General features: G+C 67.2%; 99 protein-coding genes and 4 tRNA genes (2 of these 103 running past the window's edge). 53 read left to right on the top strand and 50 right to left on the bottom strand.

The window, feature by feature from the left end; genetic code table 11:
• From CMO28_RS24620 to CMO28_RS24575, 10 genes are all read right to left on the bottom strand, one after another.
• On the bottom strand, positions 1-808 hold the 5' portion of the coding sequence (locus CMO28_RS24620) for a 4Fe-4S binding protein (RefSeq protein WP_296718463.1). It extends 623 nt beyond the left edge of the window; 808 of the gene's 1,431 nt are visible here — the first part of the coding sequence; its start codon is at positions 806-808; its stop codon lies beyond the left edge, outside the window.
• Positions 809-828: 20 nt separating this feature from the next.
• Positions 829-2,769, bottom strand: a complete 1,941-nt coding sequence (locus CMO28_RS24615; RefSeq protein ID WP_296718457.1) for a TonB-dependent receptor plug domain-containing protein — start codon at positions 2,767-2,769, stop codon at positions 829-831.
• 47 nt (positions 2,770-2,816) lie between these two features.
• On the bottom strand, positions 2,817-3,266 hold the full coding sequence (locus CMO28_RS24610; protein ID WP_296718454.1) for a DUF2946 family protein: 450 nt from the start codon (positions 3,264-3,266) through the stop codon (positions 2,817-2,819).
• Between the two features lie 78 nt (positions 3,267-3,344).
• Positions 3,345-4,361: a magnesium transporter CorA family protein gene (locus CMO28_RS24605; RefSeq protein WP_296718448.1), complete on the bottom strand. Its 1,017-nt coding sequence runs from the start codon at positions 4,359-4,361 to the stop codon at positions 3,345-3,347.
• Positions 4,362-4,483: 122 nt separating this feature from the next.
• Positions 4,484-5,026, bottom strand: coding sequence for a DUF3833 domain-containing protein (locus CMO28_RS24600; protein WP_062763845.1), 543 nt, complete (start codon positions 5,024-5,026; stop codon positions 4,484-4,486).
• A 20-nt stretch (positions 5,027-5,046) separates the two neighbouring features.
• Positions 5,047-6,498, bottom strand: a complete 1,452-nt coding sequence (locus tag CMO28_RS24595) for an MFS transporter (RefSeq protein ID WP_296718439.1) — start codon at positions 6,496-6,498, stop codon at positions 5,047-5,049.
• Complete coding sequence (locus CMO28_RS24590) at positions 6,495-7,028, bottom strand: DUF3429 domain-containing protein (RefSeq protein WP_296718436.1); 534 nt, start codon at positions 7,026-7,028, stop codon at positions 6,495-6,497. Before CMO28_RS24590 ends, CMO28_RS24595 begins: the two co-directional genes overlap by 4 nt.
• A gap of 69 nt (positions 7,029-7,097) precedes the next feature.
• Positions 7,098-9,359, bottom strand: a complete 2,262-nt coding sequence (locus CMO28_RS24585; protein ID WP_296718435.1) for a patatin-like protein — start codon at positions 9,357-9,359, stop codon at positions 7,098-7,100.
• A 79-nt stretch (positions 9,360-9,438) separates the two neighbouring features.
• Positions 9,439-11,055, bottom strand: a complete 1,617-nt coding sequence (locus CMO28_RS24580) for a cisplatin damage response ATP-dependent DNA ligase (protein ID WP_296718433.1) — start codon at positions 11,053-11,055, stop codon at positions 9,439-9,441.
• A 4-nt stretch (positions 11,056-11,059) separates the two neighbouring features.
• Complete coding sequence (locus CMO28_RS24575) at positions 11,060-12,163, bottom strand: ligase-associated DNA damage response exonuclease (protein ID WP_296718431.1); 1,104 nt, start codon at positions 12,161-12,163, stop codon at positions 11,060-11,062.
• 158 nt (positions 12,164-12,321) lie between these two features.
• Here CMO28_RS24575 and CMO28_RS24570 point away from each other — a divergent pair, with 158 nt between their 5' ends.
• Together CMO28_RS24570 and pdeM are read left to right on the top strand one after the other, a co-directional pair.
• On the top strand, positions 12,322-14,796 hold the full coding sequence (locus CMO28_RS24570) for a ligase-associated DNA damage response DEXH box helicase (protein ID WP_296718429.1): 2,475 nt from the start codon (positions 12,322-12,324) through the stop codon (positions 14,794-14,796).
• A gap of 6 nt (positions 14,797-14,802) precedes the next feature.
• Positions 14,803-15,636, top strand: a complete 834-nt coding sequence (pdeM, locus tag CMO28_RS24565; protein ID WP_296718428.1) for a ligase-associated DNA damage response endonuclease PdeM — start codon at positions 14,803-14,805, stop codon at positions 15,634-15,636.
• On the opposite strand, the gene CMO28_RS24560 is transcribed toward pdeM, so the two are convergent.
• Positions 15,611-15,877: a hypothetical protein gene (locus tag CMO28_RS24560; RefSeq protein ID WP_296718425.1), complete on the bottom strand. Its 267-nt coding sequence runs from the start codon at positions 15,875-15,877 to the stop codon at positions 15,611-15,613. The genes pdeM and CMO28_RS24560 overlap by 26 nt on opposite strands.
• A 266-nt stretch (positions 15,878-16,143) precedes the next feature.
• A complete protein-coding gene (locus CMO28_RS24555) occupies positions 16,144-16,650 on the bottom strand; it encodes a hypothetical protein (protein ID WP_296718423.1) in 507 nt (168 codons plus the stop codon).
• 446 nt (positions 16,651-17,096) lie between these two features.
• On the opposite strand from CMO28_RS24555, the gene CMO28_RS24550 reads away from it, so the two are divergent.
• From CMO28_RS24550 to CMO28_RS24525, 6 genes are all read left to right on the top strand, one after another.
• On the top strand, positions 17,097-17,699 hold the full coding sequence (locus CMO28_RS24550) for a hypothetical protein (protein WP_296718421.1): 603 nt from the start codon (positions 17,097-17,099) through the stop codon (positions 17,697-17,699).
• The gene (locus CMO28_RS24545) at positions 17,683-18,531 is read left to right on the top strand and encodes a response regulator transcription factor (RefSeq protein WP_062763819.1); all 849 of its coding nucleotides are present in this window, start codon (positions 17,683-17,685) and stop codon (positions 18,529-18,531) included. Before CMO28_RS24550 ends, CMO28_RS24545 begins: the two co-directional genes overlap by 17 nt.
• A gap of 14 nt (positions 18,532-18,545) precedes the next feature.
• Entirely contained in the window at positions 18,546-20,048 is a 1,503-nt protein-coding gene (locus tag CMO28_RS24540; protein ID WP_062763818.1) for a sensor histidine kinase, read from the top strand.
• Positions 20,049-20,168: 120 nt separating this feature from the next.
• Positions 20,169-20,588: a hypothetical protein gene (locus CMO28_RS24535; RefSeq protein ID WP_296718418.1), complete on the top strand. Its 420-nt coding sequence runs from the start codon at positions 20,169-20,171 to the stop codon at positions 20,586-20,588.
• Positions 20,589-20,759: 171 nt separating this feature from the next.
• Positions 20,760-21,605 carry a glucosaminidase domain-containing protein gene (locus CMO28_RS24530; protein WP_296718415.1) on the top strand — a complete coding sequence of 282 codons (846 nt, stop codon included), beginning with the start codon at positions 20,760-20,762 and terminating at the stop codon, positions 21,603-21,605.
• A 20-nt stretch (positions 21,606-21,625) separates the two neighbouring features.
• On the top strand, positions 21,626-22,672 hold the full coding sequence (locus CMO28_RS24525; protein ID WP_296718412.1) for an NUDIX hydrolase: 1,047 nt from the start codon (positions 21,626-21,628) through the stop codon (positions 22,670-22,672).
• 42 nt (positions 22,673-22,714) lie between these two features.
• Here CMO28_RS24525 and CMO28_RS24520 read toward each other — a convergent pair whose 3' ends face one another.
• A complete protein-coding gene (locus CMO28_RS24520; protein WP_296718408.1) occupies positions 22,715-24,850 on the bottom strand; it encodes an autotransporter outer membrane beta-barrel domain-containing protein in 2,136 nt (711 codons plus the stop codon).
• A 375-nt stretch (positions 24,851-25,225) separates the two neighbouring features.
• On the opposite strand from CMO28_RS24520, the gene CMO28_RS24515 reads away from it, so the two are divergent.
• The 10 genes from CMO28_RS24515 to CMO28_RS24470 all read left to right on the top strand — a co-directional run bounded on the left by CMO28_RS24515 (position 25,226) and on the right by CMO28_RS24470 (position 36,357).
• Positions 25,226-27,871: an ABC transporter transmembrane domain-containing protein gene (locus tag CMO28_RS24515; RefSeq protein ID WP_296718406.1), complete on the top strand. Its 2,646-nt coding sequence runs from the start codon at positions 25,226-25,228 to the stop codon at positions 27,869-27,871.
• Between the two features lie 45 nt (positions 27,872-27,916).
• Positions 27,917-28,447 (top strand): cyclic nucleotide-binding domain-containing protein, encoded by a 531-nt coding sequence (locus CMO28_RS24510; protein ID WP_322111407.1) that lies wholly within the window; start codon positions 27,917-27,919, stop codon positions 28,445-28,447.
• 292 nt (positions 28,448-28,739) lie between these two features.
• A complete protein-coding gene (hemA, locus tag CMO28_RS24505; RefSeq protein WP_296718399.1) occupies positions 28,740-29,966 on the top strand; it encodes a 5-aminolevulinate synthase in 1,227 nt (408 codons plus the stop codon).
• A gap of 133 nt (positions 29,967-30,099) precedes the next feature.
• Positions 30,100-30,354 (top strand): DUF6898 family protein, encoded by a 255-nt coding sequence (locus CMO28_RS24500; RefSeq protein WP_296718396.1) that lies wholly within the window; start codon positions 30,100-30,102, stop codon positions 30,352-30,354.
• 515 nt (positions 30,355-30,869) lie between these two features.
• Entirely contained in the window at positions 30,870-31,784 is a 915-nt protein-coding gene (locus CMO28_RS24495; protein WP_014745565.1) for an ABC transporter permease subunit, read from the top strand.
• A complete protein-coding gene (gene livM / locus CMO28_RS24490) occupies positions 31,784-33,109 on the top strand; it encodes a high-affinity branched-chain amino acid ABC transporter permease LivM (RefSeq protein WP_014745564.1) in 1,326 nt (441 codons plus the stop codon). The genes CMO28_RS24495 and livM overlap by 1 nt, the downstream gene beginning before the upstream one ends.
• Before the next feature lie 19 nt (positions 33,110-33,128).
• On the top strand, positions 33,129-34,016 hold the full coding sequence (locus tag CMO28_RS24485) for an ABC transporter ATP-binding protein (RefSeq protein ID WP_296718389.1): 888 nt from the start codon (positions 33,129-33,131) through the stop codon (positions 34,014-34,016).
• Entirely contained in the window at positions 34,016-34,726 is a 711-nt protein-coding gene (locus CMO28_RS24480) for an ABC transporter ATP-binding protein (protein ID WP_014745562.1), read from the top strand. Before CMO28_RS24485 ends, CMO28_RS24480 begins: the two co-directional genes overlap by 1 nt.
• Positions 34,727-34,754: 28 nt before the next feature.
• Entirely contained in the window at positions 34,755-35,108 is a 354-nt protein-coding gene (locus CMO28_RS24475; RefSeq protein ID WP_062763810.1) for a DUF6867 family protein, read from the top strand.
• A 133-nt stretch (positions 35,109-35,241) separates the two neighbouring features.
• Positions 35,242-36,357 carry a branched-chain amino acid ABC transporter substrate-binding protein gene (locus CMO28_RS24470; RefSeq protein WP_296718382.1) on the top strand — a complete coding sequence of 372 codons (1,116 nt, stop codon included), beginning with the start codon at positions 35,242-35,244 and terminating at the stop codon, positions 36,355-36,357.
• A gap of 72 nt (positions 36,358-36,429) precedes the next feature.
• On the opposite strand, the gene CMO28_RS24465 is transcribed toward CMO28_RS24470, so the two are convergent.
• The 5 genes from CMO28_RS24465 to CMO28_RS24445 form a co-directional block, all read right to left on the bottom strand.
• Positions 36,430-37,653 (bottom strand): DUF1835 domain-containing protein, encoded by a 1,224-nt coding sequence (locus CMO28_RS24465; protein ID WP_296718380.1) that lies wholly within the window; start codon positions 37,651-37,653, stop codon positions 36,430-36,432.
• A 256-nt stretch (positions 37,654-37,909) separates the two neighbouring features.
• Positions 37,910-38,284 (bottom strand): AzlD domain-containing protein, encoded by a 375-nt coding sequence (locus CMO28_RS24460; protein WP_014745558.1) that lies wholly within the window; start codon positions 38,282-38,284, stop codon positions 37,910-37,912.
• Positions 38,281-39,012 carry an AzlC family ABC transporter permease gene (locus CMO28_RS24455; RefSeq protein WP_296718376.1) on the bottom strand — a complete coding sequence of 244 codons (732 nt, stop codon included), beginning with the start codon at positions 39,010-39,012 and terminating at the stop codon, positions 38,281-38,283. Before CMO28_RS24455 ends, CMO28_RS24460 begins: the two co-directional genes overlap by 4 nt.
• Positions 39,013-39,115: 103 nt before the next feature.
• On the bottom strand, positions 39,116-40,108 hold the full coding sequence (gene dusA / locus CMO28_RS24450) for a tRNA dihydrouridine(20/20a) synthase DusA (RefSeq protein WP_296718374.1): 993 nt from the start codon (positions 40,106-40,108) through the stop codon (positions 39,116-39,118).
• Positions 40,109-40,306: 198 nt separating this feature from the next.
• Entirely contained in the window at positions 40,307-40,804 is a 498-nt protein-coding gene (locus CMO28_RS24445; protein ID WP_014745555.1) for an Lrp/AsnC family transcriptional regulator, read from the bottom strand.
• A gap of 255 nt (positions 40,805-41,059) precedes the next feature.
• Between CMO28_RS24445 and CMO28_RS24440 the strand changes: the two genes are divergently transcribed.
• Positions 41,060-41,938: an AraC family transcriptional regulator gene (locus CMO28_RS24440; RefSeq protein ID WP_296718370.1), complete on the top strand. Its 879-nt coding sequence runs from the start codon at positions 41,060-41,062 to the stop codon at positions 41,936-41,938.
• 102 nt (positions 41,939-42,040) lie between these two features.
• Here the strand turns inward: CMO28_RS24440 and CMO28_RS24435 are convergent, their stop codons facing one another.
• The 9 genes from CMO28_RS24435 to CMO28_RS24395 form a co-directional block, all read right to left on the bottom strand.
• Positions 42,041-43,390 carry a spinster family MFS transporter gene (locus tag CMO28_RS24435; RefSeq protein ID WP_296718367.1) on the bottom strand — a complete coding sequence of 450 codons (1,350 nt, stop codon included), beginning with the start codon at positions 43,388-43,390 and terminating at the stop codon, positions 42,041-42,043.
• 330 nt (positions 43,391-43,720) lie between these two features.
• The gene (locus CMO28_RS24430) at positions 43,721-44,260 is read right to left on the bottom strand and encodes a flavin reductase family protein (RefSeq protein WP_296718365.1); all 540 of its coding nucleotides are present in this window, start codon (positions 44,258-44,260) and stop codon (positions 43,721-43,723) included.
• 101 nt (positions 44,261-44,361) lie between these two features.
• Positions 44,362-45,492 carry a 3,4-dihydroxy-2-butanone-4-phosphate synthase gene (ribB, locus tag CMO28_RS24425; protein ID WP_296718362.1) on the bottom strand — a complete coding sequence of 377 codons (1,131 nt, stop codon included), beginning with the start codon at positions 45,490-45,492 and terminating at the stop codon, positions 44,362-44,364.
• Between the two features lie 32 nt (positions 45,493-45,524).
• Positions 45,525-47,360 carry an AMP-dependent synthetase/ligase gene (locus tag CMO28_RS24420; RefSeq protein WP_296718360.1) on the bottom strand — a complete coding sequence of 612 codons (1,836 nt, stop codon included), beginning with the start codon at positions 47,358-47,360 and terminating at the stop codon, positions 45,525-45,527.
• 58 nt (positions 47,361-47,418) lie between these two features.
• On the bottom strand, positions 47,419-48,207 hold the full coding sequence (locus CMO28_RS24415) for an enoyl-CoA hydratase/isomerase family protein (RefSeq protein WP_296718358.1): 789 nt from the start codon (positions 48,205-48,207) through the stop codon (positions 47,419-47,421).
• A 28-nt stretch (positions 48,208-48,235) separates the two neighbouring features.
• A complete protein-coding gene (locus CMO28_RS24410) occupies positions 48,236-49,375 on the bottom strand; it encodes an LLM class flavin-dependent oxidoreductase (protein ID WP_296718316.1) in 1,140 nt (379 codons plus the stop codon).
• 143 nt (positions 49,376-49,518) lie between these two features.
• Complete coding sequence (locus CMO28_RS24405; protein WP_296718312.1) at positions 49,519-50,289, bottom strand: creatininase family protein; 771 nt, start codon at positions 50,287-50,289, stop codon at positions 49,519-49,521.
• Positions 50,282-51,007: an enoyl-CoA hydratase/isomerase family protein gene (locus CMO28_RS24400; RefSeq protein WP_296718310.1), complete on the bottom strand. Its 726-nt coding sequence runs from the start codon at positions 51,005-51,007 to the stop codon at positions 50,282-50,284. Before CMO28_RS24400 ends, CMO28_RS24405 begins: the two co-directional genes overlap by 8 nt.
• Before the next feature lie 368 nt (positions 51,008-51,375).
• Positions 51,376-52,209 carry an undecaprenyl-diphosphate phosphatase gene (locus tag CMO28_RS24395; RefSeq protein ID WP_014745545.1) on the bottom strand — a complete coding sequence of 278 codons (834 nt, stop codon included), beginning with the start codon at positions 52,207-52,209 and terminating at the stop codon, positions 51,376-51,378.
• A gap of 341 nt (positions 52,210-52,550) precedes the next feature.
• Here CMO28_RS24395 and CMO28_RS24390 point away from each other — a divergent pair, with 341 nt between their 5' ends.
• Complete coding sequence (locus tag CMO28_RS24390) at positions 52,551-53,237, top strand: helix-turn-helix domain-containing protein (RefSeq protein ID WP_062761046.1); 687 nt, start codon at positions 52,551-52,553, stop codon at positions 53,235-53,237.
• An 80-nt stretch (positions 53,238-53,317) separates the two neighbouring features.
• Here the strand turns inward: CMO28_RS24390 and CMO28_RS24385 are convergent, their stop codons facing one another.
• The 11 genes from CMO28_RS24385 to CMO28_RS24335 form a co-directional block, all read right to left on the bottom strand.
• Positions 53,318-54,472: an ABC transporter permease gene (locus CMO28_RS24385; RefSeq protein WP_062761048.1), complete on the bottom strand. Its 1,155-nt coding sequence runs from the start codon at positions 54,470-54,472 to the stop codon at positions 53,318-53,320.
• Complete coding sequence (locus tag CMO28_RS24380) at positions 54,469-55,467, bottom strand: ABC transporter permease (protein WP_014745542.1); 999 nt, start codon at positions 55,465-55,467, stop codon at positions 54,469-54,471. The genes CMO28_RS24385 and CMO28_RS24380 overlap by 4 nt, the downstream gene beginning before the upstream one ends.
• 98 nt (positions 55,468-55,565) lie before the next feature.
• On the bottom strand, positions 55,566-57,548 hold the full coding sequence (locus CMO28_RS24375) for an ABC transporter substrate-binding protein (protein WP_296718301.1): 1,983 nt from the start codon (positions 57,546-57,548) through the stop codon (positions 55,566-55,568).
• Positions 57,545-59,464 (bottom strand): ABC transporter ATP-binding protein, encoded by a 1,920-nt coding sequence (locus tag CMO28_RS24370; protein WP_296718298.1) that lies wholly within the window; start codon positions 59,462-59,464, stop codon positions 57,545-57,547. Before CMO28_RS24370 ends, CMO28_RS24375 begins: the two co-directional genes overlap by 4 nt.
• Positions 59,461-59,997: a hypothetical protein gene (locus tag CMO28_RS24365; protein ID WP_296718295.1), complete on the bottom strand. Its 537-nt coding sequence runs from the start codon at positions 59,995-59,997 to the stop codon at positions 59,461-59,463. Before CMO28_RS24365 ends, CMO28_RS24370 begins: the two co-directional genes overlap by 4 nt.
• 180 nt (positions 59,998-60,177) lie before the next feature.
• Positions 60,178-60,948 carry a polysaccharide deacetylase family protein gene (locus CMO28_RS24360; protein WP_296718291.1) on the bottom strand — a complete coding sequence of 257 codons (771 nt, stop codon included), beginning with the start codon at positions 60,946-60,948 and terminating at the stop codon, positions 60,178-60,180.
• Between the two features lie 6 nt (positions 60,949-60,954).
• Positions 60,955-62,163 carry a glycosyltransferase family protein gene (locus CMO28_RS24355; RefSeq protein WP_296718288.1) on the bottom strand — a complete coding sequence of 403 codons (1,209 nt, stop codon included), beginning with the start codon at positions 62,161-62,163 and terminating at the stop codon, positions 60,955-60,957.
• A 14-nt stretch (positions 62,164-62,177) separates the two neighbouring features.
• Positions 62,178-62,795 (bottom strand): histidine phosphatase family protein, encoded by a 618-nt coding sequence (locus CMO28_RS24350; RefSeq protein ID WP_296718286.1) that lies wholly within the window; start codon positions 62,793-62,795, stop codon positions 62,178-62,180.
• Complete coding sequence (locus tag CMO28_RS24345) at positions 62,792-63,985, bottom strand: glycosyltransferase family 4 protein (RefSeq protein WP_296718283.1); 1,194 nt, start codon at positions 63,983-63,985, stop codon at positions 62,792-62,794. Before CMO28_RS24345 ends, CMO28_RS24350 begins: the two co-directional genes overlap by 4 nt.
• Positions 63,985-65,250, bottom strand: coding sequence for a glycosyltransferase (locus CMO28_RS24340; protein WP_296718280.1), 1,266 nt, complete (start codon positions 65,248-65,250; stop codon positions 63,985-63,987). Before CMO28_RS24340 ends, CMO28_RS24345 begins: the two co-directional genes overlap by 1 nt.
• Positions 65,251-65,272: 22 nt before the next feature.
• The gene (locus CMO28_RS24335; protein ID WP_296718277.1) at positions 65,273-66,595 is read right to left on the bottom strand and encodes a glycosyltransferase family protein; all 1,323 of its coding nucleotides are present in this window, start codon (positions 66,593-66,595) and stop codon (positions 65,273-65,275) included.
• Between the two features lie 217 nt (positions 66,596-66,812).
• Between CMO28_RS24335 and hmpA the strand changes: the two genes are divergently transcribed.
• The 8 genes from hmpA to CMO28_RS24295 all read left to right on the top strand — a co-directional run bounded on the left by hmpA (position 66,813) and on the right by CMO28_RS24295 (position 76,649).
• The gene (gene hmpA, locus CMO28_RS24330) at positions 66,813-68,063 is read left to right on the top strand and encodes an NO-inducible flavohemoprotein (protein ID WP_296718274.1); all 1,251 of its coding nucleotides are present in this window, start codon (positions 66,813-66,815) and stop codon (positions 68,061-68,063) included.
• 86 nt (positions 68,064-68,149) lie between these two features.
• Positions 68,150-69,844, top strand: a complete 1,695-nt coding sequence (locus CMO28_RS24325) for a thiamine pyrophosphate-binding protein (RefSeq protein ID WP_296718271.1) — start codon at positions 68,150-68,152, stop codon at positions 69,842-69,844.
• A 48-nt stretch (positions 69,845-69,892) separates the two neighbouring features.
• On the top strand, positions 69,893-70,855 hold the full coding sequence (locus tag CMO28_RS24320; RefSeq protein ID WP_296718269.1) for an alpha/beta hydrolase: 963 nt from the start codon (positions 69,893-69,895) through the stop codon (positions 70,853-70,855).
• Between the two features lie 112 nt (positions 70,856-70,967).
• Complete coding sequence (locus CMO28_RS24315) at positions 70,968-72,986, top strand: sigma 54-interacting transcriptional regulator (protein ID WP_296718265.1); 2,019 nt, start codon at positions 70,968-70,970, stop codon at positions 72,984-72,986.
• A complete protein-coding gene (locus CMO28_RS24310; protein WP_062761077.1) occupies positions 72,979-73,704 on the top strand; it encodes an ABC transporter ATP-binding protein in 726 nt (241 codons plus the stop codon). The genes CMO28_RS24315 and CMO28_RS24310 overlap by 8 nt, the downstream gene beginning before the upstream one ends.
• Complete coding sequence (locus CMO28_RS24305; protein ID WP_062761079.1) at positions 73,701-74,708, top strand: branched-chain amino acid ABC transporter permease; 1,008 nt, start codon at positions 73,701-73,703, stop codon at positions 74,706-74,708. The genes CMO28_RS24310 and CMO28_RS24305 overlap by 4 nt, the downstream gene beginning before the upstream one ends.
• A gap of 15 nt (positions 74,709-74,723) precedes the next feature.
• The gene (locus CMO28_RS24300; RefSeq protein WP_014745524.1) at positions 74,724-75,779 is read left to right on the top strand and encodes a branched-chain amino acid ABC transporter permease; all 1,056 of its coding nucleotides are present in this window, start codon (positions 74,724-74,726) and stop codon (positions 75,777-75,779) included.
• 3 nt (positions 75,780-75,782) lie between these two features.
• Complete coding sequence (locus CMO28_RS24295; RefSeq protein WP_296718258.1) at positions 75,783-76,649, top strand: alpha/beta fold hydrolase; 867 nt, start codon at positions 75,783-75,785, stop codon at positions 76,647-76,649.
• A gap of 219 nt (positions 76,650-76,868) precedes the next feature.
• Here the strand turns inward: CMO28_RS24295 and CMO28_RS24290 are convergent, their stop codons facing one another.
• Entirely contained in the window at positions 76,869-78,437 is a 1,569-nt protein-coding gene (locus tag CMO28_RS24290; RefSeq protein WP_296718256.1) for a DEAD/DEAH box helicase, read from the bottom strand.
• Between the two features lie 115 nt (positions 78,438-78,552).
• Between CMO28_RS24290 and CMO28_RS24285 the strand changes: the two genes are divergently transcribed.
• Positions 78,553-79,146 carry a hydrolase gene (locus CMO28_RS24285; protein ID WP_296718254.1) on the top strand — a complete coding sequence of 198 codons (594 nt, stop codon included), beginning with the start codon at positions 78,553-78,555 and terminating at the stop codon, positions 79,144-79,146.
• Positions 79,147-79,177: 31 nt separating this feature from the next.
• Positions 79,178-79,891, top strand: coding sequence for an alpha/beta fold hydrolase (locus CMO28_RS24280; protein ID WP_296718252.1), 714 nt, complete (start codon positions 79,178-79,180; stop codon positions 79,889-79,891).
• Here CMO28_RS24280 and CMO28_RS24275 read toward each other — a convergent pair whose 3' ends face one another.
• Positions 79,892-81,085 carry an alpha-D-ribose 1-methylphosphonate 5-triphosphate diphosphatase gene (locus CMO28_RS24275; RefSeq protein ID WP_296718249.1) on the bottom strand — a complete coding sequence of 398 codons (1,194 nt, stop codon included), beginning with the start codon at positions 81,083-81,085 and terminating at the stop codon, positions 79,892-79,894.
• Between the two features lie 99 nt (positions 81,086-81,184).
• On the bottom strand, positions 81,185-82,543 hold the full coding sequence (locus tag CMO28_RS24270; RefSeq protein WP_296718248.1) for a globin-coupled sensor protein: 1,359 nt from the start codon (positions 82,541-82,543) through the stop codon (positions 81,185-81,187).
• A gap of 290 nt (positions 82,544-82,833) precedes the next feature.
• Between CMO28_RS24270 and CMO28_RS24265 the strand changes: the two genes are divergently transcribed.
• Positions 82,834-82,986, top strand: a complete 153-nt coding sequence (locus CMO28_RS24265; protein WP_296718244.1) for a hypothetical protein — start codon at positions 82,834-82,836, stop codon at positions 82,984-82,986.
• Positions 82,987-83,058: 72 nt separating this feature from the next.
• Here the strand turns inward: CMO28_RS24265 and CMO28_RS24260 are convergent, their stop codons facing one another.
• From CMO28_RS24260 to parE, 4 genes are read right to left on the bottom strand one after another with little or no spacing between them, the layout of a single operon-like run.
• Positions 83,059-83,706 (bottom strand): hypothetical protein, encoded by a 648-nt coding sequence (locus CMO28_RS24260; protein WP_296718241.1) that lies wholly within the window; start codon positions 83,704-83,706, stop codon positions 83,059-83,061.
• A gap of 23 nt (positions 83,707-83,729) precedes the next feature.
• Complete coding sequence (locus CMO28_RS24255; protein ID WP_296718239.1) at positions 83,730-84,260, bottom strand: hypothetical protein; 531 nt, start codon at positions 84,258-84,260, stop codon at positions 83,730-83,732.
• Positions 84,261-84,307: 47 nt separating this feature from the next.
• Positions 84,308-84,928 carry a hypothetical protein gene (locus CMO28_RS24250; RefSeq protein WP_296718235.1) on the bottom strand — a complete coding sequence of 207 codons (621 nt, stop codon included), beginning with the start codon at positions 84,926-84,928 and terminating at the stop codon, positions 84,308-84,310.
• A gap of 60 nt (positions 84,929-84,988) precedes the next feature.
• Positions 84,989-86,968, bottom strand: a complete 1,980-nt coding sequence (parE, locus tag CMO28_RS24245; RefSeq protein WP_296718232.1) for a DNA topoisomerase IV subunit B — start codon at positions 86,966-86,968, stop codon at positions 84,989-84,991.
• Positions 86,969-87,134: 166 nt separating this feature from the next.
• Here parE and CMO28_RS24240 point away from each other — a divergent pair, with 166 nt between their 5' ends.
• Both CMO28_RS24240 and CMO28_RS24235 read left to right on the top strand, forming a co-directional pair.
• The gene (locus tag CMO28_RS24240; RefSeq protein ID WP_062761102.1) at positions 87,135-87,551 is read left to right on the top strand and encodes an acyl-CoA thioesterase; all 417 of its coding nucleotides are present in this window, start codon (positions 87,135-87,137) and stop codon (positions 87,549-87,551) included.
• A gap of 71 nt (positions 87,552-87,622) precedes the next feature.
• Positions 87,623-89,200: a radical SAM protein gene (locus CMO28_RS24235; protein WP_296718228.1), complete on the top strand. Its 1,578-nt coding sequence runs from the start codon at positions 87,623-87,625 to the stop codon at positions 89,198-89,200.
• A gap of 6 nt (positions 89,201-89,206) precedes the next feature.
• On the opposite strand, the gene CMO28_RS24230 is transcribed toward CMO28_RS24235, so the two are convergent.
• Positions 89,207-90,142, bottom strand: a complete 936-nt coding sequence (locus CMO28_RS24230; RefSeq protein WP_296718225.1) for a LysR substrate-binding domain-containing protein — start codon at positions 90,140-90,142, stop codon at positions 89,207-89,209.
• A gap of 137 nt (positions 90,143-90,279) precedes the next feature.
• Here CMO28_RS24230 and CMO28_RS24225 point away from each other — a divergent pair, with 137 nt between their 5' ends.
• Complete coding sequence (locus CMO28_RS24225) at positions 90,280-91,212, top strand: DMT family transporter (protein WP_296718223.1); 933 nt, start codon at positions 90,280-90,282, stop codon at positions 91,210-91,212.
• Positions 91,213-91,387: 175 nt separating this feature from the next.
• On the opposite strand, the gene glnA is transcribed toward CMO28_RS24225, so the two are convergent.
• Together glnA and CMO28_RS24215 are read right to left on the bottom strand one after the other, a co-directional pair.
• Positions 91,388-92,797, bottom strand: a complete 1,410-nt coding sequence (gene glnA, locus CMO28_RS24220) for a type I glutamate--ammonia ligase (protein WP_062761107.1) — start codon at positions 92,795-92,797, stop codon at positions 91,388-91,390.
• Positions 92,798-93,053: 256 nt separating this feature from the next.
• Complete coding sequence (locus tag CMO28_RS24215; RefSeq protein ID WP_014745508.1) at positions 93,054-93,392, bottom strand: P-II family nitrogen regulator; 339 nt, start codon at positions 93,390-93,392, stop codon at positions 93,054-93,056.
• 435 nt (positions 93,393-93,827) lie between these two features.
• Between CMO28_RS24215 and CMO28_RS24210 the strand changes: the two genes are divergently transcribed.
• On the top strand, positions 93,828-95,015 hold the full coding sequence (locus CMO28_RS24210) for an aminotransferase (RefSeq protein WP_296718215.1): 1,188 nt from the start codon (positions 93,828-93,830) through the stop codon (positions 95,013-95,015).
• Between the two features lie 79 nt (positions 95,016-95,094).
• Positions 95,095-95,171, top strand: a tRNA-His gene (locus tag CMO28_RS24205).
• Between the two features lie 133 nt (positions 95,172-95,304).
• Here the strand turns inward: CMO28_RS24205 and CMO28_RS24200 are convergent.
• Positions 95,305-95,907: an endonuclease/exonuclease/phosphatase family protein gene (locus CMO28_RS24200; RefSeq protein ID WP_296718212.1), complete on the bottom strand. Its 603-nt coding sequence runs from the start codon at positions 95,905-95,907 to the stop codon at positions 95,305-95,307.
• Between the two features lie 11 nt (positions 95,908-95,918).
• On the bottom strand, positions 95,919-96,287 hold the full coding sequence (locus tag CMO28_RS24195) for a hypothetical protein (RefSeq protein ID WP_296718209.1): 369 nt from the start codon (positions 96,285-96,287) through the stop codon (positions 95,919-95,921).
• A 175-nt stretch (positions 96,288-96,462) separates the two neighbouring features.
• Here CMO28_RS24195 and CMO28_RS24190 point away from each other — a divergent pair, with 175 nt between their 5' ends.
• The 17 genes from CMO28_RS24190 to CMO28_RS24110 form a co-directional block, all read left to right on the top strand.
• A complete protein-coding gene (locus CMO28_RS24190; protein ID WP_296718207.1) occupies positions 96,463-98,028 on the top strand; it encodes an NAD(P)H-hydrate dehydratase in 1,566 nt (521 codons plus the stop codon).
• Positions 98,029-98,132: 104 nt separating this feature from the next.
• The gene (locus CMO28_RS24185) at positions 98,133-99,641 is read left to right on the top strand and encodes a malonyl-CoA decarboxylase (RefSeq protein WP_296718204.1); all 1,509 of its coding nucleotides are present in this window, start codon (positions 98,133-98,135) and stop codon (positions 99,639-99,641) included.
• Positions 99,642-99,750: 109 nt separating this feature from the next.
• Complete coding sequence (locus CMO28_RS24180; RefSeq protein WP_296718202.1) at positions 99,751-101,361, top strand: hypothetical protein; 1,611 nt, start codon at positions 99,751-99,753, stop codon at positions 101,359-101,361.
• Positions 101,362-101,480: 119 nt separating this feature from the next.
• Positions 101,481-101,565, top strand: a tRNA-Leu gene (locus CMO28_RS24175).
• A gap of 46 nt (positions 101,566-101,611) precedes the next feature.
• Complete coding sequence (locus tag CMO28_RS24170) at positions 101,612-102,673, top strand: acyltransferase family protein (protein ID WP_296718200.1); 1,062 nt, start codon at positions 101,612-101,614, stop codon at positions 102,671-102,673.
• Positions 102,674-103,422: 749 nt separating this feature from the next.
• Positions 103,423-104,781, top strand: coding sequence for a trigger factor (tig, locus tag CMO28_RS24165; protein ID WP_296718198.1), 1,359 nt, complete (start codon positions 103,423-103,425; stop codon positions 104,779-104,781).
• A gap of 125 nt (positions 104,782-104,906) precedes the next feature.
• Positions 104,907-105,539: an ATP-dependent Clp endopeptidase proteolytic subunit ClpP gene (clpP, locus tag CMO28_RS24160; protein WP_014745499.1), complete on the top strand. Its 633-nt coding sequence runs from the start codon at positions 104,907-104,909 to the stop codon at positions 105,537-105,539.
• A 410-nt stretch (positions 105,540-105,949) separates the two neighbouring features.
• A complete protein-coding gene (gene clpX / locus CMO28_RS24155; protein ID WP_014745498.1) occupies positions 105,950-107,218 on the top strand; it encodes an ATP-dependent Clp protease ATP-binding subunit ClpX in 1,269 nt (422 codons plus the stop codon).
• 217 nt (positions 107,219-107,435) lie between these two features.
• Complete coding sequence (lon, locus tag CMO28_RS24150) at positions 107,436-109,856, top strand: endopeptidase La (RefSeq protein ID WP_296718193.1); 2,421 nt, start codon at positions 107,436-107,438, stop codon at positions 109,854-109,856.
• 214 nt (positions 109,857-110,070) lie between these two features.
• Positions 110,071-110,346, top strand: coding sequence for an HU family DNA-binding protein (locus CMO28_RS24145; RefSeq protein WP_014745496.1), 276 nt, complete (start codon positions 110,071-110,073; stop codon positions 110,344-110,346).
• Between the two features lie 309 nt (positions 110,347-110,655).
• Positions 110,656-110,732: transfer RNA gene (locus CMO28_RS24140), tRNA-Val, on the top strand.
• Positions 110,733-110,902: 170 nt separating this feature from the next.
• Positions 110,903-112,456 carry a flavin-containing monooxygenase gene (locus tag CMO28_RS24135; RefSeq protein ID WP_296718188.1) on the top strand — a complete coding sequence of 518 codons (1,554 nt, stop codon included), beginning with the start codon at positions 110,903-110,905 and terminating at the stop codon, positions 112,454-112,456.
• 70 nt (positions 112,457-112,526) lie between these two features.
• Positions 112,527-112,603: transfer RNA gene (locus CMO28_RS24130), tRNA-Asp, on the top strand.
• Between the two features lie 482 nt (positions 112,604-113,085).
• Entirely contained in the window at positions 113,086-113,451 is a 366-nt protein-coding gene (locus tag CMO28_RS24125; RefSeq protein ID WP_062761420.1) for an NADH-quinone oxidoreductase subunit A, read from the top strand.
• Positions 113,452-113,480: 29 nt separating this feature from the next.
• Positions 113,481-114,005 (top strand): NuoB/complex I 20 kDa subunit family protein, encoded by a 525-nt coding sequence (locus tag CMO28_RS24120; RefSeq protein ID WP_086015164.1) that lies wholly within the window; start codon positions 113,481-113,483, stop codon positions 114,003-114,005.
• Between the two features lie 99 nt (positions 114,006-114,104).
• Positions 114,105-114,728 carry an NADH-quinone oxidoreductase subunit C gene (locus CMO28_RS24115; protein ID WP_041605923.1) on the top strand — a complete coding sequence of 208 codons (624 nt, stop codon included), beginning with the start codon at positions 114,105-114,107 and terminating at the stop codon, positions 114,726-114,728.
• Positions 114,728-115,343, top strand: partial view of an NADH-quinone oxidoreductase subunit D gene (locus tag CMO28_RS24110; RefSeq protein WP_041604900.1) — the 5' portion only. Its footprint extends 569 nt past the window's final position; the window shows 616 of its 1,185 coding nt (coding positions 1-616); it begins with the start codon at positions 114,728-114,730; its stop codon lies off the right edge, out of view. Before CMO28_RS24115 ends, CMO28_RS24110 begins: the two co-directional genes overlap by 1 nt.

The raw sequence follows: 115,343 nt of genomic DNA, 5'->3' as shown, positions 1-115,343 counted from the left end.
TCAGCCAGAGCAGGATCCGGGCGGTGCGACCGTCATCCCGGGCCACCGGCCGCGCCAGCTGATGACCGGGACGGCGCAGTTCCACCTTGACCGAGGTACAGGCGGTTGCGCAGTCCATGCAGAGGGTGCAGTCGGCCATGTCGTTGCGTTCCTCGAAGCGGAACGGGCTGAGGTGGTGGGGACAGGCGCGGGCGCAATCGAAGCTGCGGCAGGTGGCGCAGTTTTTGGCCTCGGTGGTGATCCAGGCCGACCCGGCGCGGGCATAGGCGGTGAGTACCCCGCCCAGCGGGCAGATATGGCGGCAATAGGCCATGTCGCGCCAGACGAGGAAGCTGGCGGCGGCAAGCAGGGTATAGGCCAGGAAGAAGCCCGCGGTGATGTCGGCCGAGCGGGCGAAGGCGGCAGGCGCTGCGAACGAGACCGCCCAATAGGTCACCATCACCAGCACCAGGCCGATATTGGCCCGGATCAGCCAGCGCGGCGCATGCCGCTTCAGGCCGATCCGGCTCAGATACTTGCCCATGAAGCCATGCGGGCAGACCGAGCAGAAGGCGTTCCCCAGTGTCGGGGTGACCAGGCTGGTGAAAAAGGGCCAGAAGATTCCCCACATCAATGCGAGTGTGAAGGCGCCGCTGCCGGCGGGGTCGGTCAGCCCGAACCAGATGGCGGAGGCGAGCAGGAAGACGGTCAGGCCGCGCAGCGCGTTCAGCACATGCGGCCGCCGCAACACCCCGGCGATGCCGGGGAGTGCGGTGAGTTCGATGGCGCGTGCGGGTGCAGGCGGGCGCGGTCGGATGACGACGGCCATGGCGAGGTCTCCTTCCGGGCTCAATAGCGCAGATTGACGCCGAGATAGAAGAAGCGCTCTGCCGGCTCGAAGGGCTGGAGATTGTCGGGCACATGCGTGCCGATCAGCCCGTCGACGCCGCCGGTGATCTCGACCAGCTGCGTCAGCCGGTGGCTGACCTTCACGTCGATCCGGCCGTAATCGGTGGAGACATTGCCGAGATTGCTGGCGCCGAAACCCACCGGTGCGTAATAGGACAGCATGCCGGTGCCGGCCAGATGGACCAGGGTGTCGTCATCGGCCGCCCAGTCGAGGCCGATCTTGCCCTGCTGGCGCGGTCGGCGGCCCAGCCGCTCGTCGGCGGTGGTGTCGCGGGCATCGATCCATTCCAGCGAGCCCGTCAGCATCAGATCGTCGCCGATCGGCGTGCGACCGGTGATCTCGACGCCGCGGATCCGCGCGGTGCCGATATTGGTGTAGTCATAGCGCCCGGGCGCCGTCAGCCGGGTGGTGATCAGGTCCTCGACTTCGGAATTGTGGACGGTGACGCCCAGCTCCGCGCCATCGGCGAAGCGATAGGCGGCGGCGGCTTCCGCCGTCCATGAGGTTTCGGGTTCCAGGTCGGCATTGCCGTAGATGACCGAGCGGCCGCGATGGATGATCGAATAGAGCTGCAGATAGGTCGGGGCCTTGAAGGCGGTGCCAGCACCGATGCGGAAGGTCCAGGGGCCGGGCGTCCAGGAAAGGGTCGCGCGCGGATTGGTGGTGGTGCCGACATCGCTGAAGTCGTCATAGCGGATGCCGGCAAGCAGGGTCCAGTCTTCGGCGAGCGTCCATTCATCCTGGGCGACGGCTGCCCGGCTGCGCCGGTCGGCGGAGCCCTTGGCCAGAACCGACAGGTCGATATCCTCTTCCAGATATTCGAAGCCGACGGTCGCGACGTGATCGGCGCCGAGCGGCACGGTATAGAAGCCGGTCAGTTCGCGGCCGTCGATGCGGGTGGTGTCGAGCGAGCCGGTGCGCAGCACGTCGCCTTCGGTGTGGTAGGCGCTGCCCGAGAGCGTTATCCGGCCGGGGCCGACCTCGCCCGCCCAGTTAAGCGCCCCGGTGCGGCTGGTCTCGTGCTCACGCGAGTCGACCGGCATCGGCACCCGGCCGCCATCGGAGGCGAGCCCCTTGGCCCGCAGCTCTTCATAGCCGAGATCGAGGGTGATCTCGTGACCGGGGGCCACATCCCAGGCCGTGCGCCAGGCGGCATGGCGCGAGGACTCGCCCTTCAGGTCGTCGAAGGCGGAACCCGCCTCGCTCCATGGATCGCGGGAGCGGATCGAGAGGTCGAGCCGGTTGCGGGTCTGGCCGATCCGGCCGGTCTCTACCGCCGCCCGGCCGATCCGGGTCAGCCTTTCGCCGTTTTCCGACACGCCGGCCAGGGTCTGAAGGCTGGCCCCCGGTTCGGTGGCGGCATCCCGGCTGATGATGTTGACCACGCCCGAGACGGCGTCGGCGCCGTAGAGCGCCGACATCGGCCCGCGGATGATCTCGATCCGGTCGACGGAACCCAGATCGAAGGCCGAGAGGTCGACATTGCCGAAACGGCCGCGGCGGCGGTGGCCGTCGACCAGGATCAGCGCCTGACCGTCTTCGAAGCCGCGGATGGAGAAACGGGTGGTGGAGCCGCCATCGGCGATGATCACGCCGGTCGCCTGTTCAAGGGCCCGGGCGACGGTGGTTGCCGGCACGGCGTCGAGCCGGGCCCGGTCGATGATCTCGATCGCGGCCGGCACGTCTTCAAGCGCCTGCGGACTGCCGCGGCGGGCCGTGACGCTGAGCGCGGGCAGTTCGGTGCTGCCGACAGCAGTGGCTTCGTCGGCGCGGGCGGGCAGGGGCATGCCGGTGCCGGTGAGGGCGAGGGCGGCGACGGCAGCACGGGCCGTCGCGGGCAGCAGCCGGCGGGTGCCGGCCGCGGTCTGGCGGAGGATCATGTCGGATGTCCTGGATCTGATACCGGTTCGGAACGAACGAGGCGGTGTCAGACCAGGGGTGGGGCACGGGCCGGCGGACGGGGGGCGAGGCGGTCTCGCGGCAGCGGCAGGCCGCGGGCGACCGGCTGCAGCCGGGCCAGGACCTCCGCCGCCGGTTCGGGCAGGGCGGGGGCGGTCGCGACCAGCGCGGGCGCAAGACACAGCCCGCCGCAGGGCAGGCCGTGATTGATGCGGAGATGGCCGTCGCCATCGAGCGGGCGGCCGTCATCATCGACGGTGATCTGTACCAGACCGGTCGGCGTGCAGATGACCAGCTGGCCGGTTTCCGCAGCCTTTGCGGCGGAGACGTTGAGCGCCGCGCCGCCCAGGATCTGGGCGACCAGCACCGCCAGCATGACCAGGGCGGCAGGCAGGCGATGGCCGCGAACGGCCGACAGGCCGCGCGTCGCCGCACGGCCTCTGCTGCCGCCCCGACCTTGATCCCGTGCTGTCGCCACTGCCCGTCCTGCTGATTCTACAGCATAGTATCGTCTGATCTTCAGCCGCCTGCGACGCGACATGCGGTCGCAGGCGGGTCAGAGCCAGCCGCGGCGCTTGAACAGCCAGTAGGGCAGCACGGCGGAGCCGACCATCATCAGCAGGGCGAGCGGATAGCCCAGATGCCAGGAGAGTTCGGGCATCACCTCGAAATTCATGCCGTAGATGCTGGCGATCAGCGTCGGCGGCAGGAAGACCACGGCCACGACCGAGAAGATCTTGATGATGCCGTTCTGCTCGATCTGGATCAGGCCGAGCGTCGCATCCAGCATGAAGGAGAGCTTGTTGGCGAGGTAGCTTGCGTGATCGGACAGCGAGACCACGTCACGGGTGATGGTCTTCATTGCGGCCAGCCCGGTCTTGCTGGCCCGGCCGCGCAGATTGCGGCCGGCAAAACCCGCGAGCCGGCCGATCGAGACCAGGCTTTCGCGGATCTTGGAGGTGAGGTCGCCCATCCGGCCGATCGCGGCGATCAGCGCCTCGTAATCGGGCGCCGGCGGTCGCTGGTTGCTCTTGCCCGTCTTGCCGCCGTTGCCGGGCGTGATGCCGCGGGTGCGCTGGCCGGCTTCGAACACCGTCTGCGACACCTGGTCGATCTCGGCGCCGACCAGCTCCAGCACGTCGGCCAGCCGGTCGACGATCGCCTCCAGCAGGCCGAAGAGCACGCCTTCAGCACCGGTCACGGCACCGGGATGCCGGTCGACATGGGTTGCGAAGGCGCGGAAGGGCAGCGGGTCGGTGTGGCGGACGGTGATCAGCCGGCCGTGGGTCAGCACGAAGGTGATGGCGCTGGCGACCGGGCTGCCGGTTTCGACCGAACTCAGCACGGTGGCGGTCATATAGAGCGCGCCGTCTTCCTCGTAGAGCCGGCTCGACGCCTCGATCTCGCGCATCTCCTCCTTGGTGGGGATGTCGACGCCGAGGGCCTGGTCGACGCGGTGGAGTTCCTCCATCGACGGGTCGACCATGTCGACCCAGACCACGGTCTCGTCGATCGGGCTGCCGGCGGGGGCGCGGCGGAGCACACCCGGTTCGGTGACATAGAGATTGATCATGCGCAGGGCCTCGCCGTGCTCGGGCGCAGCCGGGGCCTGGTGCCGCCGGCTGCGCCCGGTTTAGGCGCGCCGATCGTTTCAGGCAAATGAAAACTCCGTGTCGGTGGCACGGTTCCCCCGCATCATTCGCGCGGCGCCTGCATCGCCATCGCCGGCCGGCGATCGGTCTGCAGGCCGAGGGCGGGGGCCATGCGCGGCCGTTCCTTCTGGAAGAAGATGGTGGCGGTGCCGAGTTCGATGCCGAACTTGGTGACCGTGGCGCGGTTCAGCACCACGCCGTCTTCCTGCAGGAACATCCAGTCGTCGAAACGGACCTCGATCTCGCGGCCGCCGACCTTCAGGTTCATGCGATAGGTCCAGTTCAGCGCATTGCCGAAGGCGGCGCCGCGGGCCTCGCCCAGCACGTCATCGGCCTGACCGACATAGCCGTTGGGGCCGTCGGGCCGAATGGTCCAGACCCGGCGATCCAGCTCGCCATCGGCATAGCGGAAATGTTCGTCGAGGGTAAGGGTCTCGCCGTCCCAGTCGCCGTCGATGTCGACCACGAACTGACGGCGGAGATTGCCGAAGCGGTCCTCGAACATGCCCCAGGCCCGGGTTTTGCCGGTGAAGTAGTCTTCGAGGCGGAAGGCCGGTCCGGCGCCGGCGAAATCTTCGACTTTCATGGTGCTGCATCCGGTGATCGTCAGGAGGCTGAGGAGCGCGAGCACGACGCCCGCGGTGCGGCGACGGAGAGAGAACATGAGGGTTTCCGCGAAGAGGGTGGACCGCAGCCCGGCGGGGGGGCGACCGCCGGGCTGCGGCGCCGGGCGATTTCTTCCGCCAGACCGGACTGGATCTCCCGGGTGAGGGGGAAGCGGCGGACCAGCAGGATCGCCCAGATCTTGAAGGGCACCGGCAGGGCGCCGTAGACCAGGGCCAGCACGGTGAGCGCCGCTGCCCCGCCACCATCGGCGGCGGCAGGATCGAAGCCGGCGGCGTCGATCAGCGGAAAGGCGGTGCCGATGCCCAGCGCCAGCGCCGCCTTGGTGGCGAAGCCCCAGAGGGCGAAGAACAGGCCCGCCCGTTCCTGCCCGGTTTCCAGGCGGTCGATGTCGATCACATCGGCCTGCATGGCGTTGGGCAGGGCCAGATCGGCGCCGAGCGTCGCACCGGTGGCGATGCAGATGATCAGGAACGGCACGACGTCGCCGGTGCCGAGGAAGGCCGCCGGCAGGAAGGCGGCCGTGGCGATGGCCATCGCGATCGCCCAGGCCCGGTGCTTGCTGGTGCGGGCGGCAAGCCGGAGCCAGAGCGGCGCCGCCAGGATGCCGGCGGCGAAATAGACGAAGAGCAGCGGCCCGGCCAGATCGGGCCGGCCGATGACGTGCGAGACATAGAGCAGGAACAGCGTCGCCGGCAGGCCGTTCGCGAAGCCGTTGGCGATATAGGCGCCGATCAGCCGCCGGAAGGGGCGGTTGGCCACAAGGGCGCCCAGCCGCGCCAGCTGCCCGCGCGCCCGGGCGACCGGACGATCGGGTTCCGGCACCGCGATCACGGCGGCGGCGGTGGTGACCGGCAGCAGCAGGGTGATGGCGGCGCCGAGCGTGGCGAGGCCCGCGGCGGTGACCGCCGTGCCGCCACCGCCCGCCACCACCGGCAGGGCGATGGCCGCCAGCGTGCCCAGGATTACGAAAACCTCGCGCACCGTGACGATCCGGCTGCGCTCGTCATAGCCGTCGGACAGCTCCGCCGCCCAGGCCTGCTGGGAGAGCACCATCATGGTGCCGCCCAGATGCAGCACGATCGACCAGACCAGCAGATGCACCGCCCCGGCGCCGTCGGGCGGGGACATCAGCATCCAGATGCCGGCGATGGTGAAGGGCAGGCCGGCAACCATCCAGCCCCGCCGCCGGCCGCCGGGCAGGCGGACGGCATCGGCGAGCACGCCGACCACAGGGTCGGTGACCATGTCCCAGATTCGCGCGGCGAGCAGCACGCCCCCCACGACGCCGAGCCCAAGGCCCAGCGTGTCGGCATAATAGGTCGGCAGGTAGATATAGAGCGGCAGGGTGAGTGCCGCGAGCGGCAGCCCGGGCAGGCCGAACAGCGCAAGGCGCCAGCCGGGCAGCGTGGCGGTGCCGGCGGCCGCGGTCACGCGGGCCCCCCGCCGCCGATCGGCGCGCCGATCGCGAGCGCGACCAGGGCACCCAGCGTGAGGCCGATCCGGAGCCGGAGATACCAGCCGGGCAGGCCCGCCCGCAGGGGGCCCAGCGTTTCGGCGGCAAGCAGCAGGGCGAAGGCGGCGGTTGCAAGGGCAAAGCCCGAAGCCTGCGGCAGCAGCAGCGCCGCCCAGCCGAGCAGAGAGGGCAGAACCGAGATCGCGAAGCGCTGCATCGCCCGCCTGGTGTCGGCCGGGCCGGATGCCAGCGCCAGCCCCCAATGCACCGCACCCAGGAAGGACAGAATGACCGCGCCATAGGCGAGCAGGGCCGCGCGCGCCGCCGCGGCGTCATCCGACAGCAGGGCGAGGGCGGCACCGGCGGCAAACGGGATCAGCCCGGCAATGCCCAAAGCCGTCGCCAGACGCGCCGGCCCCTTTGGCGTGGGCCTGTTTGGCGTGGACCCGTGCGGCGTGCCGCCGGTCCGTGCCTCCCGCGCGCTGCCCATGACATTGCCGCTGCCCATGAAACCCGTCTCCCTGACCATTTCAGGGGTGATACGGGGATCAGGGCATTTCGGATCGGTCGGCCGTGATCAGGCGAGGAGACCAAGCCTTCGAAGCAGCCGTGTCGCGGGATCGCCGGGTCCGCCGGTCTTGTCCACAATCGTGATCAGATCGTCTGCGATGGCGTTGAACAATCGGGTGCGGTAGGCCGCTTTCACCGTGTGGGCGGCATCGCCTTCCAGTCCCGCGGCATCGAGGATCATGTCGAGCAGCCGCTCGGCGCCGTTCAGCCGGCCGAGCAGGATGTCGTGAACGCGGGCATCGCGGGAGAGAAAGCCGGCGAAGGCCCCGAATTCATCGCCCAGGGCCTGGCCGATCACGTCGCGGGTCGAGCGGCAGTCGATGGGTGAAATCCGGACGATTCTCGCCTCCTGCGGTTCCTCGATCCGGTGGCGGATCATTTCGGGCGCGGTGACGAGGTCGACCAGATCGAACAGGCTGTCGGCCGCCTGAAGGGCGGTGGCAACCGGGCCCGGCGGGATGTCGGCGACGGCGACATTAAGCGCACCGGCCAGACGATCTGCGGCAGAGGTTGCGGCTGCAAGAGCCCGATCCAGCGCCGTCTGACCTGCCGCGTTCAGAACCGCGAAGGCGGCGCGGCCGGGCCCCGTGGCACGATCGGTCATCATGGCGTCGAGAGCGGTGGGATCGAAGGCGATGCCGGTGCCCGTCATGTCGATGGTGGGGCGGATCTCCGCAAGGTCGGTGAGCACCGATTTGAAGGCGTCGACCGTCGCCCGGTCCGACGCCGACGCATAGAGCCGGTTGGCCTGTCTGACCAGAAAGCGCCGGCGGCGATCCTGGCGGGGGAAGGCCGCGGCAGCCGGGGCGCGCGGGTTCTCTGCCATGTAGAGCCGGGCGAGCCGGCGGATCAGATGGGCCTGGCGCGAGGGGTAGGGCAGGTCCAGGGCGCCGTTGATCAGGCCCGCCAGCAGGGCGGCGGCGGACTGGCTGCAGGCCCTGTCATAGGGCAGGACGCAGGCCGGCGCGAAGCTGTGGGCGGGAGCGTCGGGAGAGGCCGCGCGGAAGGCCTGCGCCGCCTGAAGGGTCTCGGCCTCCAGCAGCTTGAGTTCCTGCGCGACCCGGTTGCGCTCCGCCACCGCCTCCAGATCGTCGAGGATCGGTTCATAGCGGAAATGATAATAGAGCCGGCCGATCAGGGCGCCGCCGGCGAAGCGGGCCTCGTCGGGGATCGGCACCTCCTGCTCGGGCGTCGGTTCGACATAGGCGATCAGGCGGATCACCTGACGGCGGGCGGGCTTGTCGCCGATCGCGTCGATGACCGGGCCGAAAGGCTTGTTGTCATGCAGCCCGCCATCGGCCATCTGGGCGCGGCTGCCCCAGTCATCGCCCGTCATACGATCGTCGCCGGCCAGAATGTGTTCGCCCAGATGGCGGTTGTGGAAGTCTGCGAGTCCGTCATGGGCCGACAGTTCTTCGGCGACGTCGCGGCTGCGCAGGGGTGCGAAGGCGATCGGAAAGCTGGCGGTCGACCGGCACGCATAGGTCAGTGCGAATATGTCGTCGAAATCACCCGTGAGGCCGCCGCGGGTCTCGAACCGCATCACATGCGGGAAGCGCCGTTCCTGCTGACGGCCGTCATGCAGCCCGGCGTCGATCGGCAGGAAGCGCGGCCAGCCATGCAGGTCGCTGCGGGTGAGAAAGAGATCCAGCCGCTGGCCGTCGGGCAGGAGATGGGCGGTGCTGCGGCCGATCCCGTTCAGGGCCTCGCCGATCAGCCGGATGAATTTGCGGCCGTCGAGCGGCGTTCTGGTGCCGTCGCCGCCCTTCAGAAAGGCGGCGAGGTGATCGATCAGCCAGCCATGAGAGATCTGAGGCGGCAGGTTGCCGATGAAACGGTTCAGGATCAGCCGGCCGAGAGTGCGATACAGCCAGCCGGCACCTTCCTCGGGATCGTCCTTCAGATTGGCGATGTCCGCCTTGTCGATCCAGAACCCGTTCATATGACGCACGCCGCCGCCGGTCGCGATCGCCCGTCCCAGCACCGCGCCGTTGAGGCCGCCGGCGGAGGAGCCGGCAATGGTGTCGACGACGACGCGGAGGTCGACCGTCTCCTTCGCCAACTCGTCCAGCAGGTCGCGATAGATGGCGCTGGTCGGGGCCGGGTTCGGGGCCTTTACCGGGGATGGGGTGCTGCTCGAACGATCCCGCGAGGCGCGGAGCAGGGCGTGCAGCTCTTCGGTGATGCCGGCCATGTAGATCGCGAGCGACACCCCGCCATAGAGCACGATGCCGAGCCGCAGTTCCCGGCAGGGGACGGTATCGGTCATGGCCGGACTCCCCAGGATGCAGGCTTCAGATGGTCATGTTAGGGAATAAAAAGGGAACAGACAACGACATCTGCACGCATCAGGTGACGGGGGCCGCAGGGGAACCGGCCACCAGGCCCGCCGCGGTTTCCAGCCGGTCGGCTTCGGCTGCGGGCTTGTCCCAGCGGATGCGGGCGATGCGCGGGAAGCGCAGGGCGAGGCCGGATTTGTGCCGGGGGCTGGGCTGGACGGAATCGAAAGCCACCTCCAGCACCAGCCCGGGGGCGACGGCGCGGACCGGGCCGAAGCGCTCGGTGGTGTTGCGCCGGATCCAGCGGTCCAGCTCGACCAGCTCCTGATCGGTAAAGCCGGAATAGGCCTTGCCGACCGGCACCAGCGTTTCGTCGTCGCGCCAGACGCCGAACGTGTAGTCGCTGAAATAGGACGAGCGGCGGCCATGGCCGCGCTGCGCATACATCAGCACGACATCCAGGGTCAGGGGCGCACGCTTCCACTTGAACCACGGCCCCTTGGGGCGACCGGCGAGATAGGGGGTGTCGCGGCGCTTCAGCATCACCCCTTCGATCGTGGCGGCGGGCGGATCGGCGCGCAGCCGGTCCAGCTCCGCCCAGCTTGAGAAGGCGACCAGGGGCGAGAGGTCGAAACGGGGCGAGGGATGGGCGGCGACCAGGGCTTCGAGGGCGCCGCGCCGTTCGGCGAAGGGGTGCGGGCGCAGGTCCACGCCACCTTTGGCGAGCAGGTCGTAGAGCCTGAGATGGGCGGGGAGGGATTTCAGCAGGCCTGGGCCGACCGTGCGGCGGTTGATGCGTTTCTGAAGCTCGGCAAAGGGTGCGGGCTGGCCGTCAGGCCCCATCACCACCAGCTCGCCATCAACCGCCGCTTCGCCGAAAGGCCAGGCGTCGAGCAGATCGGGAAAGCTGCGGCCGATCTCGTCGCCCGATCGGGCATAGAGCCGGATCTCGCCACCGGCCGCCACCATCTGGGCGCGGATCCCGTCCCACTTCCATTCGGCACTGAAATCTGCCGGGTCGAGCGGCGCCAGATCGGCCAGTTCGGCAGGCGTCGCCAGCATGAAGGGGCGGAAATGCGGCAGGCCGCGAGGGTCGGGCCGGGGCCCCGTGCCGGTCGCCCAGGCGAAGAGCGCGTCGTAGGGCGGTTCCAGCCCGTGCCAGACCTCTTCCACCGCTTCAGGGTCGAGCTTCGCCCAGGCGGCGAAGGCCGCTTTGGCGAGACCGGCGGAAACCCCCACCCGCAGCCCGCCGGTGGCGAGTTTGAGCAGTGCCCAGCGCCCGGTGGTGTCGAGCCCGTCGAGCCAGCCGGCAAGCGACCGCATGGCCGCGGCGGCCGAGGGGGCGGCGGCGAGGGTTTCTGCGACCTCCGACAGCCGCACACCCGGGTCGTTGCGGCCGGGGCCCGTTGCCGCGGGTTCGGGCCACATCAGCGCCGCGGTTTCGGCCAGATCGCCGACATAGTCATATGACAGCGCGAACAGCACCGGATCGGTGCGGCTGCCGATCAGCTCGCGGATCGCCGAGGGGCGGGCGGCGCGCAGGTCGAGCGTGCCGGCGAGCGCCGCCAGGGCCCAGCCGCGATCGGGATCGGGGGTGTGGGCAAAATAGTCGCCGATCAGGCGCAGCTTGGTGGTGCGCGAGGGCGTGAGGATCAGGCGGTCGAGCAGATCGGCGAAGCGGCGCATCGGCTCAACCCTCCGTGCTGGCGGGTTGGGGGCCGGTGTGATCGGCCGGGCTGTCGTCGTCTTCGTCGCCATATCCCGCAAGGCGCAGCGGCCGGGCGTGGAGCCCCATTCCGGCCGCGGCATGGGCAAGGGCGTCTTCCCGGCCATGGGTGATCCAGGTCTCTTCGGGACGAAGATCGCTCAGCGTCTGCAGCAATTCGTCCCAGTCGGCATGGTCGGAGATGACCAGCGGCAGTTCCGCACCGCGCTGCTTCGCCCGCTGGCGCACCCCCATCCAGCCCGAGGCGACCGCGACCAGCGGATCGGGGAGCCGCCGGGCCCAACGATCGGCCACGGCGCCGGGCGGTGCCAGAACCAGTTCCCCGGCCAGATCGGCGCGCGCGCGCCCCGCCACCGGCAGCAGCGGGCCGAGCGGCACGCCCAGGTTTTCATAAAGGGTCGACAGCGGTGCCAGCGCGCCATGGATGTAGATCGGCCGGTCATAGCCGGCATCGCGGATCATCCGGATCACCCGCTGGCATTTGCCGAGGGCGTAGACCCCCACCAGATGCGCCCGGTCGGGGAAGACCTCCTGCCCGTGAAGCAGTTTTGCGATTTCGCCCGCGGCCGGTGGATGGCGGAAGACCGGCAGGGCGAAGGTCGCCTCGGTGATGAACAGATCGCAGGGCACGGGCTCGAAAGCCGGGCAGGTGGGATCGGCGCGGCGCTTGTAATCGCCCGAGACCACCGCCGTCCGGCCCCGATGGGTGACGACGATCTGGGCCGACCCCAGGACATGGCCGGCAGGTGCCAGCATCACCGAGACATCCCCCACGGTCAGCCGTTCGCCATAGCCGAGCGGCTGACCGCGCACCTGATCCGGGCCGAAGCGTGCCGCCATGATCGCCAGCGTTTCGGGCGTGGCCAGCACCGCCCCATGGCCGGGGCGGGCATGATCGGCATGGCCGTGGGTGACGATCGCGCGCGGCTTCGCACGGGTCGGGTCGATCCAGAAATCGCCGGGCGGGCAGTAGAGACCTTCCGGGCAGGGGACCAGCCAGTCGATGTCGGCACCCCGCGGGGCGGGTGAGGCGGGATCGGCAGGCGGCAGGCGGATATCGTCCGACATGGGGGATCCCGGCTGGGGGGAGGAGATCGGGACGGAGATCGATGTACCCGGTTTGTGCTCCTGCCAAGATTGGGTGGCGGAGCGCCTGAGTCCCCCCCCCCCCCCGCGGCATCATGCCGGGCTCGCCTTCGGAGCCGTCTGCACCATACTATCCGGCCATGAGCGTGCATGAACCCCGTCTGCCGGTGCTGGTGCCGGATGCCGACCTGCCGCCGCCCGCGCCGCTGCCTGCGGCGGTGGCGGGCTGGTTTGCCGCGCGCGGCTGGACGCCGCACCCCCATCAGCTGCGCATGCTGGCCGCCGCGGATGCCGGGCTGCCGGTGCTGCTGATCGCGCCCACGGGGGCAGGCAAGACGCTGGGCGGCTTCCTGCCCGGCCTTGCCCGTGCGGCTGCGGGGGACGTCGCCGGGCGGCTCGATACCATCTACATCTCGCCGCTGAAGGCGCTGGCGGCCGATATCGCCCGCAATCTGGAACGGCCGATCGCCGAAATGGGCCTGGGGCTGCAGGTCGGGGTGCGCACTGGCGACACCGATCAGCGCACCCGCGAACGCCAGCGCCGCAGCCCGCCCGAACTGCTGCTGACCACACCGGAATCGCTGGCGCTGATGCTGTCCTATGCCGATGCGCCCAGGATCTTCGGGCGGCTGGTGACGGTGATCGTGGATGAGGTCCATGCCATTGCCGGTACCAAGCGCGGCGATCTGCTGGCGCTGGGGCTCGCCCGGTTGAAGTCGCTGTCGCCGGGGCTGCGGGTGGTGGGGCTGTCGGCGACGGTGGCGGATGAAGAGGCGGTGCGGCGCTGGGTCGATCCGCGGGCGGTGATCGTGCGCGGGCGCGAGGCGGCGCAGGCAGAGGTGTCGCTGCTGATCCCCGAAGGCGAGCGGGTGCCCTGGGCGGGGCATCTGGCCCGCCATGCCATGGCCGGGGTCTATCAGGCGATCCGCGACCACGGCACCACGCTGGTTTTCGTGAACACCCGCGCCCAGGCCGAACTGGTCTTTCAGGAACTCTGGCATCTGAACGAGGACGGGCTGGCGATCGCGCTGCACCATGGCAGCCTGGCGGCGGAGCAGCGGCGCAAGGTCGAGGCGGCCATGGCCGAAGGCCGGCTGCGGGCGGTGGTGGCGACCTCCTCGCTGGATCTGGGCATCGACTGGGCGGCGGTGGATCTGGTGATGCAGATCGGCGCGCCCAAGGGCGTGTCGCGGCTGGTGCAGCGCATCGGCCGGGCCAATCACCGGCTGGACCTGGCATCGAAGGCCATTCTGGTGCCGGCCAACCGGTTCGAGGTGCTGGAATGCCGGGCGGCGCTGGAAGCGGTCGCCGAGGGAGAGCTGGATGGCGAGCCGCCGCGGCCGGGTGCGCTCGACGTTCTGGCCCAGCATGTTCTGGGCACCGCCTGCATGGCGCCTTTCGATGCCGATGCGCTTTATGCCGAGGTGACCGGCAGCGCGCCCTATGCCGCACTCGATCGCCCGAGTTTCGATGCGGTGGTCGATTTCGTCGCAACCGGCGGCTATGCGCTCAGGGCCTATGACCGCTTCCGGCGGATCGAGCAGGACGAGGCCGGGCGCTGGCGGGTGGCGGGGCCGGTGGCGGCCCGGCAGTACCGGATGAATGTCGGCACCATCATCGAGATGCCGATGCTGAACGTGCGGCTGACCAGACCCGGCGGCCGCGGCATGGGTGGCCGGATGCTGGGGCGGATCGAGGAATGGTTCGTCCAGGGGCTGGTGCCGGGCGACAGCTTCGTCTTCGCCGGCGAATTGCTGGTTTACGAGGCGCTGCGCGAGACCGATGTGCTGGTCAGCCGCGGCCGCGGCGGCGACCCCAGGATCCCGTCCTATGGCGGTGGCCGCTTCCCGATCTCGGCCTCGCTTGCCCGCCGGGTGCGGGGGATGCTGGCCGATCCGGCCCATCGCGACCTGCTGCCGCCCGCGGTCGCCGAATGGCTGGCGATGCAGGAGCAGCGGTCGGAGCTGCCGGGCGCCGACGGTCTGCTGGTCGAGACCTTCCCCCGCGGCGGCCGCTGGTTCCTGATCGCCTATGGCTTTGCCGGACGCAACGCCCATCAGACGCTGGGCATGCTGCTGACCCGCCGGATGGAGCGGATGGGCTTCCGGCCGATGGGCTTCGTCGCCAACGACTATGCCATCGCGATCTGGAGCCTGGATGCGCCGGAACGGATCGATGCCCTGTTCGGCCAGGACATGATGGGCGAGGATCTGGAAGCCTGGATGGCGGAATCGAGCATGCTGCGCCGGACCTTCCGCAATGTCGCGGTGATTGCGGGGCTGATCGAGCAGCGCCATCCGGGGCGCGAGAAGACCGGTCGGCAGGTGACGTTCAGCTCCGATCTGATCTATGACGTGCTGCGCCGCCATCAGCCCGATCATGTGCTGCTGAAGGCGACCTGGGCCGATGCGGCGGGCGGGCTGACCGATCTCGGCCGGTTGAACGACATGCTGGTCGCGGTGCAGGGCCGCATCCTGCACCGGCCCCTGGCCAGGGTCTCGCCGCTGGCGGTGCCGCTGCTGCTGGAGGTGGGGCGCGAAAGCGTGCCCGGCCAGGCCGATGACGACCTGCTGGGCGAAGCCGCCGCCCTGATCGAAGACGCCACCCGTGGATGACCGCCCGTGACCCTGCCCCCCGTAACCCTGATCTCCGCCCCCCGCGCCACTGCCCAGCCGATCGATCTCGGCGGCGAGTCCTTTCTGGCCGATCCGTCGGGCGCGCTGATCTGGCCGCGGCGGGACACGATGCTGGTGGCGGATCTGCATTTCGAGAAGGGATCGGCCTTCGCCCGCAAGGGGCAGCTGCTGCCGCCCTATGACAGCCTTGAGACCCTGATCCGGCTGGAAGATCTGGTGGCGACCTACGGGCCCCGGCGGATCCTCTGCCTGGGCGACAGCTTCCATGACCGGGACGGGCCGGCCCGTCTGGATCCCCTGGATCGGCAGCGCCTGGCGCGGCTGGTGGCCGCCCATGACTGGATCTGGATCACCGGCAATCACGACCACGGGGCGGCGGCGAGCCTGGGCGGAACGGTGATGGACGAGCTGCTGGAGTCCGGGGTGGCGCTGCGTCATGAAGCGGCAGCTGCGGCCGCAGCGGATGAGCGGCTGGAGATCAGCGGCCATTTTCACCCGAAGGCGATCCTGCGCGTCCGTGGCCGGCGGCTGTCGCGGCGCTGCTTTGCCGGCGGACGCGCCCCCTGTGGCCGCGACCGGCTGGTCCTGCCGGCCTTCGGGGCCTATGCGGGCGGGTTGAATGCGCTGGACCCGGCCGTGGCACGGCTGTTTGCTGGCGGGTTCGACGTCTGGGCGACGGGGGACCGGGCGGTGCATCGCCTGCCGTCATCGCGGCTGGATCCGGACCAGCCGCATGTCGGCGGCCACCGGCCGTCATCGGGCCGGGCGGTGCAGGGTGCTGCCGTGCCGGGGATCACCAGCGACGCGGGCGAAGCCTGACGCGCAGAAAGGCCCAGATCAGCGGGGCGGGGAAGGCGCGGGCACGATGGGCGGCGGCCCCCGGGCCGTTGCGCAGGGCGACCCCGGCCGAGAGCGTCCAGCGCCCGCGTGTCGTGCTCCAGCTGATCGAGACCAGTGCCCGCGACGGGCCGCCACCCTCTACGGGCGCCGGCACCAGACGCAGTCGGGCGGCCCTGCGGCCGGGCAGCACCTGGCGGATCGTGGCGGGCGGCAGCGCCATGGGGCAGAAATTCCCTGTCACGCAGGTGTGGCTCTCAGCCGACGACGAAAAGCCCGGGTGGAAACCGCGGCACCGGGAAGGTGATGCGGCTTCCACCCGAAAGTTTTGGATCGGTCAGCACTGGCTTGGTCCGTGGAGTGCGGGGGCCGCATCCGTCCGCGCTTCCGGCATGGCCCCCGCCACCGGAACGGGCTTCACCCCGGACGGATGTCTTCGTCGTTCCCGGGGGCACGGGAAAATTTGCGGCCCCCTGGGAACCAATCTGGTCAGTTGGCGGTTCGGGGCTGGTCCTCACCCTCACCGTCGAAGAGGTCGCCAATGGCGGAGAGAAGTCGTTCCCCCAACCCCGGCTCGGCCGCTGCAGCCGGTTCGGTGGCCGCCGGCCGCGGCGTTGCCGACGCCGGCACATCCGTCGCCGCAGAGGTTGCCGTCTGGACGGGCGCAGCTTCATGGACGGGCGTTCCGGCAGCCGCCGCGGCGGAACCGGCCGGCGTGCCGTCGGCGGCTGAGGGCGTGGCCGGATCCGGATGGTCCAGGTCGTGCCGCGCGCGCAACTCCCCCACCAGGCGCATCAGGGCGGGATCGTGCTGCGCCATGGAGTCATCGGTCACGATATCCGCCTTGCGCGGCGGCTCCAGCGCCGCCGCGGCTGCGGGACTGATCAAAGTCGACGGCGTGCCCGATGTGGCGTTCTGCCAGGACGGCGATGCAACGAAGGCGAGAAGAGCGGCAGCGGATACGGCCGGCAACACTGTGTAGCGAAGAGTCGCCATGTGAAGTCTCCTGAGCGGAACCCGGATGCGGATCCGGTTCCGGCCGCGACGACCTTGGGTGCGGTCGCGGCTTGACCGACACTATGTGAAATCTCGTGTGGCGCCGCACGCGGCAAACTTGTGGCAAACAGGCGCTGTTTTACGTCACGGACCGCTGCTGTGACATGTTGTATCGTGGTGCCGAGTATTCGGACGACGGGCTTCAATATATGCGCATGGCGCATTTTGGGACGGATGCCCCGATTGCATTGCATGCGCTGCAAAGCAAATGCGCCGGAGCCCGCAACCTTGACTGTTCCATCGTCGGGCACTTCGGCTAGAATACAGGCCACGTCGGCGCTGCAAGTTGCAGCGTCGCGCGCGACCGACGACCAGGACGATAAAAAAGAGAACCAGAAAATTGGAGCCGGTCGGGCGAGACCAGGTTCCTGGATCGAGAGGCTGAGGTGACGGCATCCTCCGTCGAGCGCCGGACACGGCGCCGCGCAGCAGTCGCGGCAGTGTTTGCGGCCGCTCTTACGTTGTCCGCATGTGCGGCGCCAAGACCCGCGCCGGTCGCGTCAACGGCCATGACGGCGCAGCCGGGTCCCGCGCACGATCCGCGGCTGGCGGCGGCCGCGGGCACGTATAACGGCGCCCTGCTGACCCCGCAGGAAAAGCCGGCCCCGCCGCCCCCGAAGCCGGACAGCACGCCATCGGCCCAGGCGCAGCCGGTCTCCGGCAGCCGGGACGATGCCGGCGAAAGCCAGCAGGCCCTGCTGACCCCGGTCGTCCCCGATGTCGGGCCCGACGATCTGCGGGGCCTGTCGCCGGAACGCGTGCGCGCCCTGCTGGGCGGGCCGGTTTCGGTGACCGAGGAACCCCCCGCGACCGTATGGCAGTACCGCACCGGATCTTGTGCAGCGGATCTGTTTTTCTATCTGGATATCACGTCACAGGAGTTGCGGGTGGTGACGCTCGCGATTCGTGGCGCAGAGGATACCGAGAAGGCGCGCAAGGCCTGTCTCGCCGACATCAGAGCAAGGAACCGGAATGGCGGACGAAGCTGAACACGGCATGGCCGGGACGACCGGCGTGGATGATCTGCACGTCGCGATCGTCGACGATGACGACCTGTTCCGGGAATCCATCGCCCAGAACCTGGTCGATGCGGGCTTCGCCGTGGCCGATTTCCCAAGCGGCCCCGGCTTCCTGTCGTATCTTGCCGAGGGCGAGGCGCCGGGACTGATCCTGCTCGACTGGAAGATGCCCGAGATGAACGGCATCGAGGTGCTGCGCCGCCTGCGCTCGGACGGGTGCGAAATTCCGGTGATCTTTCTGACCGTGCTGTCGGATCAGATCTACGAAGAGGCAGCGCTGACCAGCGGTGCGGTGGATTTCGTCGAAAAGTCGCGCAGCTTCTCGATTCTGCGGCGGCGCATCGAACTGATCCTGGGCGGACAGAAGCGGCGGTCCGAAGCCGCAGCCCAGGGCCAGGCCGGCGAAGCCGCCGGCGCCCCCGCCGATGCGGCCGCCGCGTCGGATGTGCTGCGCAATGGCGAGATCGAGCTTAAGGTCGAAACCCACCGGGCCTATTGGCGTGGCCAGGAAGTGCCACTCACCGTGACGGAGTTCCGCATGGTGCTGCATATGGTGGAACGCGCCGGATTGGACGTGCGCTATCGCGACCTCTACGACCTTGTCCACGGCGCCGGTTTCATGGCCGGCGACGGGTCCGAGGGCTATCGCTCCAACGTCCGGACCTTCATCAAGCGCATCCGGCAGAAGTTCCGCGATCTGGACCCTGATTTCGGCCAGATCGAGAACTATCCGGGCTTCGGCTATCGCTGGCTGGATGCAGAGCAGCCGCGGTCGACCGACGCCGCTGCGACGGAAGACTGAGGGGCGGCGGCGGGATGACGCTGCTGCGTGCGCTGAGACGAACGGTCGACAGTTTCGCCGTCAAGCTCGGCATTCTTCTGGTCGTGTTCTTCAGCGTCCCGATGATCCTCTACGACCAGTTCGAAGAGGCGGATCGTCAGCAGCGGACCCTGCTTCTCGACAGTGTCCAGCGCCAGGGCAATCTTGTTGCCCAGGCGCTGGTCCCCCTGCTGTCGGAATTCGATGCGGCCGCCGTGCCCCGCGTGCGCCAGACCATCGAGCGCATGGCGCAGCCCGACGTCTCGATCAAGCTGATGCTGCGCCCGTCGAACGAGGCGAACCGCAATTCGTTTTTCTACATCGCCTCGGTCCCCGCCGTGCCGGTGGATTATCTGCAGGAAGAACGCGCCGAGCTGATCGAGACCGGGGTTCTGGACCGGCTGGCGGATACCTGCGGCGGCGGCCGGCCGCTGGCGGTGGAATACACCAACCCCAAGGGGCAGGTGGAGGTGCTGACCTCTCTGACCCCGATCGATGCCGCCATGGGCTGCTGGGTGGTGATCACGGCCCATGCGACGGACGGGATCGTGGGGCAGAGCCTGGCCCGGCCCTATTGGCAGATGCCGGAAGTCCGCTTCGCCGGTGCGGTCTATCTGACCCTGGCGCTGGTCGTGCTGTGGCTGTTCACCAGTGTCTGGCGCAATATCCGCGGCTTTGCCGGCGTCGCCCGCCGGATCCGCAAGGATCCGGGCACCCAGCGCTCCTTCTCGGAAATGAACCGGGTGCCGGAGCTGAACGACGTGGCCCGGTCTTTCGACGACATGGTGCGCGATCTGCGCGGGACCGCGGAGACCATGCGCCGCACGGCCGAAGAGAACGCCCACGCCTTCAAGACCCCGATCGCCGTCATCTCCCAGAGCATCGAGCCGCTGAAGCGCTCAGTTCCCGCCGATGATCTGCGCGGTCGCCGCTCGCTCGACCTGATCGAGCGGTCGGTGCAGCGGCTCGACGTGCTGGTCAATGCCGCGCGCCGGATCGAGGAGACCGTGGCCGACCTGCTCAACCCGCCGCGCACGCCGCTCAACCTCTCTGCCCTGCTGGAAGACATCGTCGACGAGTATCAGGAGAATGCCCGCACCACCGGCGACCGCCGGGTGGTCGGCCGGATCGATCGCAACATCCCGGTCAGGGTGGGGGCCGACATGATCGAGACGGTCATGCAGAACCTGCTCGACAACGCGCTCAGCTTCACGAAACCCGGCACCGAAGTCGTCGTGACGGCGACCGTCACCGAGGGCCGTGTGCGGGTGCTGGTCGATGATCAGGGCCCGGGCGTGCCGCCGGGCGATCTGGAGCGGATCTTCGAACGCTATGTCTCGATCCGCGACGACAGCCAGCGCATGCCGGGTGCCGGCAATTTCGGCATCGGGTTGTGGATCGTCCGTCGCAATATCGAGGCGGCCGGCGGATTGATCCGGGCGGAGAATCGCAAGGAAGGCGGTCTCCGCATGGCGGTGGAGCTGCCATTGGCCCGATGATCCGCCTTCTTCAGGTGATCGGTTGGGGACGTTTTCGCTCGACCTTCGGGCCGTCATGCTGCAGCTTGATGACACTCCCCCTTGTTCGGGGGGGCGCGACAACTGAGACTGGTATAAGTGATGTACCGTTCCCCCCGATGGTCGATTACCTTTTCTCTCGTCATCTCTGTCACGCTGCCGATGGCGCTGGATGTCCGCCCGGCCCGGGCCGACGACGCCCACACCGGCATGTGCGCCGCCTCGGCCGTGGTCGAACCCGCCGCGACGGGCATCTTCGGTGACAACCTGGACAGTCATCTCTCCGAACAGGATCGGCGCTGCCTGACCGTGGTTCTGAACGAGGCGGCGCCGGCGCAGACGGCAAGATGGACCCTGGCCGACGGCACGCTGATGCTGGTGACGCCGGGCCGGGAGCGCGGCACAAGGGGGGGGCGCTTCTGTCGCGACCTGCGCGCCACCGTCCTGGAGGGGACGAAGACCGACACCGACTATGTCACCGCCTGTCGGGTTGGGACCGGCCCCTGGGGGCCGGTGAGCTGAACCGCACAACGTGGCCTGCCCCCCGGCCCCGGGGGGAGGCTGCCGGATGACGGCGCTTTCCTCTGGACCCGGTTGGTCGGCTCGGCTATCCATCTGGACATGACGGGATATCGCCACAGCCCTCCAATCGCGACCGGATGCCGTGCTCGCCTGCTGGCCTGCGCGCTCGGCATGGCCGTGTCGGCGGGGCTGACCGGTGGCCAGGCTGCGGCTGCGTCTGATCTGATCCGCCATCTGCCCCCACGCACACCCCTGGTGACCATGCCGTGGGCGGTGGAAGAGGGCGGGCTGGATGTCGCGGTGCTGAGCACGCCCCGGCCGGTCGTGACGCCGCTTCCGACCGCCCGGTCCCGGACGAGCGCGCTTCCGCCGATCCGGCTGCCGGGCGACATCGACGCCGCCATGGGCGATGAGCGCAAATCCCGTTTCCTGGGCGCGGTGCTGCCGGCAATCGTTGCGGTCAACAATGCCGTGCTGGGCGAACGGGCCCGGCTTCAGGCCATTCTGCGCGATGTGCGGGCGGGCATCACCCCCAGCCCGCGCGATCAGGCCTGGATCGCCCAGATCGCCCGCTTCTATCGCGGCAAGGCCACCGATCTGGACGACCTGCTGGCCCGCGTCGACGCCATTCCCACCTCGCTGGCGCTGGGGCAGGCGGCCCTTGAATCCGGCTGGGGCACGTCCCGGTCGGCGCGGGAAGGCAATGCGCTGTTCGGCGTGATGACCTGGGACGATGCGCTGTTCGTGGTGAAGCCCTACGAGACGATCGTCGAATCGGTCATCGATTATGTCCGCACCCTGAACAGCCATCCCGCCTATGCCGAGTTCCGGGCCGAGCGTCAGATGATGCGTCGCATGGGTGAACAGCTGGATGGCGGCCTGCTGCTGCGCCACCTGACCCGGTACTCCGAACTGGGCGGGGACTATATCGAACGGGTCACCGTGGTCATCCGGCAGAACGGCTTTGCCGATTATGATCGCATGGATCTGCTGGCCCCCTGGGTTCCGCACGGCTGACCGGCGCGAGGCATCCCCCCATGACGGGTTCCGACCTTCCGCCGCCGGTCGAACATCACGTCCAGTCCACCGTGCGTGGCCCGGGCGAGGGCGGTGTGGTGGTCGGGCTTGCCGCCGCCATCGTGGCGGTCACCGATGATGACCCGCGCATTCTGGTGGTGCATGGCGATGAAGGCGACGCCCTGCCGGCCGGCCCGTTCCGGCCCGAGGCGCACCGGACGCTGGAAAGCGGTCTGCGCGCCTGGGTGACGGCGCAGACCCGGTTGCCGCTCGGTTATGTGGAACAGCTTTATACCTTTGCCGATCGCGGCCGTGACCCGCGGGAATGGCAGGGGGGGCCGCGGATCGTGTCGATCGGCTATCTGGCCCTCGTCCGCGAGGCGGTGCCGCCGGCCGATACCGAGGCGGGCTGGCGGTCCTGGTACGATCTGTTTCCGTGGGAGGATCGCCGGGCCGGCATACCGTCCGTGGTGCGGGATGTCATCCGGCCCAAGCTGGAAGCCTGGGTCGCCGCGGCGGCCTCGGCCGAGCGGGTGCGGCGGCGGGCCCGGGTCGACCTGGCCTTCGGTGCCGGCGCCGGCGAGGCGGCCGACTGGCATGACGAAATGGTGCTGGAGCGCTATGAGCTGCTCTACGAGGCGGGCCTGGTGGCCGAAGCGGTGCGGGACCGCAGCTTCGGCGTCGCCGCAGCCCCCGGCGGGGGCAGTGACGGCGGCGTGCCGGCCAAGGGGTGGAGCATGGGGCGGGCGATGGCCTTCGACCATCGCCGCATCCTGGCGACCGCCATCGGTCGCATCCGCGGCAAGCTTGCCTACCGCCCGCTGGTCTTCGAGCTGATGCCCCCCGCCTTCACCCTGACCGGGCTGCAGACGGCGGTGGAAGCCCTGGCCGGGCGCGGGCTGCACAAGCAGAACTTCCGGCGGCTTGTGCTGCAGGCGGGGCTGGTGGAACCGACCGGCCGGATGACCAACGAGACCGGCGGCCGCCCGGCCGAACTGCATGCCTTCCGCGAGGATGTGATGCGCGAGCGCGGCGGGGCCGGGCTGCGCCTGCCCGGCCGCCGCTGAGGCCCGCCGTCGCGACGCCCCCACGCCCGCAATGCCGCGATCTCAGAAGCCGATGCGCAGACGCAGCCGACCGGTATGTTCGGTCCGGTACTTGTCGCCGGCGAGCGTTGCATAGTCGGCGGTCAGCGCGACGTCGTTGCCGATCAGCGCGGTGACGCCGAATTCCAGCCGGGCGTAGTCGGGATCGACCTTGTCGATGGGCGCCGTGCCGCTCGACAGGGTGACGGCGTCGGCGCCGTCCTCGTATTCATGTTCCCAGGCCATGCGGCCCGAGAAGATCAGCGCGCCCCAATCCATCGACCGCATCACCGAGGCATGCATGCCAAGCTGCGAGGTGACCGACTTTGCGTTCTGATCTTCGAAGGTGACGCCGCCGGTGCCCCGTTCGGTGAAGCCGTCGATATCGGCCTTCAGATACTGGCCCTGGACGAAAGGCCCGAACACCCAGCGGGTGGGGGAAAAGCGGCTGATGCGGGGTCGGAAGTCATAGCCGACCCGCAGCGTGCCGCCCCATTCCCTTCCGTCCGGCGTGGCGGTGACGTCGCCGGTGCCGGTGTCGCGGCGATAGTCGTAATCCAGCCAGCTATGGGCGAGGGTCAGATCGGCATAGGCCGATTTCGCGAAGGTGGCCGAGCCGTAGAGCATGGCGGTATAGCCGCGGGTGTCGATGCGGGTGCGGGTGCTGTCGATCTCGCCATCATAATCGCCATAGCCGAAACCGGCACCGAACAGCAGGCTGTCGAAACCGCCCTCGTCGCGCAACACCTCGTAATCGACCCCGCCGACCAGGTTGATGGCATCGTAATCGACCGTGACACCGCTGGCCCGGGTGCCGTCGATCTCACCCACGGAGTATGAGGCGGTGACATAGGCGCGCAGACCTTCGACACCGCCCATATCGCGCGCCTGGGCCGTGTTGCCGGCGGGCGCTGCGGCGGCATTCTGGGCCAGCTGGGCCAGCTGGATGCCGCCATCCTCTTCAGCCGAGACCAGCTGGGCGAGCGGGGCGGCGAGGGCGGTGATCATGCCCGAGCGCCCACCCCAGAACACTTCGGTGCCTTCACCGCCATGCGAAAGGCCGGTCAGACGCTGCGAGACCAGGCGCATATGTTCGCGCGCCATAGCGAAGGCCATCTGCCGGAAGGCGTTGGCATAGGGGATGGTCAACCCGCCGCCGCCACCGCCACCGCCGATCGGCGTGCCGCCGACGCCCGCGAAGGCGAAGATGAAGGTGTTGGGCGTGCCGGCATCGGCGTCGCTTCGGGGGCCGTCCGAGGGCTTGCCGAGCGAATAGATCTCGGCACCGACGGCTTTGAGCGCCGCCAGCGCCTGTGCCTCGTTGCCGGCCGCCCCGTAATAGATGGTGAAGGTCACCTCTTCGCCGACCGGCAGTTTGCCGAAATCGAAGTCGAACACGGCGCCATGGTCGGACGGGCCGCCATTGGTGAAGTTGCCGTTGGCGACCGTGCCTGTCGCCGGGATCGCGCCCTGCGGCGTGTTGGGATTGCCGTCGGCGAAGCCGTTATTGCTGACGGCGATCAGCTTGGTTGCCGGCCAGCCCTGAATGGTGACGACCTCGGAGAACTGGGTGGGCGGAATATCCCAGTCCATGGCACGGCGATAGATCAGCTTCGCAACCTCGCCAGCCGCCGAGGCCGAGATGTTCTTCACCGTGACGTCGACCTGATACAGGTTCTCCACGCCGTCGATGGGCTTGAAATCATGGGTGACCTGCAGCACCCGGCCATCGGCGCCCGGCTCGACCACATTCACCACCGATCGGGCGGCGCTGCCCGTGGATGTCGCATGGGTGCCGGTGCCGCTGACGGTCAGGTCGATACTGGCAGGGTCGATATTGGCGGTGCCGAAACTTTCGCCCGCCTTGCCGAACAGGGTGGTGCCGATATCGGCGATGCCCCAGCCTTCGCAGGCGCAGCCGGGCCCCAGCGCTTCGCCGAAGCTGCCGCCGGTATTCTTCTCGGGAAGATAGGTCAGGCCGATCGGCGTAGGCGCGGAGCGCGGCACGACCAGGTTGCCTTCGGGATTGATGCCGAGCTGGACCGTCCCGTTGTCGATGATCGCCTGGGCGAAGGCCCCGGTGGATGCCACGGTGGACGAAAGTGCAACCGCCAGCGCGGCGACCGAGGCCGTGCCCCGGAACCGGAGAGAAATCTGCATGGCCTCTAGCCCCTGATCGTATCGCGTCGTGATGCACCGGCCCCGGCGATGCCGGGCCGTGTTTACGGACTATGGTTAACCCGTCCTTGACGCGACGATGGCATTGCGGTCTCGGCCCCCACAACCATCGGAACGGGGGGCGCCCGAACAGGGGGCCTTGAACAGGGGGACCGGATTTGGGGGACTGGAATTGGGGGGAGGGGGCTGAACGGACGACATATCCGGGCACTGCCCCCGGCCGTCTTCCGACCGTCGGACTTGCGGCCGGCCTGCGCTGCGCTTAGGCTGATCGGCGGCCGGAGGGGCGGCTGCCGGGATGGGGCGATTCCGGCCTTCGTGGGGGCGGACAAGAAGAACAAGAAGGGGTGCGTATCGATGGAACATTCGCTGTTCCGCTATATCGTTCGCCATAGTCTGCGACATCAGATCATCCTTCTGATCCTCACCGTCGCATCCTTCCCCTTCCTCTATATCTTTCTGGACCTGCCCAAGGTCATCCTGAACAAGGCGATCCAGGGCAGCGATTTCCCGAAGACCTATTTCGGGTTTGAATTCGATCAGCTGGAATATCTGTTTGCACTCTGCGCCATCTTCCTGCTGTTGGTCATCGTCAACCAGGCCTTCAAATACGTCATCAACGTCTACAAGGGCCTCTTGGGCGAGCGCATGCTCCGGCGGCTGCGCTATGACCTGTTTATGCGGGTGCTGCGCTTCCCGCTGCCGCATTTCCGCCGGACCAGCGCCGGTGAGACCATTCCGATGATCACCAGCGAGGTGGAGCCGCTTGGCGGCTACATCGCCGAGGCGATCGCAACCCCCGCCTATCAGGGCGGCACGCTGCTGACCATTCTGGCCTTTCTGTTCGTGCAGGACCCGTTGATGGGGCTGGCCGCGATCTCGCTCTATCCGATCCAGATCTATCTGATCCCGAAGCTGCAGCGCAAGGTCAACAACCTGGGCAAGACCCGGGTGCGGCTGATGCGCAAGGTCTCTGACCGGATCGGCGAGACGATCACCGGTATTCAGGAAATCCGATCGAACGATACAGCGGCCTATGAGCTGGCGGATTTCGCGAACCGCATGAACGGCGTGTTCTGGGTTCGCTACGAAATCTATATCCGTAAGTTCTTTATCAAGTTTCTGAACAATTTCATTTCGCAGCTCGGCCCGTTCTTTTTCTTCACTATCGGCGGCTATCTGGTGATCAAGGGGCAGCTGTCGATCGGTGCGCTGGTGGCGGTGATCAGCGCCTATAAGGAGCTGTATTCGCCGTGGAAGGAACTGCTCGCCTATTATCAGATGAAGGAAGACGCGCGGATCAAGTATGAGCAGGTCGTGGCCCAGTTCGAGCCCGCCGGCATGATCGATCCCGACCGTCTTCTGTCGGATCCGCCCAAGATCGAGCCCTTCACGGGGGAGATCGTCCTCTCGGGCGTCAGCCTGGCCGACGAGGGCGAAATCCAGCTGCTGGAAGGGGTGAGCCTGCATCTGCCGCTCGATGCCCATACCGCCGTGGTCGGCGGCGCCGGCAGCGGCAAGCACGAACTGGCCTTGATCCTGGCGCGTCTGGCCGACCCGCAATCGGGACGGGTGACGATCGGCGGCCAGGATCTGGCCGGCCTGCCCGATGCGGTGGTCGGGCGGCGCATCGCCTTCGTCGGCGCCTCGACCGTGTTCTTCAACGGCGCCCTGGCCGACAACCTGCTCTACGGTCTGAAGCATCGCCCGGTCATCGCGCGCGAGCTGGACGGAGAGGCGAAGCGGCTGTGGGAGCGGGACCTGAACGAGGCCCGGCGCTCGGGCAATTGCGAATGGGATATCAACGCCGACTGGATCGATTACGACGCGGTCGGCGGCGAGGGGATCGAGGCGGTCGAACGCCGGATGATCGAAGCCCTGAAGATCGTGCGGCTGGACGACGACGTCTTTGCACTGGGCCTGCGCGGCCGGATCGATCCGGAGGCGGAGCCCGAACGCGCGGCCCGGGTGCTGGAAGGCCGCGAGAAATTCCACAGCGCCCTCGGCGCGGAAGGATTGGGCAAGCTGGTCGAACCCTTCGAGGTGGAGCGCTGGAACGACAACGCCAGTGTCGCCGAAAACCTGCTGTTCGGCGCCCCGCGCGGCGATGGTGAAGAGCTGGAGGCGCTGGTCGAGCATCCCTTCGTCGAAGAGGTGCTGACCGATGGTTCGCTGGATGCAGATCTGGTCGAGGCCGGCCGGCGTATCGCTGCCACGATGATCGAACTCTTCGCCGACCTGCCGCCCGACCATGAGTTCTTCGAGCAGTACAGCTTCATCTCGTCGGAAGATCTGCCGGGGTATCAGACGCTGCTGAACCGTATCGAGCGCGAGGGGGTGGGCGCACTCGACGCCCAGGAACGTCGCCGCCTGGTCGGTCTGGCCCTGCAGCTGATCCCCGCCCGTCACCGGCTGGACGTGCTCGACGATCGGGTGCGGGAGCGGATCCTGATCGCGCGCAAGCGCCTGATGGAACACGGACCCGGCGACCTCAAGGCACGGATCGAGTTCTTCGACCGGACGCGCTATCATGCCCGCAGTTCCATCCAGGACAACATCCTGTTCGGACGCATCGTCCACGGCCAGGCCCAGGCGCGCGGCAAAGTGGGGCAGAAGCTCGCCCAGGTGATCGACGAGGCGGAGCTGCGCGACGTGGTGATGGCCGCGGGGCTGGCCTTCCAGGTGGGCTCCGGCGGTTCCAGGCTGTCGAATGCACAGCGCCAGAAGGCGGCGATCGCGCGGGCGCTGCTCAAGCGGCCGGATCTGCTGGTCCTGTCGGAAGCGACCTCCGCCGTCGACACGCTGGAGCAGGTGGATCTGGTGGAGCGCCTGCGCGAGGCGATGGCCGGGCATTGCATCGTGTGGTCGCTGCAACGCCCGGCGCTGGCGCGGAGTTTCGACCGTGTGGTCGTGATGCAGGGCGGGCGGGTTGCACAAACCGGCACGCCGGACGAGATCGATCAGGAAGGCAGCGCCTTCCGCCGCCTGACGTCCGAGGGCTGACGGTGCGCGATCGGGGAATGCGTCCCGTGGGATGCATGCAAGGGAATGGGCGCCGGCGATGACCCGGCTGCAAAGGTGCAGGAGGCGACGGTGAGCCTGATTCGCGATGTCGAAGTGCTGCGCAATGTGCCGATGTTCGCCAACATCGAGCCGGCCAAGCTCAAGCTCGTCGCCTTCACCAGCGAGCGGCTGACCTTCGATCCGGGCGACCGGGTGTTTGCCGAGGGCGATGTCGGTGATGCGGTGTTCATCATCGTCGAGGGCTCGGCCGAGGTGCAGGTCGCAACCCCGCGCGGCCCGTTGAAAGTGGCCGATCTGGGCCGCAACGACGTGGTCGGCGAAATCGCCATTCTGTGCGATGTGCCCCGGACCGCGACGGTGGTGGCGGCAACCCCGGTCATCGCGCTCCGGATTTCCAAGGAACTGTTCTTCCAGTTGATCGCGCAGGTGCCGCAGATGGCGGTGGAGATCATGCGCGAGCTGGCCCGCCGGGTTGATCGCACCACCGAGCGCTACCGCCTCGCAGTTGCGGGTGACGAGGGCCGATCGAGTGCCGCAGAGCCGGTCGACGCCTGAATTTCCGGGCGTCCATCCGCGGCGCGTCGTTGTGTCGCGTAGGCTGTCGGCCTATCTTTGTGGCATGAACATGTCACGCCTCGGGCGACGCCGGTTTCGGGCCGCACTGCCGGTCTCTGGCCGATACGCCGGTTCGGGTGCGTGACGTGTCCGAGCCAAGAGGAAGCGCCCCGTTCCGACCGGTCCCCCACCGGAACCGGTCCTGCGGGAGAAGCCTTCCCGGCACGTGGGTCTCGAGCCCGACGGACGAACCGCCGGGCGGACCGCGTCACGACGTGTTGTGAGGTTAGTGATGGACTATCAGGCGTTTTTCGAGGCCGCGCTCTCTGATCTGAAGCGCGAAGGCCGTTACCGCGTCTTTGCCGATCTCGAACGCCATGCCGGCGCTTTCCCGCGCGCCACCCATCACGGTCCCCAGGGGACCCGCGACATCGTCGTCTGGTGCAGCAACGACTATCTGGGCATGGGCCAGCACCCCAAGGTGCTTGCGGCCATGCAGGATGCGGTGCGGAACATGGGCGCCGGTGCGGGCGGCACGCGCAATATTTCGGGGACCAACCATCTGCATGTGCTGCTGGAAGCAGAGCTTGCTGATCTGCACGGCAAGGAAGCGGCCCTGCTGTTCACCTCGGGCTACAACGCCAACGAGGCGGCGCTTTCGACCCTCGCGCGTGGTCTGCCCGGATGTCATCTGTTCTCCGACGCGCTCAACCATGCCTCGATGATCGCCGGCATCCGGCATTCCGGGGCGGCGCGGCACATCTTCCGGCACAATGATCCGGCCGATCTTGAGGCGAAGCTCGCCTCGGTCGACCCCGCGGCGCCCAAGATCGTGGCCTTCGAATCGGTCTATTCGATGGATGGCGACATCGCGCCGATCGCGGAGATCCTGGATGTCTGCGAACGCCATGGCGCCTTTTCCTATATCGACGAGGTTCACGCCGTGGGCCTCTACGGCCCGCGTGGCGGCGGTGTCGCCGAAGCGCGGGAGCTGATGGGGCGGATCGACCTGATCCAGGGCACCCTCGCCAAGGCCTTCGGTGTGGTCGGCGGCTATGTCGCCGCCTCGGCCGCGACGGTCGATTTCATCCGCAGCAATGCGCCGGGCTTCATCTTCTCGACCTCGCTGCCGCCGGCGATCGCGGGCGGTGCGCTGGCGAGCGTGCGGCATCTGAAGGAAAGCACGGTCGAGCGCACCCGCCATCAGGAGCGTGCGGCCCGGCTGAAGCGGCTGCTCGCCGAAGCGGGCCTGCCGGTGATGCCGTCGGTCAGCCATATCGTGCCGGTGATGGTGGGGGATCCGGTGGCGTGCAAGAAGGCCAGCGACCTGCTGCTGGACGAGCACGGCATCTATGTCCAGCCGATCAACTACCCGACCGTGCCGCGCGGTACCGAACGGCTGCGCTTCACGCCCAGCCCCTTCCATGACGACGCGATGATGGACCATCTGGTCGAAGCGCTGCTCTCGGTCTGGAGCGAGCTCGGCCTCGATTGCCGCCAGGGGGCTGCGGTCGCCTGATCCGCCTTTTCCGCAGGCATCCGAACCGACGGCGCCGGAGGGCTTCCTCCGGCGCCGTTCTTGTATCGGTGCGACTTGTGTCGCCGGCCGGGCGGGGCCAGATTATCCGGATCATCCGCCGAAGGATCCGCCCATGGCAGCCGATGCCGATATCCTGCTGGAGATAACCGCGACCGCAGGCTTCCTGAGAGTGGCAGCCGTGGATGCGGCCACGGGCGAGGAAGTGGCGTTCATGGCGCCCCACGGCACGCCCGAGGCGGCGTTGGCGCGGCTGGCGCGCGACAAGCTCGCCTATGTCCGCAACCGCCGGAATGCGGGGGCGCGACCTGCACGGGATGCGGCGCCCGCTATGGTTCCGCGCCCCGGCGGCCGTTCGATCATCGTGTGACGGTCCGCGGTCGCCGACCGGCCGGATCCGCCGTCCACTGATGGTGGACGAGACCGGCGAATATGTTCGAAGTTGCATGTGCCTCCCGAGTTTCCCGGAAGGAACGCGATGCGATAGTGCCGTGCGCGCAAATCTTCGGGAAAGCGGCATTCGGGGCTTGCCGCACCCTGTGGCCAGTGGCTACTCTTTTCGACAGATCGATGACAGGGGATCGAGGCCGCGACCGGGGGGTCGCAGAGAAGCCTCGACACCGGGGGCTGCAAGACGATTGCAGGACATGACGGGCGATCACGGATGACCAGGGGGAAGGCCTCATCCGTTCGGACCACGTTCACGACCGGGACGGCGGGTCAGGTCAGAAACCTGCCGGAAGCACAGGGCCATTCTCTCGGGGGAGAGGGGATGCCGGTTGCAGGACGTGTGTGTCCGACGGAGGCGACCAGCCGGGCAGACGGGATGACGATGTCAGGGGCTGCGCGTCATGACGGCCGTGACCAAGACCGTATCGGGGGGTCATGGACTACTTTCTTCAGCAGTTGGTCAACGGGCTCACGCTCGGCGGCATCTATGGCCTGATCGCCATCGGCTACACGATGGTGTACGGCATCATCGGCATGATCAACTTCGCCCATGGCGAGGTGTACATGATCGGTGCCTTCATCTCGCTGATCGCCTTCTCGGTGCTCGGCATGGCCGGCATTACCTATGTGCCGCTCGCCTTGCTGATGGTGCTGTTGATCGCGATGGCCTTCACCGCCGCCTATGGCTGGACGATCGAGCGCGTGGCCTATCGGCCGCTGCGCGGATCCTTCCGCCTGGCGCCGCTGATCTCGGCCATCGGCATGTCGATCTTCCTGCAGAATTACGTCCAGATCGTGCAAGGCGCGCGCACCAAGGCGCTGCAGCCGGTGATCTCGGGCGGGATCAGCATCCACGGTTTCGGCGACAACGCCGTCACCATCTCCTACATCCAGATCCTGATCGTGCTGACCACCGTTGCGGCGATGACCGCCTTCACTCTGGTGATCAAGCAGACGCCGCTCGGCCGCGCCCAGCGCGCCTGCGAGCAGGACATGAAGATGGCATCCCTGCTCGGCATCGACGTGAACCGGACGGTGGCGCTGACCTTCGTGATGGGGGCGGCGCTCGCTGCGGTGGCCGGGCTGATGGTCACGCTCTATTACGGTGTGATCGACTTCTTCATCGGCTTCCTGGCCGGGCTGAAGGCCTTCACCGCGGCCGTGCTGGGCGGCATCGGTTCGCTGCCCGGCGCCATGCTGGGCGGGCTGCTGCTGGGGCTGATCGAGGCCTTCTGGTCCGGCTATTTCTCGGCCGAATACAAGGACGTGGCGGCCTTCTCGATCCTGGTCGCGGTGCTGATCTTCCGGCCCACCGGCCTGCTCGGCCAGCCTGAGGTGGAGAAGGTCTGATGGCGACCACCACCGGAACCCCTGCCGCCGGCCGGCCTAATCCCGTCGGCGCGGCGATCAAGGATGCGGGTCTCGCCGCCTTCGTCGCCTTCATCCTGGCCCTGCCGATGCTGGGTCTCAAGACCGTCGCCGAAGGCCCGGTCGTGGTGGTGGAACCGCGCTGGGACTGGCTGATCATCGCGGTCGTCGCGGTGTTCTTCGGCCGGCTGGCCATCACCACCTGGGCCCGGGTCCGCGGCCCGGCCCATGGCGGCGCCCGCGCCGGCACCCATGCCGGCCAGGGTGTGGCGAAATATCTGAAGGGCATCGGCTGGGGCGGTATCGTCGTGGCGATCATCCTGCCGCTGATGCCGTTCATGGACCGCACCTCGGTCGACCTCGCCACCCTGGTGCTGATCTATGTGATGCTGGGCTGGGGCCTCAACATCGTGGTCGGCCTGGCGGGTCTGCTCGACCTCGGCTATGTCGCCTTCTATGCGGTCGGCGCCTATTCCTATGCGCTGCTGAACGCCTATTTCGGTTGGTCCTTCTGGGCCTGCCTGCCGCTGGCCGGGCTGTTCGCCGCCTCGTTCGGCATCGCGCTCGGCTATCCGGTGCTGCGTCTGCGCGGCGACTATCTGGCGATCGTGACGCTTGGGTTCGGCGAGATCATCCGCGTGGTGCTGCTGAACTGGAGCTGGTTCACCGGCGGCCCCAACGGCATCGCCAGCATTCCGCGACCGAGCTTTTTCGGGTTCGAGTTCACCCGCAATGCGGGCGAGGGCGAGACCGCCTTCCACGAGCTGTTCGGGCTCTCTTATTCCTCGGAACACCGGGTGGTGTTCCTCTACTACCTGATCCTGGCGCTGGCGCTGATCACCAATCTGGTGGTGCTGCGCATGCGCAAGCTGCCGATCGGCCGCGCCTGGGAGGCCCTGCGCGAGGACGAGATCGCCTGCCGGTCGCTGGGCATCAATCCCACCAATGTGAAGCTCTCGGCCTTCGCGCTGGGGGCCACCTTCGGCGGCTTCGCCGGCGCCTTCTTCGCCACCCGTCAGGGCTTTATCAGCCCCGAGAGCTTCGTCTTCACCGAAAGTGCGGTGATCCTGGCGATCGTGGTGCTGGGCGGCATGGGCAGCCAGGTCGGCGTGGTTCTGGCCGCCATCCTGCTCATCCTGCTGCCGGAACTCGCCCGTGATCTGCAGCAGTTCCGCATGCTGTTCTTCGGCCTCGCCATGGTGCTGATCATGATCTGGCGGCCGCGCGGCCTGCTCGCCTTCCGCGAGCCGACCATGCAGCTCTCGCGATTGAGGTCCAGGCTGGGCCTCAATGGGCGCGACGGATGAGGCGGGGAGGATCCATCGGATGACGACGACCGCAACCGCGGCGCCCCGCGCGACCACCGCCCCGGCGCCGCTGCTCGAGGTCGAGCACCTGACCATGCGTTTCGGCGGGCTGACCGCCGTGAACGATCTGAGCTTCACCGCCGCCAAGGGCGAGATCACCGCGATCATCGGCCCGAACGGCGCCGGCAAGACCACGGTGTTCAACTGCCTGACCGGTTTCTACCGGCCGACGGCGGGGGCGCTGACGCTGCACACCGCGGAAGGTGCCCGCCAGCTGGAGCGGATGGACGGCTTCCGCATCGCCCGCGCCGGTGTCGCGCGCACCTTCCAGAACATCCGGCTGTTCCCGAGCCTGTCTGTGCTCGAGAATCTGCTGGTCGCCCAGCACAACCTGCTGATGCGCGCCTCCGCCTTCTCCATCGCCGGCCTGTTCGGCCTGCCATCCTATCGCAAGGTCGAGACCGAAGCGCTTGAGCTGGCGGTCGACTGGCTGCGCCGGGTGGAGTTGATGGACCATGCCGACCGGCTGGCGAGCGAGCTGCCCTATGGCCATCAGCGCCGGCTCGAGATTGCTCGTGCCATGTGCACCCGCCCGGCGGTGCTGTGCCTGGACGAGCCGGCGGCGGGGCTCAACCCGCGGGAATCGCTGGAACTCAACGATCTGCTGCTCTCGATCCGCGACCGCGACGGGGTGGGGCTGCTGCTGATCGAACACGACATGAGCGTGGTGATGACCATTTCCGACCACGTCGTGGTGCTGGATTACGGCCGCAAGATTTCCGACGGCCTGCCGGAAGCGGTGCGCAACGACCCCGCCGTCATCCGCGCCTATCTGGGCGAGGAAGAGGATGACGAGCTGCCGCCCGAGGTCGCAGCCGATCTCGGCATCAGCCCGGAGGCGCAGTGATGCTGGAGATTTCGGGGCTGGAAACCTTCTACGGCAACATCCAGGCGCTGAAGGGCGTGTCGATGTCGGTGGCCGAGGGGGAGATCGTGTCGCTGATCGGTGCCAATGGCGCCGGCAAGTCGACCCTGCTGATGAGCATCTGCGGCAATCCGCGGGCGCGGTCCGGCCGGATCGTCTTCGACGGCCAGGACATCACCGGGCTCGACACCCACCAGATCGTGCGTATGGGCATTGCCCAGTCGCCCGAGGGCCGGCGGGTCTTCCCGCGCATGTCGGTGATCGAGAACCTGCAGCTGGGAGCGGTGACCACCGATCCCAAATATTTCGCGCAGGATCTGGAGCGGGTCTTCGACCTGTTCCCGCGGCTGAAGGAGCGGCGCAATCAGCGCGGCGGCACGCTGTCGGGCGGTGAACAGCAGATGCTGGCGATCGGCCGGGCGCTGATGAGCCGCCCACGGCTGCTGCTGCTCGACGAGCCGTCGCTGGGCCTGGCACCGCTGGTGGTGAAGCAGATCTTTTCGATCATCCGCGAAATCAACACGTCTGAGAAGATCACCATCTTCCTGGTGGAACAGAACGCCTTCCATGCGCTGAAACTGGCCCATCGCGGCTATGTGATGGCCACCGGCCAGATCGTCACCTCGGGCACCGGCCAGGCGCTGCTGGCCGATCCGGAGGTCCGGCGGGCCTATCTGGAGGGCGGGCATTGATGCGCGGTATCGATGGGGGGAACGGTTCATGGAAGCCGTGATCGGAAGCAGCCTGCCGGTCTTCATCGGCGTGACGCTGGCGCTGATGGGCTTCTGCGCCTACATGACCGGCCGCGCGCTGGCCATGACCTGGCGGCCGGTCTGGCATGCCGTGCCCTATGGCATGCTGCTGGCCGCGGCGTCGCGGTTCCTGAAATACGCGCTCTATGACGGTGAGCTGATATCCTTCACCGGTTATGTGGTGGATGCGGTGGTGCTCGTCGCGATCGCGATGATCGTCTATCGTGCGTATAACGCGATGATGATGGTGAAGCAGTATCCATGGGCCTATGAGCGCGCCGGGATTTTCGGCTGGCGCGAGAAGGGCGGGGCTGCCGGCTGAGACCGGCAGGGTCCCAGGCTCAGGGCGGTTGAGGCCCGGGCGCTGGCGCCCAGGACGATTGAGATGGGTTTCCGTGCCGGGGGAGCGGGCGTGATCGCCCGTCGGCGCGGGTCAACAGGGAGACGACCAGACCATGACCAGGACTTCGATCAATCGCGGTCTCAAGGGGGCGCTGCTCGGCGCCGTGGCGACGCTGGCGCTGGCCGGTGCGGCGCAGGCCGAGATCGTGATCTCGGTTGCGGGCCCGATGACCGGCCAGTACGCCGTCATCGGCACCCAGATGCGCAACGGCGCCGAAATGGCGGTGAAGGACATCAACGCCGCCGGCGGCGTGAACGGCGAGCAGCTGCGTCTGGTGGTGGGCGACGATGCCTGCGATCCGAAGCAGGCCGTGTCGCTGGCCAACAAGCTGGTGTCGGACGGCGTGGTCTTCGTCGCCGGCCACTGGTGCTCGTCGTCGTCGATCCCGGCGTCGGACATCTACAATGACGAGGGCATCGTCCAGATCTCGCCGGGCTCCACCAACCCGCAGCTGACCGAACGCGGCCTCTCGGGCGTGTTCCGCACCTGCGGTCGCGACGACCAGCAGGGCGAGGTGGCGGCCGCCTTCATCAACGAGCATTTCAAGGGCAAGAAGGTCGCGATTCTGCACGACAAGACCACCTATGGTCAGGGTCTGGCGGATGAGACCAAGAAGAACCTGAACAAGCTGGGCGTGCAGGAGGCCATGTATGAGGCCTATACCGCCGGCGAAAAGGACTATTCGGCCCTCGTCACCAAGATGAAGAACGAGGGCATCGAGCTGATCTATGTCGGCGGCTATCACACCGAATCGGCGCTGATCCAGCGCCAGGCCAAGGAAGCCGGCCTGAACGCGGTGCTGATGTCGGGCGACGCCATGGTCACCGAGGAATGGTGGTCGATCACCGGCCCGGCCGGCGAGGGCGCGCTGATGACCTTCAGCCCGGATCCGAAGCTGAACCAGGCGGCGGCCCCTGTTGTGGCGAAGTTCCAGGAATCGGGCTTCGACCCCGAGGGCTATACCCTCTACACCTATGGCGCGGTTCAGGCCTGGGCCCAGGCGGCCAATGCCGCCAAGTCGGTCGACTTCGAGGCGGTGAACAAGAACCTCCACTCGATGAAGTTCGACACCGTGCTGGGCAATATCAGCTTCGACGCCAAGGGCGATGTGGCTGCCCCCGGCTACGTGGTCTATAAGTGGAGCAACGGCAAGTACGCCTATTATTGATCCACGACGATCAGTGACATATGGCGGCCCCGCGCGTGATGCGCGGGGCCGTTTCCTTTCGGCATCATGTCGTCAACTGATGGCGGGGCCGGCTTCGACGACGCGTTCGGCATCGCGGTCCCAACGCCAGTGGCGGGCGGCGGGATCGATGAGCACGCCGCCCTGCTGACGCGGCGGCGGGGCGAGGCTGAGGGCATCGCGACGGCCGGTAAGCACCGCCCGCCCGGCGTCGGTCAACGCGACGGTCGCCCGATAGGGATCGCCATCCGGGGCATCGATCAGGCGGATCGCCGGATCGCCGGCCTGCGTCATCTGGTGCAGGATCGCGAGATACATGGCGTCGCCCAGCCAGGGCAGGGGGTCGGTCTCGCGCATCAGCCGGCCGAACAACCGGCCGGCGGTCGGTGGCGCGTCCGGGGCCTCGGCGATCATCTCCAGCGTCAGGCGTTCGGTCAGCGACAGGCCGTCACCGAGCCCAGGCAGTTCGGCCAGATACCGGCGTAGTGCCGGGGCCATCTGGGGCAAGACAGGGGTGCTGCCGGCGGCAATCGCCGCCAGATCGCGCGGATCGGGCCGGCGCAGGGCTGCCCAGACCGCCTGGCCAAGCCCGAGCATGTCGCGGGTGACCGGCCGACGCTCGGCCCAAAGCAGGCGCAGCGCCGGCGGTGGCAACTGGCCGAGGCCGATGAAGCGCGCCCGGCCGGGGAAGCCGTCGCGCAGGATCAGCTGCAGCCCCTCGCAGCGGCCGGCTGCCGCGAAGGCGGCAAGGCATCGGGCCAGGATCAGCTGGTCATAAGGGTCATGCTCCATCCAGAGCACCACGGGCCTGGTGCCGCCTGCGGCTGCGGCGAGCCCCTCAGCCTCGCGGGTGAGCTTGTCGGTGACGGCAGCCACGGTCAGCCCGGGGAGGCTCTGATAGCTGCGGGCGATGAAGCGGGCGCGGACCCCGATGATGTCGTCGCCCTCGGGTACGGGGCCATGGCAGATCGGGTCCGAGACTTCCAGGAAGTCACCGGTAAAGCCGGCGAGGCGCAGGCCGTCGCGAATATCGCTGCCACAGCGCAGGTGAACGGTTCCGGGGGCTTCGTCTGCCACCGGATGCGCGCCGGCGATGGCGGCGCCGGCCGCGTCGAGCGCTGCGATATGGGCCTTGAGCTTCGGCCAGGAGGCGAGCCCCAGCTCGCGGGCGATGACGTGAAGCGCATCAGCCAGCACGGCTGGCCGGTCGGCACGGCGCCAGTGGCGGTGCAGTCGCGCCCGGGCATCGGGATCGCCCGCCCGGGCGGCACGGAGCAACTCACGTGCCTGGCGACGCTGTTGATCGAGGTCGAGAAGGAATGGTTCGGGTCGCACTGCGGGCGCAGAACGCCGGTCGGTCATCACGGAAACCCTTTCCGGTACCGTCCGTGTCCGCCGGCGGACGAGGGAAAGGGCGACGGAATGATCGGCCATATCTCTCGTCGGTCGCGGGCGCAGCCCTTTCCGCGGACGGGCGGGGCCGACCGGACCCCATGCCCGAAGCATAGGTCAGGTCGCGGGGGTGAGACAAGCGTCAGCCGACCAGCAGGGCCGTGAGCAGGGCGTGGCTGGCAAGCCCGATCGGCACGATCAGCAAAGGGCGATCCAGGCGAAGGGCGATCAGGAAGCATTCGACCACCACCACCACCGAGACCAGCGTGCCGGGATGGGCATAGCCCATCAGCGGTCGCCCCGCCTGGGGCGCCAGCAGGGCGCTGCCGATGATCCCGCCCAACACGGCGAAGGCGGCATAGTCGAAAAAGCGGAAGAGGGGGCTGGCGGCGGCGTTGTCGGGCGCTTTCAAAACCACGAAGGGCAGCAGCCGGAGGGCATGGCTGATCACGCCGGCGAGCAGGATCGCGAGCCAGACCCGCCAGTCGGTCATCAACGAGTCGAGCAGAGCGGTCATGCAGCCCTCCCGTGGCGGGCGCCGATTTCCTCGACCAGAACGATGACCAGTCCGGTGGTGACCGCCACGATCATCAGGCCGAAACCGGGGACCAGCTGATCCGCAGGGTCGACCAGCACGAAGCCGATAAGGCCGGCGATGAAAGGCGCCCGCCGCCGGGCCGCCTTGGCGAGGAGCGTGGTGAAATAGACCGGCATCACCAGCAGCAGCAGGGCGGAAAGTTCTGCGGGCAGAATGTCATCGGCCAGGAAGCCTGCGACGGAACCGCCCGCGGCGAGCGGCACCGACAGCGTGACCACCCCCACATAATAGCGCAGCTTTTCTGCCGCCGACCGGGTGGCATGCTGATTGGCCCAGGTATAGCCCAGCGCGAAGGTGCTGGCCGAGAGGAAGAGCAGCGGCGGCAGCACCCGGCGATGGGGCAGGGATCCGTAATGCGGAACCAGCGCCGCGCCCATCAGCAGGAAGCGGAAGTTCACCACCAGGGCGATGCCGGCAACCGTGATCCAGGCGTGCTGCTTCAACGGCTCCAGGATCACGAATTGTGCCGGCGCGGCAAAGATCGCGAGGGTGACCGCCACGGTTTCCGCCGCATCCAGACCGGTTTGGCGGGCAACGGCGCCATAGGCGGTGAAGATGAACAGAAAGGTGATCGCCACCGGGACGGCGTCGCGCAGCCCCTGCATGAAGGGGGTGGGCGCTGTTTCGGATGTCGATACTGTACTCATTCCACCCGGCCTCGACAGATCACGTCAGAGGCATCATGGCAGTCGATGCTGCAGTGCGCCATGCGGAAAAGAACGCAAAGGTTGCATGGGTGGCCTGCAAGCATCAGGCGGCATGGCGGCCGCGACGGCGCATCTCGTCGAGAGCGGCGACGAGAACCTCGGGTCCGGCCCCCTTGCGGGCATGGTTCTCGCTCAGATACCGGCGATAGGCGCGGGCACCGGGCAGGCCCTGAAACAGGCCCAGCATGTGACGCGTGATCGCGATCAGATTGGTGCCGCGGCTGCACTCGGCCTCGATATAGGGCAGCATGCGCTCGGCGATCTCGAACCGATCCGGGATCCGGGTGGTCTCGCCGTAAAACCGGGTATCGACCTCGGCCAGGATATAGGGGTCGTGATAGGCGGCGCGGCCGAACATCACACCATCGAGCCCGCCCCCGATCTCCACCTCGGCCTGATCGAGCGTGGTCAGCCCGCCATTGATCAGGATTTCAAGATCCGGGCGGGCGCGCTTCAGCGCATGCACCAGCGGGTAGTTCAGCGGCGGGATTTCCCGGTTTTCCTTGGGGCTCAACCCCTTGAGCCAGGCCTTTCGCGCATGGACGTAGAAGACGCCGACACCGGCCGATGCCACCGTTTCGACGAAGCGGAACAGGGTTTCGGTCTCGTCCTGGTCGTCGATGCCGATGCGGCATTTCACCGTCACCGGCACGTCGACCGCAGCCTTCATCGCGGCCATGCATTCCGCCACCAGCGCCGGCTCGGCCATCAGGCAGGCACCGAAGCGGCCGGACTGGACCCGATCACTGGGGCAGCCGCAGTTCAGATTGATCTCGTCATAGCCGGCATCGGCGGCGATACGGGCCGCTGTCGCCAGATCTTTGGGGTCCGAGCCGCCGAGCTGCACCACGACCGGATGTTCCGACGGATCGTAAGCCAGATGCCGGGCGGCATCCCCGTAGATCAGGGCACCGGTGGTGATCATCTCGGTGAACAGCACCGCCCGCCGGCTGATCTGCCGCAGAAAATAGCGGTCATGCCGGTCGGTCCAGTCCATCATCGGGGCAACGGCTATCTTACGCCATTGATCTTTCACGGGGTTCCTGCGGCCTCGGCTTGTTGAGGAGGGGCGTGCACATGACGGCACGCCCTTTTACGACGTTTTCGGCCCGGTTTCGATGGTTGAGTGCGCAGGGCGCGCCTACGAAAATCGCCACGCCTTGATATTGAGGGGCCGGCCGTGATCGGCAAGCCCCGCTTCGCTTCCGGGTGGCGAGGTCGCACAGGGTCCGTGTCAGAGCCGGACGATGATCGTGTGGGATGTGCCGATGGGCAGCGCCGTTTTGTAGGTGATCTGTTTGAGAACCAGGTTGGACCTGATGGTGGCGACGCCCTCGATTTTCGACAGCTTGCTCGTGATCAGATGTTCAAGGTCTTCGACGTTCCTCAGGATCACGCGCAGGAGGAAGTCGCAGTCGCCGGTCATCCAGTTGCATTCCATCACCTCCGGAATCCGCTCGACCGACTCCCGAAAATTCTCCAGCGCCGACTGCGGCTGTTTGTCGAGCGTGACCTGGATATAGGCGTTGATTTCAAGCCCCATCGCCTTCGGGTTCAGAAGGGTGACCCGCCTCTCGATGATGCCCATCTGCTCCAGCTTCTTCACGCGCGTGAGGCAGGGTGACGGAGACAGGTTGATGCGCCCGGCAAGCTCGACATTCGTCAGATTAGCGTCCTTCTGCAACTCGTTGAGGATCTTGATGTCCGTCCTGTCGAGCGTCAGCGTGTTCATGATGGTGACTCCCGTTCATCATGGCGTCTCCCCTTTGCACAGCGGATGGCCTGGCTCAGAACCGGCGCGACGGCGGAAAACACCGCCGGACAGACCTCTCGGGTCGATACGCCTTCCATCTGCCTTCCGGCTGTGCACATCGGAGAGTGTATCCGACACCAACCCTTGGCAGGATCTATTGGATTGCCATTTTATGTCGCGAAACTGTCAAATTGGGCGTATGTTTCGCGGTGGAATGCGTGAGGGGCCGCAATATTGCCGAAGATTGTGCGGAAGGGTGCCAAACGGCCGGACGCCTCGACGATCGGCGAGGCGGTGGCGCGGCCATGGGATGTCACGGGCCTGCGTGTCAGCTTTGCCGCGCTTGATCCTGACGAGCTTGCCCGGCCGGTCACCTCGTTTCTGATCCGCCGCGAAGTGGACGATGACGAATTGCCGATCCACCAGCACCGGAAGGGGCAGCTGGTTGTGGCGGCAGAAGGCTCGGTCATGTGCCGGACGCTCGACGGGCTTCGTATCGTTCCGTCCAATGGCGCGGTCTGGATTCCGGGAGAGATTCCCCACAGCGTCTCCATGTCGGATAACGGCCGGGCATATTGCCTGTTCATCACCACAGGCGTGTCACCGCTTCCGAATGCCTGCGCGACATTCTCGATCAACCCGATGCTGCGCGAGATGATCTTTCATCTGGCCAACCAGCCGCCGCTCTATCCCCTGGAAGGCCCCACGAGCCGTCTGGCGCAGGTCATTCTGGACGAGCTTGCGCAGATGAAGGCGGAGCCGCTGCATTTCCCGGTGTCCAGCCATCCACGAATACAGCGTATTGCAGCACAATTGCTGGAGACGCCGGACGATCGCAGGACCCTGAAGGAATGGGCGGCAGCGGTCGCGATGAGCGAGCGCAGCTTTGCCCGGCTGGTCCTGAAACATACCGGGATGCCGTTCGGCCGGTGGCGCCAGCAGCTCCATATCGTGATGGCCGTTCAGCGGCTGTCGATGGGGGCGACCGTCCAGGCGATCTCGCAGGAGCTGGGATATGATTCCCCAAGTGCTTTCACCGCCATGTTCAGAAAGCACATGGGACAACCTCCGCGTCGATATCTGCGGGACCGGACGGAGGTCGTGGGGGACTGACGCGAGGTCGGCGCGGGTATCCGGCACGGAAGGGGCCCGATCAGGCGAGGCCGCCTGATCGGGATCTGCTTCGGGTATGAGGCCTGCGGGACGATCATCCCGTCAACTGACGATGTCCTGATGGATGCTCTTTCGCGCCGCCAGAAAGGCCGTGGCGGCCACGATGAAGACCACCGCGGTGCTGATCAGGGCCCAGCGGATGGCATCACCGGAGCCGAGCGAGGGGGCGAGAAAATCGCTGAGCAGGCCGACCGACAGCGGCCCGAGACCAAGCCCGATCAGATTGGCGAAGAACAGGAAGATGGCGGTGGCCGTTGCCCGGCTGCGCGGGCGGACCAGGCTTTGGACCGTCGCGAAGATGGGGCCGTAATAGATGGATTGCAGCATCATGGGCAGGCTCAGAAGGCAGAGCGCCGCCAATGTATTCGACGTGAGATAGGTTGCGAGCAGCGCAAAGGGCATGCAGAGCGCCGCCACGGCGGGAATGGTGGCATAGGCATTCAGGTTGCGGCGTACGGCGCGGTCGGTGACCCAGCCACCCAGCCAGGTGCCTGCCGCGCCGAAGATGCCGATGATCAGCCCCAACGCCGTGCCGAGAAAGCCGGTGGCGCCCAGCTGAAGACCGGTGAGGTCGTTGACCGCAGCGGCGAGGGTGACCAATCCCTCGGCATGGTTGCGCAGGTAATGGGAGCCCAGAAATCCGAGATTGCTGTAGGTCCCGAAACTCATCGCGACCATGGCGATCGTCAGGCAGATATAGGTGCGGTTCCTGCCGAGTTCGCGCAGCGCGTCCCTGAGGGGGGGCGTCGTCTGCACCTCTTTCGCGGCAAAGGCGGATTTGCGTGGCTCAGGCAGGGTAAAAAACGCGAGAAGCCCCAGAATGATGCCGGGCACGCCGACCAGGGCGAAGGAGGCGCGCCAGCCGAGCTGGTCCGCGATCAGGCCGCCGACCATCATGCCGACCAGCGAACCCGCCGGAATGCCCATGGAAAAGAAGGCCAGCGCCGAGGCCCGCTTCTCTCTGGTCGTGTAATCGGTGATCAGAGACTGAGAGGCCGGGGTGCAGCCGGCCTCGCCGACGCCGACGCCGACCCGGGCGAGGAACAGCTGGGCGAAGTTCTGGGCGACGCCGCAGAGGGCTGTGAAAAGGCTCCAGGTGATCGCTGAGAGCGCGACGATCCTGGCCCGGTTCGCACGCTCTGCCCATCGCGCGATCGGAAGGGCCAAAACCGCATAAAAGAGGGCGAAAGACAGCCCGGTCAACGATCCCAGCTGCCAGTCCGCAAGGCCCAACTCGCGTTTGATCGGCTCCGCCAGAATATTGACGATCTGGCGATCGACGAAATTCAGCATGTAGATGAGGAACAGCATCGTCAGGGCATACCGCCGATGGCGGGTCGGCGTGGATGTCAGCGGCGGCGCCGACACCTTTGTGGTTGCGTCTTCGATCATCCTGCAGTCTCCAAAAGGACCGGGCATACGCGGTTGTGCCGGGTCGGTTTCGGTCGGAACCCGGTATCGGGCAGCACGCAGTGCTCACGTTCCGCTCCCGGAGGAGGCGACGTGGGCGAGCAGGGCAAGGGGCTGGTCCATATCGACGGGGAGCGTCGGACAAGCAGCATCGAAGGGGGGAGGGGGCGATATGGGGGAGGAGGGGGCGATGAGAGGGTGGGCGAGACGGTGCGGCGGGGATCAGCACCGCGCACGCCACCCTCTCTCCGGATCCGAGATGTCCGGAAAGCCTGTCTGCGGGACGGTTATGGTGCAGGGTCGGGAGAGGGGTTATTTCCCAGGGACCGCGAGGTCGAAATATTCCAGGGTTCCGAATCTGCCCGCGGCATAGATCAGGGAGCGTTTGTCAGGGTTATGGCTCTGCGCGACAACCGCACCCATGATGATGGTATGTGTGGAGACCTGGAGAGTGTCTTCTATCCTGCAATCGAAACTACAGACCGAGTGCAGAAGAACCGGCGCGCCGGTGGCCAGATCGTGCCAGTCGACGGGGGTGAAACGCGATGCGCCCTTGCTGCCGTCCATCGCGGCGAAGCGTTCCGCCAGCCGGACCTGATCGGCGGCGAGCACGTTCCAGGAAAAGGCGCCGGTGCGGAGAATGACGTCATGCGCCTCGGCATTGCGGTTGATGCAGGCAAGAACCATCGGCGGCTCGACGCATAGCGAGGTGGCGGCGGTGACGGTCAAACCACGCCTGTCGGCCCCCTGGCCCGAGGCCACGATGGAGACCGACCCGGCAACGGATCTGAGGAGCGTTCTGAAGGCCGCCGTCTCCACATGTTTCAGAACGGCATGATCGTGCGCGGACATGCTGAGCCTCCCACAAGGCGATGGAATGACATGCTGTCGACCCGATCGTGACTGCGGACACGGCCGTTCAGCATGGGTGCGGGATGTCGGGTGAACCGGCTTCACGGGGTGGCGGTGGCGACCGGCAGTGTCCGGCGCTCCACGATGTTCAGGCCATAACCCCTGAGGGCGACCGGGGTGTGCTCCGAATTGGAGAGAAGGATCATGTCGTGAATGCCCAGCTCGGCCAGAACCTGGGCGCCGATGCCATAATTGCGCAGCTCGGTCTTATCCACGATCGGCTCACCCGACTTCACCCGAAGAAGCTGCGACATCGGCAGATCGCGGCTGAACAGCACGATGACGCCGCGGCCTTCCGCGGCGATGTCGGCCATGGACCGGGCGACGATATCGCTGCGATCACCGGTCTGGCCCAGCACGTCCGACAGGACGTCCAGCGGGTGCATGCGCACCAGGGTCGGCCGCGCGTCGATCACGCCCTTCACCAGCGCGATCGCTTCCGTCCCGGTCGCCGTGCTGCGGAAGGTGATGGCGCTCCACGTGCCGCCCCATCGGCTGTCGAATTTCGCCGTGACCACACGTTCGACATCATGATCATGGCGGCGGCGATAGGCGATCAGGTCGCGGATCGTGCCGATCTTGAGCCCGTGACGGCGGGCAAAGGCGATGAGATCGTCGAGACGGGCCATCGTGCCGTCTTCCTTCATGATCTCGCAGATCACGCCGGAATGGTTGAGGCCGGCCAGCCGGGCGACGTCGACCGCCGCCTCGGTATGCCCGGCGCGGACCAGCACGCCGCCCGGTCGGGACACCAGAGGAAATATGTGGCCCGGGGAGACGAGATGTTCGGAGCCCCGGGCGGCGTCGATCGCCACCGCCACGGTCCGCGCCCGGTCCGCTGCGGAAATGCCGGTGGAAACCCCCTCGCGCGCCTCGATCGAGACCGTGAAGGCCGTCGCGTGCCGCGTGCCGTTCTCGGCGCTCATCAGTTTGAGGCCGAGCTGATCGACCCGTTGCTTGCTGAGCGCCAGGCAGATGAGACCCTTGCCATGTGACGCCATGAAGTTGATCGCCTCGGGCGTCGCCATCTGCGCCGGAATGACGAGATCGCCCTCGTTCTCCCGGTCCTCGTCGTCGACAAGGATGAACATCCGACCATTGCGCGCCTCGTCGATGATCTCTGCCGTCGAGGACAGGAACGGATGGCGTGAGGTGCAGGACAGCATTGTCATGACAATCCTTCGAGCGGCACGATGCGACCGCGTCATGTGTTCGAGAGGGCGCTGCGGATCAGGCTGTCTTCGGAATGGTCATAGAGAGAATCGATGAGGTCCTTATAGCGTTCGTTCAGGACCTTCCGCTTCTTCTTCCTGGTGGCAGTCATCACGCCGTTCTCGGCCGTCAGTTCCTCGGGGAGGATCCGGAACGACTTGATCTGTTCGACAGGCGCCAGTCTCTGGTTCGCCTTGGCGACTTCGCCCTCGATCAGGCGGATGACGGCTTCCGACGAACAGAAATCCGAATATGTGTTGATGGCCTCGCCGCGGTCTTTTGCCCAGTCGGCGGTCGCGATGTGGTCGACCTCGATCAAGGCCACGAGGTATTTGCGCCCGTCACCGCACACCGCCGCTTCCGAGATGTACGGACTCTGGCGCAATTCATTCTCGATCTGCGCCGGGCTGATCGACTTGCCGCCGGAGGTGTTGATGATTTCCTTTTTCCGATCAATGATCGCCAGCAGGCCGTCCGGGCGAAGTTGAACGACATCACCTGTGTGCAGCCATCCGTCACGGAGCGCCTCCAGCGTCTCCTCGGGCTTGTTCAGATAGCCGATGAACAGACCGGGCCCCGCGACCAGCATTTCGCCGTCGCCGGCGACCCGCGTCTTCCAGCGGGGATCCGCGATCGGCACGCCGATCGTGCCGGGCGTCGACCAGTCGCGCATCTGGGCGACATTGGCCCCGACCAGTTCGGTCTGGCCATAGGCTTCCTTGAGATTCACACCCCATGTCTGCCAGAGCTTCATGACGTCCGGCGGCATCGGTGCGGATGCGGTATAGGGAGACGTCAGCTGGTCGAGCCCGATCTCCGCCAGAAGCGGCAGAAAGATCTGATCGCGACAGGTGGCGAAAAGCGCCTGGAGAAACGGGTCATCGGGGCCGTCCGCCTGGCGATCCGCAAGGGCCTTCTGTGCGATCGACATCGCGAAGTGATAGGACGTCTTCCGTGCCGACGAGGATGCATTGATCCTGCTGACCAGTTCGGCGGCATAGCGTTGATAAAAACGCGGCGGCGCCATCCAGTAGGTCGGTTTCACGTCCTGAATGGTCGCCGCGAAGTCGGCACCGGTCTCGCCGAAATAGGGCGTCACCCTGCTGATGAGGGGAAAGACGATCCCCTGTCCGAGCCCCACGACATGAGAGAGCGGGAGATGGACGACAACCCGCTGGGGGTCGCGGTAGAGGGCCGGGCAATAGCTTCGGGTGGTCGCGGCCCCCTGGATCAGCGACCGGTGGGTGAGGATCGCGCCCTTGGGATTGCCGGTCGTCCCCGAGGTGTAGACGATGCAGGCATTGTCGCCGGGACGTGCCAGGCCGGCCTGATCGTCGAGCAACGCGGCACAGGCCGAAGCCGGCGCGGAGAACTGCGACAGCGTCACGATGTTGCAAAGGGACGGAACCGTGGGATCGAACACCACGATCTTTTTGAGCGTCGCCGCCTGCCGGCTGCGCAGGAGGACGTCGAGTTCCTTCTCGCCGGCAACGAAGACGAATTTGCTGCCGGAGTCTTCCAGGAAATATTCCACCTCCTCTGTCGACGAGGTGAAATAGATCCCGACCGCCACGCCGCCGGAACAGGCCGTCGCCATGAAGGCGATGACCCATTCCTGCGAGACGTCGCCGATGATGGCGACGTGGTCCCCTTTCTGCAGGCCATGATCCAGGAGGGCACGCGACAGGCAGGCGACCTGCCTTGCATAGTCATCCCAGGTCGAGGCGTGCCACGAGCCGGCCCGCTTCTGAAAGAAGGCGACGTCCTTGCCCATTCTGTCGCGGCGGTCACGAAGCAGCGACGGCAGCGTCCCGTCTTCGGGGGGCATCGGTGAAGGAGCAGTGGCAGAGGGGGCAGCTGGAGAAAACGCGTGTGGCCCGCCCATGTCAGTAGCCACCTTCTGCGAAGCGCTTGCGCTTCTCGCGGAACGTGGAGACGGCGTCTCTGCGCTCAGGGCTGTTGAAGGTGAGCATTTCGAGCGCCGCAGCCGTGTCGAGGTTCAGATGAACCTGATCCTTGATCAGCTTGTTGACGGCGTATTTGGTCCAGACGATGGCGTCGCGTGGGCCGGATGCCAGCATCTCTGCATAGCGGATCGCATGCTCGACGACGGTGCCTTGCGGTACCACCTTGTTGATCATGCCGGCCGCTGCCGCGTCCTCCGCCGAAATGAAGTCGCCGGTCATCAGATAGTGTTTCGCCCGGACCGGCCCCAGAAGGAGCGGCCAGATCACCGCACCGCCATCTCCGGCAACCACGCCGGCCGTCACATGGGTGTCGGCGAAGCGCGCGCCGGGTTCTGCGAAGACGACATCGCAGAACAGTGCGAGCGTGGCACCAAGGCCGACGGCAACCCCGTTCACGGCGGCGATCAGCGGCGATTCCAGTTCGAGCATGTTGCGGATGAGATGACGCCCGGAGCGGGTGGCGGAAATCGTTCCCACGTCGTCGTCGAGCGCGTTCTGATCGCCGCCTGAACAGAAGCCCCGCCCCGCACCGGTGAGCACGATGGCCCTGACGGCCGGGTCGTTGTCGAGATCGGCGAACACCTCTTCCAGCGCGGCGTGCATCGGCCAGTCGATGGCGTTCAGAATTTCGGGCCGGTTCAGGGTGATGACGGCCACGCCGCTCGCACGCTTCTCGACGAGCAGGCCCGAATAGGTCTTGTCGGTCATGAGACTCTCCAGATCGGTCGGCAGGCTGTCAGGCCGAAGGGCCGGTCTTGCGCATCATGCGAATCCGGTCGAGGATCTCGTCCGTCGGGCGCACGACGTTGTTCCGGTCATTGAAGTGAGGAATGACATAGCGGCCGACCAGCTCGATCGCTTTCATGATCTCGTGATGCGAAACCGAGTCGATGTGGAACAGAATTTCTTCGGCGCCGGCATCGATGAACCGTTCCAACTGACGGATGACCGTATCCGGGCTGCCGCAGACCAGGCTGGCCGAGTCGTTCAGGAGATAATTCCAATCGGTGGCCGCGCGCTGGAGGGCTTCCAGCCCTTCACCCATATAGGCGTAGTCGTCCGCGATCTTGGCGAGCCGGGGATAGGCATCGGTCGAGATCCGGGCGTAGTGCATCAGCGGCTCGGCATAGATGTTCTTCGCCGCCTGATCGGTTTCGGCGATGCCGAGGAACACCGGCATGCCGAGACGCGGACGGTCGAGGGGACCGTTAGGATCCCGGCGCCAGTTCGACCGATAGGCTTCCACCATCTTCGCCTGCGCCTCCCAGCCCTGATAGAGCGTGTGGCTGAGGACCGCGAGCCCCTGATGGGCCGCCCAGACGTGACTGCGCTCGCTGGTCGCGGCGATGCCCATCAGCGGATAGGGCTTCTGGAGCGGCTTCGGGACCAGCATGCGGGGCGGAACCTGGTAGTGCTCGCCCTGGAAGGTGAAGATGTCCTTGCTGAAGGCTTCGCGGATGAGCGCGATCCCTTCTTCCATCTGCGCAAGGGTTTCAGCAGGCTCCACATTGAAGGCCCGCATCGCGATCGTGGTGTTCGCACGGCCGCAATACAACTCCATGCGCCCGTTGGACAGGATGTCGGTGACCGCGGCACGCTCTGCCGTGCGCAGCGCGTGATTGATCTTCTTCGGCATCAGCGAGACCGCCGGCCGCAGCCGGATCCGGGACGTGACCGCCGCGAGGTAGCCATAGACGACCTCGGGCGCGGAGCTGGAAATCCCGCCCAGTGCGACATGCTGTTCGGACAGGCTGACGATGTCGAAACCCATCTTCTCGGCGAAGACCGCTTCCTTGACAAGCTCATGAAGCCGGCGCGCATAACTCTGGCCGACCAGAGTTTCCTGCTCGGACCAGAAGCCGAACTTGACTGCCATTTTGGGATGCCCTCTCGGGTTTGTTTGGAATACCCCTCTAATGACTGGAAGCTTGTCACGAAGCCCGCAGCAGAAGCTGCCGAAGATCCGCGAGGTTTGCCGGGTGTTCGGAATATTGTTTGGCGGGCGGAGGATCGGCCCGGTTACGCCCGATCGCCTTCGGAAAAGCCCGCGACGAGGAGGGCGGCGATCCGCTCGATGCAGTGCCTGCCGATCGCTGCCGAGGATCCGTCGGGGTCGCCCAGGATGCCGTTGGGGCTGACGGCCGCAAGCCCGTCGCGCCACATCAGTTCCAGATCGCTCTGCGACAGAAGACCCGGTTTTCCGGCTTCGTACTTCGCGGTACGCACCCGCTCGGGGTGGATATCGAGCATCAGCGAGGTTTCGGCGATATCCGCATGACCGCCCACCCTGATCGGCTCACCCCCCGCTTCTTCGACTGCATCGCGCCACCGTTCCAGCCAGGCCCTGGAATCGGTGAATGCCGAGACGCGGCAGGAGGCGGGCACGGCCGATCGCAGCCGGGGCAGCATGCCGGCCAATGGCGGGAAATTGCCGACATGTGCCGAGAAAATGAGAATGCGGTCGAAGCCGTGCCGCGCCAGACTGGTGCAATAATCCCGGCAGATCATTTCGAAGGTGCTGTCCTGCAGCGAGATCGTGCCGGGAAAGGCGAGATGATGGGAGGAGCAGCCGACCCTTATGGTCGGCGCAACCAGCGCATCTCCGATACCCTTGGCCACCAGGACGGCCAGGTGTTCCGCATGGTCGGCGTCGACGCTGAGGGCCAGGTGCGGCCCGTGCTGCTCCACCGCGCCGCAGGGGATGACGATGGTCCGCATGCCGTTTTCGACGGCACGGGCGACCTCGGGCGAGGTCATGAACTCAAGCCGGAGATGATCGCCGTCAATCATGGGTCTGCCTCGCCTTGCGCTGGAGGAACCGTTCGCGCGCCGCGGCGGTCTCCGCGCGGCTCAGATAATCCTGCATGTCGCTGAGGGTGCGCGCTTCGAGCTGCGCGTCGGTCATGAGGGGCGCATCGTTGAAGGTCCGCTTGATCGCGGCGAACAGATGCATGTCCTTGAGACGAAGGGCGTCGGCCATGACGCGGGCCCGATCCTGCACATCCTGCGACGGAACGACCTCGTCGACGAGGCCCATCGCCTGCGCCTCGGGTGCCGAAACCAGTTCGCCGGAATAGAGGAGCCGCTCGGCCATCCGACGCCCAAGGCGGTTCATCGCCTGGCGCATGCCCTTCGCCGCCGGAAGCAGGCCATGATTGATTTCGGGGAAGCCGAACCGGGCGTCTTCGCTCGCCACGACGTAATCGGCGTACAGCACCAGTTCCAGCGCGCCGCCCACCGCATAGCCGTTGACGGCGCAGAGCAGCGGGCAGCGATAGTTCTCGAGCACGGTCAGCAGATGGTGGAAGACGCGCATTCTGGGCAGCGCGATGTCCGCCTGCGTCTCGATTTCGCGTATGTCGCCGCCGGCACTGAAGAAGCGCTGACCGGCCCCGGTCAATATCACGGCCGGTGCCTCGGCCTCTTCCCCGAAGCGGACGAGGGCGTCGGCCAGGGCCTGGATCAGATCCAGGGTGAGCGCATTGGCGGGCGGCCTGTCGATGGTCATCCGGACCAGCGCCGGGGATACACGATCGATCCTCAGCATGTCGCATCCTTTCACGTCAGCATGTTCAACCCGGCCTCGTCATCCCGGCGATCGTTCACCATCGGCATGCGGGGCCTGCCTGCTGACGCGACGTTAGCGCGGGCGCCTGAAGGGGTTCTGCCGAAGACGCGTCATGCGCGCCGGCCTGAAAGAACATCGTGGCGTGACGGTGCGGTCCGGCGGTGGTCCATGCCGAATGCGCCTTGGGTGATGCCCGCAAAAGAAAACTCGGGCGATGCCCGCAAAAGAAAAGCGGAACCTGCTCCCAAGCGCAGGTTCCGCTAAAGCCGTTTGAAAACGGAGAGGCCGCCGGGGCGGTTCGGGAGGTGTCAGAGGTCGGTGACGCTGGTCCAGTCGATCCAGCCGAACACCCAGGTGGCCAGGATGAACAGGCCGAAGGCGATGCGATACCAGGCGAACACGGCATAGCTGTGCTGCCCGATGAATTTCAGCAGGCCGCGCACCGCGATCATCGCAAAGATGAAGGAGGTGACGAAGCCGATCGCCAGCACGCCCAGATCACCCGCAAGCAGGGTGGAGCCGTGCTTGAGGAACATGTAGACGGTGGCGCCGATCATGGTCGGGATGGCGAGGAAGAAGGAGAATTCGGTGGCCGCCTTGCGTGACATGCCGAAAATCAGCCCGCCCATGATGGTAGATCCCGAGCGCGAGGTGCCCGGGATCAGCGCAAGGCACTGACAGAGCCCGATCTTCAGCGCATCCGACCAGCGCATTTCCTCGGTGGAATTTGCCCGGACGCGGTGGTCCCGCTTCTCCGCCCAGAGGATGATCAGGCCGCCGATCACCAGCGCCGTTGCAACCGTGATCGGGTTGAACAGGTATTCCTGGATGATGTCGGCGAAGAGCAGCCCCAGAATGACCGCCGGGAAGAAGGCGATCAGCAGGTTGCGGGTGAAACGCTGCGCCTCGCGATCGCTGGGCAGGCCGGCGACGACATGGACGATCTTTCCGCGATATTCCCAGACGACCGCCAGGATGGCGCCGAGCTGGATGATCACGTTGAAGGCGATGGCGAAGTCGCCGCGGAAATTCAGCAGATCGGCGACGACGATCTGATGGCCGGTGCTGGAGACCGGCACAAATTCGGTCAGACCTTCGACAATGCCCAGAACCAGGGCGTCGACGGCATCTCCAAGGGTCACGGGGTAGCGCTCCGGAAAGGATGGATGCGGCGGGTGCGGCGACCCTGTTTAGCACATCAGCCGGTGCCAGATCATGATCCGATTGGGGTGCCAGCCCGGCGTTGCATGCAATGCCGGGGGACCGGAGCGTGACGAAACGTCACTCTGAAACCGTCCGCAGCCATGATAGATTTGATCTGCAACAAACACGCGGTCCATTAACGGTCCCGCAAAGGCGCCCGGCATATAACGGATGCGCCCCCAGACGATAAGGTCCGAGAGCCATGAACGACAGCCGCCTTCTGCCCAGTTCCGGACAGCCGCCTACGAGCTGCTCGCGTGTCGATTGTGATGCCTGCGACGTGCGTGCCCTGACTTTCTGCGGCGATCTCGGCCATGATGCGATGTCGGCGGTGGCGTCGATCGTGTCGCGGATCGAGGTGCCGGCCCATGCGCTGCTTGCCGAGGAAGGCGAGCGGTCGCCCTATGTGTACAACGTGACCGCGGGTACGGCGAAGCTCTATAAGAGCCTGCCCGACGGGCGGACCCAGGTTCTGGGCTTCCTGCTGCCCGGAGATTTTCTTGGCCTGGGCGACGACCGCCTGGGCGGTCTGGCTGCCGAGAGCCTGACCCGGGTGTCGGTCTGCCGCTTCCGGCGCCGGGATTTCGAAACCCTGCAGGAGCGGATCCCGGTTCTGGGCCGCCGTCTGCTGAGCCTCGCGCAGGACGAAATCGCCCGCTCGCGCGAGCAGATGTTGCTGCTGGGCCGCAAGAGCGCCCGCGAGCGTCTGGCCTCGTTCCTGCTGGGCCTCTATGACCGGCTGGAGGCACGTGGCGAGGCGAACGACCCGCTGCCGCTGCCGATGACCCGGACCGATATCGGCGACTATCTGGGCCTGACGATCGAGACCGTCAGCCGGACGCTCGCCGCCTTCAAGCGCGACGGCATCATCTCGCTGGATGGCGTCCATGCCGTCCGTCTGCTCGACCCCGAGCGGATGCGGTCGCTGGCGACCGGCGACGAAGCCGACCGCATGGCGGCCTGCTGATCCAGGCTGAACCCGCCTCCGACATGAAGAACGTCGGCCATCCTGTGGCCGGCGTTCTTTTTTGGGGGCCTCCAGGCTGTTCAGGTCTGGTAGGGGTCGGCCGCATCACGCAGCCCGTCGCCCAGGAAGTTGAAGGCAAGCACTGTCAGCACCACCGGCACCACCGGCAGCAGCAGCCAGGGATATTGGGTGACGACGTTGATGTCCTGGGCATCGTTCAGCAGCACGCCCCAGGAGATCAGCGGCGCGCGCACGCCGAGACCCAGGAAGGAGAGTGCGGTCTCGCCCAGGATCATGGCCGGGATGGTGAGCGTGGCCGAGACGATCAGATGGCTCATGAAATTGGGCAGAAGATGGCGCAGGATGACCCGCCTGGGCCGGGCGCCCATGACCACGGCGGCGGTGGCATAGTCTTCCTCGCGCAGCGCCAGAAGTTTCGAGCGCACCGCCCGGGCAAGACCCGTCCAGTCGAGCAGGCCCAGGATCACGGTGATGCCGATGAAGATCCAGAGCGGATGCCAGGTGACCGGCATGGCGGCCGACAGTGCCATCCACAAGGGCAGCTCCGGGAACGAGCGGATCACCTCGATCAGCCGCTGGATGCCGGCATCGACCCAGCCGCCGTAATAGCCCGAGAGCCCGCCGAACAGGATGCCCAGGGCGAAGCTGATGGTGATGCCGATCAGACCGACGGTCAGCGAGATCCGCGCACCTTCGATCACCCGCGAGAGCATGTCACGCCCCAGCCGGTCGGTGCCCAGCAGGAACAGCGTGCCGCCCTTTGGCGGACAGACCAGCCGGATATCCATCGGGATCAGCCCCCAGAGCCGGTAGGGCTCTCCCGAACAGAAGAAGCCGATCGGCAGCGGCCGCACCCGGTCTTCGGAATAGGTCCGGGTGAGGGTGTCCATGTTCAGCGCATAGCGGGTGCCATAGACGAAGGGGCCGACGAACTCGCCATTGTGGAACAGATGCACCGTCTGCGGCGGGGCATGGATGTTGTCGATATGGCGGGTGTTGGGGTTGTAGGGGCTCAAAGGCTCGGCGAAAATCATCACCAGATAGATGAAGCCCAGAAACCAGAGCGAGGCCATGGCGAGCTTGTGCCGGCGCAGCCGCCAGAACATCAGCCGCCATTGCGAGGCGAGATAGTATTTCTCCTGCGCCGGGGTCAGGACCTCGTCATGAACGGGGTCGAAGGGGGCGTGGGAGATGTAGCGATCAGGGCCGCTCATCGCGAACGTCCTCCGTCGAGGCGGATGCGCGGATCGAGCAGGGCGAGCAGCAGATCCGACACCAGCACGCCGATCACCGTCAGCAGCGCCATGAACATCAGGAACGACCCGGCCAGATACATGTCCTGGGTCTGCAGCGCGCGCAGCAGCATCGGCCCGGTGGTCGGCAGCGACAGCACCACCGACACGATCGCCGCACCCGAGACCACCTGCGGCAGCACATTGCCGAGATCCGCGATGAACGGGTTCAGCGCCATGCGCAGCGGATATTTGACCAGGATCTTCGCGGGATGCAGGCCCTTGGCACGCGCGGTGGTGACGTATTGCTTGCGCAGCTCGTCCAGCAGATTGGCCCGCAGCCGGCGGATCATGCCGGCGGTGTTGGAGGTGCCGATCACCACCACCGGCACCCAGAGATGCTCCATGACCGACAGGAACTTGGCCCAGCTGAGCGGCTGGTCGAGATATTCCGGGTCCATCAGCCCGCCGATCGAGGTGCCGAACCAGATGTTCGACAGATAGAGCAGCACCAGGGCCAGCAGGAAATTGGGGGTGGCGAGGCCCAGAAAGCCGACGAGGGTCAGGCCGTGGTCGAGCGCGCTGTACTGGCGGATGGCGCCATAGATGCCGATCGGGAAGGCGACGGCATAGGAGAAGATGATGGTGGCGAACGACACCAGCATGGTCAGCCACAGGCGGTCGCCGACCACCTCGGCCACCGGCAGCTGATATTCGAAGGAGTAACCGAGATCGCCGACCAGCAGGCCCGAGGCCCAGCGGATGTACTGTTCCCAGAGCGGCAGGTCGAGCCCGTATTCTGCGCGCAGAAACTCGATCTTGGCCTGGCTGGCTGCCTCACCCTGGGCCGCCAGCTCGGCAAGCTGCGTCGTCAGATAGTCGCCGGGCGGCAGCTGGATGATGACGAAGACCAGGATGCTGATCAGGATCAGCGTCGGTATCATCATCAGCAACCGCCGCGCGATGTAGGCGAACATCGCTTGCCTTGCTCCCCCTCCTGGATCCGCCGCGGGGTTCTGTGGTGCCCCTCAGCTGTCGCGGTGGATCTTGAGCCCGATCGGTCGTCGGGCGCCCGTCAGTTGTCGAGCCAGAAACGCTCCGGCCGGTAGAGGCCGAAATGCGATCCCGGATCCCAGTTGTAGAGCCCCCGATCGGGCAGGTTGCGCAGGCGCCGATTGGCGACCACCGGCTGCAACACGCCTGCGACCAGAGAAATGGTGTAGACCTGATCGGCGTTGATCGCGAGCATCTCCCGCCAGATCCGCGCACGGTCGGCCGAGGACGGCGCCACCGTCCAGTCCTTGTAGAGCGCCAGCAGCTGTTCGGGCTTTTCCATGTCGGGCGCTTCGCCCGACCGGCCGCCGGTCTCAAAATACTGGCCCCATTTCGGCCATTGCAGCGATTGCTGGCTGACCGGCGCCAGCTCCCACGGGTCGGTCTCGGCGGTGGCGAGACCGGCTTCCATGCCGAACCAGACGCTCATCAGGGTATCGCCGGCGAAGATCCGGTTGCGGAACAGGTCGCGCTGCATCGGCCGCGCATAGGTCTTGATGCCGAGCTGCAACCACTGATCGTGGAGCAGTTCCAGCACGTCCATCTGCTCGGTGCTTTCACCCGCGGTCTCGATCACCAGCTCCAGCGGCCGGCCATCGGGCATCAACCGGATGCCGCGCTCGTTGCGCTTGTCGAGACCCATATCGTCGAGCAGCTTGTTGGCCCGGTCGACATCGTGGTTGGCCCAGACCTTCCGATAGCCCGGGCGCGACAGCGGGCTTTCGTCGAGCACGCTGTTGCCGCCGCCGATGGTCAGGCCGTAATAGAGCACCGCATCGATCTCGTGCCGGTCGACGCCCATCGACAGGGCCCGGCGGAAGCGTGCATCGCGGAACAGGGTCCGCCAGCCCGGATCCCGGGCGTTGAGATTGGGGTAGAGCGCCAGATGGGCCCCGCGTCCCGTCCGCCACAGCGACACCTTGTAGTCAGAGCGCTTTTCGCCCGCCTTCAGGAAGGTGTAGTCGGTGAAATCCAGCCCGCGCGCCTGGAGCAGGGCGTCACCGGTGCCGGCCCGCGCTGCGATCAGCTTTCCGTCAACGATGTCGATCGCCATCTGGTCCAGATAGGGCAGCTGGCGGCCGTTCAGGTCGATGCGGTGGTAATAGGGGTTGCGCTCGACCAGGAACCGCACCGCCGGCGGCGCTGTCAGCAGCCGCCAGGGCTGCAGGGTCGGGAAGTCCGGATTGCTGAAATCGGTCGCCGTGTCCATGCGGTTGTGCAGCGCCGCCCAACTCGACTGCTTGCGCTTTTCGATCATCGCCGCAAGCTTGTCGGGATCGGCATAGCGTTCGTGGAACTGGCGCAGATAGTGCGCCGGCCGGTAGAGCGTCAGCGGCAGCGGCCCGGCGATGGCCGGCAGCAGGCGCGGATTGGGCTTCGACCATTCATAGCGGATGGTGGTCTGGTCGATCACGGTAAAGCGCGGCGGCTCTCCATCGACCAGAAGCTCGCGCGGCGGGTCCGCCGGATAGAGCTTCTTGTTGTTGACCACATCCTCCCAGTAATAGCGGAAATCTTCGGCCGTGAAGGGCTCGCCGTCGGACCAGCGATGGCCGGGGCGCAGATGCAGGGTGAAGATCCGCCCGTCCTGGACATCCATCTCCCGCAGGATATCGGCCTCGAACGAGAAATCGCGGGTGTAGCGCACCAGCCGGGCATAGCCGTAGACCAGCGCCATGCGCACATCCTTGGGCCGGCCGACCAGCATCGTCCAGCTGCCGCCATAGCGGCCGGGGCTGAGATCGGGGCCGACGAGGTCGTCGACCGCCGGTATCTTGGGCAGACGCTCGGCCATCGGCGGCAGCTTGCCCTCCGTCACCTGCTGTTCAAGCACCGGCGGCTCGATCAGCTGTGCCGGCATGGGCGCGCTGGGCGAGATCATCATCTCGATGATGCTGCCCATCGCGGGCCCGGCATCGTCGCCGGCCGCGGCGCGTGCGGGTGCGCCGAAGGCGAGCAGGGCGGCTGCGGCCAGGATGCCGGCAAGACGCGTGAGGCAGATCATGCCGCGGCCTCCGCGCTTGCGGCCACCCGGACGAAATGGCCGGGCGTCACCTCGTCCATCACCGAGGGCCCGCCCGGCGCCAGCCGCCAGGGCTCGGGCCAGGCCGCCGGATCCGAGGCGCGGCCATCCATCAGGGCCGCGAAGTCGAGCGGCCGGTCGGGATCGGCTTCGGGCACCGCGGCGATCAGCGCCTTGGTATAGGGATGGCGGGCATCTTCGAACAGGCGTTCGCGAGGCGCGCTCTCGACGATCCGGCCTGCACACATCACCAGGATGCGGTCGCACATATAGTCGACCACCGCCAGATTGTGGGAGATGAACAGATAGCCGAGGCCCAGCGCATCCTGCAGATCCTTGAGCAGGTTCAGCACCTGGGCCTGGACCGACACGTCGAGGGCCGAGACCGGCTCGTCCAGGATGAGCAGTTCCGGGCCGAGTGCCAGCGAGCGGGCGATGCCGATGCGCTGACGCTGGCCGCCCGAGAAGCTGTGCGGATAGCGGCGGAGATGGCGGATATCCAGACCCACCATCTTCATCAGCGCCTTCACCCGCTCGGCGCGCTCTTTCGCGGTGCCGACCCCGTGGATCTCCAGCGGTTCGGCGATGATGTCGAACACGGTCATCCGCGGGTTCAGCGAGTGGAACGGGTCCTGGAAAACGTATTGCAGACGCTTGCGGAACGGGATCCAGCCGCCGTCGTCGAGGGCGGCGAGGTCGGTCGGCGCGGCATCATGATCACCCTGGAACAGGATCCGGCCTTCATCGGCACGGATCGCGCCCAGCAGCATGCGCGAGGTGGTGGTCTTGCCGCAGCCACTTTCGCCGACCAGGCCGACGCTTTCGCCCCGGCCGACGCTGAAGGAGACATGGTCGACCGCGGTCACGCTGCTGCCGCCGCCGCGGGCGAAGAGTCCGGTGCCGCGGCTGGTGAAGCGTTTGGTCAACCCCTCGACCGCGAGCAGCGGCGTGTCGGCGGCCGCTTTCGGGCCGGTGCCCTGACGCCCCACCACATCCGCCGCCAGGCGGGGATCGAGGGCGATTTCGCGCAGCGGCACCAGCCGTTCCGTTCGGTCCATGCCGATCCGCGGCACGGCGCCGAGCAGGGCCTTCAGATAGGGATGTTCCGGCTTGCGGATCAGCTCGGCCGCAGGGCCCGCCTCCATCACCTTGCCGCGATAGAGCACCACCATGTCGTCGGCCAGGCTTGAGACCACACCCAGATCATGGGTGATCAGCAGCACGCCCATGCCCAGTTCGTCCTGCAGGTCGCGGAGCAGTTTCAGGATCTGGGCCTGAAGCGTGACGTCGAGCGCCGTGGTCGGCTCGTCGGCGATGACCAGTGCCGGCCGGGCGGCAAGCGCCATGGCGATCACGCCGCGCTGACGCAGACCACCCGACAGTTCGAACGGGTAGCGGTCGAGGGCGGCTTTGGGGTTCGGGAAGCCCACCTTGTGCAGCATGTCGGCGGCGATCTCGCGCGCCGCTGCGGCATCTTCGTTCAGATGCAGCCGCACCGCCTCGGTGATCTGGTCGCCGAGCGTGTGCAGCGGCGACAATGCGCTCATCGGCTCCTGAAAGATCATGCCGATGCGGCCGCCCCGGATCCGGCGCATCGTCCGGCCGGTGGGGGCAAGCGTCGCAAGATCGGTGGCCTGGCCGTCGAGCGGGTCGGTGAAGACCGCGGCCCCACCCTCGATCCGGGCGATGGACGGCAGCAGGCCCATCACCGCCTGGGTCAGCACGCTCTTGCCCGAGCCGCTCTCGCCGACCAGCGCGGTGATCCGGCCCGGATTGATGGTGAAGGACACGCCGTCGACCGCGGTCAGCGGCCCTTCGGGCAGATGAAAGCGCACGACCAGATCGCGCACCGACAGCAGCGGCCGCGGCTGCGGCCAGGCATGGCGCCGGCCGCTCATGCGATCCCCCGGGCGAGGCCGAGCGCCGCCAGATTATGGGTGGTGACGTCGTCGAGCGGCAGGGCGCGGGCTTCGGCCGCAGCCAGGGCCAGGGCGACGAGGCGGTGGAAGTCTTCAAGCGTGTCTTCAGCCGCAAGCCGCACCCCGCCGTCGTCGACCAGGCGCAGGCGGAACCAGCCCGCACCCTTGCGGGGGGCGAAATGTTCCAGCCGGAAGGTCCTGAGGCGGGCGAGATCCAGCCGGCTCTGGCCGATGGCGCCGCGACGGACGATGTGATGGCCCTCCGCCGTCCAGCTTTCGGTGAGCTTGAGCCCGCGCTGAACCGCGAAGGCGGCGAACAGCAGCACCAGCGCGATCAGGGCCAGCTGCAGCACGCCGTTCATGCCATCGACCACCAGCAGAGGCAGGGCGATCACCGCACCGCCGGCGGCCGCGCGGGCAAGATCGGCGATCAGGGGGCCCGGCCGGTGACGCAACCGCGGCAGGGCGGCGGCCACCGCGCATGCCGGCGCGGGCCTGCCGGTCAGGTCCATGGCAGTCTCCGGCGTGGTCGGAAGCGACGTCGTGGAAAAGGTCACCGGTCCGGATCATCCTCGGCGTTGCGCGATCCCCATGTCGCGCCGTCGATAGGATGCCCGTTGCCCCCCGCGCCTTGCAAGCCGTTCTGCGCCGAGGTGGACCACCATCGACATGTTGCGTCGCACCAGCCGGGATCAGGCGGCGAAAACGGTCTGCAGATCCGGCCAGGTCACGGCCGGATGGGCCGCAAAATGGGCCATCAGGCGGTCGAGAAACCCATCCAGTGCCTGGTCGTGCACAAGATGATGGGTCAGCAGGCCGGTCGGCTCCGTCGGATCGGCCCGGCCGGTGCGACGGGCGGCCAGATGTGCGGTAATGGCGCCCAGGGCTGCGACCTCGCCCGTGAAGCCACGGCCGCCATGCCAGTCGATCGGGTCGATATGGGTGTTGACCTCTACCACCCCCGGCGCCGGAGAGCGGGTCTTGCGCGGTTTGAACCGGCTGAGACCGTTGATGCCGATCGCCGGCAGCTCCCGGATCAGGGGAACTGGCAGCCGGTTCCAGGGCGGGGTCAGGACCGGCAGCAGGCGGGGACCGAACAACTCGTCCAGGCGGGCGCGGCCACGGGCGAGATCGGCGGTCATCTCTGCCATCGGCCGGCCGCAGGCGAGTTCGGATTTCTTCTTGTCGGGCCGGGCATGATTGCCATGCGACCAGCCATGGACCAGCACCCGGATCCCGGCGGGTGCCGTCGCCAGGCGATCGCCGAGGGCAGGCCCGGCCGTGGCCGGGATCACCGCCAGGGCCAGCGGCACGCCGCAGGCCTCGGCGCGGCCGAGCAGCCGGTCGAGCGCGGGCGAGGGCGCGGTGGCATCGTCGTCGCGCCACCAGAAGCTCGCCGCCCGGCCGGCCGCAGCCCAGGCATCCAGTTCGGCGGTGAGATCGGCCCAGGGGTCGGCAGCCATCCGATGCTATCCCCTGGCCGCCAGCCGGTCGTGCAGCAGCCGTGCCGAGGCGGCGGCTCCGTCCATGTCGAGCCGCGGCCAGTCCCGTTCGGCCGCGAGGGCGCGATCGGCGGCAGCGGCCAACCCTTCGGCAGTGAGGGTCTCTTCGTCGACCACCTCGACCAGGCCGCGCTCGGCGACCAGGCCGGCGCGCAGCCCCTGTTCGGTTTCAAGCCCGCCCGCATAGGGGACCACCACGGCCGGCACCCGGTTCTCGATCACCTCGAGCAGGGTGTTGTAGCCGGCCTGGGAGATCGAAAGGGCGGCGCGCCCCAGCATGGCGACGAAATCGGGGCGGGCACGCTCCACCACGAAACCGGTGGCGTCGGCCTCTGCCGCCACACGGCTGAGATCGTCCAGCACCGGATCGGCCAGGTTCCAGCCCACCAGAAGCCGCCAGCGCCGGCGGGCGAGGGCAGGCGAGGGAAGGGCGCGGGCGGCGATGGCGGCGCGGAACAGCGCCTCGCTGACGGCGCCGCCGCCGGCGGAAACCAGCACCTCGTCCCGGCCGTCCTGCGCGCTGCCACCGGGCGGGGGCGCCGTCTCGCGTGCCCGGTCGACGACATAACCGGTATAGCGGACGAGATCCGAGACCTCGGCCATCAGCGGGAAGGTGCGCTCGAACGGCACCAGCGCCGGATCGCCGTGGACCATGACCAGATCGTAATAGCGCCGCGCCCGGGACAGCATCTCGCGGCGGCGCTCTTCCTTCGGCGGCTCGACCAGGATGTCGCGCACCGAGGAGACGATCAGCGCCGGGCGGGGCAGTGCCCGCGCGGCTTCCACCATCGGCACGATTTCCGAGGCGAGCTGGCGGCGGCCGAAGGGGAAGAGTTCGGTGATCACCGCCACCGGTTGCAGACGTTCGACGATCGCCACCAGATGATCGCGGCGCCGGGCGCGCCAGGCATCGTCGATCACCTGGCCGTCGGGGCCGACCAGCACCTTGAAGAACTTGTCGACCGCCCGGGCCGGCGGCAGCTGGACGAAATCGGCCGGGCCGGTATCCAGCCCGCGCACCGGAAAGCCGCCGCTGACATAGGTGACGGCGAAGCCGGCCGCTTCCAGCGCCCGGGTCAGGGTCGCCGCCCGCTTCTGATGGCCGATGCCGAGCAGGTGCTGGACATAGAGCAGGATGCGCGGACGATCGGTGCGGCTGGTGGTGGCGTCGGTCATGTGGTCTGGCGTCCTCAGACGAGCTTCAGATTCAGGTGATGCACGGCGACGGCGCCGGTCTCGTCGACCCGGAACAGATGGGTGGCATCCCAGGCGAGATTTTCCGGCGGCTTGCCCAGCATCGGCCAGCCGGTGGCCGCGGCATAGATCGCGCGGATCACGCCCTTGTGGGTGACGGCCACGACATTGCGGCCATGGGTGCCGATGGCCGCCAGCCAGGGCTTCAGCCGGCGCTGGACATCGCGCGGGCTTTCGCCCTCGGGCGGGCGGAAATCCAGCCCCTGGGCTTCCATCAGGGCCATGCGGTCGGGCTGCTCTCGGCGCAGATCTTCCAGCCGCCGGCCCTCCCAGATGCCCCAGGCCATTTCGACCAGTTCGGGCGCCACCCGGGCGCCGGGCGCCCCCAGCCGGGCCGCCGTCTCGCGCGCCCGGAGGAGGGGCGAGGTGTACCAGTCATAGGCGGTGGCGATGGCGGCGGGCACCTGCCAGCCGGTCACCTCGGCGCGGCCCCGGTCGTTGAGCGGCAGGTCGTGCCGGCCCTGCATGCGGCCCTGGTCGTTCCAGTCGGTGCGGCCATGGCGGATCAGGGCCAGGATGATACCGCCGGTGGTCGGGCGGGTAGGTCCGGTCATCTCGTCTCCTCCATGGGCCGGGGCGCCCGTTGCGCCGCATGGTTGCGTGCGGCGGCGGCCAGCGCGTCGTCGAGTGCCGCTGTGGCGGCGGCCAGATCGCGGCCGGCCGCACGCCGGCCCGCCGCGGCGGCCAGCCGGGCGCGGGTCTCCCGGTCGTCGATCAGCCGCCGGGTGAGGGCGGCGAGGGCGGCGGCGTCTTCCGGCGGGGCCAGAAGGCCGGTCACCCCGTCATCCACCACATCGGGCACGCCGCCGGTGCGACCGGCAACCACCGGCAGCCCCGCCGCCTGGGCTTCGAGCATCGCCATGCCATAGGCTTCGCGCACCGCCGGCCAGACCAGGATATCGGATGCCGCCATCGCCGCGGCCAGGGGGGCGGGGGCAAGCGCCCCCAGGAAATGCACCCGGCCGGCGGCTGTGGGTTCGAGTGCCGCCGTCACCTCGGCCCGGGCGGGGCCGTCGCCTGCGACCAGCAGATGAAGCGGTGTCGCGGCGAGCGCCGGATCGGCGAGCATGCGGCCGATCACGCGGTAGCTGTCGAGCTTGTCGCCGGCCCGCATCATGCCGACCGCCAGCAGCCAGGGCCGCGCCGGATCCAGCCCGGCCGCGGCGGCAAGCCGGGCACGGGCCCGGTCGCGATCGGCACGGGCGGCCTGAAACAGGCCGATATCGTCCAGAAAGGGCGGCAGCAGGCGAAGCCGGTCCGCCGGCAGCAGGCGCCCCAGGCAGACGGCATCGAGCCTGGTCATCGGCATCACCAGATCGGCGGCGGCGAGGGCATGGCGGGCGGCGTGAAAGCCGGCCTGCCAGGGGCCGGTCGCGCGCTTGGGCGCATCCGACGCTTCGATCACCAGATAGGGGATGTCGAGGGCGGCCGCGACCACCGGCCCCAGGTAATCCGGCGCCTTGTGATAAAGGTGATAGGTGATCCAGGCATCGGGGCGCGCGGCGGCGGCGGCGGGGCGCATGTAGCGACGGGCCAGCATCTGGCCGAGGGCGGTGCCGATGCGCGCGATCCGCGCCTGCCGGTCCGGGTCGCCGCGGCCGTCGCGGCTGCCGAAGCGGCAGGCGGCCTCGGTCTCATGGCCGGCATGGCGCAGGGCGGCCAGGATCTGGCGGGCCATCCGCCGGTCGCCGCTCGGCACCGGATGATCGGGATGTTTCAGGGGGCAGTAGAGGGCGACCCGCATCAGCGGCCTCCGCGCGCCGCCACCGCCGCCCGCAGCCGGTCGATCAGCGGCCCGACCGAGCCGGTCAGCGAGAAGGCGCCTTCAAGCCTGCGGCGCCCGGCCGCGCCCATCGCCGCCCGGCGGGCCGGATCGCGGATCAGGGATGCGAGCGCCGCCGACAGGCCGGCGGCATCATCGGGCGCCACCAGCCGGCCGTTTTCGCCGTCGTCGATGAATTCGGGGATGGCCGAAACCCGCGTCGCCACCACCGCCAGGCGCTGGGACTGGGCTTCCATCAGGACATTGGGCAGGCCGTCGCGGTCGCCGTCGCCCGCGATGCGGCTGGCGAGCACGAAGAGATCGGCCCGGCCATAGGCCTCGATCACCTCGGCCTGGGCGCGGGCACCCAGCCAGTCGATGCGGTCGGCGAGACCGAGACGGGCGGCCTGATCCTTCAGCCGGTCCTTGAGCGGCCCGCCGCCGATATGGACGAAGCGCCAGGCGAGATCCGCCGGCAGCCGGGCCAGGGCATCGAGCACGGTGTCCCAGCCCTTCTTCTCCACCAGCCGGCCGACGCCCACCAGGATGACCGGGCGGGCCGGGTCGGTGCCGTCCGGTCCCGCCGGCTGTGACCCAGGATCGGGAAAACGCGAGAGGTCGAGGCCGTGATAAAGCAGCTGCACCCGGCCGTCGGGGGCGAGCGACGCCAGATGGTCGCGATTGGTGGCGGTGCAGGTGACGGCCCAGGCGCAATCCGCCAGCTTTTCGGCCTTTTCCCAATCCGGGCTGGTCCAGATGTCCTTGGCATGGGCCGAGACCGACCAGGGCAGGCCGCGCATGATCGCGGCATAGCGGGCGACCGAGGCCGGGGTGTGAAGGAAATGGGCGTAGATCATCGCCACATCTTCTTCCAGCTCGGCAGCGAGCACGGCCGCCTGGCCGAAGCGGCGGATGCGGTTGCGGGTCCGGTCGCGGGCAAGATCGCGCAGCCAGACGTCCCGGGCCCGGGCGAAGCCCGGCAGGCGGGCGGCACGCCGCAGGCCGCGCAGCACGCGGAACGGCTCCTGATGGAGATATTCCGGCAGATAGCGGACCCCGGCGGTGATTTCGCGATGGACCGGATGGACCCGGGTATCGGTGGGATGGCGCAGCGATACCAGCCGAAGCGGCAGCCCGGCCACTTCCAGCGCCCGGATTTCCTGGGCGATGAAGGTCTCGGACAGGCGGGGATAGCCCTTCAGGACCACGGCGATCGTCGGTTGTTGGCCATGGCTGGCAGAGGTCACGCCGGGGCCGGGTCGCCAGCCGTCAGGGTGCCGCACGGCGTCGTGCCCCGAAATCGGCCTCGTCGGACCAGGTTTCCTCGTCGGGCGCGGCCTCGGCCTGCGGGGCCTGAAGCAGGCCGCCACCGCCGCCCGATACCTGGCGGATCCGGGCCTGGGGCCGGCCGCGCCGGTCCAGCTCGGCACCCACCAGATCGGCGACCGCATCCAGCCCGTCGAGCATGCCGGCCGGCATCACCGAAGACGGGTGGGGCTGGCGCTCGAGGCCCTGCAGCGCCTCGGCCATGGCGGCAGCGCTGCGATCGGGGCCCGGATCGAGCAGCATGCGGGTCAGCCCCAGCTTCTCGGCCCGGTCGGCGCGGATGAACTGTTCCAGCCGGGGCTCGGTGCGCGGCACGATGACCGCGGGCTTGTCGAGCGACAGGATCTCGCAGAAGGTGTTGTAGCCGCCCATGGCGACCACACCCAGCGCACCGGCCATCAGGGTCTCGATATTCGCATCGAAGGTCAGCGCTTCGATCTTGTCCAGCTTCTGGGCCCGGGCGCGCAGCCGGTCGCGTGCCTCGCGGTTCATGAACGGCCCGAGCACCAGCACCGCGCGATGCGGCAGGCTGGACCCGTGCTGTTCATAGGCCTTCAGCACCCAGTCGATCAGCTCTTCGCCATCGCCGCCACCGCCGGTCGTGACGAGGATGTAAGGGTCGCCGGCGATCAGCGACTGGATGCGTTCCGATGCGGCACCACGCACCGCCTCGCGGCGCAGATAGCCGGTAAAGGTCATCTTGGCGCGGACATCCGCCGGCAGGTCGATGCCTTCCAGCGGATCATGGATTTCCGGCAGGCCGTAGACCCAGATGTCGTCGTAAAGGTCGCGCAACGCCGGCAGCACCCGCTTGCGTTTCCATTCGGGCGCCAGCTGGGCGGGCTCGTCCATCACATCGCGCAGCCCCAGCACCAGCCGGGTGCCGCGGCGCTTCAGCCGCTTCAGCGTGCGGGCGACCTCGCCGCGCAGGCCCAGCGGTTCCTTGTCCACGATGAACACGTCGGGCTCGAACACCTCGGCCGTGCGCTCGATGATCGCCCCCCTGAGCTTCAGGATGTGGTCGACGTCCATCTTGAGCTTCAGCGAGGTGTAATCGCCATTGCGCAGCTTGATGACACCCGGCACCCGGACGAAGTCGGTGCGGGTTCTGAAATCGAAGCTGCCGATGATCGGCGAACCCGAGAGGATCAGCACCGACATGTCGGGGAATGTCCCGACCAGGCCGTGTGCAATCTCGCGGCATCTGCGCAGATGGCCGAGCCCGAAGCTGTCGTGGCTGTAGATCAGCACACGCGCGCCGTTCATGCCTTCCGGAACCTCCAGCTTGCGGCATATCGGCCGGACTATGGCACAGGCCGGCAGCGGACGGGAAGCACGGATGTCGCGACGCGGTAAGCGCGCATGCAGGGCGCGGCATCCATGCAATAACATGCGTATGGAATGAATGTTCTCCTTGGCGATCATAAGAGACATCTGATATACAGCTTTTTGTCCGGAAGGGCGGCCCTGCGGGATCAGGCCCATGCACCGGACCCAAGCCAGAGTTGAAGGTTCCGGAGAGTTCCACATGTTGAGCGACGCGACCATTACCCTCGTCAAGGCAACGGTGCCCGTGCTGCGCACCCATGGCGAGGCCATCACCACCCGGTTCTACGAGCGCCTGCTGGCTGCCCCCGAGATCGCGGCGATGTTCGATCCGGCGCATCAGCGCGACGGGTCGCAGCCGCGGGCGCTGGCGGCGGCCGTGCTGGCCTATGCCGAGCATATCGACAACCTGGCCGCGCTGGCGGGTGCGGTGGAACGCATCGCCCACAAGCATGTCGCCGTCCAGGTCCGGCCCGAGCAGTACGACGTGGTGGGGGCCAATCTGCTGGCCGCGATTTCGGACGTGCTGGGCGATGCGGCGACGCCGCCGATCCTGGCGGCCTGGGGCGAGGCCTATGGTCTGCTCGCAAAGGTGTTCATCGATCGCGAGGCGGCGCTCGTCGGCGAGGTCGCGGCACGGCCGGGCGGCTGGCGCGGTTTCCGCCGCTTCGTGGTCGAGGCGGTCGCCGAGGAAAGCCGCGTGATCAAGAGCTTCCTGCTGGCGCCCGAGGATGGGGGGGCACTGCCGGATTTCGCCCCCGGCCAGTATCTGACCCTGCGCCTGACCCGGCCTGACGGCACCCAGCTCCTGCGCCATTACAGCCTGGCCGGACGTGCTGCCAACGGCCGGTGGCGGATTGCGGTGAAACGTGAACCCGACGGCCGCGGCTCGGGCCTGCTGCACGACACGATCCGCCCCGGCGCGGTGCTGGAGGTGGCGCCGCCGGCGGGCGACTTCTTCCTGGATGCGGAGACGCCGCGGCCGATCCTGCTGCTGGGTGCCGGTGTCGGCCAGACGCCGCTGCTCGCCATGGTGGAAACCCTGGCGGCGACGCGGCCGGACCATCCGGTGATCTGGGCCCATGCGGCGATCGACGGCGAAACCCATGCCTTCGGGGCCCATCTGCGCGCGCTGGCCGAGGCGACGCCCGGCCTGGATCTGCACATCGCCTATGAGCGCCCGGGCGCATCGGACCGCGTCGGCGTGACCCATCATTCGGTCGGCCGTTTCGACGCGGACCGCATCGCCGGGCTGCTGCCCGGTCGCGAGGTCGACGTCTATATGTGCGGGCCCCGGGCGTTCCAGAAGGCGCAGGCCCGGCACCTGATCGCGGCCGGGGTCGCGCCCGCGAACATCCGCTACGAACTGTTCGGCGTGACCGACGAGGCCATCCTCGGCGCCGCCTGACGGGGGGACCCCGAGACATCGTCAACCGCCCCTGCCGTCTGCCGTCTTGAAGCGATGCCGCGACTGTCGGCAGAATGATCTGCGCCATGCGCGATCATCATGCGGATACGAAGCGGCAGGGGCGAGACGATATGGGGGACGGGCAGAGGTCGGTCGCGCGGATGATCGCGGCGGTGCTGGAGGATGAGGGCGTCACCCACGTCTTCGGCAATCCGGGCTCCACCGAACTGCCTCTGCTCGATGCCGTCGCCCGCGCACCCGGGCTCAGCTATGTGCCGGCGCTTCAGGAGGCGGTCGCGGTCGCCATGGCCGACGGCTATGCCCATGCCGCCGGCAGGGTGGGGGTCGCCCATCTCCACACCGCTTCCGGGCTTGGCCATGCCATGGGGGCGATGATCGGGGCCGCGCGCATGTGCACGCCGCTGGTGGTCATCGCCGGCCAGCAGGACAGCCGACATCTGATCCGCGCGCCCTGGCTGGCCGATGATCTGGTGGGCATTGCCCGGCCGGTGGTGAAGCATGCCCATGAACTGACCCGGCCCGAGGATGCTGGCCAGGTGCTGCGCCGGGCCTTTGCGCTGGCCCGGGCCTGGCCGCCGGGGCCGGTCTTTCTGTCGCTGCCGGTCGATCTGACGCTTGCCGCCGCCGACCCGCCACCACCGCGCATTCCCGCGTCGGCCCCGGCTGCGGGTGACATCGATGCCGCGGCGTCGATGATCGCAGGTGCGGAGGCCGATGATCTGGTGCTTCTGGTGTCGGACACGCTGGCCGGGCCGCGGGGGATGAGGGCGGCGATCGCCTTTGCCGATGCCACGGGCTGCCGGGTCTTTGCGACCCCGGTGCCGCGCGCCCATCTTTTCCCCACCGATCACCCGGGCTGGCGCGGCGTGCTGCCGCCCGATCTGGCGGAGATCCGCTCGATCCTGGGCGACGCACGGCTGGCGGTGCTGGCGGGAGAGGGGGCGATCAGGCCCTATCACTACCGGCCCGGGCCCGCCCTGCCGCAGGGGATGCGGGTCATTCAGCTGGCCCGGGACCCGGCGGCGCCCGGGCTCGACGTCGCGGCCGATCTGGTGATCGGCGGCGATCCGGCGGCAGGCCTTGCCGCACTCTCCGCGGTCGTGGCGCGGCCGGGCGTCGCCGCCGTCACCATGCGGCGGCGGGCGGAGAAGGCGGTCGCCGATGCCGGCTTCACGGCCCGGCTCGACAGGCTCCGCGACCGGCTGCCGCTGCATCCGATGATCGCCGCCGATGCTGTGCTGAAGGCGGCCCCGCGGGGCGTGACCGTGGTCAACGAGGCCTCGGCCCTGATCGAGGGGCTGCGCCGGCTCTGGCAGGGCGGCATCGGCGACCGGCATGATTTCGTCGCCAGCGCCGGGTTGGGCTGGGGCATGCCGGCGGCCGCGGGCGTCGCACTCGCAACCGGCCGGCCGGTGCTGTGCATGACGGGTGATGGCGGTGCCATGTATGCGCCGCAGGCGCTGTGGACGGCCGCCCGGCTGCGGCTGCCGGTGATCTTCGTGATCCTGAACAACCGGCGCTACGACATTCTGATGCGGACGGCGACGGCGATGGGGCTGGAGAGTGCTGCGGCAGGGCATGCCGTCGGCATGGTTCTGGACGATCCTGCCATCGCCTTCGATCAGCTGGCGGCGTCGATGGGGGTGGCGCATCTCCGTGCCGATACCGTGGCCGCGATCCGGGACGGCCTGCCAGGGCTGCTCGGGGCAGGGCGGCCGGCGGTGCTGGAGATCACCATCGGCGGCGCCGATCCGTATTGACCGGCATGTCGTTCAATGAGATTGCGTCGCAATCCAAGTTGCGGTCCCATGGGCGCCCGGATCGACCTGCTGGAGATGCCCGTCGTGCTGCGCCCGCTGATGCCCTTTGCCGCCGCTTTCGTTCTGGCCTTCGCGCTGTCGGGGGCGCCGCTGCCCGCCAGGGCTGCGGGGGCGCCCGGTGTTGCGGATGCCGTGCCGGTGGCGCCGGGCCTGCACGCCTTCGACCTGACGGCGGCGCGCAACGGCCTGACCTATCGGGTGGATGTGTCGGTGCCGCCGGTTACCCCGCCGCCGGGCGGGTTTCCGGTGCTCTATGTGCTGGACGGCAATGCCTTCTTCGGTGTGGCCGGTACCGTTGCGGGGCTGTTGACGGCCGACCGGCCGATCGTGGTGGTGGCGATCGGCTATCCGGGCGTCGTCGGCTTCGACATGGCCCGGCGCTATCTGGACCTGACCTCCGCCGTGACGCCCGAAGGCCGGGCGATGATGGGCAATCGGGCGCCGAAAGTGCCGACCGGTGGCGACGAAGCCTTTCTCGACCTGATCCTGAACGAGATCCGACCCGAGGTCGCCCGGCGCTTTCCGGTGAACGACGACGCGGCAACCCTGTTCGGCCACTCGCTGGGCGGGCGTTTCGTGCTGCACGCCGCCTTCACCCGGCCGGACGCCTTCACCCGCTGGGTGGCGTCCAGCCCGTCGATCTGGTGGAATGATCGGGAGGTGCTGGCAGAGGAGGCGGCCTTCGCCGCCCGCGCCGACCGGCCGGTTCTGGATCTGACGCTGACGGTCGGCGGGGCGGAACAGGCGGCGGAACCCGATGACGCGCCGGACCGGATCGCCTTCCGGCGCATGGCGCGCATGGTCGACGGCGTGCGCGACATGCACGACCGGCTGACGAAGCTTGAGGGCGAAGCCGGGCGGATCGACCTGCTGGTGGTGCCGGATGAAGGCCATATGAGCGCGGTGCCGGCCGCACTCGCCCGGGCGGTGCGCCGGGCGGCAGGGGGGTGACGGGCTGCGGCTTGCATCGCCCGTAACGCGCGCCTAGGCTTGGCACCAGGGTTCCGGCGGGCGATGGCCGTCCATAATGGCCAGGTGCCGGCAGGGGGGAGATGCAGGCTGGATGGAGCGGCTGATCGACAGCGTGGCGGCGCGCCGGCGCCGGGCCGCGGCCGCGCGCGAGGCGGGCCTCAGGGACCGGGTCGCGCGTGCGGCGGTGGAGCTGTTCGACCAGCTCTACGAAGGCGCCGTGCTGATCGATGCCGCCGGCACCGTGCTCTGGATGAACGACAAATACCGCGCGATCCTGGGCTGGAACGGCATGGACCCCGTGGAAGGGCGACCGGTCGAGGACATCATTCCCAACAGCCGGCTGCGCGAGGTGGTGGCCAGCGGCCGCGCGGATCTGATCGATATTTTCGAAGTCGAAGGCCGCCAGCTGGTGGTCAGCCGCATCCCGCTGAAGGACGAGGATGGCCGGGTCTCGGGCGCGGTGGGCATGATCCTGTACGACCGGGTGCAGTCGCTGAAGCCGCTGGTCGACAAGTTTCAGGGGATGCAGCGCGATCTGGAAACCGCCCGCCGCCAGCTGGCCGATGCCCGCCGGGCCAAATACGGCTTTTCACAGTTCATCGGCAATTCCGAGGCGGTGCGGCTGCTGAAGCGCCAGGCCCGCCGGGCGGCGGAGCGTGACATCACCGTGCTGCTGCTGGGCGAGACCGGCACCGGCAAGGAGATGCTGGCCCATGCGCTGCATGCGGCGAGCGAGCGGCAGGCCGGGCCGATGGTGCGGGTGAACACCGCCGCCATCCCCGAAAACCTGCTGGAGGCGGAGCTGTTCGGCGTGGCGCCCGGCGCCTATACCGGAGCCGGCAACAAACCGCGCGACGGCAAGATCCGGCTGGCCCATGGTGGCACGCTGTTTCTGGACGAGATCGGCGACATGCCGCTCAGCCTGCAATCCAAGCTGCTCAGGGTGTTGCAGGAACGCGAGGTCGAGCCGCTCGGCTCCAATCGCGTGATCCCGGTGGATGTGCGGGTGATTGCGGCCACCAGCCGCGATCTGGGCCGGATGGTCGAGGACGGCCGGTTCCGCGCCGACCTTTATTACCGCCTGAACGTATTGCCGCTGCGCCTGCCGCCGCTGCGCGAGCGGCTGGACGATATCGAGCCGCTGGCGGATGCCCTGCTGGAACGTCTGGCGATCGAGCAGGGCGGCCGGCCCCGGCGGCTGACCGATCGGGCGGTCGCCCGGCTGCGGCGGCAGAACCCTCACGGCTGCCCATACCAGTTGCTTCCCATACCAGACGCCGTCATCTGCGGCGCAGGCATCTACGGACACGGCATGACCGCTTCATCCGCCGCGGGCCAGGGCGGCGCCAGGCCGGCGCTCGAAACCCGCGACCTCACCGTGCGCTTCGGCGGCCACGTCGCCGTGAACGGCGTCAGCTGCCGGTTCGACCGCGGCACGCTGACCGCCATCGTCGGCCCCAACGGCGCCGGCAAGACCACCTATTTCAACCTGATTTCCGGCCAGCTGAAGGCGACCGCGGGCGAGGTGCTGCTCGACGGCCACGACCTGTCCTCGCATGGCGCGGCCGGGCGCACCCGGCGCGGCATCGGCCGCGCCTTCCAGCTGACCAACCTGTTTCCCAACCTGACGGTGCGCGAGAATGTGCGCCTGGCGGTGCAGGCCCGCCGCGGCCGCGGCTTCGACATCTTCTCGATGGCCGCCCATGGGCGGCATCTGATCGAGCGGGCCGACGAGATCCTGGAGCGGGTGCGCCTGGCCGCGCGCGGCGAGGATGTGGTTGCAACCCTGCCGCATGGCGACCAGCGCAAGCTGGAGGTGGCGATCCTGATCGCGCTCGAACCCTCGATCTTTATGTTCGACGAGCCGACCGCGGGCATGAGCGTCGACGAGGTGCCGGTGATTCTGGACCTGATCCACGAGATCAAGGCCGATCCGGCCAAGACCGTGCTGCTGGTGGAGCACAAGATGGACGTGGTCCATTCGCTGGCCGACCGGATCATCGTGCTGCACAACGGCTATCTGGTCGCCGATGGCGACCCGCGAGAGGTGGTCGCCTCGCCGATCGTGCAGGAAGCCTATCTGGGCATGGGGGCCGCCACACATGTCTGACGCCCTGCTCACCCTTGCCGGCGTGCACACCCATATCGGCCAGTATCACATCCTTCAGGGGGTGGATCTGGTGGTGCCGCGCGGCGGGCTGACCATGCTGCTGGGCCGCAACGGTGCCGGCAAGACCACCACGCTGCGCACGATCATGGGCCTCTGGCAGGCCTCGCAGGGGCAGATCACCTTCGACGGGCGCGACATCACCAGGGCCCATACCGCCGATCTCGCCGCGGCCGGTATCGCCTATGTGCCCGAGGATATGGGCATCTTCGCCGGGTTGACGGTGCGCGAGAACATGGTGCTCGCCGCCCGGTCGGGGCCCATGGACCAGAAGCGTCTCGCCTGGATCTACGAGCTGTTTCCGGCCCTTGAGAAGTTCTGGAACTGGCCGGCCGGCAATCTGTCGGGCGGGCAGAAGCAGATGCTGGCCATCGCCCGGGCGATCGTGGAGCCGCGGGAGCTGCTGATCGTGGACGAGCCGTCCAAGGGGCTGGCGCCGGCGATCATCGGTCATCTGATCCAGGCCTTCCGCGAGCTCAAATCGACCCACACGACCATTCTGATGGTCGAACAGAATTTCAGTATGGCGACCGCACTCGGTGACACGGTGGCGGTGATGGATGACGGCCGCGTCGTCCATGCGGGTTCGATGCACGAACTCGCCCATGACGGAGATCTTCAGCGCCGCCTGCTCGGCCTCAGCCTGGACGCTCATCAATGACCGCGCGCGCCCTCAAGACCGCCGGACTGGTCGAGCGGCATGCCCCGCTCGCGATCGCCGGCCTGATCCTGTTCCTGCCGCTCATCGCCATCGATCCCGGCACCTGGATGGTGCTGGCGGTCGCCGGCCTCGCCATGGGCATGATGATCTTCCTGATGGCATCGGGGCTCACCCTGGTTTTCGGCCTGATGGATGTGCTGAATTTCGCCCATGGGGCTTTTGTGGCCGTCGGTGCCTATCTGGCAACCGGGCTGCTGGCGCCGGGCGGCCCCTTCCACGACATGCTCGGCATCTCTCTGTTGGGGGATGTGGGGGCGATGCTGCTTTCGATTCTGGTCGCCTGCGTGGTGGCCGGCATCCTGGGCCTCGCCTTCGAACGGATCATCGTGCGTCGGGTCTATGGCGCGCATCTGCGCCAGATCCTGATCACGGTCGGCGGGCTGATCGTCGCCGAACAGCTGATCACGGTGATCTGGGGCCCGGATCCGATCCCGCTGCCCAAGCCTGAAACCCTGCGCGGCTCGATCTTCTTTGGCGACATCGCGGTCGAGCGCTACCGGCTGGTCGCCTGCGTGCTGGGCCTTGTCGCCTATGTCGGTATGCATTTCGCGCTCAACCGTACCCGCATCGGCCTGCTGGTCCGCGCGGGCGTCGAGAACCGCGAGATGGTCGAGGCGCTGGGCTACAAGGTGCGCCGGCTGTTCGTCGGCGTCTTCGTGGCCGGCACGGCACTTGCGGCCTCGGGCGGCGTGATGTGGGCGCTCTATCAGGAGCTGGTGACCGTCCATATCGGCGCGGATGTCATGATCCTGGTGTTCATCGTGGTGATCATCGGCGGGCTGGGCTCGGTGGGCGGCTGCTTCCTCGGCGCCCTGCTGGTGGGGCTGACCGCCAATTTCATGGGCTATCTGGCCCCGACGCTGGCGCTCGGCTCCAACATCCTGCTGATGGTGGCGGTGCTGCTCTGGCGACCCCGCGGGCTTTATCCCGCGACGAAGAACTGAGCCGGAGGCAAGCCCATGCTCAACTGGATCATCTCCGGCGATCATCCGCGCAGCCGCATCCTGACCATCGTTCTGCTGGTCGTGCTGCTGGGGCTCGCCTTCGCCCCCTTCGTCTTCCCCGGCACCCGCTCGCTTGCGGTTGCGGCGCGCATCTGCGTGCTGATCGTGCTGGTCGCCTCGTACGATATCCTGCTCGGCTATACCGGCATCGTCTCCTTCGCCCACACCATGTTCTTCGGCATCGGCGCCTATGGGGTCGCAATCTCGCTGAATGCGCTGGGCCCGAGCTGGGGAGCCGTCGGCCTCGGCACGGTTGCGGGCGTGCTGCTCTCGATCGTGGTGGCGGCGGTGATCGGCCTGCTGTCGCTCAGGGTGAGGGCGATCTTCTTCAGCATGATCACGCTTGCGGTGGCGAGCTTCTTCCTGATCCTGGCGTCGCAGCTCTCGTGGCTGACCGGCGGCGAGGACGGCATGTCGTTCAGCATCCCGCGGCTGCTGAGCCCGGCCTTCAAGCTGGTCGACGGCGAGGTGCTGGGCCAGAAGATCAACGGCCGCATCATCGCCTATTACCTGGTCTTCCTGGTCTCTCTGCTGCTGTTCCTGTTCATGCTGCGCGTGGTCAACTCGCCCTTCGGCCGGGTGCTTCAGGCCATCCGCGAGAACGACTTCCGGGCCGAGGCGCTCGGCAACAGGGTGGTGATCTACCGCACCGCCGCCTCGTGCCTGGTGGCGGCGCTGGCGGCGCTTGCCGGGGTGCTGAACGCGCTCTGGCTGCGCTATACCGGGCCCGACGCGACGCTCTCTTTCGCGATCATGCTCGACGTGCTGCTGATGGTGGTGATCGGCGGCATGGGGACGCTTTATGGTGCGGTGATCGGCGTGGTGATCCTCAGCCTGGCGCAGTTCTACCTTCAGGACCTGATGGGCACGGCCTCCGAGGCGCTGGCCGGCATCCCGATCCTGCCCGAGCTGATCGCCGCCGATCGCTGGATGCTGTGGCTGGGCATCCTGTTCGTGCTCTCGGTCTACTTCTTCCCCACCGGCATCGTCGGCAAACTCAGGGAACGCTGATCCATGACCTCCACCCCCGATCCCACCTCGACCCCGAATCCCACCTCAGAGTTCCTGACCGCCTGCGGTCATGAGATCCACCTGATGCACTGGTCGAAGGGCCGGTCGGAACCGGTGGTGATGTGGCACGGCCTCGCCCGGACCGGCCGTGATTTCGACCCCTGCGCGGCCCATTTCGCCGATCGCTACCGCATCGTGGCCCCCGACACCATCGGCCGCGGCCTGTCGTCGTGGTCGAAGACCCCCGATGCCGAGTACCGGCTGGAGCATTATGCCGATATCGCGGTGGAGCTGCTCGACCGGCTGGGCATCGAGCGGATGCGCTGGGTGGGCACCTCGATGGGCGGTGCCATCGGCATGGTGCTGGCCGCAGGCCCGCTGCGGGACCGGATCACCCATCTGGTTCTGAACGATATCGGCCCGGCATTGTCGCCGGTGGCGGTCGGCCGGATCCGGTCTTACGTCACCCAGCCGCCGGTTTTCGACACGGTGCTGGAGCTGGAGGCCTATCTGCGCACCATCTACGCCCCCTATGGCGCGATCACCGATGCCCAATGGCGGCAGATGGCCGAAACCTCCACCCGCCGCCGCGATGACGGCAAGGTGACCGTGCATTATGACCCTGCCGTCATGCGCGTTTTTGCAGAGACGACAGACGATTTCGAGATGTGGGATGCCTGGGATGCCATTCGTGCCAAGACCTTGGTCATGCGCGGCGAGACCAGTGACCTGCTGACCCAGGATACGGCCGAAGAAATGACCCGCCGCGGGCCCAAGGCGAGACTTGCGGTCATTCCCGGCTGCGGGCATGCTCCGGCTCTGAACGTTCCCGACCAGTTGCAGCTGATCGAGGACTTCCTCGCCAGCTGATTTTTGACGCCCTTCCTCGCTGCGGCCGGTTCCGGGAACCGGTCATGGCGGGGGCCTCGATCGGCGGGGCCGGGAGACAGCCCGCCGGTCGAAACTGGACCGCCCTGGAAGCAGTGCTTCCAGGGCGGTTTTTTCGTCGGGCCGCGCGCCGGGATGCCGTGCCACGAAAAACCCCCGGAGACTCTCTCCGGGGGCGATGTCGTCCGGCGGTACAGCCGGTCAGCCGGTGCGGGCAGATTTCAGCATGAAGGCCGGAATGTCCTTGCCAAAGCCCAGCGGTGTATCGTCTTCACGCTGGCGGCGCTCGGACGAACGGGCCCGCTCGGGCTTGCGCTCGGCTGCACGGCGGGGCTCAGGAGCAGGTGCGGGGGCTTCCTCGACCGCCTCGACCTCGTCAACGGCAGCCTCAGCCTCCACGACCTCGACAGGCCGGCTCTCGACGGAGCGGGGCGTGCGACGCTTGCGCCGCTCGGGCTTTGCAGCCGGGGCAGGGGTGTCGTCGACGGCCGGTGCAGCCTCTTCGGCCTGGACCTCTTCGGCGGCCGGCAGATCTGCCGCTTCGGCCTCGCGGCGCCGCCGCGGACGGGTGCGGGCCCCACGGGGGGTGCGGCCGCCGGCTGCGGCTTCAGTCTCGGCGTCAGCCGGGGCTTCGGCCGGTGCCTTGACCGACAGATCGCTCAGCTCTTCCAACGGCTTGCCTCCCAGCAGGGCGACCACGCGGTCGTAGAGCTTCTTGTCTTCGGGCGTGACCAGCATGATCGCGGTGCCGCTGCGGCCGGCACGGCCCGTCCGGCCGATGCGGTGGATGTAGTCTTCCGCGGCCAGCGGCACATCGTAATTGAACACGTGGCTGACATGTTCGATGTCGAGCCCACGGCCGGCGACGTCGGTCGCGATCAGGAACTTGATCCGGTTGTCGCGGAAGGCGGCCAGCGTCTCGTTGCGCGCATCCTGGGTCATGTCACCATGGAGCGCGCCGACATCGTGGCCGGCCCGCTTCAGCGTCTCGTAAAGCGTCGCGACCGTGCGCTTGCGATTGCAGAAGATGATGCCGTTGCCGACCGGCTCGTTGCGCATCAGGGTCTCGAGCGGGCGGCGCTTGGCGCGCTCGTTCGGCACCTGGACGACCAGCTGACGGACGGTGGAGGCGGCGGTGGACTGCGGCGCCACCGACACTTCTTTGGGGTTCATCAGGAACTTGTCGGCCAGACGCCGGATCTCGGGCGGCATGGTCGCCGAAAACAGCAGGGTCTGGCGGATCTGTGGCAGCAGGCTGGCGATCCGCTCAAGATCAGGGATGAAACCCATGTCGAGCATACGGTCGGCTTCGTCGACCACCAGGATGCGGACGTCGGTCAGCAGCACGCGGCCGCGCTCGAAATGATCGAGCAGGCGTCCGGGCGTCGCGATCAGCACGTCGACGCCCTTGTCGAGCGCCTTCTCCTGGTCGGAGAACGACACGCCGCCGATGAGCAGCGCCATCGACAGCGGCGTGTACTTGCCGTAGGTGTTGAAATTCTCGGCAATCTGCTGCGCCAGCTCGCGGGTCGGCGTCATGATCAGCGAACGCGGCATGCGCGCCCGAACCCGGCCCTGGGCCAGGATGTCGATCATCGGCAGGGTAAAGGACGCCGTCTTGCCGGTGCCGGTCTGCGCGCAGCCGAGCACGTCCCGCCCCTGGAGCACCCAGGGGATGGCCTTCTCCTGGATGGGGGTCGGCTGATTGTAGCCGGCGTCATTGACCGCCCGCAGGAGTTCGGCACTCAGGCCCAGATCTTCGAATGTCATTGCGAGACGGTACGCCCGATCTGCTTGTCGATATCCGGATGTGTGGGCCATATATAACCGCCGCGGCGTGCAAGTCAATCACGGCGACCGGCCTTAACCCCCAGGAGGCAAGGACTTGACTGATTTCTCCCCCCGCCGCCCCGAAAACCGCACCCGTCCGGCCGGTGCGCTGATGGATGCAGATGCCGACCTCTTGGTGGTGATCGACCTTCAGGCCCGGCTGATGCCGGCGATTGCCGGCGGCGAGGCCGCGGTTGCCGATGCCGGCCGCCTGATCGACGGCGCGCGGGCGCTGGGCATTCCGGTGCTGGCGACCGAACAGTATCCCCAAGGATTGGGCCTGACGGTCGATGTGATCCGCGACCGGCTCGACCCGTCCGAGATCGTATCCAAGATCACCTTCTCGTCCTGGAACGAGAATGCCTTCCGCGACCGGGTGATCGCTTCGGGCCGTCGGCGCCTGGTGGTCTGCGGCACCGAAGCCCATGTCTGCGTGCTGCAGACCGTGCTTGACGCCGCCCGCGCCGGCTTCCAGCTTGCGGTGGTCGCCGATGCGGTCGCGAGCCGCGCGCCCGCCAACAAGGCGCTCGCCCTCGACCGCATGGCCCGCCATGGCGTCGAGATCGTCTCGACCGAGATGGTGCTGTTCGAATGGCTGGGCCGCGCCGGCGATGACCGCTTCAAGGCGGTGCTGCCGCTGATCCGCTGACCGGATTGCACATTCCGAAAGGTTGTTACGGATGTCCGACCGCCTGCCCCTGGTCCTGCTGCCGGGCCTGCTCTGTGACCATGACCTCTGGGCATCGGTTCTGGATGGGCTTTCGGCGCGCGCCGACATGACGGTGGCCGACCTCACCAGGGATGACAGTGTGGGTGCCATGGCGTCCCGGGTGCTGAACGAGGTGACGGCTCCGCGTTTCGCCCTTGCCGGGCTGTCGATGGGCGGCTATGTGGCGCAGGAGATCATGCGCCAGGCGCCCGACCGGGTGATCGGCCTGGCTCTGCTCGATACCTCCGCCCGGGCCGATACCGAAGAGCAGAAGGCGCGGCGTCGGACGCTGATCGATGTGGCGAGCCGCGGCCGTTTCAAGGGTGTGACGCCGCGCCTGCTGCCGGTGCTGATCCACGAAGACCGGCTGACCGACGACGCGCTGACCGGGCGGATCATGGCCATGGCAGAGAGGGTCGGCCATCCGGCCTTTCTGCGCCAGCAGGAGGCGATCATGGCCCGACCGGACGGGCGGGCGGATCTCGCCCGGATCGCCTGTCCGACGCTGGTGGTCTGCGGGTGCGAGGACGCGCTGACCCCGCTGCCGCTGGCCGAGGAGATGGCGGCCGCCATCCCCGGGGCCGAGCTTCGTGTCATCGAAGATTGCGGGCATCTGCCGCCGATGGAACGTCCGGCCGAAGCGGTGGCGGCGATGGCCGGCTGGCTCGACCGCCTGACGGCCTGATCAGATCTGACGAGTGAGCAGGCGCACGCCTGTCGCATCGGCATACATCACCCGGCCATTGACGATGGTGAGCGCCACCCGCGGCACCAGCGGATCGGTATCGTCGATCACGACCAGATCGGCGCGCAGACCCGGCGCGAGGCGACCGCGGTCGCTGAGCCCTGCGGCACGCGCCGGCCCCGCCGAGACCAGCGACCAGGCCCGCGCAAGACCGAGCCCGGTCGTGGTGGCGGTCACGAAGGGGGCCGAGAGCAGCGCCGCATGGCTGTAATCGCTGGCGACCAGGGTGGCGGCACCGGCGGCGACGGCGTCGCGCGCGTCCAGCCGTCCGGCATGGCTGGTGCCGCGCAGCAGGTTGGGGGCACCGACCATCACCTCGTCACCGGCCGAGACGGCCGCCCTGGCCGTCGCCATGTCGACCGGGAATTCGGCGATGCGGGCACCGAGCGAGCGGGCAGCGCTGCGTGCCTCGGGCGTCTCGTCGTCATGGGACAGCAGGGGGATGCCGGCATCACGGGCGAGGGCTGCAAGCCGGCGTGCCGCGGCCCATTGTTCCGTCCGATCGGCGGCCAGCGCATCGATCCTGGCCAGAAGCTCGTCGGTCGACAGGCCGGATCGACCGGCGACGACCGCTAGCTTTGCAGGCCGGGCGCGCATGGCGATGAAATCGGGCAGATGATCATTCAGTGCCAGAAGGTCGACCAGACCGTCGGCAAGCCAGGCCTCGACCCGTGCGGCACCTGCGGCATTGGCGACTTCGTGGCGCAGATGAACGCGGGTATCGACCATCAACCGGGGCTTCAGGGCGTGGATCGCCAGGATCAGGGCTTCCGCCGCGTCCAGGCTGCGCAACCCCGGTTCCCACGACGCCGTGATCCCGTGCGCAGCCGTGGTGATGCCCAGCGCCGCCATCTGGCGGTCGGTATCGACAAGGCCCAGATCGACCGGAAAATGCACGCCGGGGCGGGGCATGATCTGACGCTCGAAGGCGTCCCCGTGCAGGTCGATCAGACCGGGCGCCACCAGCAGATCGCCGAGATCGATCGCATCACCGCCGATCTGCCGCGAGGTGTCGACGATGCGCCCCTCGGCGAGGGTCAGCCTGCCCGGCGCGATTTCGCCATCGGCCAGCAGCATGCGCCGGCCGCACAGGGCGAGCGGAGAGGTGGGGGAGAAAAGGGGCGCCGCCGTCATGATACCGTTCCGCGTGCAGGATCGGGGAGGGGACGCGGACGATAGGACGGCGGCGGGGGGAGAGGGGATGAAACTCTCGTGACAGCCTGTGTTTCGTCGTCAGCCGACGCTGGAGATGAAGCGGTCGACTTCGGTACGCAGGTGGTGGGATTCCTGGTCGAGTTCCGAGGCCGCATCCACCACCCGGCGGGCCGCGACGCCCGTCTCGCGCGCGGCATTGCCGACACCGGTGATGATGTCCGACACCTTGTGGGTGGCGGTCGCGGCATCGGCGGTCGAGCTTGCGACTTCGCGGGTGGCGGCGGTCTGTTCCTCGGTGGCGGCGGCGATGGTGGTGGTGGTGCCGTCGAGTGCTGCGATCGCCGAGGCGACGGCATCCGATGTGCTGGCGACGCGGGAGATGATCGACCGGACCTGATCGATCTGGCCGCCGATCTCTTCCGTCGCCTTCTGCGTCTGGCCGGCCAGGGTCTTGACCTCGTTCGCCACCACGGCGAAGCCGCGGCCGGCCTCTCCGGCACGGGCGGCCTCGATGGTCGCGTTGAGGGCCAGGAGATTGGTCTGCTCGGCGATCGTGCGGATCAGGGTGACGATCTTGCCGATGCTTTCGGCCGCGCCGACCAGTTCGTTGATCGCGGTCCGCCCGGCATCGACATGGCCGACGGCATCCGACGAGAGCTGCTTCATCCGCTCCAGCTGATGGGCAATCTCGCTGGCGGCCCGGCTCATTTCCTCGGTGGCGGCGGCGGCGGAGCCGACCGCACGGCTGGCATCGGCGGCCGCCATGTCGACCGTTTCCGCGCTGGTGCTGGTGGCCTCGGCATTGCTTGCCATCCGGCTGGCGCTGTCGCGCATCGCACCGGCGGCGTCGCCGACGCTTTCGACGATCGTGCCCACGGTGGAGCGGAAGGCATCGACCAGATGGCGCAGGGCTTCCGCCTTCTCGGCGCGGCCCCGCTCCAGATAGATCGAGATGGCGAAATCCATGTCGAGCATGGCCGCGCGGATCAAGGCAGTGCCGTAGCGGGCGAGCTTCTCCGAGCGACGCCCGAAGAGCCCGTTTTCCATGTCGCGGGTCAGCCGCTCCATGATGCCGGAGAGGATGAAGGCATAACCGCCGATATACCAGCCGGGCTCCAGGCCGAGACGGGCGTGGACGTTGCCGATGCGGCGGACCGAGTCGACATAGGTCTGGTCGAACCGGCCGTCGGCGATGACCAGCCAGTGCTTGAGCTGGGCGCCACGGGCGCGATCCTGACCGGTCGAGCCGCCAAACATCCGGCCCAGCTCCGGGTAGTGGCGGAGATGCTCGTAGAAGGCGGCGAGCACGTCCGGGAGGTGCTTCTCAAGGAAGGGCTTCAGTGCCCGGAGATCGGCACGCGCTGCGTCGTCCAGACGCAGAAACGCGAGCCGTTCCGACGTTTCATCCGTCTGAGACAGGGCGGCCGTCATGTTCATTATATTCTCCCGGCTGCGGGCGCGTGGTATTTGTTGTAGCTGATGCGCCAATCTATCCCGTCAGAGGTTATCGAAGCGTAAAGCCCGAACGTGATTTGCACGGTAAATTCGCGTCTCTCTAAATCAGAAGTTTGTCCGAGAGTGCTGAAGATCATCCGATCATGATCGGACAACATGGTTGAAAATTTGATGGTGACTTGGCACGATGCGGAAAATCAGCAGTCGACAGTGATCTGGAACATTGAGCGTCTCGTAGGTGGTGCGTCGATACCCCAGCGAGGATGTCTGCCATGGTGGATCATGTTTCCAGGCTGTCGCGTGAATGTGACGTCATCACCGACGCCCTGCGCTCATTGGCCCAACGCATGAAAACCAGCCGTGAGCACCTGTCGGTTGCCGCCCGGAACTTTCAGGAAGCGGCAAGCCGTAACCGGTTGCTGTAACCGTCCGGCGCACGTATTGAACGCGACAGGGGGAGATCGCCTCTCCCCCTTTTTTTGCGTCTTTCAGACCCCTCAGCCGGCCATCCACCAGGGACCGATCGGTGCCCGGGCATCGTTGCAGAAGCCGAGGCAGTCATTGTCCATGTTCGGATTCCGCGGCGGGGTGACTTCCAGCAGCAGGGCGCGGACCAGCGGCGCATATCCGGCCCCATCGGCCGTGGGGATCGAGAGGCTGCCCTGGGTGGCACTGACCGTCGTGTCGCCGTAACAGATGGCGAGGCCCAGCTGCTGTGGCCCGGTCGGGGCCATAGCCGGGGCAGTGGGCATCGCCGGATTGGCCGTCTGCAGTGCCTTCGCCGTGCAGGCCTCGGTGCGCGGCGTGACGTTGCCGCCGGTCTGGATGACCAGATAATAGCCGGCGGGCACGCTGCCCGGGGCGGGATCGGCCAGGGTGAACCCGGCGGAGGGGCGCGGATACCCGCGGGTCAGCGCATCGACGACCACAGCACCGCTCGTGTCCGCATCCATCCCCGCCAGCGGACGCGGCACCACCACCGGCATTGGTTGCGCCCGGAAGGCACGGTCCACGGCGTCGCGGTCGTAAAAGCTGCCGACGAAGGGCGGCTCGATCCGCGTCAGAGCCATGCCGGCACAGGCGCTGAGCGCCGGGGCAGCCAGCAGGGCGACAAGAGACAGTGCGCGCAGGCGGGAGGCGGACATGGGAGGGATACCCTTGAACGACGTCAGTTGCCGCCGCGGCGCGTGCCGGAATCGCCGGGCTGCTTCAGAAGGATGACGGCCTGACCCAGCGCCTGATCAAGGGCGGCCGGATCCGTGGCACGGACCGTGGCAGCACCGAGAGGGTCGCCCGTATCGGCGCAGAGGGCAAGCTGCAGACGCTCGGTACCGTCCGGCCGGCCCACGGCCACAGGGTCGCAGGCATTGAGGACGATCGGCTGCGTATCGGCCCGCAGCAGGATATGCGGCCCGTCCGGCCGTGTGGTCGCGACAGGCAGGGGATGACCGACCGCGCGCCCGACGGCATCGGCCAGCGGCCGGGCCTGATCGGGGGTTCCGGCGGCGACCACCACCGGCGGGCTGCCCGACAGGAACATGGTGACGTCCTGGCTGGTTGCCCAGCCGACGCGGCGGGCGTTTTCGACCGTCGTACCGGCGCCGGCACAGCCGGCGAGCGCCGCGATGAGGGCGATCGTTCCCGCGACCAGGGGAAGGCGGCGTGCACTTGCGGGGCGTGCGGTCCCGATCCGATCCATCTTGATCCAGGCTCCCATAACCGGCAGGGAAGCCGGCCGCGGCCCGGTCAGCTGCCTCTGCGTTGGATGTTCTCGCGCGGGTCGCGCAGGAGAACCAGGCTCTGGGCGGCGATGTCTTCAAGCGGGGAGGTTGCCTGAAGGTCGAATGGGCCGCGCGCCGTCACCGTTGCCACCATGGATCGAGAATTGCACAGGCTGATCCGCCAGCTGATGACGGGTGTCACCGCGTCATCGGCATCGCCATCATTTTCTCCGCCCGGATCACGATCGCCGCCCCTGAGATCGGCGGTACAGACCTCGTCGGTGTTGACGACGGGCGGATCGAACCGCACGAGGATGTGCGGCCTGGTACCGGCATCCGCCAGGATTTCGAGCGAGTTGCGGCTGCGGGACACAGCTTTCGCGATCCCGTCGATGACCGCGGCTTCGGTCGCAATGCGAGAAAGGCCGGGCAGGTCGCCGCGTACCACCACCATCAGCGGCTGATAGGCGAGCATCATCCGGATGTCGGTGTCGGACACCCAGCCTGCATGGCGGACGCTTTCAACTACCACCACGTTCTCGGCATCACAGCCCGCGACTGCGAGAAATAACACGGCGGCGATCAGCCCGCGCATCGGGCGAGAGTGGCGCATCGGGGTGGGATGAGGCAGGCGTCGGGGGGCCATGCAGGATGCTCTTGGTTTGACGCAGACGTCGTGTGAAACGCCAGCATCGCCCCTTGATGATCAGACGTCGAGGGCTTCCGTGACGAAGCGGGCGTTTTCCTGAATGAACTGGAAACGCTTCTCGGGCCGCTTGCCCATCAGGGTCTCGACGCGTTCCGCGACCAGCATCCGGCTGCCCTGGTCGATGCCGACCCGAAGCAGGGTGCGGGTCTCGGGCGCCATGGTGGTCTCTTTCAGCTGCCGTGCCGGCATTTCGCCGAGGCCCTTGAAGCGGCTGATCTCGGTCTTCGCCCCCTTGAAGCGGGTTGCGAGCAGATGCTTCAGGTCGGCATCGTCGCGGGCATAGGCGGTATCGCCGCCACGTGCGACGCGGTAGAGCGGCGGCACCGCCAGATAGAGCCGGCCGGAATCGATCAACCCGGGCATCTGGCGGAAGAAGAAGGTCATCAGCAGCGAGGCGATATGCGCGCCGTCGACATCGGCATCGGTCATGATGACGATACGCTCGTAGCGCAGATCCGCCAGCTTGAAGTCCCGGCCGGTGCCGCTGCCCAGCGCCAGGATGATGTCGTTGATTTCCTGGTTGCCCTTGAGCTTGTCGAGCGAGGCCGAGGCGACGTTCAGGATCTTGCCGCGCAGGGCCAGAACCGCCTGGGTATCGCGGTTGCGCGCCTGTTTGGCCGAGCCGCCGGCCGAGTCGCCCTCAACCAGGAAAAGCTCGGTGCCGTCGGCCTCGTCGCGGGTGCAGTCGGCAAGCTTGCCGGGCAGACGCAGCCGCCTGGTGGCGGTCTTGCGGCCGACGGTCTTTTCTTCCTTCCGGCGCAGGCGTTCCTCGGCGCGGTCGAGTACGAAGGCGAGCAGGTCGCTGGCGGCGGCGGGATTGGCGGTCAGCCAGTGTTCGAACCGGTCGCGGATCGCATTCTCCACCAGACGCGATGCCTGGGGCGAGGTCAGGCGGTCCTTGGTCTGGCCCTGGAACTGCGGATCGGGAATGAAGACCGAGAGCAGCACCACCGCACCGCCCAGGATGTCGTCGGCGGTGATCTGCTGGGCGCGCTTGGCGGCCCGGGCCTGCTTCTGGGACAGCTCGGCAAAGCTGCGCAGCGCTTTGGTCAGCGCCGAGCGCAAGCCGAGTTCATGCGTGCCGCCGAGCGGGGTCGGCACGGTGTTGCAGTACCAGGAGGTGAAGCCCTGGCCTTCGAGTGGCCAGGTGATGGCCCAGTCGATCTTCGACTGCCCCTCGCTCTCCACCAGGCCGGTGAAAGCCTCGGGCGTGACGGTCGGGCCGTCGACGAGCGTCGCCATGAAATCGGCAAGACCGCCCGGGAAATGCAGGGTCTCTTCGGCCGGCACCTCGCCATCGGCGGCAAGGAGCGCCGGATCGCAGGCCCAGCGGATTTCGACACCGCGATGCAGATAGGCTTTGGAGCGCACCAGCCGGTAAAGCGTGGCGGGCTTGAAGCGCAGATCGCCGAAGATCTCGGCATCCGGATGGAACCAGACCGTTGTACCGCGACGATTGGGCGCGGCCCCTTTCAGCACCAGCGGCCCCTGCGGACGCCCGCGGGAATAGTCCTGCGCCCAGAGCTTCCGGTCGCGCGCGACCTCGATCACCATCCGGTCGGACAGCGCGTTGACCACCGAAATGCCGACGCCGTGCAGACCGCCCGAAGTCGCATAGACCTTGCCGTTGAACTTGCCGCCGGCATGCAGGGTGGTCATCACCACCTCGAGCGCGGACTTGTCCTTGTATTTCGGATGCGGGTCCACCGGGATGCCACGACCGTTGTCGCGGATCATCAGCGTGTTGTCGGCGGTGAGTCCGACCTCGATCCGGGTGGCGTGGCCGGCGACGGCCTCGTCCATCGAATTGTCGAGGATTTCGGCCGCGAGATGGTGCAGTGCACGATCGTCGGTGCCGCCGATATACATGCCGGGACGGCGGCGCACCGGCTCCAGACCCTCGAGAACCTCGATGTCCGCCGCCGAATACCCAGTGCCGCCGGTTCCGGCTGCGTCGCTTTCGAAGAGATCTGACATGGCGCGGATTATAGGAATCGCGCGGATCACCGGCAAGGGCTACAGTCGATGTTACGTCGCGGGTCGGGCGATGTCACGTCGCGGGCCGGCGGAAGCCCGGAGGATCGGCCCTGTTGCGCTGCAGCCTGTCCGGCCCTGCACCCATCGATGAGGGGAGCCCTGCGCCATGACCCGCAGCCACGAGCCCGGTACCATGCCGCGCCGCCCGGAAGGCGCGGCGGAGCTGCGCACCGTCGCCATGCCTGCCGATGCGAACCCGGCAGGCGACATCTTCGGCGGCTGGGTGATGTCGCAGATGGACATCGCCGGAGGCATCGCAGCCGGCCAGCGCGCCCGCGGCCGGGTCGTCACCGCCGCCGTGGACGCAATGAGCTTTCTGAAGCCGGTGCGGGTCGGCGACCTGGTCAGCGTCTATTGCCGCATCGTCGGCACGGGGCGAAGCTCGATCCGTCTGCATCTGGAAACCTGGGTGACCCGCCGCCGCACCGGCCTTGAGGATCCGATCGAGGAGCTGGTGACCGAAGCGGTCTTCACCTTCGTGGCGGTCGATGCCGAGGGGCGGCCGCGGCCGCTGCCGGATTGAGCACAGATCCGCCAACTCTTGCCCACGCGTGCTTCTCGGCTGATGATGCAGAGGATCTTGATCCTGATCTCATGGCGACGCGGATGAATGTCTATATAATTGCTCCGGGCTTGATGTTCAGTCGCGATGCCCTCGCATCAGATCAGGTGCTGCACCTGGACAGAACCTATGCGTTTGTGGCGGCGGCGGGGATTACCACGGTCGCAGCCTTTTTTGATGGACGCTTTAAACTCAGACTATGTGATGAACTGATCGAACCCGTGGATTTTGATGATCCGGCGGATGTCATCTGCCTCAGCATAAATGTGGCACAGGTGACACGCGGGCTGGAAATCGCCCGTCGTTTTCGGGCCATGGGACGGACGGTCGTCATGGGCGGTGCCCATGTCTCACTGGCACCCGAGCTTTTCGAGGGAGAGGCCGACTGCCTGGTCGTGGGTGAGTTCGAGCCGGTCGCCGGACAGTTTGTGGATGATCTCTATGCCGGGCGGCTTGCCGCGCGCTACCAGGGCGGCCGGGCGGATCTCGCGACATCGCGCCCGCCGCGCTGGGACCTGTATCCCAATGATCGCGCCATCTGCGGCGTCGTCCAGACGAGCAGAGGCTGCCCGTTCGATTGTGAATTCTGTGACGTCATCCAATATGTCGGGCGCGTGCAACGTCATAAGCCGGTGGATGCGGTTCTCACCGAAGTTCAGCTGCTTTACGATCACGGCTATCGGAACGTCAATATCTCTGACGACAACTTCACGGTCTACCGCCAGAGGACACATGCGCTGCTTGACGCCCTGATCGCCTGGAATGGTCGTGACGGTCGTGATCCGGTGCAGTTCCACACCCAGGCCTCGATCGATCTCGCCCGTGATGAGGATGTTCTCGCCAAATGCGCTGCGGCTGGTGTCCGGCAGATTTTCGTCGGCCTCGAGACGAATGACGAAGGGGCCTTGAAGGAGGCACGAAAACGCCAGAATCTCCACCAGAACCTGGTGGAGCAGTGCCAGCGGATCGTCTCTGCCGGCATCAGCCTCGATGCAGGATTGATGGTCGGCTTCGACAGTGACGATCTGGGATGCTTTGAGCGGCAGTTCGATTTCGGCATGGCGCTTCCGGCCGTCAATCTGCGGGTGGCCGTCCTGATCGCGCCGATTGCGACGCCGCTCTATGCACGGCTCAAGGCACAGGGCAGACTTCTGGATGATGTCGGCCACGAAGCGGTTTCCGGCGGCAGCCCCTGGACCAATATGAGGCCGCTCAACATGACGCGCGAGCAACTGGCCGAAGGCGCATTGTGGCTGGTCGACGCACTCATGCATCCGGACAATGTCATCCGTCGGTTCGAGCATCTTGCGAGCCTGTTGAAACCGGCACCGGAACATCTGCGGCGGTCTGCGCGGCGTAAGTTCCGCAATGCGGGCGCATCGGCCTCGCTGAATGTGATCCTCAAAGGCATGAAAGACCCTGGTGGCAGCCGGGTCATCGAAGCGGTGAACGCCCTGACGAAATCGCGCCCCGAAATCGCGCAGGATCTGTCGTCGGCACTCGCCATCTATCTGAATTCATACATGTCGATACGCACGCTGCGGCAGGCGCGGCCAAGGCAGGTGCCGGACGCCTTGCCTGCCCGCTTTCCTGTCAGTCTGAGTGGCTGAGGATCGTCAGCTGATCGACGGGGGGGGACCGAGAGCTCCGGCGACGGCCGCCAGATCCGTGTCGCGACGGCGCTCCATCACTGTCACAAATGCGCGTGCAAGGGCGTTCGGCCCCCCCGTCGTGACCTGCAGCCGGGTGGTGACGAAGGGCAGGTCCGCCGCAAGGCGCAGCATGATCAGACCCTGCCCGATGAAATCCAGCGCGGTGATCGGGTTGACCACGCCGACGCCGACCCCTTCGACGACCATGGCGCAGAGCGCTGAACTGGTCGGCGTTTCGACCAGCCGTGCCGGTGTCACGCCCTCGCCGGCCAGAAGACGATCGAGCCGCTGGCGGTAAGGGTCGCTCGCCCCCAGCATCACCAGGGGCTGCCCGGCCAGATCTGCGGGGACGACGACCTCACGGCCGGCGAGGGGATGGCCGGCCGGAACCACGGCGACCTCGGGGCAGTCGGTGAACGGGCGGGTGTCGAGCCCGGTGACGTCGATATCATAGGCGGCGATGCCGATATCGACCTCGCGGCTGCGGGTGGCGCGGACCACGTCGGACGACATCAGCGGCGTGACCGACAGGCTGGCTTTGGGATGGTCGGCCAGGAAGTCGGCGATGGTCCGGGCGATGAAGCCCTGGGCGAAGGCGGGCAGGCAGCCGACGCGCAGATGGCCGGTATGGCGCCGTCGCAGCTGGCTCGCGACCTGGGCGATGCGGTCGATGCCGGCATAGCTCTGCCGGACCGTCTCCATCAGTTCGCGGGCATCCGCCGTGGGGTCCAGCCGGCCACGGACGCGGCGGAAGAGCTGAAGACCGGTCGCATCTTCCAACTGCCGGATCGATCGGGTGACCGCCGGCTGCGAGGTGGCGAGCACATTCGCCGCTGCGGTGACGGTGCCCAGCGTCATCACCGCCTGAAAGGCATCGAGCTGGCGCATGCCGAGTTTCATGGGGCCCTCCGCTCTTCCGTCATCCATATCAGAAACGTATGAAGTGCCGCCAAAACGGCATTGGACCGATATGGTATCCCTGGCCGATGCTCCGTGGCGAGCCGCCTGTTGCGGCGGATGCGGAATGGAGCGGCATCATGTCGATCGATGGTGACGACGGCGCGACCCTCAGGCGGACTGCACCTGCGGCCCCCGTGATCGGCGCCGAGGCGCAGGGCATTCTCTGGGCCGTGACGGCGGTGGGGCTCTTCGCCCTGATCTTCATGTCGGGCAAGATTGCCGGCGGGCTGATCCCGGCATTGCAGATCATGTGGCTGCGCTATGTGGGCGGGCTGGCGACGGTTGTGGTGGCGGTCACCGCCGGTGGCCGCTGGCGGTCGATGGCGCCGCGCCAGCCGGGCCTGCATGCCGTTCGCGCCGGATGCGGTGGGCTGGGCGGCATGGCGGCCATTCATGCCGCAACCGCAATGCCGGTTGCCAATGCCGCAGCGATCGGCCTGCTGGAAGGGCTGTTCACGGTGGTGCTGGGGGTGACGCTGCTGGGAGAGCGGGTGCGGCCGGCACGCTGGGCAGCGGCGGCGCTGTGTCTGGGCGGCGCCGCAATCGTGGTCTTTGCCGGCGGAGAGGGGGTGCGCTTCACGCCGGCCATGTGGGCGCCGGCCCTGGTGGCGCTGGGCGGTGCCGCGCTGATCGCGATCGAGGCGATCATGATCAAGACGCTGGCGCGCTCGGAAACCCGGCTGGTGGTGCTGTTCTATGTGAACCTGTTCGGCAGCCTGCTGCTGGCCCTGCCGGCGCTGCTGGTCTGGCAGCCGATGTCGGGCTGGATGCTGACCGCCTTTTTGTGCCTGGGGCCGGCGGCGATCCTGGGCCAGACCTGCAACATCCAGGCCTATCGCCTGGCGGATGCCGCGACGCTCGGTCCCGTGCGCTATGTCTGGATCGTGTTCAGCGCCGCCCTGGGCTGGCTGCTGTTTGCCGAAGTGCCGGGGCCCGCAGCCCTGGCGGGCGGGGCGGTCATTCTGGCCGGCGGCATCTGGCTTGCCAGGACGGGCGGCACGCCCCGCTGAAGGCGTGGCGGATACATCCGACGTCCATGGCGGCACTTAAAAACGCCGGGGCCGCCGTCCCCACCCGAAGGCGGAAACGACGGCCCCGTCGGTCGACCGTCACCGGTGGTTCACGAAACGAAGGCCCCCGCTCCTCGATCCGCGACCCAGCCCGGCGCGATCAAACGCTTGGAGATCACACGCTGTAGTAGTTCCGGAACTCGACCGGATGCGGGGTGTGCTCCCAATCGTAGACTTCCTCCATCTTCAGATCGATATAGGCATCGATCTGGGCGTCGGTGAAGACCTCGCCCTTCTTGAGGAATTCGCGGTCGGCGTCCAGAGCCGCCAGGGCCTCACGCAGCGAGCCGCAGACGGTCGGGACGTCCTTCAGCTCCTCCGGCGGGAGGTCGTAGAGGTTCTTGTCCATCGCGTCGCCGGGATGGATCTTGTTCTCGATACCGTCGAGGCCGGCCATCAGCATCGCCGAGAACGAGAGGTAGGGGTTCGCGGTCGGATCCGGGAAGCGGACCTCGATGCGCTTGCCCTTCGGGCTCGCGACATAGGGGATGCGGATCGAAGCCGAACGGTTGCGCGCCGAATAGGCGAGCAGCACCGGCGCCTCGAAGCCCGGGATCAGGCGCTTGTAGCTGTTGGTCGACGGGTTCGTGAAGGCGTTCAGCGCCTTCGCGTGCTTGATGATGCCGCCGATGTAGTACAGGCACATCTCCGACAGGTCGGCATAGCCCGAGCCGGCGAAGAGGGGCTTGCCATCCTTCCAGATCGACTGGTGGGTGTGCATGCCCGAACCGTTGTCGCCCGAGACCGGCTTCGGCATGAAGGTGGCCGACTTGCCGAAGGCATGGGCGACGTTGTGGACGACGTACTTGTACTTCTGCACGCCGTCGGCGGTGGCGGTCAGGGTGCCGAAGCCGGTGCCCAGCTCGTTCTGCGCCGGCGCCACTTCGTGGTGGTGCAGGACCGGGGTCATGCCGACCGCCTTCAGCTGCTCCAGCATCTCGCCGCGGATGTCCGACATGCTGTCGACCGGCGCGACGGGGAAGTAGCCGCCCTTCACCTTCGGACGATGGCCGGTGTTGCCCTCGTCATAGGCGCGGCCGCTGTTCGAGGGCAGCTCCAGCTCGTCGACCGAGTAGGAGGCGCCGAACATGCCGACATTGAAGCGGACGTCGTCGAACAGGAAGAATTCCAGCTCGGGACCGAAGAAGGCGGTGTCGCCGACGCCGGTGTACTTGAGGTAGGCCTCGGCGCGCAGCGCGGTCGAACGCGGGTCGCGCTCATAGCCCTGGCCGGTCGACGGCTCAAGCACGTCGCAGACCACGACCAGGGTCGGCTGGGCGGCGAACGGATCGACGAAGGTGCTGCTGCAGTCGGGCATCAGGATCATGTCCGACTCGTTGATCGCCTTCCAGCCGGCGATCGACGAACCGTCGAACATCACGCCGTCAGTGAAGGTGCCCTCGTCCACCGCCTCGGCGAAGTAGGTGGTGTGCTGCCACTTACCGCGTGGGTCGGTGAAGCGGAAATCGACGAACTTGATTTCGTTGTCTTTGATCTGCTGAAGGACAGTCTTCGCGTCCGACATTTTCTATCCTGCCTGTTGATTGGCCTGCCTGTTGACGGGCCTGCCTGGACTGCGGCATGCGGACCACCGTGTCCCCGGATGATCCGTCATACCGACCGGTCGGCCCGCCGTCAGGCGTCTGCGGGGGCGGGGCCGAGCTTTTTCAGTCTCGTGAGTGCACCACCGGCGGCGGTGCGGATCAATGGCGATCTCGTCGCAGGGCGGCCATGGCCGCGCCGGTCGTGTCCGGCACAGGCCCGGCACCCCGCAGAACCGGTCAGAGGGCGTCGTTGCCGCGCTCACCGGTGCGGATGCGGATGGCATCCTCCACCGGCGTCACGAAGATCTTGCCGTCGCCGATCCGGCCGGTATGAGCGGCCTGCTGGATGGCTTCGATCGCGCGCTCGACCTGGGCGTCGCCGACCACGATCTCGATCTTCACCTTGGGCAGGAAGTCGACGACGTATTCGGCACCACGATACAGCTCGGTGTGACCCTTCTGGCGCCCGAAACCCTTGGCTTCGGTCACGGTCATGCCCTGAAGGCCGATCTCGTGCAGCGCCTCCTTCACCTCGTCGAGCTTGAAGGGCTTGATGATGGCTTCGATCTTCTTCATCTCGGCGGCTACTCTCGTCAGTCGCGCGCATGAACCGGAAGATCCGGGCCCCTGGATCCGGCCGCCGATCATGGCGGCCAGGACCTGCGGGACCTGGGGCGGGGGGTGCCGGTCATGCGCTGGACGCGCCCGAGCCGTACACCGGCAGGTGGCGCGCACCACCCACGCCGACCAACGTTTGCACGTGCCGTGCCAAACCCCGCAAGTCACTGGTACATCACGGACCAGCCCGCCTGGAGGCGCAGGCGGAGCGCGGAGGTCCATGGGCTTTGGCTAAAACACGGGCAGATGCTGCCCAAAACACAGGCAGTCGGGCCAGCATCTGTGCGGCCGCCTTGTCGGATGGCTCGGCTTCTGCGATCCTCGGGGCCTCATCCCTATTCAACCCAATCCGTGATTGAAAAATCCGGGTCGGCGCATCAGCAGGAACGGGCCGTGCAGTTCGCCAATCAGATCCTCTCCGGCTATGGCACCACCATCTTCACCGTGATGAGCGCGCTTGCGCAGGAGCACGGGGCCGTCAATCTCGGCCAGGGCTTCCCCGACTGGGAAGGGCCCGAGGAGGTGCGGCGCGTGGCCGCCGACGCCCTCATGGGCGGCGGCAACCAGTATCCGCCGATGGCGGGGATCCCCGAGCTGCGCCGGGCGGTGGCCGAGCATGACCACCGCTTCTACGGTATCGAGGTCGACCCGATGCGCGAGGTGATCGTGACCTCGGGGGCGACCGAGGCCCTGGCGGCGGCCCTGCTGGGCCTGCTCAACCCCGGCGACGAGGTCGTGCTGATCGAGCCGCTCTATGACAGCTATCTGCCGATCGTGCAGCTGGCGGGCGCGGTGCCGAAGCTGGTGCGGGTGGAGCCGCCGCACTGGCAGCTGCCGCGCGAGGCGCTGACGGCCGCCTTCGGGCCCAAGACCCGCATGCTGCTGATGAATTCGCCGATGAACCCCACCGGCAAGGTGTTCAGCGACGACGATCTCACCTTCCTGGCCGATCTGGTCAAGGCGCACAACGCGGTCGTCGTCTGCGACGAGGTGCACGAGCATCTGGTTTTCGACGGCCGGGCCCACCGGCCGATGATGACCCTGCCCGGCATGCGCGAGCGTACCGTCCGGGTCGGCTCTGCCGGCAAGACCTTTTCGCTCACCGGCTGGAAAGTCGGTTATCTGGTCGCCGACGCGCCGATCGCCGCCGCCCTCGGCCGGGCACATCAGTTCCTCACCTTCACCACCGCGCCCAATCTCCAGCGGGCCGTCGCCCATGGCCTGACCATGGACCGCAGCTATTTCGACGGTCTGGCAGCCGATCTCGCCGCCAAGCGCGATCTGCTCTCGGCCGGGCTGCGCCGGGTGGGCTTTGATGTGCTGGCGGCGGAAGGCACCTATTTCATCGGCGCCGACATCCGGCCGCTGGTCGGCGACATGGATGACGTCGAGTTCAGCCGCCGTCTGACGGTGGAGGCCGGGGTGACCTGTCTGCCGTTCAGTGCCTTCTATCAGGCGGGCGACATCCGCAACTTCGTCCGCTTCTGCTTCTGCAAGCGGGAAAGCGTTCTCGAAGAAGCGGTTGCCCGGCTGGAGCGCTTCTTTGCCGCCGGCGGCTTCCAGCAGGCCCGCAGCGCCTGAGCCTAAAAACTCAGGGCGCCGCTTCACAAACCGCTTGACCCGCCACGGGCTGGCGTATTAGAGAAGCGGCACTCCGGTGGCGGGGGTAGCTCAGTTGGTTAGAGCGCCAGATTGTGGCTCTGGAGGCCGTGGGTTCAAATCCCATCACTCGCCCCACTCCCCCTCTTGCCGTTCAGAACGGCGTGGGGGTCGAGATCCGGACAAAGACTTGAGAAAGGCGCGGATCCTGGCGGGGTCTGCGCCTTTTGTCTTTTCAGGACAGGCGGCCGGTTACCGAACGACGCACGGCTCAGAGAGGCAGATCGATCAGCAGGCCATCATGGTCGGAGAGGCCGCCATGGGGCAGGATGCGGACCGATGGCTGCGGCAGGGTGTCGGCGACCAGCACCCGGTCGAGACGAAGCCTGAGCGGACCCAGGCGGAAGCTGCCACCGATGGGGGTGGCATCGTGCCAGCCGGGCAGGCGCAGGGCTTCGGGCCAGTTGAGGTCGCCTGCGATCAAGGCAGGGCGGTGGCCCGCCACCACACCCAGCTCCCGCCGACGGGCGAGGGGGCCATGGGAGAGCTGCAGATTGGCGGCGACCGGTCCATCGGGCACAAGTCGGAAAAGCTGCGCCACGCGCGGCCAGGGCCAGCCACCGAAACTCAACGGCTGAACCGGCCCGACCGGACCGTGCCGCCGCCAGAGGAGATGGCCTTCAGCACTCTGGCGGAACGGGAAGGCGGCGGTGAAGGCCGATACTCCGCCCAGCAGCCGGCTGAGCGCCGGACCATCCCCAGGCCGGGTTTCCTGCGCCATCAGCAGCTCCACCCCCAGATCCCGCAGTCGTTCGGCGATGCCTCTGAGGCGGCGGCCGTCGGGGCGCTTCAGGTTCCAGCAGAGGATGCGCATGGCTGCGGCGATCAGCCGGCAGGCGGTGCGCTGCGCTTTTCGGCCAGAGCCACGAAACCGCGGGCCAGATCGGCCAGGGCGTGTTCCGAGCGCTCGCGATGTTCGTTCAGTGCCGCTTCCAGCCGGGCGAGCCGCTCTTCGATCTCGGCGATGCGGCCGTCATCCACCGGTGCGGCCGCTGCGGCGGCCGGCGCCGGGGCGGCGGGGTCTCCCCAGCTGTTGCTCTCTGCGGCATGAACGGCCTGGGCTTCGGCGAAGGCACGGATCGCCTCGGCGAGCCAGATGCCGAGCGTCTGCCCGGACGCCTGGGCGGCGCGTTTGGCGATGTCGCGGGCGTCTCGGTCGACGCCTTTCACGCTCCAGGGCGGTGTGGTCGCCATCGTCTCCAGGGCCTCCGGGGGTGATTGGGGTCCATGTCGGGCAGGGTGACATTCCGAACTTTAGGTGTGAGGCAGGATTCTTGTCAAAGCCGGCCCGCACGTCGAAGATGCGGGGCGTGCCGTACGGGCCCTTGTCCGCGCGGCTGTCGCCGATCGCCGGAAGGACCCCCGCGCCATGAGCCACGAGCTGTTGACCTGTGCCGAGATGGGCCGCGCTGACCAGGCCACCATCGCCGCTGGCACCACCGGCATCACGCTGATGGAAGCGGCCGGGGCAGCCGTGGCGCAGGAGGTGATGGCTGCCCTTGGGCCGCAACCGAGGCGTGTTCTCGTGCTGGCCGGCCCCGGCAATAACGGCGGCGATGGCTGGGTGGCCGCCCGGCATCTCGCCACGGCCGGTTGGCCGGTGGAGGTGGCGTCGACGGTGGCACGCGGGGCGCTTCGGGGCGATGCCCGTCTGGCCGCTGATCAGTGGATGGGCAGTGTGCTGCCGATTTCTGAGGCAGCCGCCCGTTTTGCGGCCGCGCCCGACGAGACGGCGCCACCGGTGGTGATCGATGCGCTGTTCGGGGCTGGGTTGTCGCGGCCGATCGAGGGGGAAGTGGCCGATCTTCTGGCCTCGCTCGCCGCCTCGCCGGCGGCGGTGGTCGCGGTCGATGTGCCGAGCGGCGTGTCGGGGGATGACGGCGCGGTGATGGGCATGGCGGCGCCGGCCATGTTGACCGTGTCGTTCTTCAGGCCCAAGCCCGGCCATTGGCTGATGCCGGGCCGCGCCCTGCGTGGTCGGCTGGTGATCGCCGATATCGGCATTCAGGACGGGGTGCTGCGCGAGATTGCGCCGGTGACCATGCTCAACCGGCCGTCGCTCTGGCGCCACGCCCTGGGTGCGCCCGTCGCCTCGGACCATAAATACCGGCGCGGCCATCTGGTGGTGGCGGGCGGCCCGCCCGAGACGGCGGGGGCGGCGAGGCTTGCGGCCCGGGCGGGCCTGCGGGCCGGGGCCGGGCTGGTGACGATCGCCTGCCTGTCTGATGCGCTCTCCATTTATGCCGGCGCCGACCCTGCGGTGATGACCCGGGTGGCGCCGACCCCTGAAGCCTTCGAGCAGATGCTCCGCGATCGCAAGGTGGCGGCGGCCGTGCTGGGGCCGGGGCAGGGGGTGGATGCACTGACCCGCGACTGGGTGCGCCGGGCACTGGCCCGGCTGCCGTCCGCGGTGCTGGATGCCGATGCGCTGACGGCCTTTGCGGCGACACCCGACCTGCTGTTCGACCAGATCCGCGAAGTGACCGGCGACGGGGCACGGGTGGTACTGACGCCGCATGACGGCGAGTTTGCCCGGATCTTTCCCGACCTGTCCGATGCCGGCCGTCTGGATCGGGCCCGGATCGCCGCCGACCGCACCGGGGCGGTGGTGGTGCTGAAAGGGGCCGACAGTGTGATCGCGGCACCCGGCGGTGCGGGGGGCCGCATCGCGATCAACGGCAACGCGCCGGCGCGCCTTGCGACCGCCGGGGCAGGGGATGTGCTGGCCGGCATCACTGGTGGCCTGCTGGCACAGGGGCTGCCGGCCTTCGAGGCCGCGGCCGCGGCCGTGTGGCTGCATGGCGCCGCAGCCCGCCGCCTGCCGCGCGGGCTGATCGCCGAAGACCTGCCCGATGCCCTGCCTGCGGTGCTGGATGCGGTGGCGCCGGGCACCGACCCGACCCTCGATCCGCTGGGCTTCGGGCTCGACGGCTGAGATGCCACGAAAGCTTCACCACTCGCGAGCATGTCAAGACTTGAACGCGGAGGTCCGCATCCCCTGATCCTCTGGAGGGCCGCAAGAGCCGAAGGAGGACCGCCGTGACCGACACCGTGACGCCAGTGCAGACAGCCGTGCAGACCACACTTCCCGTTCCCGCCGGAGCTGCCGTCACGCCGCCCCCTGCGACCGATGCCGGAGTCGAGGGGCCGGGCTTTTTCGACCGGACCCTGGACCGGCTGAACCGGCTGTGGCGCGAGGTCTCGCAGCAGGCGCGGGCGCGCATCGGTGCGCCCATCCGCCCCGACCTGCCAGCCGAGGATCTGGACCGGATCCGCGCGCTGATCCGTCAGTCGCTGGATGCCGTGGGCGGCGAGGTGTCGGCGCGGGCGCGCACGGCCGAACTGGGACAGGTCTATCTGGGGCTGGCCCCGAAGGGCAAGGCTGCCTTCCTTGGCCTGCTCGCCAACGAATTCGACGTGCCGCCGGGCGAGTTGGATACCGCCATGCTGGCGGTGCGCGAGGCGGGGACGAACCAGGCGGCGCGTGTGGCCGCGCTGGAGCGGCTGCGGGCGACGCTGGTCAGCCCGCGGGCGCGATTGCTGCGCCAGTTCAGCAGCCTGCCCCAGGGCGTGAAGTTCCTGGTTGATCTGCGCGCCGACCTGCTGCCGCTGGCCCGCACCGACCCGGCCGCGCGGGGCATGGAGCACGAGCTGCGCGAGGTGCTGTCGGGCCTGTTCGACATCGGCCTCCTGGACCTGACCCGGATCACCTGGGATGCGCCTGCCGCCCTGCTCGAAAAGCTGATCGAATACGAGGCGGTGCACGAGATCCGTTCGTGGTCGGATCTGCGCAACCGGCTGGAAAGCGACCGGCGTTGCTATGCCTTCTTCCATCCCAAGATGCCGCGCGAGCCGCTGATCTTCGTGGAAGTGGCCCTGGTCAAGGGCCTGGCCGGCGATGTTCACACCCTGCTGGACGAGGCGGCGCCGACAGCCGACCCGGAAGCCGCCGACACGGCGATCTTCTATTCCATTTCGAATGCCCAGAAGGGCCTGGCGGGTTTCAGCTTCGGCAATTTCCTGATCAAGCGGGTGGTCGAGGACCTGTCCCATGACCTGCCCAATCTCAAGACTTTTGCGACCCTGTCGCCGATCCCCGGCTTCAGGGCCTGGCTGGACGAGTGCCTGGCGGCGGGCGGTGAGGGGCTCGTCTCCGAGACGGAACGGTCGAGGCTGAAGGCCGCCCTGCCTCGAGAAGCGGAGGGGCATCCGCTGGCGGCCGCGCTGGAGCGCGACTGGCCGGCCGAGCCCCAGCTTGCCGAGGCTTTGAAGGCACCGCTGATGCGGCTGGCGGCCCGCTATCTTACCCAGGAGAAGACCCGCGGCCGGGCACGGGACGGCGTGGCGCATTTCCACCTGTCCAATGGTGCGCGGGTGGAGCGGATCAACTGGCGCGCCGATCTCAGCGCCAAGGGGGTTCGTCAGTCGGCCGGCATGATGGTCAACTATCTCTACAAGCGCGGCGAGATCGAGGATAATCATGAGGCCTATACCGGGGGCGCGCATGAGGTCCGGGCCGGTTCGGCCGTACGGGGGCTGTTGCGCTGAATCTGAGATCTGTTGCAACAAGCTGCAACAAGCTGGTGGTCGCGAGATCCGGGTTATTTTCTTCATATTCTGAGTGGCGAATGATCGCCTTCAATATGAGGAAAAGAACATGCCGGTTACCTATACGGCCCACTACCCGGGTGCTGTGGCGCGCGACCTCTCGGAGAAGCTCTCCGATTTTGTGACACCGATGGATTTCGGGGCGGTCGGCGATGGTGTCGCCGACGATACCGTTGCGGTTCAGGCGGCGCTCGACAGTGGTCGTCATGTGATGCTTGTGTCCAACCGGGACGGTCAGTCCGGTTTTGTGAAGCACCTGATCACGGCGCCGCTCAACGTGACGACTGATGGTCAGCGGATCTTCGGGTCCACCGGCGCCGGCTACATGGGGAAGGCGTCGATCAATTTCCCGACGCTCGGCGCCAACCAGGCAGTCATCAACGTCAAGTCGTCGGGTGTCGTCCTCGACAGCCTTATCGTGAAGGGGCGCGACAGCGACGGTTTTCCGGCCGGCTCGTCGATCATCTTCGCAAATGAAGATGCGGCCGTGGGGCCTGATACGGCCAACAACGGCGATGTGGATCTCACCATCAGTCAGTGCTCGCTCGGCGAGGCCGAGACACTGGTGCGGGTGACGGGTCGTACCATCCGGCTGACCAACTGCAACCTGGTGCGTGCCCGTGACGTCCTGCAGATCGACTGGCCGGCGGACTTCGAGGATGGTCCCAACGATGACAACACGGCATTGAGCGGCATGAGGGGCTATACCGTCCGCGACAATCGGATCCATGGCTGCACGGGCGGCTACATCGTGACCAACATTGGCACAAACAAGGCCAACATGCGTGGTCTGATGGTGATCGGCAATTTCATCGACACCAATATCCGCCTCTTCCGGGGCGTTGCGAAGGATGCGCTCTTCTCGGACAACGTCGTGATCCACAGCACGGTGGCAGCACATCTTGTTCATCTCGAGGCCGGCTCCGACAGCGTGCGGATCGCCAGCAATATCTTCTACGGGATGGAGCCGAACCGCCTGGAGGCGACGCCAGAACACCCGATCGTCACGCGTGAGATCCATTCCGGCGTTCTCATCGCGGCGGCACGCAACGTTTCGGTGGATGGCAACCATTTCAAGCGTGTCAACAATGCGGTGGTCGACATCGGACCGGGTAGCGCCAACATCCTGGTGCGCAACAACGTCATGAAGGATGTGTGCCTCGCCAATATCGCAACGCCGGCGGCCGATCGGGCTCCGGTGCGCGTGAACGGCCAGTCGGCAGATGTCGATGGTCTGGTGGTCGACGGCAACATCGTCGACCAGTCCAACCCGACCGGTGGCTCGCTGATCGGGATCGTCAATCCCGGTTCGACGACCATCAAGAATCTGTCGGTCGGCGCGAACGTCGTGCCGACGGATATGTACATCTCCGACTTCAGCTCGACTGCCGTGACCAATGCGCCCGAGATGCTGGATACGGCACAGAAGGTGATCCCGTATGAAGGGGACGGCAATGCGACGCAGGCCTTCACGCTGAAGTTCACGCCCAGCTATGTGACGGTGACGCAGGTGAGCGGTGCCGCTCAGGGCCAGAGCGTCTCCGTGGGCACGGCCAGCGCGGCGGCCTCCGGGCTTGTGGAAATCACCGGCCGTGTTGTGACGGTCAAGGGCGCGTGGAATACGTCGTCGACTGCCTATACCCTCTTCGCCATCGCCTGACAGCACGGGTTGTCAGAGAGTTACAGGCTGTTCCGGGCCCGTCCGCCAGTTCGCTGGTGGACGGGCCTTTCGACATTCTGGCGGTGCCGCAGCCGATCTGCTATATCCACCGCCGGTTCGCGGGCGTGGCGGAATTGGCAGACGCGCGAGATTTAGGTTCTCGTGCCGAAAGGTGTGTGGGTTCGAGTCCCACCGCCCGCACCATCGTTTCCCTGACTTCATTCTTCGGGCGCGCTGCGGGCATCCGGATATGACCAGCCTGCCGACCATCTTTCATGTCCAGTATCTGCGCATCGCGGCAGCCATGATGGTCGTGCTGCTCCATGCCAGTCACAGCTATGCCGTGCACCTGCAGGGGCGTGGTTTGTCCGTCTTTTCGGACGGGCAGAAGGGCGTCGATCTGTTCTTCGTGATCAGCGGCTTCATCATGACCTGCATGACGGCGCGCGGCGACGTGCGGCCGGGCGACTTCTTCCTGCGGCGGCTGACGCGGGTCGCCCCCCCTTACTGGATCGTGACCGCAGCGGTGCTGGCGCTCGCGGTCCTGGCACCGTCGATCTTCCACACGATGGGACTGGACGCCGCCCATGTGGCGGCATCCTTCGCTTTCCTGCCCTGGACGCATCCCGAGACGGGCACAGCCTTGCCGTTGTTCCAACTCGGCTGGTCGCTGAACCTCGAACTTGAATTCTATCTGCTGTTCGCTCTGGTGCTGGCCGTGCTGCCCTCCCGCCGCGTCGGGGCGACGGTCACCGTCGTGGCCGGGTTGGTGGCGGCGGGTCTGATCTTTCGTCCCGATGTCGCGGCATTTCGGGTCTGGACCTCGCCGATCCTGGTCGACTTCGTGCTGGGGATGGTGGTCGCGGTCGCCTTCCTCGGCCGGATGCGGCTGTCGCGTCCGGCCGGTCTGATCCTGCTGGCGGTCGGATCGGCTGCTCTTTTCATGACGCCTGCCCCACAGGCGACCTATGATCTGTGGCGGTGGCTGACCGCCGGGGTTCCCGCAGCGGTCATCCTGCTGGCTGCGGTGATGCTGGAGAAGGGCGGGCATGTCCGGCGGATCGGATGGCTTCGCTTTCTGGGCGATACCTCCTATGCCCTTTATCTCTGTCATTATTTTGCGATCGGCGCAGTGCGGGCGATCTGGCCTGTGGCAGGTGTCGATGGCCGGGTGGACGGCATTGCGTTCCTGGCCACAGCTGCAGCTCTGGCACTTGCCGGATCCTGCATCTTTCATCTTTTTGTGGAAAAGCCTGCGGTTCGTCTGGCGCGTCGTTTCTTCTGCCTGACGCCACTCAGGTGGAGGCCCTGACGACGGGATGGTGGCCCAGCCGAGGCGGGCTAAACGGGGGGCGGATCCGCATGTGGAGCGGCCGATCGCGCGTGTCGACGGCATCGCCGATATCAACCGGCAGCGGCCGGTCTAAATGGCCGGAAGCACCTGCCACGACGACCGGCAGCCGTATCTCCTACCCCGGACGACAGGACGGTCCGGTTCAAGCGGTCGGGTGCAGCCGATGCCGACCTCCGGCCTGCCGAAGGGTATCTGGGCCGCTGGGTCTCCGGCCCGTCATGTATGGGTGTCAGCACAATGCCGCGGCTGTATCAGCCGTGTCTGTATCAATTGCGGACGGATCGGTCGTGATGTGTACGCTCCTTCGGCTGATCCACTGCCTTCCGCCGGCACGAAACGGCCGTTTCCAACTGGCATGTCGGTCCGGATGACGCAGGTCTTTCCGGACCACAGGCACGACGCTCCCTTGTTCTGGCCAGCCGGCATGGCTGTCGATCGGTACATCTCCGTCGACGATACGGCTGATCGGCGCCAGCGGGAGAGATCCCGCCGGAGGCCGGTTTTCGCAGCGTATTGGACTTGCGTAACCGGGTGATTTCGTGCCACATGGCTGCCGCCCGTGTCGTGGTGCAGTGCTGCCCGCGATCACGCCTCTTCGCGCACCCGGCGTTTCGTCCGGAGGCGATCCCGGCCGGCCCGGGATGCGCCTCCTTCCCCGCGACGCACCGGGTGCTGCCGCAGTCAACCGACCCTGTGAGACCGTTTTGATGCAGATCACCGAGACCAACGCCGAAGGGCTCAAGCGCGAATACAAGGTCGTCGTGCCGGCCGCTTCGATCGACGAGAAGATCGACGCCCGCATCGCCCAGATCGCGGCCACGATCAAGATGCCCGGCTTCCGTCCCGGTAAGATCCCGGCCAAGGTCGTGAAGCAGCGCTATGGCTCCTCGGTGATGGGCGAGGTGCTGGAAGAGGCGGTGAACGAGACCTCGCGCAACGTGCTGGACCAGAACAACCTGCGTCCGGCTACCCAGCCGAAGATCGAGATCACGGCCTTCGACGTGGGCCAGGATCTTGAATACAGCATGGTCGTCGAGATCATGCCGGAATTCGAGCTGGGCGATTTCTCGGATGTCGAACTGGTCCGCGAGGCGGCCGAGGTCGACGAGAAGGAAGTCGACGAGGCGCTGGAGCGCATCGCCGCCGCCAATCGTGAGTTCGAGACCGTCGAGGATCGCGCTGCCGAGAACGGCGACCAGGTGGTCATCGACTTCAAGGGCTTCGTCGACGGCGAGGCCTTCCAGGGTGGCGAGGCCGAGGGCTATGCGCTGGCTCTGGGTTCGGGCACCTTCATCCCGGGCTTCGAGGATCAGCTGCTCGGCGCCAAGGCCGGCGAGGAGCGCAAGGTCGAGGTCTCCTTCCCCGAGGACTATGGTGCGGAGCATCTGGCCGGCAAGGCCGCCGTCTTCGAGACCACCGTCAAGGAAGTCCAGGCGCCCAAGACCGCCGGCATCGACGATGCCCTGGCCGAGAAGCTGGGCCTCGACAACCTGGATGCGCTGAAGGCCGCCATCCGCGACGACTTCCGCGGCCGTTACGACCAGATCTCGCGCCAGAAGCTGAAGCGTGCGCTGCTGGATGCGCTCGCCGGCCGCTACGAATTCGAGGTGCCCGCCGGCATGCTCGAGGCCGAATTCGAAGGCATCTGGAAGCAGCTGACCGACGAGATGGCCCGCACCGGCCAGACCTTCGAGAGCATGGAAAAGACCGAGGACGAGGTCCGCGAGGAGTATCGCGCGATTGCGCTCCGTCGGGTTCGTCTGGGTCTGGTCCTTGCAGAAGTCGGTCGCGTGAACGATGTTCAGGTGGCGGACGAAGAGGTCAACCGCGCCCTGATCGAGCAGGCGCGCCGCTTCCCCGGTCAGGAAGCGCGGGTGATCGAGTATTACCAGAAGAATCCGGATGCGCTGCGTGCGCTCCGGGCGCCGATCTTCGAGGACAAGGTCGTCGACCACATCCTCGCCCAGGCGAAGGTCGAAGAGAAGGTCGTCAGCGCCGAGGATCTGATGAAGGATCCCGACGAGGACGGTGAGGCCGGAGAGGCGTCGGACAAGTCCGAGGCCTGATCCGCCGCCCTGCCGAGAGACCGTCCACGACCGCCCCCGTAGCCCGAGGGCGGTCGTGACGTCTCAAGTGCCCGGCAGGGGCTTTGTGAAGATCGGTGATGTCAGTCGAGGGGAGCGGAAAGCGCATGAGCGACATGCTCGATACCTACATGAATTCGCTGGTGCCGATGGTGGTCGAGCAGACCAACCGGGGCGAGCGCGCCTATGACATCTATTCGCGTCTTCTGAAAGAGCGCATCATCTTTCTGACCGGGCCGGTCGAGGACAATGTTTCGAGCCTCATCACCGCCCAGCTGCTCTTCCTGGAGAGCGAGAACCCGAAGAAGGACATTTCCTTCTACATCAACTCGCCGGGCGGCGTGGTGACCTCGGGTCTCGCGATCTACGACACGATGCAGTACATCCGCTGCGACGTGCAGACCCTGTGCATCGGCCAGGCGGCATCGATGGGCTCGCTGCTGCTGGCCGGCGGCGCGCCGGGTAAGCGCTTCGCGCTGCCCAACGCCCGGATCATGGTCCATCAGCCGTCGGGCGGGTTCCGTGGCCAGGCGACCGACATCGAGATCCATGCCCGTGAAATCCTGAAGCTGCGTGCCCGGCTGAACGAGATCTACGTTCAGCACACCGGCCGCCCGCTGGAGGAAGTCGAACGGGCCATGGAGCGCGACAACTTCATGTCGCCCGAAGAGGCCAAGGCCTTCGGTCTGATCGACACGGTCGTGGCCCAGCGGCCGAAGGCCGAGGATACCGCCTCCTGACCGACTGCCCCCGGTCGATGTCGCGCGTGATCGTCCGTCTGCGCGGCATCCGGCCGGCACGGCTGCCGATGGGACGTTCCGCCACATGAAGTTGGGGCGTTCCGCCACATGCAACCCGCCACCGCGCGCACGCGATGGCGGGTTCTTCATGTCCGGGGTGGGGGCGGGAAGCGTCGCCCGATGATTTTTCCCCCTTTGGCAAGCGCGAACTGCGCATTACATTTCCATTGACCGCGGCATGCTGAAGATGCTGCGGTCTCCCGGTCCGGACCCCCGCACCGGCAGACGACCCGGGGCGCGTTCCCGAAGCCAGGACGGTTCATCGTCGGTCTGCCGCTTTTTAGGGTTTGTGCCCGGGCGCGACCGGCGGCTAACATGGGCGCCGGGCAGAGCCAACGAGTGGAGACACGATGACCAAGTCCAGCGGCGGCGACGGCAAGAACACACTTTATTGCTCGTTCTGCGGCAAGAGCCAGCACGAGGTGCGGAAGCTGATCGCCGGGCCAACGGTGTTCATCTGCGACGAGTGTGTAGAGCTCTGCATGGACATCATCCGCGAGGAGAGCAAGACCTCGCTGGTCAAGACGCGTGATCGCGGACCGACCCCGAAGGACATCTTCAACGTCCTGGACGATTATGTGATCGGCCAGGAGCAGGCGAAGCGGATCCTCTCGGTCGCAGTGTACAATCACTACAAGCGTCTGAACCAGGGCGGCAAGGGTGCCGAGGTCGAACTCGCCAAGTCCAACATCCTGCTGATCGGCCCGACCGGTTGCGGCAAGACGCTGCTGGCCCAGACCCTGGCCCGCATCCTCGACGTGCCGTTCACCATGTCGGACGCGACCACGCTGACCGAAGCCGGCTATGTCGGCGAGGACGTCGAGAACATCATCCTGAAGCTGCTTCAGGCCGCCGATTACAATGTCGAGCGGGCGCAGCGCGGCATCGTCTATATCGACGAGGTCGACAAGATCAGCCGCAAATCCGACAACCCGTCGATCACCCGCGATGTGTCGGGCGAGGGCGTCCAGCAGGCGCTGCTGAAGATCATGGAAGGCACCGTCGCCTCCGTGCCGCCGCAGGGCGGGCGCAAGCATCCGCAGCAGGAGTTCCTGCAGGTCGATACGACCAACATCCTGTTCATCGTGGGCGGGGCGTTCGTCGGCCTCGACCGGATCATCAACGATCGCGGCCGTAAGACTTCGATCGGTTTCGGTGCGAATGTCGAGCCGGTGGAAACCCGCCGCTCGGGCGACGTACTGCGCCAGGTCGAGCCCGAGGATCTGCTGAAGTTCGGCCTGATCCCCGAATTCGTCGGCCGTCTGCCGGTGATCGCCACGCTGCACGACCTGGACCGCGACGCGCTGGTCCAGATCCTCACCAAGCCGAAGAATGCGCTGCTGAAGCAGTATCAGCGTCTCTTCGAGCTGGAGAACGTGCATCTGACCTTCTCCGACGACGCGCTGGGCGCCATCGCCGAGCGCGCGATCGAGCGCAAGACCGGCGCGCGCGGCCTGCGTGCCATCATGGAAGAGATCCTGCTCGACACGATGTTCGATCTGCCCGACCTCGACGGGGTCGAAGAGATCGTCGTCAATCGGGAGGTCGTTGAAGGCCGGGCCAAGCCTCTCCATATCTATGCGGACCGGCGGGGCGACGTGGGCGGCAACGCTTCCTGATCCCTGCGACAGTTCGGCCGCGGCACGGTCTGACCCGTGCCGGCTGTGATGCCCCGGCCATCGCCGGCCTCTGCGCGAGGCGGTGTGGCCGGCATCCGGTGGGCGCGTGTGCGCGGCCTCAACAGGAATCGGGCCGATGTGACGTCGAGGCGCCATGTCGGCCTTCCGGGGCCGCGTGTCCGACGCCGTGCCGATTCCGATAAATGCGAGACTGGCCATGACCGAAACTCATCGCACGCACACCTACCCGGTCCTGCCGCTGCGCGACATCGTCGTCTTTCCGCATATGATCGTGCCGCTCTTCGTCGGCCGCGAGAAGTCGGTGCGCGCGCTCGAGGAGGTGATGCGCAGCGACAAGCAGATCCTGCTGCTGGCGCAGAAGGATGCCGCCCAGGAGGATCCGGGCGCCGACGACATCTACATGGTCGGCACCATCGGCACCGTGCTGCAGCTTCTGAAGCTGCCCGACGGCACCGTCAAGGTGCTGATCGAAGGCGCCAGCCGCGCGCGGGTCGACCGCCTCATCTCTGACGGCGACTATTTCCAGGCGGAAGCCCAGGCGATCGCCGAGGGCGAGGATGCCGGCCGCGAGGTCGAGGCGCTGTCGCGCTCGGTCGTGGCCGAGTTCGGGCAGTATGTGAAGCTCAACAAGAAGATCCCGCCCGAGGTTCTGGTCACCCTGAACCAGATCGAGGAGCCGGCGAAGCTCGCCGACACCATCGCCTCGCATCTGTCGCTCAAGGTGGCGGAGAAGCAGGAACTGCTCGAGACCCCGACCGTGGTCGAGCGGCTGGAGCGGATCTATGCCCATATCGAGGGCGAGATCGAGGTCCTGCAGGTCGAGAAGCGCATCCGGTCGCGCGTCAAGCGCCAGATGGAGAAGACTCAGCGCGAGTACTATCTCAACGAGCAGCTGAAGGCGATCCAGAAGGAGCTGGGCGAGGGCGAGGACGGCCGCGACGAGAGCGCCGAAATCGAGGAGCGCATCCGCAAGGCGCGCATGCCCAAGGAGGCCCATGACAAGGCCATGGCCGAGCTGAAGAAGCTCAAGACCATGAGCCCGATGTCGGCCGAGGCGACGGTGGTGCGCAACTACCTCGACTGGCTGACCGGCCTGCCGTGGAAGACCCGCTCCAAGGTCAAGAAGGACCTGAAATGGGCCGAAGAGGTCCTGAACCAGGATCATTACGGCCTTGAGAAGGTCAAGGAGCGGATCATCGAGCATCTGGCCGTGCAGATGCGCGTCGCCAAGCTCAAGGGCCCGATCCTGTGCTTCGTCGGCCCTCCGGGTGTCGGCAAGACCTCGCTCGGCAAGTCGATCGCCCGCGCGACCGGCCGCGAATTCGTGCGCGTCAGTCTGGGCGGCGTGCGGGACGAGGCCGAGATCCGCGGCCATCGCCGGACCTATATCGGCTCGCTGCCGGGCAAGATCATCCAGTCGATGAAGAAGGCGGGCAAGACCAACCCGCTGTTCATGCTCGACGAGATCGACAAGCTCGGCGCCGACTTCCGCGGCGACCCGTCCTCGGCCCTGCTCGAGGTGCTGGACCCCGAGCAGAACGGCACCTTCGCCGACCACTATCTGGAGGTCGATTACGACCTGTCGGATGTGATGTTCATCTGCACGGCCAACAGCCTGCGTATGCCGCAGCCGCTGCTCGACCGCATGGAGATCATCCGCATCTCGGGCTACACCGAGGACGAGAAGGTCGAGATCACCCGGCGCCACCTGATCTCCAAGCAGGTCAAGGCGCAGGGGCTGAAGGAGGGCGAGTTCTCGATCTCCGACGGCGCGATCCGCGATCTGATCCGCTATTACACCCGTGAAGCCGGCGTGCGCAGCCTGGAACGCGAGATCGCCGGTCTGGCGCGCAAGGCGGTCAAGGAGCTGGTGATGGGCACCCGTAAGCAGGTGTCGATCACCTCGGCCAACCTCGACAAATATGCGGGCGTGCGGCGGTTCAAGTTCGGCGAGGCGGAGCTCGAGGACATGGTGGGCGCCGTGACCGGCCTTGCCTGGACCGAGGTCGGCGGCGACCTGCTGACCATCGAGGCGGTGAAGATGCCCGGCAAGGGCAAAGTCACCATTACCGGCAAGCTCGGCGAGGTCATGCAGGAAAGCATCCAGGCGGCGCGGTCCTATGTCCGCTCGCGCGCGGTGGACTATGGCATCCGGCCGACGGTGTTCGAGCAGGCCGACATCCATATCCATGTGCCCGAGGGCGCGACGCCGAAGGACGGTCCGTCGGCCGGTATCGCGATGGTGACCTCGATCGTCTCGGTGCTGACCGGCATTCCGGTGAACCGCAGTGTCGCCATGACCGGCGAGGTGACGCTGCGCGGCCGCGTGCTGCCGATCGGCGGCCTGAAGGAGAAACTGCTGGCGGCCCTGCATGGCGGCATCAAAACCGTGCTGATCCCGCGGGACAACGAGAAGGATCTGGCGGATATCCCGGCCAATGTGAAGAAGGGGCTGACCATCATCCCGGTCTCGCATGTCGATGATGTTCTGGCCCATGCCCTTCTGAAGCCCCTGACGCCGATCGAGTGGCCGGAGCGGACCGACGACAAGGCGGCCGACAGCAGCCGCGACGAGGCCTCGGATCAGGGCGAAGCGCCGGGTGCGCGGGCGCACTAAGCACCTGCCGGACAGAGCGTGTACTTTCGGTTGAAAAGAATGGGCAGCCCTCGCGCCGATAGCGGTGCGGGGGCTGTTTTTTGGCGGATTTGTGCGGTTTTCGACGGGCTGGCCGATTGACGCGCTTCTGCCGGGGGATTTACACTCCCCCCTGGTCGACGTATCACCGAGGTGTGATTTTCGAACCGCCACTCCAAGAAGGGGAGCCTCAGAAGTGAACAAGAACGATCTCGTTGCGCGCGTGGCCGACAGCACCGGGCTGTCCAAGACCGACGCGGCCCGGGCCGTCGACGGCGTGTTCGATGCCATCACTGCGGCGCTGGCTGCGGATGACGAGGTGCGCCTGGTCGGCTTCGGCACGTTCAATGTCGCGACCCGCGCCGCCAGCGAAGGCCGCAACCCGCGGACCGGTGAAGCGATCACCATTCCGGCTTCGAAGCAGCCGAAGTTCCGTGCCGGCAAGGGGCTGAAGGACGCCGTGAACGGCTGATCCTGCCCGGACCGTTCCAGGGACCACCCGGCGGCCATGGCTGCCCAAAAACATATAGATGCGCCGTTCAGGGCCATGGCAGGCCCAGGCCGTATGCAAGGCTGGCACCTCATCGAATTTCTGCGCGTACGGCGCTGTCCCTCGCGACGCCGGACGCCGGCGGCGCCACAAGGTCCGCAGGATCGGATCGACCCTCTGGCGCCGCGATGCGGTTCGTGGCACCGCAGATCATCAGACGCGGCCGTTCGCTCCACCTGAAGGGGCGGACGGCCGTCGTTCACTGGTGGCATATCTGCGGCGCCGTATGCCGGGCGATTAGCTCAGTTGGTCAGAGCGTCTCGCTTACACCGAGAAGGTCGGGGGTTCGAGCCCCTCATCGCCCACCAATATCCGCCGGACGCGCAAGCTTCCGGCAAATCTACACGTGGTTCATCAACTAAAACGTTTAATCCGCATCCTGAATTTCATATAGTGGGTGAAGAGCGGCCCGATCATACACGGCGGCGGATCATGATCGCCGGGCCGGCCGCTTCTGCCGCTGACGGGGAGAGCGGATATGAACGACCGGACGGTAACGTCGCGGACGCGCAGCCTGCGCGTCGTCATTGTCGGTGCGGGCTTCGGCGGATTGTGCATGGCCATCCGCCTGCGACAGGCGGGTTTTCAGGCCGTCACGATCCTCGAGAAGGGGGAGGCGCTGGGCGGCACCTGGCGCCAGAACACCTATCCGGGGGCCGGCTGTGATGTGCCCTCCCACCTCTATTCCTTCTCCTTTGCCCTGAAACCGGACTGGAGCCGCACCTATGCGCGCCAGCCCGAGATTCTGGCCTATATGGAAGAGACGGCCGATCGCTTCGGTCTGCGGCCGCTGATCCGTTTCGGAACGGCGGTCGAAGCCGCTGCCTTCGACGATCAGCGTGGTCTCTGGACCATCGATCTGGTCGGCGGCGGCCGGATGGAGGCGGAGGTGCTCATCTCGGCGGTGGGCCAGCTGGACCGCCCGGCCGTGCCCGATATTCCGGGTCGCGACAGCTTTGCCGGGCTGCAATTCCACTCGGCCTGCTGGCCGGGCAAGGTCGATCTCAAGGGGCGGCGTGTCGGCGTGGTCGGCAATGGCTCCAGTGCCGTGCAGCTGGTGCCCGAGATCGCGCCGGTCGCCGGGCATCTGACCGTATTTCAGCGCAGCCCCGCCTGGATCGCGCCCAAGCCGGACCGCGCTTATACGGCGGCTGAAATTGCACGGTTTCGCCGACGTCCGGCCGCCTTGCGGCTCCATCGCCTCGGCATCTTTCTGTCGCTGGAGAAGAACTTTCTCGTTTTCGGTCGCAACGGATTCGCACGCCGCAGGTTCGAACGTCAGGCTCTGGCGACGCTGGCCGACAAGGTGGCCGATCCGGTGCTGCGCCGGTGCCTGACGCCGGATTATCCCGCGGGCTGCAAGCGGATCGTGCTGTCCAACGACTGGTATGACACCCTGGTGCGGCCGAATATCGACGTCGTCGCCCGCCGCATCGCCCGGATCACGCCGGAAGCCGTGGAGACCGCGGAGGGCGAGCGTCATGCGCTCGACGTCCTGATCTGGGCCACCGGCTTCCGGACCACGGAATTCCTGATGCCGATGCGCATTTCCGGCCGGGGCGGAATCGACATCCACGACGCATGGTCTGCAGGTGCCGAGGCGCATCGGGGGGTGACTGTCGCCGGCTTCCCGAACTTCTTCATGCTCTTCGGCCCCAATACCAGCCTTGGACACAACTCGATCATCTTCATGCATGAGGTGCAGGCCGATTACGTGGTGCGCTGCCTGCAACGGCTGGTGGGCGAGGGGAGACGCCGGCCGGTGATGGATGTCCGGTCCGAGGCCATGGCCGGCTATAATCGCAAGCTCAGGGATGCCCTGGACCGCACCGTCTGGGCCGCGGGGTGCAACAGCTGGTACAAGACGGACGAGGGGCGCATCACCGCCCAGTGGTCGGGCTTTGCCAGCCGCTACTGGTGGGACATGCGCAGCGCACCGCTGGACGAGTACCTTTTTGCCGAAGCCGGGGAAGCGGCGTGGCCCGATGCGGCAGGCGGGCTTCTCGACCGGCGTGAGCATGCCGTGACATGAAATTGGCCCCCCTTGCGGAAAGGCGTTGACAGAGGGGGGCGGGACCGGATAAACACCGCGCATCGCCTGAGGGGGTGTAGCTCAGTTGGTTAGAGCGCCGGCCTGTCACGCCGGAGGCCGCGGGTTCAAGTCCCGTCACTCCCGCCAGCGATCTTCTGGAAACCGGTAGGACGGCTTCCGGACGTCTGTATGATACGCGTGCTCACGCATGCAGAAATGTCTTCGGACGGTCGGACCTGCGGGTCAGGCCGCCTCATCAAGACCCGCGCATGTTCATGCGCACTCTGTGGGCCCGCCCGATCTTCGTCGGTGCGGGCCTGTTCGTTTTTGGCCGGAAGCCCTTGTGACAACGTGCGTGTCAAGCCTTGCCGCACTGCGATGCCGGGGCATATTCGTGGCTGAAAATGGGGATTTTGTTGGCGAGCACGTTCGCCTATAGTGAGGCCGCCGCGCGGGGGTTCCCGTGGCGGACCATCGGGCGTGGCCGGCGGTATGGCGTTCTTCGCGCATGCAGCATGGCACCCGCCGGAACGGTCTGCCGGTCTGCCCCGCAGCGTCGCCGGCGATGTTCCGACCGTGACGGTCAGACCGCACCGGCCGGCATCCGCCTCAGGAGGGAAGCCTAGCCCATGCAGACCTTGCTGGCCGAGTATCTGCCGATCCTAATCTTCCTCGGTATCGCGACCGGTCTCTCCGCGGTGATCGTGATCGCTTCCTACTTCATCGCGCCCCAGCGGCCGGAAGCCGAGAAGCTCTCGGCCTACGAATGCGGCTTCGACGCGTTCGACGACAGCCGCGGTCAGTTCGACGTGCGGTTCTATCTGGTCGCGATCCTGTTCATCATCTTCGACCTTGAAGTCGCCTTCCTGTTCCCGTGGGCGGTGTCGCTCGGCGACATCGGCATGTTCGGCTTCTGGTCCATGATGCTGTTCCTGGGCGTGCTGACCATCGGCTTCATCTACGAGTGGAAGAAGGGGGCGCTGGAATGGGAGTGACCGATCCTCGCACCGCCTCGGCCGGGGCCATGGGGCACGGCCCCCTGGCCGGCGCCGATGCCGAGCGCGTGGTCGCGGCTGCGACCGACGAGCTGAAGGAAAACGGCTTCATCACCGCACGCCTGAACGAACTCGTCACCTGGGCGCGCACCGGCTCGCTCTGGCCGATGACGTTCGGCTTGGCCTGTTGCGCGGTGGAGATGATGCATGCCGCCGCCGCCCGCTACGATCTGGACCGCTTCGGCTTCCTGTTCCGGCCGAGCCCGCGCCAGTCGGACGTGATGATCGTCGCCGGCACGCTGACCAACAAGATGGCGCCCGCGCTCCGCAAGGTCTATGACCAGATGCCGGAGCCGAAATACGTCATCTCGATGGGCAGCTGCGCCAATGGCGGCGGCTACTATCACTACTCCTATTCGGTGGTCCGCGGCTGCGACCGGATCGTTCCGGTCGACATCTACGTGCCGGGCTGCCCGCCCACGGCTGAGGCGCTGGTCTACGGCGTGCTGCAGCTTCAGAAGAAGATTCGTCGCACCGGTACGCTCGAGCGCTGATTTCAGCGTTCGCGGCCGGAAAACAGCGGCGGCGGGCACCGGACCGGAAAACCGGACGGTGCTCAAGGTTTTGTGTCGAGGCACGAGAAGGCGGATGCCGTGAGTAACGTCAACGAAGACGCACTCCGGGAGCTGGGCGCGTATGTCGCATCAGCGCTCGGCGACGGAGTGGACGGCTGGAAGGTCGCATTGGGTGAACTGACGGTCCGGGTCTACCGGACCTCGCTCATCCGGACGCTCACATTCCTGCGCGACGACAGCAACTGCCTGTTCAAGCAGCTGATCGACGTCTGCGGTGTGGACTGGCCGGAGCGTGAGGAACGCTTCGACGTCGTCTATCACCTGCTCAGCCTCAAGCACAATCAGCGCATCCGTGTGACCGTGTCTGCCTCGGAAGACACCCCGGTCCCGTCGGCCGTGCCGGTGTTCAACTCGGCACTGTGGTTCGAGCGTGAGACCTGGGATCTCTACGGCGTGTTCTTCGCAGATCACCCGGATCTCCGTCGCATCCTCACCGATTACGGCTTCGAGGGGCATCCGCTGCGCAAGGACTTCCCGCTCACCGGCTATGTCGAGGTCCGCTATGACCAGGCCGAGAAGCGCGTGGTCTACGAGCCGGTGCAGCTGACCCAGGAATTCCGCCGGTTCGACTTCCTGAGCCCGTGGGACGGTGCGAAATACGTCCTGCCCGGGGACGAGAAGGCGCAGCAGGGGACGAAGTGATGTCGGCGACCGAAACTTCCATCAAGCCGATGATGCTCAACTTCGGGCCGCAGCATCCGGCGGCCCATGGTGTGCTCCGGCTCGTGCTCGAGATGGACGGCGAGGTGGTGACCCGCGCCGATCCGCATGTCGGCCTGCTGCACCGCGGCACCGAGAAGCTCATCGAGTACAAGACCTATCTTCAGGCGCTGCCGTATTTCGACCGCCTGGACTATGTCTCGATCATGAATCAGGAGCACGCCTATGTGCTCGCGGTCGAGAAGCTGGCAGGGATCGAAGTGCCGCTGCGCGGCCAGTACATCCGCGTCATGTTCGCGGAGCTGACCCGCATCGCCAATCACCTGCTGAACATGACGACCTTCGCGATGGACCTTGGCGCCACCACGCCGCTGCTGTGGGGCTTCGAGGATCGCGAGATCATCATGGGCTTCTACGACAAGGTCTGCGGCGCCCGCCTGCACGCGAACTACTTCCGCCCCGGCGGCGTGTCGATGGAGCTGCCGGCCGGGCTTCTGGACGAGATCTGGAAGTTCACCGAAGAGTTCCCGAAGCGCTTCGACGACCTCGAAAACCTGATGAGCCACAGCCGCATCTGGAAGCAGCGCACGGTGGATG

The organism is Tistrella sp., from assembly GCF_002684955.1.
GTDB classification, from domain to species: Bacteria; Pseudomonadota; Alphaproteobacteria; order Tistrellales; family Tistrellaceae; genus Tistrella; species Tistrella mobilis.
The sequence above is the reverse complement of the archived record's forward strand: the minus strand, read 5'-3'. Positions and strand labels throughout refer to the sequence as shown.

What these genes read in the sequence shown, in the direction of transcription:
- CMO28_RS24615 (WP_296718457.1), bottom strand. Translation starts at nt 2,769, where the DNA reads ATGATCCTCCGCCAGACCGCGGCCGGCACCCGCCGGCTGCTGCCCGCG.
- CMO28_RS24605 (WP_296718448.1), bottom strand. Translation starts at nt 4,361, where the DNA reads ATGATCAATCTCTATGTCACCGAACCGGGTGTGCTCCGCCGCGCCCCC.
- CMO28_RS24600 (WP_062763845.1), bottom strand. Translation starts at nt 5,026, where the DNA reads ATGAAAGTCGAAGATTTCGCCGGCGCCGGACCGGCCTTCCGCCTCGAA.
- CMO28_RS24590 (WP_296718436.1), bottom strand. Translation starts at nt 7,028, where the DNA reads ATGGGCAGCGGCAATGTCATGGGCAGCGCGCGGGAGGCACGGACCGGC.
- CMO28_RS24585 (WP_296718435.1), bottom strand. Translation starts at nt 9,359, where the DNA reads ATGACCGATACCGTCCCCTGCCGGGAACTGCGGCTCGGCATCGTGCTC.
- CMO28_RS24580 (WP_296718433.1), bottom strand. Translation starts at nt 11,055, where the DNA reads ATGCGCCGCTTCGCCGATCTGCTCGACCGCCTGATCCTCACGCCCTCG.
- CMO28_RS24575 (WP_296718431.1), bottom strand. Translation starts at nt 12,163, where the DNA reads ATGTCGGACGATATCCGCCTGCCGCCTGCCGATCCCGCCTCACCCGCC.
- CMO28_RS24570 (WP_296718429.1), top strand. Translation starts at nt 12,322, where the DNA reads ATGAGCGTGCATGAACCCCGTCTGCCGGTGCTGGTGCCGGATGCCGAC.
- CMO28_RS24560 (WP_296718425.1), bottom strand. Translation starts at nt 15,877, where the DNA reads ATGGCGCTGCCGCCCGCCACGATCCGCCAGGTGCTGCCCGGCCGCAGG.
- CMO28_RS24555 (WP_296718423.1), bottom strand. Translation starts at nt 16,650, where the DNA reads ATGGCGACTCTTCGCTACACAGTGTTGCCGGCCGTATCCGCTGCCGCT.
- CMO28_RS24545 (WP_062763819.1), top strand. Translation starts at nt 17,683, where the DNA reads ATGGCGGACGAAGCTGAACACGGCATGGCCGGGACGACCGGCGTGGAT.
- CMO28_RS24540 (WP_062763818.1), top strand. Translation starts at nt 18,546, where the DNA reads ATGACGCTGCTGCGTGCGCTGAGACGAACGGTCGACAGTTTCGCCGTC.
- CMO28_RS24535 (WP_296718418.1), top strand. Translation starts at nt 20,169, where the DNA reads ATGTACCGTTCCCCCCGATGGTCGATTACCTTTTCTCTCGTCATCTCT.
- CMO28_RS24530 (WP_296718415.1), top strand. Translation starts at nt 20,760, where the DNA reads ATGGCCGTGTCGGCGGGGCTGACCGGTGGCCAGGCTGCGGCTGCGTCT.
- CMO28_RS24525 (WP_296718412.1), top strand. Translation starts at nt 21,626, where the DNA reads ATGACGGGTTCCGACCTTCCGCCGCCGGTCGAACATCACGTCCAGTCC.
- CMO28_RS24520 (WP_296718408.1), bottom strand. Translation starts at nt 24,850, where the DNA reads ATGCAGATTTCTCTCCGGTTCCGGGGCACGGCCTCGGTCGCCGCGCTG.
- CMO28_RS24515 (WP_296718406.1), top strand. Translation starts at nt 25,226, where the DNA reads ATGGAACATTCGCTGTTCCGCTATATCGTTCGCCATAGTCTGCGACAT.
- CMO28_RS24510 (WP_322111407.1), top strand. Translation starts at nt 27,917, where the DNA reads ATGGGCGCCGGCGATGACCCGGCTGCAAAGGTGCAGGAGGCGACGGTG.
- hemA (WP_296718399.1), top strand. Translation starts at nt 28,740, where the DNA reads ATGGACTATCAGGCGTTTTTCGAGGCCGCGCTCTCTGATCTGAAGCGC.
- CMO28_RS24500 (WP_296718396.1), top strand. Translation starts at nt 30,100, where the DNA reads ATGGCAGCCGATGCCGATATCCTGCTGGAGATAACCGCGACCGCAGGC.
- CMO28_RS24495 (WP_014745565.1), top strand. Translation starts at nt 30,870, where the DNA reads ATGGACTACTTTCTTCAGCAGTTGGTCAACGGGCTCACGCTCGGCGGC.
- livM (WP_014745564.1), top strand. Translation starts at nt 31,784, where the DNA reads ATGGCGACCACCACCGGAACCCCTGCCGCCGGCCGGCCTAATCCCGTC.
- CMO28_RS24485 (WP_296718389.1), top strand. Translation starts at nt 33,129, where the DNA reads ATGACGACGACCGCAACCGCGGCGCCCCGCGCGACCACCGCCCCGGCG.
- CMO28_RS24480 (WP_014745562.1), top strand. Translation starts at nt 34,016, where the DNA reads ATGCTGGAGATTTCGGGGCTGGAAACCTTCTACGGCAACATCCAGGCG.
- CMO28_RS24475 (WP_062763810.1), top strand. Translation starts at nt 34,755, where the DNA reads ATGGAAGCCGTGATCGGAAGCAGCCTGCCGGTCTTCATCGGCGTGACG.
- CMO28_RS24470 (WP_296718382.1), top strand. Translation starts at nt 35,242, where the DNA reads ATGACCAGGACTTCGATCAATCGCGGTCTCAAGGGGGCGCTGCTCGGC.
- CMO28_RS24460 (WP_014745558.1), bottom strand. Translation starts at nt 38,284, where the DNA reads ATGACCGCTCTGCTCGACTCGTTGATGACCGACTGGCGGGTCTGGCTC.
- CMO28_RS24455 (WP_296718376.1), bottom strand. Translation starts at nt 39,012, where the DNA reads ATGAGTACAGTATCGACATCCGAAACAGCGCCCACCCCCTTCATGCAG.
- CMO28_RS24445 (WP_014745555.1), bottom strand. Translation starts at nt 40,804, where the DNA reads ATGAACACGCTGACGCTCGACAGGACGGACATCAAGATCCTCAACGAG.
- CMO28_RS24435 (WP_296718367.1), bottom strand. Translation starts at nt 43,390, where the DNA reads ATGATCGAAGACGCAACCACAAAGGTGTCGGCGCCGCCGCTGACATCC.
- CMO28_RS24430 (WP_296718365.1), bottom strand. Translation starts at nt 44,260, where the DNA reads ATGTCCGCGCACGATCATGCCGTTCTGAAACATGTGGAGACGGCGGCC.
- ribB (WP_296718362.1), bottom strand. Translation starts at nt 45,492, where the DNA reads ATGACAATGCTGTCCTGCACCTCACGCCATCCGTTCCTGTCCTCGACG.
- CMO28_RS24420 (WP_296718360.1), bottom strand. Translation starts at nt 47,360, where the DNA reads ATGCCCCCCGAAGACGGGACGCTGCCGTCGCTGCTTCGTGACCGCCGC.
- CMO28_RS24415 (WP_296718358.1), bottom strand. Translation starts at nt 48,207, where the DNA reads ATGACCGACAAGACCTATTCGGGCCTGCTCGTCGAGAAGCGTGCGAGC.
- CMO28_RS24410 (WP_296718316.1), bottom strand. Translation starts at nt 49,375, where the DNA reads ATGGCAGTCAAGTTCGGCTTCTGGTCCGAGCAGGAAACTCTGGTCGGC.
- CMO28_RS24405 (WP_296718312.1), bottom strand. Translation starts at nt 50,289, where the DNA reads ATGATTGACGGCGATCATCTCCGGCTTGAGTTCATGACCTCGCCCGAG.
- CMO28_RS24400 (WP_296718310.1), bottom strand. Translation starts at nt 51,007, where the DNA reads ATGACCATCGACAGGCCGCCCGCCAATGCGCTCACCCTGGATCTGATC.
- CMO28_RS24385 (WP_062761048.1), bottom strand. Translation starts at nt 54,472, where the DNA reads ATGAGCGGCCCTGATCGCTACATCTCCCACGCCCCCTTCGACCCCGTT.
- CMO28_RS24380 (WP_014745542.1), bottom strand. Translation starts at nt 55,467, where the DNA reads ATGTTCGCCTACATCGCGCGGCGGTTGCTGATGATGATACCGACGCTG.
- CMO28_RS24375 (WP_296718301.1), bottom strand. Translation starts at nt 57,548, where the DNA reads ATGATCTGCCTCACGCGTCTTGCCGGCATCCTGGCCGCAGCCGCCCTG.
- CMO28_RS24370 (WP_296718298.1), bottom strand. Translation starts at nt 59,464, where the DNA reads ATGAGCGGCCGGCGCCATGCCTGGCCGCAGCCGCGGCCGCTGCTGTCG.
- CMO28_RS24365 (WP_296718295.1), bottom strand. Translation starts at nt 59,997, where the DNA reads ATGGACCTGACCGGCAGGCCCGCGCCGGCATGCGCGGTGGCCGCCGCC.
- CMO28_RS24360 (WP_296718291.1), bottom strand. Translation starts at nt 60,948, where the DNA reads ATGGCTGCCGACCCCTGGGCCGATCTCACCGCCGAACTGGATGCCTGG.
- CMO28_RS24355 (WP_296718288.1), bottom strand. Translation starts at nt 62,163, where the DNA reads ATGACCGACGCCACCACCAGCCGCACCGATCGTCCGCGCATCCTGCTC.
- CMO28_RS24350 (WP_296718286.1), bottom strand. Translation starts at nt 62,795, where the DNA reads ATGACCGGACCTACCCGCCCGACCACCGGCGGTATCATCCTGGCCCTG.
- CMO28_RS24345 (WP_296718283.1), bottom strand. Translation starts at nt 63,985, where the DNA reads ATGCGGGTCGCCCTCTACTGCCCCCTGAAACATCCCGATCATCCGGTG.
- CMO28_RS24335 (WP_296718277.1), bottom strand. Translation starts at nt 66,595, where the DNA reads ATGAACGGCGCGCGTGTGCTGATCTACAGCCACGACAGCTTCGGGCTC.
- hmpA (WP_296718274.1), top strand. Translation starts at nt 66,813, where the DNA reads ATGCACCGGACCCAAGCCAGAGTTGAAGGTTCCGGAGAGTTCCACATG.
- CMO28_RS24325 (WP_296718271.1), top strand. Translation starts at nt 68,150, where the DNA reads ATGCGCGATCATCATGCGGATACGAAGCGGCAGGGGCGAGACGATATG.
- CMO28_RS24320 (WP_296718269.1), top strand. Translation starts at nt 69,893, where the DNA reads ATGGGCGCCCGGATCGACCTGCTGGAGATGCCCGTCGTGCTGCGCCCG.
- CMO28_RS24315 (WP_296718265.1), top strand. Translation starts at nt 70,968, where the DNA reads ATGGAGCGGCTGATCGACAGCGTGGCGGCGCGCCGGCGCCGGGCCGCG.
- CMO28_RS24310 (WP_062761077.1), top strand. Translation starts at nt 72,979, where the DNA reads ATGTCTGACGCCCTGCTCACCCTTGCCGGCGTGCACACCCATATCGGC.
- CMO28_RS24305 (WP_062761079.1), top strand. Translation starts at nt 73,701, where the DNA reads ATGACCGCGCGCGCCCTCAAGACCGCCGGACTGGTCGAGCGGCATGCC.
- CMO28_RS24300 (WP_014745524.1), top strand. Translation starts at nt 74,724, where the DNA reads ATGCTCAACTGGATCATCTCCGGCGATCATCCGCGCAGCCGCATCCTG.
- CMO28_RS24295 (WP_296718258.1), top strand. Translation starts at nt 75,783, where the DNA reads ATGACCTCCACCCCCGATCCCACCTCGACCCCGAATCCCACCTCAGAG.
- CMO28_RS24290 (WP_296718256.1), bottom strand. Translation starts at nt 78,437, where the DNA reads ATGACATTCGAAGATCTGGGCCTGAGTGCCGAACTCCTGCGGGCGGTC.
- CMO28_RS24280 (WP_296718252.1), top strand. Translation starts at nt 79,178, where the DNA reads ATGTCCGACCGCCTGCCCCTGGTCCTGCTGCCGGGCCTGCTCTGTGAC.
- CMO28_RS24275 (WP_296718249.1), bottom strand. Translation starts at nt 81,085, where the DNA reads ATGACGGCGGCGCCCCTTTTCTCCCCCACCTCTCCGCTCGCCCTGTGC.
- CMO28_RS24270 (WP_296718248.1), bottom strand. Translation starts at nt 82,543, where the DNA reads ATGAACATGACGGCCGCCCTGTCTCAGACGGATGAAACGTCGGAACGG.
- CMO28_RS24265 (WP_296718244.1), top strand. Translation starts at nt 82,834, where the DNA reads ATGGTGGATCATGTTTCCAGGCTGTCGCGTGAATGTGACGTCATCACC.
- CMO28_RS24260 (WP_296718241.1), bottom strand. Translation starts at nt 83,706, where the DNA reads ATGTCCGCCTCCCGCCTGCGCGCACTGTCTCTTGTCGCCCTGCTGGCT.
- CMO28_RS24255 (WP_296718239.1), bottom strand. Translation starts at nt 84,260, where the DNA reads ATGGATCGGATCGGGACCGCACGCCCCGCAAGTGCACGCCGCCTTCCC.
- CMO28_RS24250 (WP_296718235.1), bottom strand. Translation starts at nt 84,928, where the DNA reads ATGGCCCCCCGACGCCTGCCTCATCCCACCCCGATGCGCCACTCTCGC.
- parE (WP_296718232.1), bottom strand. Translation starts at nt 86,968, where the DNA reads ATGTCAGATCTCTTCGAAAGCGACGCAGCCGGAACCGGCGGCACTGGG.
- CMO28_RS24240 (WP_062761102.1), top strand. Translation starts at nt 87,135, where the DNA reads ATGACCCGCAGCCACGAGCCCGGTACCATGCCGCGCCGCCCGGAAGGC.
- CMO28_RS24235 (WP_296718228.1), top strand. Translation starts at nt 87,623, where the DNA reads ATGGCGACGCGGATGAATGTCTATATAATTGCTCCGGGCTTGATGTTC.
- CMO28_RS24230 (WP_296718225.1), bottom strand. Translation starts at nt 90,142, where the DNA reads ATGAAACTCGGCATGCGCCAGCTCGATGCCTTTCAGGCGGTGATGACG.
- CMO28_RS24225 (WP_296718223.1), top strand. Translation starts at nt 90,280, where the DNA reads ATGTCGATCGATGGTGACGACGGCGCGACCCTCAGGCGGACTGCACCT.
- glnA (WP_062761107.1), bottom strand. Translation starts at nt 92,797, where the DNA reads ATGTCGGACGCGAAGACTGTCCTTCAGCAGATCAAAGACAACGAAATC.
- CMO28_RS24215 (WP_014745508.1), bottom strand. Translation starts at nt 93,392, where the DNA reads ATGAAGAAGATCGAAGCCATCATCAAGCCCTTCAAGCTCGACGAGGTG.
- CMO28_RS24200 (WP_296718212.1), bottom strand. Translation starts at nt 95,907, where the DNA reads ATGCGCATCCTCTGCTGGAACCTGAAGCGCCCCGACGGCCGCCGCCTC.
- CMO28_RS24195 (WP_296718209.1), bottom strand. Translation starts at nt 96,287, where the DNA reads ATGGCGACCACACCGCCCTGGAGCGTGAAAGGCGTCGACCGAGACGCC.
- CMO28_RS24190 (WP_296718207.1), top strand. Translation starts at nt 96,463, where the DNA reads ATGAGCCACGAGCTGTTGACCTGTGCCGAGATGGGCCGCGCTGACCAG.
- CMO28_RS24180 (WP_296718202.1), top strand. Translation starts at nt 99,751, where the DNA reads ATGCCGGTTACCTATACGGCCCACTACCCGGGTGCTGTGGCGCGCGAC.
- CMO28_RS24170 (WP_296718200.1), top strand. Translation starts at nt 101,612, where the DNA reads ATGACCAGCCTGCCGACCATCTTTCATGTCCAGTATCTGCGCATCGCG.
- tig (WP_296718198.1), top strand. Translation starts at nt 103,423, where the DNA reads ATGCAGATCACCGAGACCAACGCCGAAGGGCTCAAGCGCGAATACAAG.
- clpP (WP_014745499.1), top strand. Translation starts at nt 104,907, where the DNA reads ATGAGCGACATGCTCGATACCTACATGAATTCGCTGGTGCCGATGGTG.
- clpX (WP_014745498.1), top strand. Translation starts at nt 105,950, where the DNA reads ATGACCAAGTCCAGCGGCGGCGACGGCAAGAACACACTTTATTGCTCG.
- lon (WP_296718193.1), top strand. Translation starts at nt 107,436, where the DNA reads ATGACCGAAACTCATCGCACGCACACCTACCCGGTCCTGCCGCTGCGC.
- CMO28_RS24135 (WP_296718188.1), top strand. Translation starts at nt 110,903, where the DNA reads ATGAACGACCGGACGGTAACGTCGCGGACGCGCAGCCTGCGCGTCGTC.
- CMO28_RS24125 (WP_062761420.1), top strand. Translation starts at nt 113,086, where the DNA reads ATGCAGACCTTGCTGGCCGAGTATCTGCCGATCCTAATCTTCCTCGGT.
- CMO28_RS24120 (WP_086015164.1), top strand. Translation starts at nt 113,481, where the DNA reads ATGGGGCACGGCCCCCTGGCCGGCGCCGATGCCGAGCGCGTGGTCGCG.